79 protein-coding genes and 4 tRNA genes (1 of these 83 running past the window's edge) are annotated in these 88,951 nt (G+C 71.6%); 50 read left to right on the top strand and 33 right to left on the bottom strand.

The window, feature by feature from the left end:
- The 8 genes from GCG21_RS05490 to GCG21_RS05455 form a co-directional block, all read left to right on the top strand.
- Nucleotides 1–482 (top strand): DUF6318 family protein (locus GCG21_RS05490; protein ID WP_227993242.1); only part of this gene is annotated, 482 nt, incomplete at its 5' end.
- Between the two features lie 248 nt (nucleotides 483–730).
- A complete protein-coding gene (locus GCG21_RS05485; RefSeq protein ID WP_194164950.1) occupies nucleotides 731–1,282 on the top strand; it encodes a PKD domain-containing protein in 552 nt (183 codons plus the stop codon).
- A 135-nt stretch (nucleotides 1,283–1,417) separates the two neighbouring features.
- A complete protein-coding gene (locus tag GCG21_RS05480) occupies nucleotides 1,418–2,575 on the top strand; it encodes a glycerate kinase (protein ID WP_194164949.1) in 1,158 nt (385 codons plus the stop codon).
- A 135-nt stretch (nucleotides 2,576–2,710) separates the two neighbouring features.
- Nucleotides 2,711–3,064: an iron-sulfur cluster assembly accessory protein gene (locus tag GCG21_RS05475; protein ID WP_152818230.1), complete on the top strand. Its 354-nt coding sequence runs from the start codon at nucleotides 2,711–2,713 to the stop codon at nucleotides 3,062–3,064.
- Between the two features lie 10 nt (nucleotides 3,065–3,074).
- On the top strand, nucleotides 3,075–4,049 hold the full coding sequence (locus tag GCG21_RS17200; RefSeq protein ID WP_152818229.1) for an FKBP-type peptidyl-prolyl cis-trans isomerase: 975 nt from the start codon (nucleotides 3,075–3,077) through the stop codon (nucleotides 4,047–4,049).
- Between the two features lie 424 nt (nucleotides 4,050–4,473).
- Nucleotides 4,474–5,196 carry a cytochrome c oxidase subunit II gene (coxB, locus tag GCG21_RS05465; RefSeq protein WP_152818228.1) on the top strand — a complete coding sequence of 241 codons (723 nt, stop codon included), beginning with the start codon at nucleotides 4,474–4,476 and terminating at the stop codon, nucleotides 5,194–5,196.
- A gap of 2 nt (nucleotides 5,197–5,198) precedes the next feature.
- Nucleotides 5,199–6,920: a cytochrome c oxidase subunit I gene (gene ctaD / locus GCG21_RS05460; protein ID WP_152818227.1), complete on the top strand. Its 1,722-nt coding sequence runs from the start codon at nucleotides 5,199–5,201 to the stop codon at nucleotides 6,918–6,920.
- Nucleotides 6,917–7,351, top strand: a complete 435-nt coding sequence (locus GCG21_RS05455) for a cytochrome c oxidase subunit 4 (protein WP_227993240.1) — start codon at nucleotides 6,917–6,919, stop codon at nucleotides 7,349–7,351. The genes ctaD and GCG21_RS05455 overlap by 4 nt, the downstream gene beginning before the upstream one ends.
- Before the next feature lie 317 nt (nucleotides 7,352–7,668).
- Here GCG21_RS05455 and GCG21_RS05450 read toward each other — a convergent pair whose 3' ends face one another.
- From GCG21_RS05450 to GCG21_RS05430, 5 genes are all read right to left on the bottom strand, one after another.
- Nucleotides 7,669–8,286, bottom strand: a complete 618-nt coding sequence (locus tag GCG21_RS05450) for a superoxide dismutase (RefSeq protein ID WP_152818226.1) — start codon at nucleotides 8,284–8,286, stop codon at nucleotides 7,669–7,671.
- 96 nt (nucleotides 8,287–8,382) lie between these two features.
- Entirely contained in the window at nucleotides 8,383–10,047 is a 1,665-nt protein-coding gene (locus GCG21_RS05445; protein WP_152818225.1) for a ubiquinol-cytochrome c reductase cytochrome b subunit, read from the bottom strand.
- Complete coding sequence (locus GCG21_RS05440) at nucleotides 10,044–11,108, bottom strand: ubiquinol-cytochrome c reductase iron-sulfur subunit (protein WP_152818224.1); 1,065 nt, start codon at nucleotides 11,106–11,108, stop codon at nucleotides 10,044–10,046. Before GCG21_RS05440 ends, GCG21_RS05445 begins: the two co-directional genes overlap by 4 nt.
- Nucleotides 11,105–11,884, bottom strand: coding sequence for a c-type cytochrome (locus GCG21_RS05435; protein WP_153877857.1), 780 nt, complete (start codon nucleotides 11,882–11,884; stop codon nucleotides 11,105–11,107). Before GCG21_RS05435 ends, GCG21_RS05440 begins: the two co-directional genes overlap by 4 nt.
- A gap of 89 nt (nucleotides 11,885–11,973) precedes the next feature.
- On the bottom strand, nucleotides 11,974–12,618 hold the full coding sequence (locus GCG21_RS05430; RefSeq protein ID WP_370460203.1) for a heme-copper oxidase subunit III: 645 nt from the start codon (nucleotides 12,616–12,618) through the stop codon (nucleotides 11,974–11,976).
- A 357-nt stretch (nucleotides 12,619–12,975) separates the two neighbouring features.
- On the opposite strand from GCG21_RS05430, the gene GCG21_RS05425 reads away from it, so the two are divergent.
- Together GCG21_RS05425 and trpD are read left to right on the top strand one after the other, a co-directional pair.
- Nucleotides 12,976–13,410: a response regulator transcription factor gene (locus GCG21_RS05425; RefSeq protein ID WP_152818222.1), complete on the top strand. Its 435-nt coding sequence runs from the start codon at nucleotides 12,976–12,978 to the stop codon at nucleotides 13,408–13,410.
- A complete protein-coding gene (trpD, locus tag GCG21_RS05420) occupies nucleotides 13,407–14,480 on the top strand; it encodes an anthranilate phosphoribosyltransferase (RefSeq protein WP_152818221.1) in 1,074 nt (357 codons plus the stop codon). Before GCG21_RS05425 ends, trpD begins: the two co-directional genes overlap by 4 nt.
- A gap of 39 nt (nucleotides 14,481–14,519) precedes the next feature.
- Here the strand turns inward: trpD and GCG21_RS05415 are convergent, their stop codons facing one another.
- The 6 genes from GCG21_RS05415 to GCG21_RS05385 all read right to left on the bottom strand — a co-directional run bounded on the left by GCG21_RS05415 (nucleotide 14,520) and on the right by GCG21_RS05385 (nucleotide 20,784).
- Nucleotides 14,520–14,798, bottom strand: coding sequence for an Lrp/AsnC family transcriptional regulator (locus tag GCG21_RS05415; protein WP_152818220.1), 279 nt, complete (start codon nucleotides 14,796–14,798; stop codon nucleotides 14,520–14,522).
- 116 nt (nucleotides 14,799–14,914) lie between these two features.
- Entirely contained in the window at nucleotides 14,915–16,732 is a 1,818-nt protein-coding gene (locus GCG21_RS05410) for a DEDD exonuclease domain-containing protein (protein WP_152818219.1), read from the bottom strand.
- A 73-nt stretch (nucleotides 16,733–16,805) separates the two neighbouring features.
- Complete coding sequence (locus GCG21_RS05405) at nucleotides 16,806–18,632, bottom strand: long-chain fatty acid--CoA ligase (RefSeq protein ID WP_370517310.1); 1,827 nt, start codon at nucleotides 18,630–18,632, stop codon at nucleotides 16,806–16,808.
- A 72-nt stretch (nucleotides 18,633–18,704) separates the two neighbouring features.
- Complete coding sequence (locus GCG21_RS05400) at nucleotides 18,705–19,244, bottom strand: hypothetical protein (RefSeq protein WP_152818218.1); 540 nt, start codon at nucleotides 19,242–19,244, stop codon at nucleotides 18,705–18,707.
- Nucleotides 19,245–19,291: 47 nt separating this feature from the next.
- A complete protein-coding gene (locus GCG21_RS05395; RefSeq protein ID WP_370517309.1) occupies nucleotides 19,292–20,386 on the bottom strand; it encodes a cation diffusion facilitator family transporter in 1,095 nt (364 codons plus the stop codon).
- On the bottom strand, nucleotides 20,383–20,784 hold the full coding sequence (locus GCG21_RS05385) for a metalloregulator ArsR/SmtB family transcription factor (RefSeq protein WP_152818217.1): 402 nt from the start codon (nucleotides 20,782–20,784) through the stop codon (nucleotides 20,383–20,385). The genes GCG21_RS05395 and GCG21_RS05385 overlap by 4 nt, the downstream gene beginning before the upstream one ends.
- 129 nt (nucleotides 20,785–20,913) lie before the next feature.
- Between GCG21_RS05385 and GCG21_RS05380 the strand changes: the two genes are divergently transcribed.
- Genes GCG21_RS05380 through GCG21_RS05370 form a run of 3 tightly spaced genes read left to right on the top strand, consistent with a single transcriptional unit; the run spans nucleotide 20,914 to nucleotide 24,206 of the window.
- Nucleotides 20,914–22,140, top strand: a complete 1,227-nt coding sequence (locus GCG21_RS05380; protein WP_152818216.1) for a pyrophosphate--fructose-6-phosphate 1-phosphotransferase — start codon at nucleotides 20,914–20,916, stop codon at nucleotides 22,138–22,140.
- 50 nt (nucleotides 22,141–22,190) lie between these two features.
- Nucleotides 22,191–23,582, top strand: a complete 1,392-nt coding sequence (locus GCG21_RS05375; protein ID WP_152818215.1) for a class II 3-deoxy-7-phosphoheptulonate synthase — start codon at nucleotides 22,191–22,193, stop codon at nucleotides 23,580–23,582.
- Nucleotides 23,583–23,585: 3 nt separating this feature from the next.
- Nucleotides 23,586–24,206, top strand: coding sequence for a molybdopterin-dependent oxidoreductase (locus GCG21_RS05370; protein ID WP_152818214.1), 621 nt, complete (start codon nucleotides 23,586–23,588; stop codon nucleotides 24,204–24,206).
- 15 nt (nucleotides 24,207–24,221) lie between these two features.
- Here GCG21_RS05370 and pknB read toward each other — a convergent pair whose 3' ends face one another.
- Together pknB and GCG21_RS05360 are read right to left on the bottom strand one after the other, a co-directional pair.
- The gene (pknB, locus tag GCG21_RS05365) at nucleotides 24,222–26,171 is read right to left on the bottom strand and encodes a Stk1 family PASTA domain-containing Ser/Thr kinase (RefSeq protein WP_370517308.1); all 1,950 of its coding nucleotides are present in this window, start codon (nucleotides 26,169–26,171) and stop codon (nucleotides 24,222–24,224) included.
- 38 nt (nucleotides 26,172–26,209) lie between these two features.
- A complete protein-coding gene (locus tag GCG21_RS05360) occupies nucleotides 26,210–27,550 on the bottom strand; it encodes a LysM peptidoglycan-binding domain-containing protein (protein ID WP_152818213.1) in 1,341 nt (446 codons plus the stop codon).
- A gap of 188 nt (nucleotides 27,551–27,738) precedes the next feature.
- Here GCG21_RS05360 and GCG21_RS05355 point away from each other — a divergent pair, with 188 nt between their 5' ends.
- The gene (locus GCG21_RS05355; protein WP_228760153.1) at nucleotides 27,739–28,119 is read left to right on the top strand and encodes an Rv2175c family DNA-binding protein; all 381 of its coding nucleotides are present in this window, start codon (nucleotides 27,739–27,741) and stop codon (nucleotides 28,117–28,119) included.
- 64 nt (nucleotides 28,120–28,183) lie between these two features.
- On the opposite strand, the gene GCG21_RS05350 is transcribed toward GCG21_RS05355, so the two are convergent.
- Complete coding sequence (locus GCG21_RS05350) at nucleotides 28,184–29,281, bottom strand: polyprenyl synthetase family protein (RefSeq protein WP_228760154.1); 1,098 nt, start codon at nucleotides 29,279–29,281, stop codon at nucleotides 28,184–28,186.
- A gap of 143 nt (nucleotides 29,282–29,424) precedes the next feature.
- On the opposite strand from GCG21_RS05350, the gene GCG21_RS05345 reads away from it, so the two are divergent.
- The 6 genes from GCG21_RS05345 (at nucleotide 29,425) to GCG21_RS05320 (ending at nucleotide 37,195) form a co-directional block, all read left to right on the top strand.
- Nucleotides 29,425–30,531 (top strand): DUF4192 domain-containing protein, encoded by a 1,107-nt coding sequence (locus GCG21_RS05345; protein WP_152818212.1) that lies wholly within the window; start codon nucleotides 29,425–29,427, stop codon nucleotides 30,529–30,531.
- Nucleotides 30,532–30,580: 49 nt separating this feature from the next.
- A complete protein-coding gene (locus GCG21_RS05340) occupies nucleotides 30,581–30,961 on the top strand; it encodes a universal stress protein (protein WP_152818211.1) in 381 nt (126 codons plus the stop codon).
- Nucleotides 30,962–30,974: 13 nt separating this feature from the next.
- A complete protein-coding gene (gcvT, locus tag GCG21_RS05335) occupies nucleotides 30,975–32,111 on the top strand; it encodes a glycine cleavage system aminomethyltransferase GcvT (RefSeq protein WP_370517307.1) in 1,137 nt (378 codons plus the stop codon).
- A 72-nt stretch (nucleotides 32,112–32,183) separates the two neighbouring features.
- Entirely contained in the window at nucleotides 32,184–32,555 is a 372-nt protein-coding gene (gene gcvH, locus GCG21_RS05330; RefSeq protein WP_152818210.1) for a glycine cleavage system protein GcvH, read from the top strand.
- Entirely contained in the window at nucleotides 32,552–35,476 is a 2,925-nt protein-coding gene (gene gcvP / locus GCG21_RS05325) for an aminomethyl-transferring glycine dehydrogenase (RefSeq protein ID WP_370517306.1), read from the top strand. Before gcvH ends, gcvP begins: the two co-directional genes overlap by 4 nt.
- A 144-nt stretch (nucleotides 35,477–35,620) precedes the next feature.
- Nucleotides 35,621–37,195 carry an RNA polymerase sigma factor gene (locus tag GCG21_RS05320; RefSeq protein ID WP_152818209.1) on the top strand — a complete coding sequence of 525 codons (1,575 nt, stop codon included), beginning with the start codon at nucleotides 35,621–35,623 and terminating at the stop codon, nucleotides 37,193–37,195.
- Between the two features lie 126 nt (nucleotides 37,196–37,321).
- On the opposite strand, the gene GCG21_RS05315 is transcribed toward GCG21_RS05320, so the two are convergent.
- A complete protein-coding gene (locus GCG21_RS05315) occupies nucleotides 37,322–37,546 on the bottom strand; it encodes a hypothetical protein (RefSeq protein WP_153877870.1) in 225 nt (74 codons plus the stop codon).
- Between the two features lie 141 nt (nucleotides 37,547–37,687).
- Between GCG21_RS05315 and GCG21_RS05310 the strand changes: the two genes are divergently transcribed.
- Together GCG21_RS05310 and GCG21_RS05305 are read left to right on the top strand one after the other, a co-directional pair.
- The gene (locus GCG21_RS05310) at nucleotides 37,688–39,823 is read left to right on the top strand and encodes a type IIA DNA topoisomerase subunit B (protein WP_370517305.1); all 2,136 of its coding nucleotides are present in this window, start codon (nucleotides 37,688–37,690) and stop codon (nucleotides 39,821–39,823) included.
- A 135-nt stretch (nucleotides 39,824–39,958) separates the two neighbouring features.
- Complete coding sequence (locus GCG21_RS05305) at nucleotides 39,959–40,999, top strand: GNAT family N-acetyltransferase (protein ID WP_152818208.1); 1,041 nt, start codon at nucleotides 39,959–39,961, stop codon at nucleotides 40,997–40,999.
- Between the two features lie 43 nt (nucleotides 41,000–41,042).
- Here GCG21_RS05305 and GCG21_RS05300 read toward each other — a convergent pair whose 3' ends face one another.
- A complete protein-coding gene (locus tag GCG21_RS05300) occupies nucleotides 41,043–43,556 on the bottom strand; it encodes a DNA topoisomerase (ATP-hydrolyzing) subunit A (protein ID WP_152818207.1) in 2,514 nt (837 codons plus the stop codon).
- 77 nt (nucleotides 43,557–43,633) lie between these two features.
- Here GCG21_RS05300 and GCG21_RS05295 point away from each other — a divergent pair, with 77 nt between their 5' ends.
- From GCG21_RS05295 to GCG21_RS05285, 3 genes are read left to right on the top strand one after another with little or no spacing between them, the layout of a single operon-like run.
- Nucleotides 43,634–46,339 carry a GNAT family N-acetyltransferase gene (locus tag GCG21_RS05295; RefSeq protein WP_152818206.1) on the top strand — a complete coding sequence of 902 codons (2,706 nt, stop codon included), beginning with the start codon at nucleotides 43,634–43,636 and terminating at the stop codon, nucleotides 46,337–46,339.
- 14 nt (nucleotides 46,340–46,353) lie between these two features.
- Nucleotides 46,354–46,941: a DUF5998 family protein gene (locus GCG21_RS05290; RefSeq protein ID WP_153877875.1), complete on the top strand. Its 588-nt coding sequence runs from the start codon at nucleotides 46,354–46,356 to the stop codon at nucleotides 46,939–46,941.
- Nucleotides 46,938–48,071: a nucleotide pyrophosphatase/phosphodiesterase family protein gene (locus GCG21_RS05285; protein WP_152818205.1), complete on the top strand. Its 1,134-nt coding sequence runs from the start codon at nucleotides 46,938–46,940 to the stop codon at nucleotides 48,069–48,071. Before GCG21_RS05290 ends, GCG21_RS05285 begins: the two co-directional genes overlap by 4 nt.
- Before the next feature lie 3 nt (nucleotides 48,072–48,074).
- Here GCG21_RS05285 and GCG21_RS05280 read toward each other — a convergent pair whose 3' ends face one another.
- Together GCG21_RS05280 and sepH are read right to left on the bottom strand one after the other, a co-directional pair.
- On the bottom strand, nucleotides 48,075–48,662 hold the full coding sequence (locus GCG21_RS05280) for a thymidine kinase (protein ID WP_370517304.1): 588 nt from the start codon (nucleotides 48,660–48,662) through the stop codon (nucleotides 48,075–48,077).
- Between the two features lie 3 nt (nucleotides 48,663–48,665).
- Complete coding sequence (gene sepH / locus GCG21_RS05275) at nucleotides 48,666–49,754, bottom strand: septation protein SepH (protein WP_152818204.1); 1,089 nt, start codon at nucleotides 49,752–49,754, stop codon at nucleotides 48,666–48,668.
- A 398-nt stretch (nucleotides 49,755–50,152) separates the two neighbouring features.
- On the opposite strand from sepH, the gene GCG21_RS05270 reads away from it, so the two are divergent.
- A complete protein-coding gene (locus GCG21_RS05270) occupies nucleotides 50,153–50,452 on the top strand; it encodes a DUF4193 domain-containing protein (RefSeq protein WP_152818203.1) in 300 nt (99 codons plus the stop codon).
- Nucleotides 50,453–50,549: 97 nt separating this feature from the next.
- Here GCG21_RS05270 and GCG21_RS05265 read toward each other — a convergent pair whose 3' ends face one another.
- Nucleotides 50,550–51,026, bottom strand: coding sequence for a DUF3093 domain-containing protein (locus tag GCG21_RS05265; RefSeq protein ID WP_152818202.1), 477 nt, complete (start codon nucleotides 51,024–51,026; stop codon nucleotides 50,550–50,552).
- Between the two features lie 37 nt (nucleotides 51,027–51,063).
- Here GCG21_RS05265 and dut point away from each other — a divergent pair, with 37 nt between their 5' ends.
- Genes dut through GCG21_RS05245 form a run of 4 tightly spaced genes read left to right on the top strand, consistent with a single transcriptional unit; the run spans nucleotide 51,064 to nucleotide 53,488 of the window.
- The gene (dut, locus tag GCG21_RS05260; protein WP_228760157.1) at nucleotides 51,064–51,561 is read left to right on the top strand and encodes a dUTP diphosphatase; all 498 of its coding nucleotides are present in this window, start codon (nucleotides 51,064–51,066) and stop codon (nucleotides 51,559–51,561) included.
- On the top strand, nucleotides 51,558–52,382 hold the full coding sequence (locus GCG21_RS05255) for a DUF3710 domain-containing protein (protein ID WP_370517303.1): 825 nt from the start codon (nucleotides 51,558–51,560) through the stop codon (nucleotides 52,380–52,382). Before dut ends, GCG21_RS05255 begins: the two co-directional genes overlap by 4 nt.
- Entirely contained in the window at nucleotides 52,383–52,778 is a 396-nt protein-coding gene (locus tag GCG21_RS05250) for an OB-fold nucleic acid binding domain-containing protein (RefSeq protein ID WP_152818201.1), read from the top strand.
- Entirely contained in the window at nucleotides 52,775–53,488 is a 714-nt protein-coding gene (locus GCG21_RS05245) for a DUF3159 domain-containing protein (RefSeq protein WP_152818200.1), read from the top strand. The genes GCG21_RS05250 and GCG21_RS05245 overlap by 4 nt, the downstream gene beginning before the upstream one ends.
- Here the strand turns inward: GCG21_RS05245 and GCG21_RS05240 are convergent.
- Entirely contained in the window at nucleotides 53,421–54,095 is a 675-nt protein-coding gene (locus GCG21_RS05240; RefSeq protein ID WP_152818199.1) for a TrkA family potassium uptake protein, read from the bottom strand. The two genes, GCG21_RS05245 and GCG21_RS05240, sit on opposite strands and share 68 nt — an antisense overlap.
- A complete protein-coding gene (locus GCG21_RS05235; protein ID WP_152818270.1) occupies nucleotides 54,095–54,748 on the bottom strand; it encodes a TrkA family potassium uptake protein in 654 nt (217 codons plus the stop codon). Before GCG21_RS05235 ends, GCG21_RS05240 begins: the two co-directional genes overlap by 1 nt.
- A gap of 60 nt (nucleotides 54,749–54,808) precedes the next feature.
- Here GCG21_RS05235 and GCG21_RS05230 point away from each other — a divergent pair, with 60 nt between their 5' ends.
- The 5 genes from GCG21_RS05230 to GCG21_RS05210 all read left to right on the top strand — a co-directional run bounded on the left by GCG21_RS05230 (nucleotide 54,809) and on the right by GCG21_RS05210 (nucleotide 64,525).
- Nucleotides 54,809–56,776 (top strand): APC family permease, encoded by a 1,968-nt coding sequence (locus tag GCG21_RS05230; RefSeq protein WP_153877880.1) that lies wholly within the window; start codon nucleotides 54,809–54,811, stop codon nucleotides 56,774–56,776.
- A 4-nt stretch (nucleotides 56,777–56,780) separates the two neighbouring features.
- Complete coding sequence (locus GCG21_RS05225; protein ID WP_152818197.1) at nucleotides 56,781–58,025, top strand: class I SAM-dependent RNA methyltransferase; 1,245 nt, start codon at nucleotides 56,781–56,783, stop codon at nucleotides 58,023–58,025.
- 14 nt (nucleotides 58,026–58,039) lie between these two features.
- A complete protein-coding gene (locus GCG21_RS05220) occupies nucleotides 58,040–60,475 on the top strand; it encodes an HAD-IC family P-type ATPase (RefSeq protein ID WP_370517302.1) in 2,436 nt (811 codons plus the stop codon).
- A complete protein-coding gene (gene fgd / locus GCG21_RS05215) occupies nucleotides 60,472–61,482 on the top strand; it encodes a glucose-6-phosphate dehydrogenase (coenzyme-F420) (RefSeq protein WP_152818196.1) in 1,011 nt (336 codons plus the stop codon). Before GCG21_RS05220 ends, fgd begins: the two co-directional genes overlap by 4 nt.
- Before the next feature lie 184 nt (nucleotides 61,483–61,666).
- Nucleotides 61,667–64,525, top strand: coding sequence for an aconitate hydratase (locus tag GCG21_RS05210; protein WP_370517301.1), 2,859 nt, complete (start codon nucleotides 61,667–61,669; stop codon nucleotides 64,523–64,525).
- Between the two features lie 198 nt (nucleotides 64,526–64,723).
- Here the strand turns inward: GCG21_RS05210 and GCG21_RS05205 are convergent, their stop codons facing one another.
- The 6 genes from GCG21_RS05205 to GCG21_RS05180 form a co-directional block, all read right to left on the bottom strand.
- Nucleotides 64,724–65,323, bottom strand: coding sequence for a PIN domain-containing protein (locus GCG21_RS05205; RefSeq protein WP_370517300.1), 600 nt, complete (start codon nucleotides 65,321–65,323; stop codon nucleotides 64,724–64,726).
- 14 nt (nucleotides 65,324–65,337) lie between these two features.
- Complete coding sequence (locus GCG21_RS05200) at nucleotides 65,338–65,865, bottom strand: helix-turn-helix domain-containing protein (protein WP_152818195.1); 528 nt, start codon at nucleotides 65,863–65,865, stop codon at nucleotides 65,338–65,340.
- Between the two features lie 641 nt (nucleotides 65,866–66,506).
- Nucleotides 66,507–68,564, bottom strand: coding sequence for a 3-hydroxyacyl-CoA dehydrogenase NAD-binding domain-containing protein (locus GCG21_RS05195; protein ID WP_152818194.1), 2,058 nt, complete (start codon nucleotides 68,562–68,564; stop codon nucleotides 66,507–66,509).
- The gene (locus tag GCG21_RS05190; protein WP_152818193.1) at nucleotides 68,561–69,763 is read right to left on the bottom strand and encodes a thiolase family protein; all 1,203 of its coding nucleotides are present in this window, start codon (nucleotides 69,761–69,763) and stop codon (nucleotides 68,561–68,563) included. Before GCG21_RS05190 ends, GCG21_RS05195 begins: the two co-directional genes overlap by 4 nt.
- A 110-nt stretch (nucleotides 69,764–69,873) precedes the next feature.
- Nucleotides 69,874–71,172 carry an HRDC domain-containing protein gene (locus tag GCG21_RS05185; RefSeq protein WP_370517299.1) on the bottom strand — a complete coding sequence of 433 codons (1,299 nt, stop codon included), beginning with the start codon at nucleotides 71,170–71,172 and terminating at the stop codon, nucleotides 69,874–69,876.
- A 3-nt stretch (nucleotides 71,173–71,175) separates the two neighbouring features.
- Complete coding sequence (locus GCG21_RS05180; protein WP_370517298.1) at nucleotides 71,176–71,748, bottom strand: DUF3000 domain-containing protein; 573 nt, start codon at nucleotides 71,746–71,748, stop codon at nucleotides 71,176–71,178.
- 82 nt (nucleotides 71,749–71,830) lie between these two features.
- Between GCG21_RS05180 and GCG21_RS05175 the strand changes: the two genes are divergently transcribed.
- Both GCG21_RS05175 and zapE read left to right on the top strand, forming a co-directional pair.
- Nucleotides 71,831–73,066: a carboxylate--amine ligase gene (locus GCG21_RS05175; RefSeq protein WP_152818192.1), complete on the top strand. Its 1,236-nt coding sequence runs from the start codon at nucleotides 71,831–71,833 to the stop codon at nucleotides 73,064–73,066.
- 5 nt (nucleotides 73,067–73,071) lie between these two features.
- Nucleotides 73,072–74,151, top strand: coding sequence for a cell division protein ZapE (gene zapE / locus GCG21_RS05170; RefSeq protein ID WP_370517297.1), 1,080 nt, complete (start codon nucleotides 73,072–73,074; stop codon nucleotides 74,149–74,151).
- A gap of 18 nt (nucleotides 74,152–74,169) precedes the next feature.
- On the opposite strand, the gene GCG21_RS05165 is transcribed toward zapE, so the two are convergent.
- Nucleotides 74,170–74,613, bottom strand: coding sequence for an HIT family protein (locus GCG21_RS05165; RefSeq protein WP_152818190.1), 444 nt, complete (start codon nucleotides 74,611–74,613; stop codon nucleotides 74,170–74,172).
- A 77-nt stretch (nucleotides 74,614–74,690) separates the two neighbouring features.
- Between GCG21_RS05165 and GCG21_RS05160 the strand changes: the two genes are divergently transcribed.
- From GCG21_RS05160 to GCG21_RS05145, 4 genes are read left to right on the top strand one after another with little or no spacing between them, the layout of a single operon-like run.
- On the top strand, nucleotides 74,691–75,698 hold the full coding sequence (locus GCG21_RS05160) for a siderophore ABC transporter substrate-binding protein (protein WP_370517296.1): 1,008 nt from the start codon (nucleotides 74,691–74,693) through the stop codon (nucleotides 75,696–75,698).
- 42 nt (nucleotides 75,699–75,740) lie between these two features.
- Entirely contained in the window at nucleotides 75,741–76,823 is a 1,083-nt protein-coding gene (locus GCG21_RS05155) for an ABC transporter permease (RefSeq protein ID WP_152818189.1), read from the top strand.
- Nucleotides 76,820–77,872, top strand: a complete 1,053-nt coding sequence (locus tag GCG21_RS05150) for an iron chelate uptake ABC transporter family permease subunit (protein WP_152818188.1) — start codon at nucleotides 76,820–76,822, stop codon at nucleotides 77,870–77,872. Before GCG21_RS05155 ends, GCG21_RS05150 begins: the two co-directional genes overlap by 4 nt.
- Nucleotides 77,869–78,669 carry an ABC transporter ATP-binding protein gene (locus tag GCG21_RS05145; protein WP_152818187.1) on the top strand — a complete coding sequence of 267 codons (801 nt, stop codon included), beginning with the start codon at nucleotides 77,869–77,871 and terminating at the stop codon, nucleotides 78,667–78,669. The genes GCG21_RS05150 and GCG21_RS05145 overlap by 4 nt, the downstream gene beginning before the upstream one ends.
- Here GCG21_RS05145 and GCG21_RS05140 read toward each other — a convergent pair.
- The 5 genes from GCG21_RS05140 to GCG21_RS05120 all read right to left on the bottom strand — a co-directional run bounded on the left by GCG21_RS05140 (nucleotide 78,666) and on the right by GCG21_RS05120 (nucleotide 81,734).
- Complete coding sequence (locus tag GCG21_RS05140; RefSeq protein ID WP_370517295.1) at nucleotides 78,666–79,157, bottom strand: DUF3817 domain-containing protein; 492 nt, start codon at nucleotides 79,155–79,157, stop codon at nucleotides 78,666–78,668. The genes GCG21_RS05145 and GCG21_RS05140 overlap by 4 nt on opposite strands.
- Before the next feature lie 50 nt (nucleotides 79,158–79,207).
- Nucleotides 79,208–81,328, bottom strand: coding sequence for a DEAD/DEAH box helicase (locus tag GCG21_RS05135; protein WP_370517294.1), 2,121 nt, complete (start codon nucleotides 81,326–81,328; stop codon nucleotides 79,208–79,210).
- A gap of 137 nt (nucleotides 81,329–81,465) precedes the next feature.
- Nucleotides 81,466–81,540: transfer RNA gene (locus GCG21_RS05130), tRNA-Val, on the bottom strand.
- 5 nt (nucleotides 81,541–81,545) lie between these two features.
- Nucleotides 81,546–81,616: transfer RNA gene (locus GCG21_RS05125), tRNA-Cys, on the bottom strand.
- 45 nt (nucleotides 81,617–81,661) lie between these two features.
- Nucleotides 81,662–81,734 (bottom strand) — tRNA-Gly (locus GCG21_RS05120).
- A gap of 110 nt (nucleotides 81,735–81,844) precedes the next feature.
- On the opposite strand from GCG21_RS05120, the gene GCG21_RS05115 reads away from it, so the two are divergent.
- From GCG21_RS05115 to GCG21_RS05075, 9 genes are all read left to right on the top strand, one after another.
- Nucleotides 81,845–83,044, top strand: a complete 1,200-nt coding sequence (locus GCG21_RS05115; RefSeq protein ID WP_152818185.1) for a chorismate-binding protein — start codon at nucleotides 81,845–81,847, stop codon at nucleotides 83,042–83,044.
- Between the two features lie 9 nt (nucleotides 83,045–83,053).
- On the top strand, nucleotides 83,054–83,893 hold the full coding sequence (locus GCG21_RS05110; RefSeq protein ID WP_152818184.1) for an aminotransferase class IV: 840 nt from the start codon (nucleotides 83,054–83,056) through the stop codon (nucleotides 83,891–83,893).
- A 112-nt stretch (nucleotides 83,894–84,005) separates the two neighbouring features.
- A tRNA-Val gene (locus GCG21_RS05105) sits at nucleotides 84,006–84,077 on the top strand.
- 137 nt (nucleotides 84,078–84,214) lie between these two features.
- Nucleotides 84,215–85,711, top strand: a complete 1,497-nt coding sequence (locus GCG21_RS05100; protein ID WP_194164948.1) for a class I SAM-dependent DNA methyltransferase — start codon at nucleotides 84,215–84,217, stop codon at nucleotides 85,709–85,711.
- On the top strand, nucleotides 85,708–86,865 hold the full coding sequence (locus GCG21_RS05095) for a restriction endonuclease subunit S (RefSeq protein ID WP_370517293.1): 1,158 nt from the start codon (nucleotides 85,708–85,710) through the stop codon (nucleotides 86,863–86,865). Before GCG21_RS05100 ends, GCG21_RS05095 begins: the two co-directional genes overlap by 4 nt.
- Entirely contained in the window at nucleotides 86,865–87,836 is a 972-nt protein-coding gene (locus GCG21_RS05090; protein WP_152818182.1) for a restriction endonuclease, read from the top strand. Before GCG21_RS05095 ends, GCG21_RS05090 begins: the two co-directional genes overlap by 1 nt.
- Before the next feature lie 45 nt (nucleotides 87,837–87,881).
- On the top strand, nucleotides 87,882–88,331 hold the full coding sequence (locus tag GCG21_RS05085) for a helix-turn-helix domain-containing protein (RefSeq protein WP_194164947.1): 450 nt from the start codon (nucleotides 87,882–87,884) through the stop codon (nucleotides 88,329–88,331).
- Nucleotides 88,328–88,678: a HepT-like ribonuclease domain-containing protein gene (locus tag GCG21_RS05080; RefSeq protein WP_152818181.1), complete on the top strand. Its 351-nt coding sequence runs from the start codon at nucleotides 88,328–88,330 to the stop codon at nucleotides 88,676–88,678. The genes GCG21_RS05085 and GCG21_RS05080 overlap by 4 nt, the downstream gene beginning before the upstream one ends.
- On the top strand, nucleotides 88,675–88,951 hold the beginning of the coding sequence (locus GCG21_RS05075; protein ID WP_152818180.1) for a DEAD/DEAH box helicase family protein. Its footprint extends 3,074 nt past the window's final position; the window shows 277 of its 3,351 coding nt (coding positions 1–277); its start codon is at nucleotides 88,675–88,677; its stop codon lies off the right edge, out of view. Before GCG21_RS05080 ends, GCG21_RS05075 begins: the two co-directional genes overlap by 4 nt.

Below are 88,951 nucleotides of genomic sequence, written 5' to 3'. Positions count from 1 at the left end.
CAACTACAAGGCCCGTATACTCCTGGCCAGCGCCGCTCGAGCAGCAGCGCGAACACCAATCACAGCAGGCCTTTCACCACGAACCGCGTAGAGCCGAGAAGGGAGCCATCGCCGCGGCCGAGTACTTCTTCGACCTGTACAACTACGTGCAGTCGACCGGCGAGACGGACGTTCTCGAGGAGATGAGCGCCTCCCAGTGTGATGCGTGTCTCAGCCTCGGCGGGGGAATCCGTGGGGTCTATGACGATGGCGGCCGCATGCGCGGGGGCGGCATGGCAATGGTTGATCCCGAGGCCAAGCCGACGGTGGATGGTCTGGGATGGGAGCTTACTTTTGACCTCGATATCGCTGAGCTTATGGTCATAGACGGCGACGGTGATGTGGACAGCTTTGATGCGAGCCGGAGGAGAGATGCGCGGCTCGGAGTGGCGGTGCTTGACGGTCAGTGGCAAGTGCTTGAGCTGAAGGCCGGGACGAAATGATTCAATCCGTGCTGGCGGGTCTCCTATTGCTCCCCATGGCATCTGGTGGCGGGGATGATGACTCCCGTGACTGGATCGACGCTTATGTGCCTGACGATAACGACAGCATCGTCGTCGAGGAAAGAACGGCAGCAGATCCAGGGCGGTCTCAGGACGATCGGTCCATTTCATGGAATCCGGGTCCCGGCGATGTGTCGTTTGTGGTGCCGGAGCGGGATGAGCCGATGGACCCATCGTTGGCGGCGTGTATGAGCGATGCCGAGCGGCGGATCTGCATTCCGGATTTCGATTTCGGGGAGGGGCCCGAGGTCGAGGATCTGGGGGAGCAGCCCAGTGAGGTCGATATCGTCGAGGTGATCCTTGCCCGGATGGAGCGGGAGATGGCGAGTTTCACGATTGCGCCGGCGCCGGTGATCGTGCAGCCTGCGGGCGGGGAGGTGCTGGTGGGGATGTACACGATCTTCTACACCGACCCGGCCGTGCAGCGATTCTCCACGACGTTGCTCGATCACGGCGTGGTGCTCGAAGTGGAGCCGGTGCTCTACGAGTGGGACTTCGGCGACGGCTCCGAGGTCTTCGTCACGAGCGACCCGGGTCGGGCGTATCCGCAGCACACGATCACCCACACCTACACGACCTCCGGCACGGTCGCCCCGGAGCTGACCACTCGGTGGGTCGGTCGGGTGTGGATCGAGGGAATCGGGGGCTGGTTCGCCGTGCGCGGGCAAGGAGTCACACTCGACCAGGGGGACCCGGTCGAGGCGGTCTCCAAGCAGAACCGACTCGTGCCCGGTGTCTAGCGGCCGACAAGGAGGTACGGGCGACCGGGCGGGGTGTCCGGGCACGGGGTGGGTACCCCGAACCGTCGGGCCCGCGGGTGTCGGTCACGAGTCGAGCCGCGGCGGCCCAGCTGCGCATCTGGGAGACTGGGTCACGTGCATGTGCTCATCGCCCCCCACAGTTTCGGTCCCCTTCTTCCCTCGACCGTCGCGACCGAGCACCTGGAGGCCGGCTGGCTCGAGGCTCGGCCCGACGACCGGGTCGAGGGTCTGCCCATGTCCGACGGCTCGGCCGGCTTCCTCGAGGCCCTCGCCCCGCTCGGGGAGCTCGACGTTCTCACGGTCCCGGCCGCGTCCGGGGAGCTCGGGCCGATCGGCGTCGTCCGCACGGCCGCGGGCGCGGTCTACCTGACGACCGAGAGCTGGAACGCCCCGGCGGCGAGACCCGATCCCACCCGGGGGAACAGCCGTGGCCTCGGCGAGGCGATCGGCCGCGCCATCACCGCCGGGACCCGCCGGATCGTCCTCGCCGCCGGGGACGTGCCCTGGCACGACGCCGGAACCGGTCTCGTCGAGGGCCTCGCCGCGACCCTCGGGCTCGAGCGCTCGGGGGATCCGGCCGCATCGCTGCCCGCGGGCACCGCCGGTGCCGACGCGCTGGCGCATCTCGAGGCCGCGGCGCGGGCGCTGGCCGGAGTCGAACTGGTCGTTGCCGCCCAGACCGACGCGCCCCTGCTCGGCCTGCACGGCGCGGGCGCGGGGCTCGCGGCCCGCGGCATCGACCCGGCTCGGGCCCAGGCGATCGAGGCCCGCACCACCCGGTTCATCGCCGCCGCCGAGGCGCTCGCGGCGCGCTGGGCGCCGCGGAACCTGCTCGCCACGGGCGGTGAGACGAACGAGCGGCGCCCCTCGCGTCGTCCCTCCTCCGGCGCCGGCGGCGGCGCGGCCTTCGTGCTCGGCCTGCTCGGCGCCCGGACACTGCCGGGGGCATGGGTCGTGGCGGAGGAACTGCGCCTGAGCGGGGCGATCGCCCGGGTCGACCTGGTCGTGACCGGCGCCCGGGTGCTCGCCGACCGCGAGCTCTCCCACGGTGTCGTCGCCGAGGTCGGCTCGCGCGCCGAGCCGCACGCCCTGCCGGTCGTGGCCATCGGCGGTCGGATCGACGCGACCTTCCGTCAGCTCGCGACCGTCGGGGTGCACGGTTCCTACCCGGTGATCGACACCGGGCCCGGCGAGGTCCCCGACCTCGAGGCGATCACGCCGCAGGCCCTTCGGGCCCGGGCGGCCCGAGTCGCCCGCAGCTGGTCCCGGTGACCGGTGACACGATTCGACGAATTCCCAGGTCGTTGGCGTACATTTGGATGCGTGCCCAGGCGAGCCGGGAGGCGCGCCGGGGCATTCGGGTGTTCGCCCCACCGAACCCATGGGTAACCGCGAGAGAAGAAGATCATGAGCCAGACTGACACCGACACATTCGCCCACGACGTGCTCCTCACCGACACGGCCGCCGCGAAGGTGCGTTCGCTCCTCGAGCAAGAGGGCCGCGACGACCTGTTCCTGCGCATCGGCGTTCAGCCGGGGGGATGCTCCGGCCTCATCTATCAACTGCACTTCGACAACCGCAACCTCGACGGCGACGCGGTGCGCGACTTCGACGGGGTCTCGGTCGTCGTGGACAAGATGAGCGTTCCGTACCTCGAGGGGGCGACGATCGACTTCGCCGACACGATCTCCCAGCAGGGCTTCACCATCGACAATCCCCAGGCCGGCGGCTCGTGTGCCTGCGGCGACTCCTTCCACTGACAGGTCATAGATGAATCGAACACTTCGCCGGCTGCTGCCGGTGCTCTTCAGTGCTGCCCTCGTGGTCACGGCATGTTCGACCGGCTCCGGCGAGTCCGCCGGGGAGAGTGACAGTCCCACGGGCGACGGCACGAGCACGGCCGACGCGTCGTCCGAGATCGGTGACGGCACCGGCGTCGCCATGCCCGAGGTGAGCGGCGACTTCGGCGACGCCCCCGAGTTCACGTGGCCCGACGGCGACCCGGACGCGAATCTGCAGGTCCAGGTGCTCTCCGAGGGAGACGGCTCGCAGGTCGAGGCGCAGTCGGTGGTCGCGGCGAACTACGCCGGCTACGTCTGGGGCAGCGACACCGCCTTCGACAGCTCCTTCGCCCGCGGCGGCTCGACCGGGTTCTCCCTCAACCGGGTGATCCAGGGCTGGTCGCAGGGGATCCCCGGCCACACGGTCGGCTCGCGGCTGCTCATCACCGTGCCCCCCAGCCTCGGCTACGGAGAGAACGGGAACCCGCAGGCCGGAATCGGCGGCACGGACACGATCGTGTTCGTGGTCGACATCGTCGCCGCCTACGGTCCGGAGCAGTTCGGCGATCCCGACGCGGCCGCGGTCGCCGACGAGGCCGACCTGCCCGTGACCGTCGAGGGCGCCCCCGGGAAGCCGTTCACCGTCACGATCCCCGAGGGGGCCGAGGTCCCGACCGACTCGCGCATGATCCAGCTCACCGAGGGCACGGGGGAGACTATCGAGGCCGGCCGGACCGTCGTGGTCACCTATTCGCGCACCGACTGGGAGACCGGCCAGGGGCTCGGCTCCTGGCAGGAGGAGACCGGGCCGGGTCGGGGCCCGGCGACCGTTCAGGTCGGGGCCGGCGACCTGTGGGACGACGTGGTCGGGATGACCGTCGGCTCGCGGATCCTCGTGATCGAGCCTGCGACCGAGCAGGCGCCGGCCATGGCCATGGTCGCCGATCTCATCGGGGTCGTCTAGCTTTCATCGGACGTCGGGGCCGGGCCGGTCGGTGTGACCGGCCCGGCCCCGACGTCGTCCTCACGCATGCCGGTGACCCGTACTGGGGACCCGCGCCGGCGAACCGCCCGTTTGCTGACGAACCCGCGGCGATATTCCGGGTGTGGTGGCCTCGCGTGAGGGTGGGGGGCGATAGAGTGTGGAGGTGTCATGCCGTCACCATCGCGCCCGTTGTGGAGCGCGGGGGTCGACTGCTGCTGAGCTAGCAGAACCAGAGATCGAAAGGTCCTCGACTGTGTCATCCCTCCAGCCGCGACAGAAGCGTCGTCGGGCTCTTACGCTGACCGCCGCGGGTTCCGCGTCGGCGGTTCTCCTCGCCGGTTGCTCCGTCGACCCGGCACGCGGCTTCCTCCCCGGAAACGACGGCACCACCAACCTCACCGGGATGATCACGGATCTCTGGGTGGGCGCCTGGATCGCGGCGCTGGGCATCGGCGCGCTCGTCTGGGGCCTGCTCATCTGGTGCATCATCGTGTACCGCAAGCGCAAGAACGACAACACGCTGCCGGTCCAGCTGCGCTATCACCTCCCGCTCGAGCTGCTCTACACGTTCGTGCCGCTCGTCATGGTCGGCGTGCTGTTCTACTTCACGGTGCAGACCCAGAACGAGATCACCGACACGAGCAAGGAAGCCGACGTACACATCCAGGTGTACGGGAAGCAGTGGTCCTGGGACTTCAACTACCTGGACGAGCAGGTGTGGGACGCGGGCGTCGAGGCCAAGCTCGACGGCACGATGGCCCCCGCGGACGACCTGCCCACCCTCTACCTGCCGGTGGACAAGCGGGTCGAGTTCACGCTCGACTCCCGCGACGTCATCCACTCGTTCTGGGTGCCGGCGTTCCTGTACAAGCTCGACGTCTTCCCCTACATGACCAACACGTTCCAGGTCGTTCCCGAGGAGGAGGGGACCTACCTCGGCAAGTGCGCCGAGCTGTGCGGAGAGCTCCACGGCTACATGCTGTTCAACGTCAAGGTCGTCTCGGAGGCGGAATACCAGGACCACATTCAAAAGCTGCGCGATCTGGGTCAGACCGGCGTGCTGGACGAGTCGTACGACCGCGCCGTGACGTCGCAGTACGCCGACGCGGCCACGAAGGAGAAGTGATCATGGCTACGCAGGAAGCCGTCGAGGTAACCCCGGGCCTGACCCCCGAGCGCCGACAGCTCGGCCGCACGATCGTCAAGTGGACCACGAGCACCGATCACAAGGTGATCGGGTACATGTACATCATCACCACGTTCGTGTTCTTCTGCTTCGGCGGGCTGCTCGCGTTGATGATCCGGGCCGAGCTCTTCGAGCCCGGAACGCAGATCGTTCAGAGCGCCGGGCAGTTCAACGAGCTGTTCACGATGCACGGCACGATCATGCTGCTGCTCTTCGCCACCCCGCTGTTCGTCGGCTTCGGCAACATCATCGTGCCGCTGCAGATCGGGGCCCCGGACGTCGCCTTCCCGCGCCTGAACATGTTCGCCTACTGGCTCTACCTGTTCGGCGGGCTCATCACCGTGGCCGGGTTCTTCACGCCGGGCGGGGCCGCGAGCTTCGGCTGGTTCGGCTACGCGCCGCTGGCCGACGCCACGTTCTCCCCCGGAGCCGGCGGCGACATGTGGGTCATGGGACTGGCGATGACCGGTTTCGGCACGATCTTCGGATCGGTCAACTTCATCACGACCATCCTGTGCATGCGGGCCCCGGGCATGACCATGTTCCGGATGCCGATCTTCACCTGGAACATCTTCATCACCTCGGTGCTCGCGCTCATGGCCTTCCCCGTGCTCGCCTCCGCCCTGTTCGGCCTCGGTTCCGACCGCATCCTCGGATCGCAGATATTCGCCCCCGAGAACGGGGGAGCGATGCTGTGGCAGCACCTCTTCTGGTTCTTCGGGCACCCCGAGGTCTACATCATCGCGCTGCCGTTCTTCGGGATCGTCTCCGAGATCTTCCCGGTGTTCTCGCGCAAGCCGATCTTCGGCTACAAGGGTCTCGTCTTCGCCACGATCTCGATCGCGGCGCTGTCGGTCACCGTGTGGGCGCACCACATGTACGCGACCGGCGCGGTGCTGCTGCCGTTCTTCTCCGTGATGACGATGCTCATCGCCGTGCCCACCGGGGTGAAGTTCTTCAACTGGCTCGGAACGATCTGGCGCGGCAAGCTCACGTTCGAGACCCCGATGCTCTGGTCGATCGGCTTCCTCGCCACGTTCCTCTTCGGCGGTCTCACGGGCGTGATCCTCGCCTCCCCGCCGCTCGACTTCCACGTCACCGACACCTACTTCGTCGTGGCCCACTTCCACTACGTCGTGTTCGGCACCGTGGTGTTCGCGATGTTCGCCGGCTTCTACTTCTGGTGGCCGAAGTGGACGGGCCGCATGCTCGACGAGCGGCTCGGCAAGATCCACTTCTGGATGCTGTTCTTCGGCTTCCACGGCACGTTCCTCATCCAGCACTGGCTCGGCGTCATGGGCATGCAGCGGCGCATTCCGGACTACCTGCCCGAGCCCGACTTCGTCATCATGAATCAGATCTCGACCGTGTCGGCGTTCTTGCTGGCGGTCTCCACGCTGCCGTTCATCTACAACGTGTACAAGACGTGGAAGCACGCGCCGCTGGTGAACATGGACGATCCGTGGGGCTACGGCATGTCGCTCGAGTGGGCGACCTCCTCGCCCCCGCCGCGACACAACTTCGTCAAGCTGCCGCGGATCCGTTCCGAGCGTCCGGCATTCGACCTGCACCACCCGGAGGTCGCCTCGATGGACTTCGTGGACCCCCAGGTTCTCGTCGGCGCCGGGGCCGGTGCCGGGAGCGTCGAGGAGGAGAGCAAATGAGTATCAAGACCCCCAAGCCCCGCACCCCGATGGGCGACGAGTCGCTCTTCTTCCTCGGGCTCACGGCCTTCTTCGTGGTCGTCAGCCTCCTGTACGGCTTCTGGTCGTATTGGGAGCCGGTCGGCACGACCGCACTCGCGCTGCTCGCCGGGCTCAACGGCTTCGCCGGCTTCTACCTGCTCAAGCTCACGCGTGAGATCGACGACCGGCCCGAGGACAATCCGCTGGCCGAGGTCGAGGACTACGCCGGCGAGTACGGCCGATTCTCCCCGTGGTCCTGGTGGCCGCTCGTGCTCGGCATCGCCGTGAGCCTCATCTTCCTCGGGCCGGCGCTCCACCAGTGGTGGCTCATGGGCATCGGCGGCGCGATCGGAGCCATCGGGCTCATCGGTCAGGTGTTCGAGTTCAGCCGCGGGCACCACGCCCACTGACACCCACTGACACACCGCAGCGTCCGAGAAGGGGTTCCACCGCCTGGTGGGGCCCCTTCTCGCTTGGGATCGGGCCGGCGTCGCTGCCTCACTACGATCGCTGCTGTGTCCTGGGAGTGGCTGCTGTGTCCTGGGAGCGGCCGGCGTCCTCGGACAGGGCCGGCCGAGTCTGGCTACCTCGAGGCATCCAGACATGCGAGGAGGGCCCCCACCGTGTGGTGGGGGCCCTCCTCGTCACCTCCGGGACAGCCGGCGGGGATGAAGCCCGCGGCGGCGTGCCGGCCGGTGTCTCGTATGCGCCGGTGTCGTGCGGCGTCTCAGGCGAGGCTGGAGCCGCCCTGGCGGGCGCGCTCGAACCGGGCGGCGACGTCCTGCCAGTTGGCGATGTTCCAGAACGCCTTGATGTAGTCCGCCTTGACGTTGAGGTAGTCCAGGTAGAACGCGTGCTCCCACATGTCGAGCATGAGCACCGGCTGGATGCTCACCGGCACGTTCGACTGCTGGTCGAAGAGCTGGAAGATCGAGAGCCGCTGGCCGAGGGTGTCCCAGCCGAGCACGGACCATCCGGATCCCTGGATCCCGGCCGCGTTGGTCGCGAAGTGCTTCTGGAAGGCATCGAAGGAACCGAAGTACTCGTCGATCGCCGCCCGCAGCTCGCCCTCGGGCTCGCCGCCACCCTCGGGGGAGAGGTTGTTCCAGAACACGGTGTGGTTGATGTGACCACCCAGGTTGAACGCGAGGTTCTTCTCGTACAGGTTGACGGCGGCGAGGTCGCCGGCCGAGCGGGCCTCGGAGAGCTTGTCGAGCGCCGTGTTCGCGCCGCCCACGTAGGCCGCGTGGTGCTTGTCGTGATGCAGCTCCATGATCTTGGCCGAGATGTGAGGCTCCAGGGCCGCATAGTCGTAGGGCAGTTCCGGAAGCGTGTACTTAGCCATCGTTTCTCCTTCTCGATTGGGTGTCACAACCGCGACAACACCGGCATCTTCGAGAAGATTCCGGTGTTGTCGCGGCGTCACGGGCGCTGATGGGGATCAGCGCGAGATCTCCGTGGGCTCCTCGCTCACTTCGATCGCGTTCGGTCCGGCGTCGTGGTGGGCACGCGCCTGGGCATACTCGGCGGCGGAGACGGGCTCGACCCTGTCCTCGAAGAACCAGCGGGACAGGTTCCGGCGGCGCAGGTCGCGCTTGTAGCCGGGCCGGGCGACGCCGTTGGAGTCCTCCGCCGGCTCGATCTCCACCGGCCGGTAGACGTGGTGGCTGACGCGGGCCCAGATCTCGTACTCCGACAGCGGCTCGTGCACCTCGTAGTAGCGGCCCTCCGGGGAACGGCGCACCGTCCCCGTCTCGTGGCCGTGCAGGACGACCTCGCGATCCTTGCGCTGGAGCGCGAGGCAGATCCGCTTCGTCACGATGAACGAGACCACCGGGAGCACGAAGAACAGCACTCGGAAGGCCCACGTGATCTCGTTGAGGTTGAGGTGGAAGTGGGTGGCCATGATGTCGTTCGCCCCCGCCCCCAGGAGCACGAAGAACGCGGCGAGAACCGCCACGCCGAGCCCGGTGCGGGTGGGAACGTTCCGGGGCCGGTCGAGGATGTGGTGCTCGCCGGTGTCCTTGGTCACGAGCCGCTCGATGAACGGGTACGCACCGAAGAACGTGATGAGCACCCCGGGCACGATCGCACCCGGAATGAGCACGTTGAGCGAGAGCGTGTACCCGCCGATGACGAACTCGGTCTGGCCGGGCATGAGGCGCAGCGACCCCTCGAGGAACAGCATGTACCAGTCGGGCTGAGCACCGGCGGAGACCAGCCCCGGGTCGTACGGACCGTAGACCCACACCGAGTTGATGCTCATGAACGCCCCCATGAGGGCGAGCGCTCCGAACACCATGAAGAAGAAGCCGCCGGCCTTCGCGGTGTAGATCGGGAACAGTGGGAACCCGACGACGTTCTTGTTGGTGCGGCCGGGCCCGGGGTACTGGGTGTGCTTCTGCCAGAACACCAGGAACAGGTGCACGGCGATGAGCGCCAGGATGATCCCGGGGATGAGCAGGATGTGCACGGTGAACATGCGGCTGATGATGTCGTCGCCGGGGAACTCGCCCCCGAAGATCATGTAGCTCAGGCGCGAGCCGAGGATCGGGATGGAGCGGACCACACCCTCGAGGATGCGCAGGCCGTTGCCGGAGAGCACGTCGTCGGGAAGGGAGTAGCCCGTGAGGCCCGCGAGCATGCCGAGCACGAGCATCGAGAAGCCGACGAGGTAGTTGAGCTCGCGCGGCTTGCGGAATGCTCCGGTGAAGAAGATCCGCAGCATGTGCACCGTGATGGCGGCCATGAACAGCAGCGCGGCCCAGTGGTGGATCTGGCGCATGAGCAGGCCGCCGCGCACCTCGAAGGACATGTGGACGGTCGAGGCCATGGCCTCGGACATCTCCATCCCCTGCAGCGAGGTGGGCAGTGCGTCGGTCGGGTAGACGGTCTCGGCCATCGAGGGCACGAAGAACATCGTGAGGAACGTGCCCGACAGGAGCAGCACGATGAAGCTGTAGAGGGCGATCTCGCCGAGAAGGAACGACCAGTGGTCGGGGAAGATCTTGCGAGCGAGACCCTTGATCATCCCGGCTGCACCGACGCGCTCGTCGAGGAAGTCGAGCGTGGGCTCGGCCTTACTCAGGTCGATGTTCGTGCTCATCGCTCACGCTCCCAGAAGCTCGGGCCGACGGCCTCGTCGAAGTCGTCCATCGCGTAGAGGTAGCCCTCGTCGTCGACCGCGATCGGCAGCTGCGGCAGCGCGCGCTTGGCCGGCCCGAAGACGACCTTGGCGTGGTCGGTCACATCGAAGGTGGACTGGTGGCACGGGCACAGCAGATGGTGCGTCGTGCGTTCGTACAGCGCCACGGGGCAGCCGACGTGGGTGCAGATCTTCGAGTAGGCGATGATGCCCTCGTAGGTCCAGTCCTCGCGCCCGGGCAGGGGAGTGATGATCTCGGGATCCACGCGGACGAGGATCACCGCCGCCTTGGCCTTCTCGGTCAGGAAGTCCGGATCGTCGTGCAGGCCCGCGGGGAGGACGTGCACGATGTTGCCGTTCGTGATGTCCGAGGCCTTGAGCTTGCGGTTCGAGGGGTCGACCGTGATGTACCGGTACTTGCCCTCGTGATAGTGCTCCGGGTTGCCGTTCTCGACGGGCCGCCACGCGGTGCGCTTGAACTTCTCCACGTCCCAGTCGCCGCCGAGGTTTCCGATGAGCGGCACGAGGAACGTGAGCGGCGCGATCGCCACGGCGGTGCCGAGTGCGCCCTTGAGGAGCGGGCGGCGGGCAATCTTCGATTCCGAGATCCCCTCCCGCAGCATCTCGAGTGCCTCCGTGCGGGTCGGCTTGTCCGAGACCATCGGGTGCCGGGGCTCCGACTTCTCCCGGTCGTCCATGAGCGACTTGGCCCAGTGGATCGCACCGATTCCGATGCCGAGCATCCCGATGCCCAGGCCCGCGCCGATGCTCAGGGTGGACATCCGCACGTTGAACAGCTTGACGCCGTCGAGCGGGAACGCGAAGTAGCCGACGATCCCGCCGATCGTGGCGAGGATCGAGATCGTGAAGATGAAGACGACCTGCCGCTCGGCACGCTTGGCGCCCCGCGGGGAGGTGTCACTCAGGCGCGGACGGTGCGGTTCCATCCCGGGATTCGAGAAGCCCGGGGGAGTGAGGTCGCCGCCGTCGGCGTCGGTGGTCTGCAGGGAATCCTTGGTCATGAGGAACGTGCTCCGATCCACACGGCTGCGCCGATGAGCCCGCCGATACCGATGACGAACACCCACACGGCCTCGGAGACCGGCCCGATGGAGCCGAGTGAGAACCCACCCGGGTTCGCCTCGCGAGTGGTCATGAGGTAGGAGATGATGTCGCGCTTCTCGTCCGGCGTGACGACGGCGTCGTTGAATCCGGGCATCGCCTGCGGACCGGTGAGCATGGCCTCGTAGATCTCGGTGGGAGTGGCCTCGTCCAGCGGCGGGGCCTCCTTGCCGTGGGTCAGGGCGCCACCCGCGCCGACGGCGTTGTGGCACATCGCGCAGTTCGTCAGGAAGAGCACGTGACCGGCGGCGGCATCGCCCTTGGCCGGGTCGACCTGGGTGTCCGAGGGGATCGACGGCCCGGGGCCCAGCTCGGCGATGTATGCGGCGAGGTCGAGTGCCTGGGCGTCGGTCAGCTGCGGCGGCTTGGTGGGCGCCTGCGGGCCGTGCTCGGCCATCGGCATCCGGCCGGTCGTCACCTGGAAGTGCACCGATGCGGCACCCACTCCGATGAGGGAGGGTCCGTATTCACCGCCCTCGGCGTCGAGGCCGTGGCAGGTGGCGCAGTTGGCAACGAAGAGCCGCTGGCCCTCCTCGGCGCTGGCGTTGCTGAGTGGGTCGGCCTGGGCGGAGCTGGGGCTCAGTACGGCGTAGCCGACGCCGACCAGCATCAAAGCCAGCATCATGAGCACGGCCGGCGCGAGCCGGTGTCGTCTGCCCTTGGCTAAAGCTGTCACGTTTCGTCGTCCTCTGGGATCAATCGGATGAGCGGGGTACGAGGTCAATCGGGTCGCGCGGTGGCGATGGTCGAGGGGTTACGGGCGGCCTAGGTGAAGTACGGGAGGATGTAGATCGTTCCGAACAGGGCGATCCACACGATGTCCACGAAGTGCCAGTAGTAGGAGATGGCGACCGCGCTGCTCGCGTCGTGGTGGTTGAACCGCTTGGTCGCGAACGAACGCCCGAGCAGGTAGAGGAACGCGATGAGGCCGCCGAGCACGTGGAGGCCGTGGAAGCCCGTGGCCAGGTAGAACGCCGAGCCGTAGCTGGAGTTCTGGATGCTGATGCCGTGGTCGACGAGCTCGGCGTACTCGAAGATCTGCCCGCCGACGAAGAAGGCGCCCATGACGTAGGTGAGGGTGAGCCATTCGTTCATGCCCCACTTGTTCACCTGGAACAGCGTTCCCATGCGGCGCGGCTGGAGTCGCTCCGCCGCCCACACGGCCATCTGGCACGTCACCGACGACAGCACCAGCACGGTGGTGTTCGCGGTCGAGAACACCACGTTGAGTTGACTGTGGGCATCGTTGAACACCTCCGCCCCGGCCACCGAGCGGTGGCTGAAGTAGATGGCGAAGAGTCCGGCGAAGAACATCAGTTCGCTGGACAGCCAAACGATCACCCCGACCTTGGTCAGGTCGGGGCGGTTCACGGTGACTGGAGTGCGCACAGCGCCAGTTGCAGACGACACCCTGTCATTATGGCGTCTCTTGGGAGTGCTTGGGGCCAGCACCACGCCCGAACTTCGATTCGGCGGCATTCCGGCGCAGATCTCGGCACGACACGCCGACGTCGTGTCAGCAAGGGGCCGTTCGGACCCCCGTTCGGACCCCACAGGTCGCCCCGGAGCAACCCCGGTGCCGGCGTTCGGGTGGTCCGTGTCACGTTCGGGAGCGACGTGCGCCGGCCGTCGCCGGCCGCGGAGGCGATCGCTCGCCCGTCCACGCGCCGACCGCTCGGAGGGCGGGCGGCGCCCGGGAAGCACTAGGGTGTGGATGTCGTATCCCCGGGGCCCGAGCTCGCGGCCCAGAACGAGAAGAAGGTAGTCATGACCGCCGCGCACGAGACCACCCCGACTCCGGACAACGAACCCGCGCGCATCCTGCTCTACAGCGATGACCGGGCCACCCGCGACGAGATCCGCACCCTCGTGGGACGGCGCGCCTCGATCGACACCCCGCGGATCGAGTGGACCGAGACCGCCACGGCCGCCGCCGTGGTCTCACGGGTGGAGAACGAGACGTTCGACCTGCTCATCCTCGACGGCGAGGCCGGAAAGGTCGGCGGCCTCGGTCTCACCCGCACGCTCAAGAGCGAGGTCTTCGCACTGCCGCCGGTGCTCGTGACGATCGCCCGCCAGCAGGACGCCTGGCTCGCCTCGTGGAGCGAGGCCGAGAGCGTCGTCTCCTATCCGCTCGATGCGGTCGTTCTGCAGGAGGCCGTCGCGGAGCAGCTTCGCGCGAGGACGACGCAGCGCTCATGAGCGCGGACACCCCCGCCGCCCTGACCTGGCCGGGCCTGATCACCGATCTCATCGCGGCCCGTGACCTGAGCGCGCACCAGACCTCGTGGGCGATGCGCCGGGTCATGAGGGGGGAGGCCGACCCGATCGCCCTCGCCGGGTTCCTCGTGGCGCTGGCCGCGAAGGGCGAGACCGTCGCGGAACTGCGCGGCCTCGCGGACGAGATGCTCGCGCACGCCGTGCCGGTCGCGGTCGCCTCGACCCGGACGGTCGACATCGTCGGCACGGGAGGAGACCGGCACCGCAGCGTGAACATCTCGACGATGGCCGCGCTCGTCGTGGCCGGTGCGGGACTGCCCGTGGTCAAGCACGGCAACCGGGCGGCGAGCTCGGCGAGCGGCAGTGCCGACGTGCTCGAGGCGCTCGGGATCAAGCTGCGGCTCACGCCCGAGCGGGCGGCCGAGCTCGTCGACGAGGTCGGGATCACCTTCCTCTTCGCCCAGCAGTTCCACCCGGCGTTCCGGCACGCCGCCGCCGCGCGGGCCGGGCTCGGGGTCGCCACCGCCTTCAACGTGCTGGGCCCGCTGACGAACCCGGGCCGGCCCGGGGCCGGGGCGATCGGGGTCGGCAACGAGCGGATGGCTCCGCTCATGGCGGGGGTGTTCGCCGAGCGGGGCAATCACACCCTGGTCTTCCGCAGCGACGACGGCCTCGACGAACTGTCGCCGACCTCTCCCGCACACGTGTGGGAGGTGACCGAGGCGACCGGCGGTGTCGTGGTGCCGGGCCGGATCGATCCGGCCCGTGACCTCGGGCTCGCCCCGGCCACCCTGGACGACCTGCGCGGCGGTGATCCGACGTTCAACGCCGCCGTGGCACGCAGGCTGTTCGCCGGGCAGGGCGGTCCAGTTCGCGATGCCGTCATGCTCAACGCCGCAGCCGCGTTCGTCGCCGACGCCACCCTGCCCGGCACCCGCGAGGGCACCCTGCCGGAGCGGCTCACCGCCGGCCTCGGGCACGCGGCCGCGAGCCTCGACGAGGGTGCCGCGGCCGACGTCCTCGCCGCCTGGGTGAGCGCCTCGCAGCGCTGAGCCGCGACGCTGTGCCGGACGGGGAGCGAGCCGGGCGTGCTAGTCGAGTCCGAGGTTGTAGGCGGCCTCGAGGTCGTGCTGGGAATAGGCCTGGAAGGCGATGTAGGTCTGGGTGCGCAGGACGCCGTCGACCTTGCCGATCCGGTCGGCGATGATGCCCGAGAGCTCCTCGTGCTCACGCACGCGCACCATGGCGATGAGGTCGACGTCTCCGGTGACGGAGTAGACCTCGCTCACGCCGGGGATCTCGGCGACGGCCTGAGCCACCTCGGGGATCCGGTCGGCCTCGGTGTCGATGAGCGCGATGGCGGTGAGCATGTCTGCCTCCTGGGACGTAGTGGTGGGTCCATCATGCCGTGCGGGCCGCCCGCACCGCACACCGGCCCGTCGGCCCGGCGCACGGGTCCGGTCCGGACTCTCACGGACTCACGGACTCACGGGCTCACGCGATCGAGCCAGTGGGCGCCACCCCGGATCGGCGCGGCCCATCCGCCGTCGGGTGAATCGAATGCGATGAGCCGCACGCCGGGACGCTCGAGCCACGTGAGCAGCAGTTCGCTCTCCGGCACGTCGGCGGCGCCGCCGCGACCGGTCGGCGGATCGACGTGGGCGGCGGTGGCCTCGAGGGCGGAGACCACCGGCATGGGGTCGAGGCCGGCCGGGCCGAACGCGGTTCCGCACAGCCGACCGTACCGGGAGATCATGAACTCCCAGCCGCCCCGTGCCTCCGCGGCCGCCCGAGTGCCGCGCGCGACCCAGGTGTGCTCGCTCGGCGGCACCCACCGGGCGGCGATCACCTGCGACGCACGCACGAGTGGATCGAGGCGCTGGGAGCGCCGGATGCCCCCCAGCAGGGCGACGAGCTGGTCGCGCAGCACCGCCGCCTCCTCGAAGCGCTCGCCGGCGGCGAGCTCTCCCATCCGCCGCAGGAGTTCGCTCACCACCGGCTCCGGGTCCGTGGTGAGGGCGGCCGCGGCCGCAGCGACCACCTCGGGATAGGTCAGGGCCGCCGACTCGTCGGCGCACGGAGCGCTGCAGCGGCCGATCTGCCCGAGCATGCACGGGCTGCGGCCGGCGATGGGGAGCCGCGGCAGGCGGTCGGTGCAACCCCGCAGCCCGAGGCCCGTGGCCGCCTCGAGGGCCTGCTCGGCCGACTGCCGGGAGGCGAAGGGGCCGACGGCCACCGCCCCCGCGGGAACCGAGCGCACGATCGACAGCCGTGGGAGGGCCTCGTCGGTCAACCGCAGCCACGGCAGCCGATCGGGCCGCTTGGAGCGGCGGTTGTACGGCGGTGCGTGCGTGGCGATGAGCCGCAGCTCGCGCACCTGTGCCTCGAGCGGCGTGGCGCACTCGACCACGCGAACGCGGGTGGCGAGGTCGACCATCTCTCCCATGCGCCGCCGCTTCTCGGAGGCGGTGAAGTATTGACGCACCCGCCGGCGGAGGTTCGTGGCGGTGCCGACGTAGAGCACCTCCTCCCGCGGGCCGAGGAAGAGGTAGACCCCCGGAGCGGACGGCAACCCGTCGGCGAGCGAGACCTTCCGGCGTCGCGCCGGCGGCACGGGATCGGTGGCGGTGGCGAGGTCGTCGAGATGGGTCACCCCGAGCGAGCCCAGGCGCTCGAGCAGGGCGTGGAGCACGTCGACCGTGGCCCGGGCGTCGGTCAGCGCCCGGTGGTCGGGTTCGATGGTGGCGTGGAAGAGTCGGGCGAGGGTCGAGAGCTTGTGGTTCGGCGCCTCGTCCTTCGGAACCACGGCTCGTGCCAGTTGCACCGTGTCGACCACCTGCGGGCCGGGCCAGCGCAGCTCCATCACCCGCGCCGCCGCTCGGAGGAACCCGACGTCGAAGCGGGCGTTGTGCGCGACGAGGACCGCCCCGCGCGCGAACTCGAGGAACGCCGGGAGCACCTCGCCGATCGGTGGGGCGCCCACGAGCATCGTGTTCGTGATCCCGGTGAGCACCGTGATCATCGGCGGGACCGGCCGCCCCGGGTCGACGAGCGTGCCGAACTCGCCGAGCACCTCCCCGCCCCGGACCCTGACCGCGCCGATCTCGGTGATCGCATCGGCCGTGGCCGAGCCCCCGGTGGTCTCGAGGTCGACCACCACGAACGTCACCTCGGACAGGGGCGGGCCCAGATCCTCGAAACTCAGCTGCCGTGCCACCGCGCCCGGCTGCACCTCGAGCCCGTCCGAGACGTCCGTGGTACCCGGAACGTGCCGGCCCGGCGGTGGCGTGAGCAGGTTGGTCATGGCCGCCAGGGTACGAGCCGCCGCCGACACGCCGACACGCCGACCTCGGGTGGCGGGCGGCCTGCCGCGGGGTCTAGCGGCCGGTCTCCGTGTGGCGCTCGGCGGCGGCCCGTTCGTACAGGGCGTCGATCATGCCGGCGTAGTCGGCGAGCACGCGGGAGCGCTTCACCTTGAGAGACGGGGTGAGGTAGTCGTTGGCGATCGTGAAGTCGCTCGTGAGGACCTCGAACCTGCGGATGGACTCGGCGCGGGACACGTGCTTGTTGTTCCGGGCGACCGCCCGATCGAGCGCGGCGAGCACCTCCGGGTTCTCGGCCGCCTCCGCCACGGTCAGCTCCGGCAGCCCCTTGTTGGCGAGCCAGGAGGGCAGCATCTCCGCGTCGAGGGTCAGGAGTGCGGCGATGAACGGACGCTGATCGCCCACGACGATGCATTGACTGATGAGCGGATGCCCGCGCAGTGCGTCCTCCATGGCCGAGGGGACGACGTTCTTGCCGCCCGCGGTGACGATGATCTCCTTCTTCCGGCCCGTGATCCGCAGGTAGCCGTCCGCGTCGAGCTCGCCCAGGTCGCCGGTGTGGAACCAGCCGTCCTCGATGGCGGCGGCACTCGCCTCGGGATTGTCGTGATAGCCCTGGAACACGGCGATGCCCCGGGCGAGGATCTCCCCGTCGGTGTCGATCCGCAGGCTGATCCCCGGCAGCGCGGGGCCGACGGTGCCGATCTTGACACCCTCGGGCACGTTGACGCTCACCGGCGCCGTCGTCTCGGTCAGGCCGTAGCCCTCGAGCACCTGGATTCCGACGCCCCGGAAGAAGTGGCCGAGCCGCTCCCCGAGCGGGGCGCCGCCGGAGATCGCGAAGTCGACCCGGCCGCCGAGGGCCTCGGCGATCTTCTTGAGCACGAGGGCGTGGGCGAGCCTGTGCCGCAGGCGCAGTCCGAGGCCGGGGCCGCCCGGGGCGTCCAGCGCCCGCGAGTAGTCGCCGGCGACCTGAGCCGCCCACCGGAAGATCTTCACCTTGCCGCCGGCCGCGGCCTTCGCCTCCGACGCGTTGTACACCTTCTCGAAGACCCGGGGCACGGAGAGGATGAACGTCGGCTTGAACGTGGCGACGTCCGCCATGAGCGTGGCCGTGTCCGGCGTGTGGCCGACCGGCCTGCCCGCCGCGATGCACAGCACCTCGACGAACCGGGCGAAGACGTGCGCCAGCGGCATGAACAACAGCGTGCGCGAGTTCGGGCCGAGGATGGCCGGGCCGAGCGCTCCGAGCGCGTTCCGGGAGAGCTCGACGAAGTTGCCGTGGGTGAGCTCGGCGCCCTTGGGTCGCCCGGTCGTGCCGGAGGTGTAGATGATGGTGGCCAGGTCGTCGAGGCGGGCGGCGTCGCGGCGCTCGCGCACCTGATCCGCGGTCACGTCGGCGCCCGCCTGCCGCAGCGCCTCGATCCCGTCCGCCTCGATCTGCCACACGTGCTCGAGCGTGGGGACGTCCGCTCGGGCCTCCTCGACGACTTCGGCGTGGGTGGCGTTCTCGACGACGATCGCCTTGGTCGATGAGTTCGCGAGGATCCAGGCGGTCTGGTCGACCGACGAGGTCTCGTACACGGGCACGGAGACCGCGCCGGCGTACCAGATCCCGAAGTCGAGCATCGTCCATTCGGCGCGGGTCCGGGCCATGATCGCGACCCGGTCGCCCGGCCCGACACCCGAGGCGATGAGCCCGCGGGCGATGTCGGTCGCGCTCCGGTGCAGCTCGGCGGCCGTGATCGGCAGCCAGGCGCCGTTCTCCTGCCGTTCGAGCAGGACCTTTCCGGGGTCGGTCGCGGCATGATCGGCCAGGAGGTCGCCGATCGAGAGTTCGGACGGCGTCTCGACCAGGAGCGGCACGGACGTAGTTTCCACTAGGACTCCAACGGGCTCAGGATGTGATGCGCACCACCCTACCCGGCGGTCGCGATGCTGCAGGACCTTCGTCTAGACGACGGCCCCGTCGTCGCCCTCCTCGCGGCGGTGGCGTGGCAGCCGCCTGGCCAGGACGAGCCCCCCGAGCACGGCGACGACGATGCCGGAGATCCAGGCGATCGCCGGTGCCGAGGGCCACAGGATCGCGAACACGAGCAGCGCGAGCGGGCCGCCGACCGTGGCCACCCAGGCCGAGACGAGGAAGGGGTCGGAGACGTCGATCGGGTCCGGCTCCGGTGGCTCGTACCCCTCCGGCTCGGGCGCGACGCTGAAATCGCGCGGGCCGCCGAGGTCCGAGGCGTTCTCCGGCCCGGGCTGGATCGCCGCGGGCGTGAGCCCGCTCGGGCCCAGCTCCGCGGTGATCTCGGCGAAGGCCGCGTCGATCTCCGCACGGGTGCGGGCGTCGCGCAGGCGCTCGCGCGGGTCGCCGGGTTCGGGCGCCTGTTCGTGGGCGAGGTCGTCCGATCCCGCCCGGGCCCCATCGGGCCGTTCGAGCCGGTCGGGCTCGTCGGGCCCACCGGGGAGCGCTCCCTCGCCGCCGTCGTTCACCATGGCCCCAGCCTAATCGTGCCGGTGGTCGCCGGGTACCGCGCGGCGGCTCATCGGCCGTTCGAACGGTCGTCGGGATGGTCCTCGCGGTGCCCGGCCGGGCGCGCGGGGTAGGCGTGCACGATCGCCCGCGACAGTCTCGGGACGGCGTCGCGGAGGGCCGCTTCCGCGCGGTGCGCGATCTCGTGCGCCGCGGACAAGCTCGCTCCGGCGTCGACGTCCACGTCGGCCTCGGCGCGGATCTCGTGACCGATCCACCGCATCCGGAGCCCGGGAACCGCGACGACGCCGGGGACGGCGAGCACGGTCGCCTCGGCCCGGTCGACCAGCTCGGGATCGATCCCGTCCATGAGCCGGCGGAGCACGTCGCGCCCGGCGGTGCGCAGCACGAGCAGGATCGCCACGGTGATGACCAGGCCGATGACCGGATCGGCCCAGGACCATCCGAGCGCCACCCCGCCGGCTCCGACGAGCACGGCGAGGGAGGTGTAGCCGTCGGTGCGGGCGTGGAGGCCGTCGGCCACGAGCGCGGCCGAGCCGATCGCCCGGCCCTCACGGATCCGGAACAGGGCCACGGCCTCGTTGCCGAGGAAGCCGAATAGCCCGGCGGCGGCGACCCAACCGAGGTCCTGGACCGGGGCCGGGTGGAGCAGTCTCTCGACCGCCTGCCAGCCGGCCATGAGCGCGGACAGGGCGATCATCGCGACGACGACGAGGCCCGCGAGGTCCTCGGCGCGGCCGTAGCCGTGGGTGTAGCGTCGCGTGGCCGCCCGGCGGCCGAGCGCGAACGCGATCCACAGCGGTACCGCTGTCAGGGCATCGGAGAGGTTGTGGATCGTGTCGGCCAGGAGGGCGACCGATCCCGAGAACGAGACGATGACCAGCTGCGCGGCTGCGGTGAGGCCCAGCCCGGCGAGGCCGATCTTGACCGCGCGGATGCCGCGGGCGCTCGATTCGATCGCCGGGTCGATCGAATCCGCGGCGTCGTGGGAGTGCGGCCGCAGCGCGTGGGCGAGTCGCCGCCGTCGACCGGACCCGTGGTCGTCACCGTGACCGTGATCGCGACCGTGATCGCGACCGTGATCGTGACCGGACCCGTGGTTGGACCCGGTCGCACCCTCGGCGTGGCCGGGCGGGGCGGTCACCGCATGGCCTCTCGCCGGATCGCGGCGAGGTCGCGTGCCTCGGGGCGGTGGTGGGCGGGGACGCCGTCGGCCGCATGCTCGGCGTTGTGGACGGCGTCGCGCACCAGGTCTGCGACGTGCGCGTCATCCACCCGGTAGAACACGAGGTTCCCCTCGCGGCGGGTCCGGACCATCCGAGCCATCCGCAGCTTCGCCAGGTGCTGCGACACCGCGGGGCCGGACTTCCCGACCCGCCCGGCGAGGTCGCCGACCGACAGCTCCCCCTCCCGCAGGGACCACAGCAGCCGGATCCGCGTGCCGTCGGCGAGCATCCGGAAGACCTCGACCGCGAACTCCACCTGTTCGTCCGGCAACTCGGCCTCGTCCGGCGACTCGACCACCTTGCTATCTGCGTCCATGCGCAGATACTAACCGGACCGGGGGTGCGGGCGCCATGCGCGCATGGGCCGTGACGGAGCCGGCTTCGGGCGCGGTTGCAGCGCCCAATAGGATGGGGACGTCTCCAGCTCCCAAAGCAAAGGTGTTCAATGTCTGCCGCTATCCGCAAGGTCGCGCTGCTCACGGCCGGTGGCTTCGCCCCGTGCCTGTCCTCCGCCGTCGGCGGCCTGATCGAGCGCTACACCGAGAAGTACCCGGATGTCGAGATCATCGCCTACCAGTACGGCTACCACGGCCTGCTCACGGGCAACTCGGTCACGATCACCCCCGAGGCGCGCGCGAACGCCGCCCGGCTGCACGACTTCGGCGGCAGCCCGATCGGGAACTCCCGCGTGAAGCTGACCAATGCGAAGAACCTCGTCGAGCGCGGCCTCGTGCGCGAGGGCCAGGACCCGCTGCAGGTCGCGGCCGAGCAGCTGCGCGCCGACGGCGTCGACGTGCTCCACACCATCGGCGGCGACGACACGAACATCACCGCGGCGAGCCTGGCGGAGTATCTCGAGAACAACGGCCATCACCTCACGGTCGTGGGCCTGCCGAAGACGATCGACAACGACATCGTGCCGATCCGGCAGTCCCTCGGCGCCCAGACCGCCGCCGAGCAGGCCTCCGTCTACGCCCAGAACATCATCGGCGAGCACCGCTCCAACCCGCGGATGCTCATCGTGCACGAGGTCATGGGCCGGCACTGCGGCTGGCTCACCGCCGCCGCCGCGCGCGACTACCGCGACTGGCTCGAGACCCAGGAGTGGAACCCCGACCTGGGCCTGACCAAGGACCGCTGGGACGTCCACGCCGTGTTCCTGCCCGAGCTCGCCATCGACATGCACGCCGAGGCCGACCGGCTGCGCGGGATCATGGACGAGATCGGCAACGTGAACATCTTCCTGTCCGAGGGGGCGGGGGTGCCGGAGATCATCGCCGAGCTCGAGGCCGCCGGCGTCGAGGTGCAGCGGGACCCGTTCGGGCACGTCAAGCTCGACACGATCAACCCCGGTGCCTGGTTCGCCGACCGGTTCGCCCAGCTCATCGGCGCCGAGAAGACCATGGTGCAGAAGTCGGGCTACTTCTCCCGCTCGGCCAAGGCGAACGCGACCGACCTCGCCCTCATCGCGAGCATGGTCGAGGTGGCGGTCGAGGCCGCCGTCGCCGGCACCGCCGGGGTCGTCGGCCACGACGAGGAGCGGGGCGAGGAACTGCGGGTCATCGAGTTCCCGCGGATCGCCGGCGGAAAGGCCTTCGACATCGACGAGCCGTGGTTCACCGAGCTCCTCGCCGGGATCGGCCAGGCGCACGCCCCCGCCGCCGCCCACTGACGGCGACCGGCCGGTTCCGCGCGGGAACCGAAGCCGACCGCGTACGGACGATGGTCGGTGCCGCGCGGGTCAGCACCTATGCTGGGGGCGTGACCGTAGATTCTTCCTCCGAGGTGCTCGCCGGCCTGGACTCGTGGCGCGACCTGACCGCGCACCAGCAGCCCTCCTGGCCGGACGCCGGTGAACTCGCCCGCGTGAGCGTCGAGCTCTCCCAGCAGCCGCCGCTCGTGTTCGCCGGCGAGGCGGACCGACTGCGCGAGCGGATGGCGGCGGCGGGCCGCGGCGAGGCGTTCGTGCTCCAGGGCGGCGACTGCGCCGAGACCTTCGCCGAGCTCACGGCCGACAACATCCGCGACAAGGTCAAGACCATCCTGCAGATGGCGGTCGTGCTCACGTACGGCGCGTCGATGCCGATCGTCAAGATGGGCCGGATGGCGGGGCAGTTCGCGAAGCCGCGATCCTCCGACACCGAGACCCGCGACGGCCTCACCCTGCCGGCCTACCGCGGCGACATCATCAACGGGTTCGAGTTCACCCCCGAGGCCCGGATGCCCGATCCGCACCGGCTGCTCGAGGCCTACCGGAACTCGGCCTCGACCCTCAACCTCATCCGGGCGTTCACGCAGGGCGGCTTCGCCGACCTGCGGCAGGTGCACGAGTGGAACCGGGGCTTCATGGCCAACCGGTCCTATTCGGCCTATGACGCGTTCGCCCGCGAGATCGACCGGGCGATCCGGTTCATGCAGGCCGCTGGCGCCGACTTCGACGCCCTCAAGACCGTCGAGTTCTACTCCTCGCACGAGGGCCTGCTGCTCGACTACGAGCGCCCCCTGACCCGGGTCGACTCCCGCACCGGGGAGCCGTACGCGTGCTCCGGGCACTTCCTGTGGGTGGGGGAGCGGACCCGCCAGCTCGACGGCGCCCACGTCGAGTTCTTCTCGCGCGTGCGCAACCCGCTCGGGGTCAAGCTCGGCCCGACCACGACCGGCGCCGACGCGATCGCGCTCATGGACCGGCTCAACCCCGACGGCGAGCCCGGCCGGCTCACCTTCATCACGCGCATGGGTGCCGGCAGGATCCGCGACGTCCTGCCGACGCTCGTCGAGGAGGTCACGGCCGACGGCCGCCCGGTCACGTGGATCTGCGACCCGATGCACGGCAACGGCATCACCTCCGAGAACGGCTACAAGACCCGCCGGTTCAGCGACGTGATCGACGAGGTGCGCGGGTTCTTCGACGTGCACCGCTCCCTGGGCACCGTTCCCGGCGGGCTGCACGTCGAGCTCACCGGTGACGACGTGACCGAGGTGCTCGGCGGGACCGAGGCGATCGACGACCTCGGCCTCACGCGCAACTACACGACCCTCGTGGACCCCCGGCTCAACCACCAGCAGTCCCTCGAGATGGCCTTCCTGGTGGCGGAGATGCTCCGCGAAAGCTGAGCGATGCCCATTGTCCCCGGCGATCCCGGTGAGTCATCCCCGTGGGCGGGACGGCGCGTCCCGCCCGGGCAACGGGTGCGGGCCGAGGCGCCGATCATGCACTACGGGCCCGTGCCCAAGCCGGCGCGGCGGCCGTGGACCTTCACCGTGGGCGGGGCGACCCGCTCGGGGCGGGAGCGTGTCCTCGGCCTCGACGAGGTGCTCGCCCTGCCGGCGCTGGAGCGGGTGGCCGACATGCACTGCGCGACCCACTGGACCGTGCTCGACCAGCACTGGTCCGGGGTGAGTGCCGCCGCGATGGTCGCGCTCGCGCCGGCCGCGGAGGGGGTGACCTCCGCGCTCGTGTTCGCCGAGTTCGGCTACGCCGCGAACGTGCCCCTGGAGGAGCTCGCCTCGGGCGAGGCGATCCTCGCCACGCACCTGGACGGCGTCCCCCTGAGCCTCGAACGGGGCGCGCCGCTGCGCCTGGTCATTCCGCAGCTGTACACGTGGAAGGGGCCCAAGTGGCTCCGCGGCTGGAACTACCTGCGTCCGGGCGATCCGGATCTCGGGTTCTGGGAGGACCACGGCTATCACCGCCACGGCGGGGTGTGGCGGGAGGAACGCTACGACTATCAGAGGTGAGGCGGGGGAGCGCCGTCAGACGACCGTGAGCACGATGACGGTGTCGCGCGGCTTCATCTCGCCGGCGGCCACGGACTGCGACTGCACGAGGCCGAGCAGGCCGCCGAGGGCGTTGCTGCGCTCGACCTCGAAGCCCGCCTCCTCGAGGATCGCCTTCGCCGCCTCGAACCGCTTGCCGAAGACGCCGGGCACCTCGAACAGCTCGGGGCCCTGGGAGAGCACGACGGTCACCTCGTCGCCTTCGTGGCCCTCGCTGCCGGCCGCGGGCTCCTGGCTCAGTACGTTCCCGGCGGGGACGTCGTCGGAGAACTCCGCCTCCTCCGCCTCGACGTAGACGAGGCCCGTCTCCTCGAGGTCGGCGCGGGCCTCCTCGGCGGAGGAGCCCTCGACGTTGATGATCGTCACGGGCGCGGGCCCGCCGGAGAGGGTGAGCGCGAGCGCCTCGTCGTGGCGCAGGGACGTTCCCGGATCGGGTCCACCGGAGAGATAGCGGCCGGCCTCGACCTCGGTGCTCCAGTCCGCCGCGAGCGTGAGCGCGCCGGCCTCGCCGTCCCAGCCGGCCTCGGCCAGGGCGGAGCGGATGCCCTCCTCGTCGAGCCCGGTGAGCTCGGGCATCTCGATCATGCGGATGCCGTCGGAGAGCACGAGCGTGACCTCGGCGTCCAGGAGGACGCGGGTGCCGGCCGCCGGATCCGTGGTGATGACCCGGCCGCGGGCGACGTCGTCGGAATAGGCGCGCTCGGTCTCGCTGCGCAGGCCGGCGAGCTCGAGCGCGGAGGCCGCACTCGCCGCATCGCCGCCCGCGACCTCCGGGACGGTCGTGTACGCGCCGGGGCCGTGCTCGAAGTACCACCAGGCGCCGGCCCCGAGCGCCGCGACGAGGAGGAGCAGGAGGAGCACGAGGACCGGCCACCGCCGCCGCCGGCGGGGCAGCGCGGCGGTGTCCCCGGCGCCGGCGCCCGCGGATTCGGGGTTGACGGCCCCGATCGGGAGGGCGATCGTTCCGCCCCCCTCGCGACCGTCGGCGAGGGCGAGGGTCGCGTCGTCCGCCGGCCCCTCGTCGCTGCCGGGGACGTCGGCGCGCACGGCGAGACTGTCGGCGTCGAGCCGACGGCGCAACTCGAGCGCGAGGTCGAGGGCGGCACCGGCGCCGGCCGGTCGATCGGCCGGGTCCCGGGCCGTGAGGGTCGCCACGAACTCGTCGACCTCACGGGGCAGCTCCGGCGCCTGCGAACTCGGCACCGGCAGGTCCTCGTGCACGTGCTGGTAGGCGACCTGGATCGCGGTCTCGCCCTCGAAGGGCTGCCGGCCGGTGAGGAGCTCGTAGCACAGCACCCCGACGGCGTAGACGTCCGCGCGGGCATCCGCCCGGCCGTCGGTGATGATCTCCGGCGCCAGGTAGGCGACCGTGCCGAGCAGGGTGCCGGTGCTCGCGGCGGTCGCCTCGGTCGCGGCCCGGGCGAGGCCGAAGTCGGCGACCTTGATGCCGCCGACCCCGCCGGCACCCGCATTCGTGGCGACGAGCACGTTCTCGGGCTTGATGTCGCGGTGCACGAACCCGGCCCGGTGGGCCGCCGCGAGGGCGTCGAGGATCGCGATCGTCACGTCGAGGGCGACGCCCACGCTCAAGGCGCCCGCACGGCCGAGCAGTCGGCGAAGGTTCGTGCCCTCGACGTACTCCATCGTCAGGTAGGACGTCTCGCCCTCGCTGCCCTGGTCGAACACCTGGACGACGCCGGGGTGGGCGAGCCGGGCGGCCGCACGGGCCTCCCGCCGGAACCGGGCCGCGACGTCCGTGCCCTCCGCCAGGTGGGGGTGCATGAGCTTGAGCGCGACCTCGCGGTCGAGCCGGCGATCGCGGGCGCGATAGACCGTGGCCATCCCGCCGCGGGCGATCCTGGCGACGACCTCGTAGCGACCGTCGATCAGCCGGCCGATCAGAGGATCTGTCACAGTGGTCGCCACGTGCGCAGTCTACGGCGCCGCCCGGCGGGACTCCCGCCTCAGCCGAAGCGTGTCATGAGGCTCGTGACGTTGGCGACGTAGGAGCGGGTGTCCGAGGCCAGGCCGTACTTCTGCACCGACCCGAGCCCCTGGTAGTAGCCGCCGATCGCCTCGTCGGTGCTGTCGGCGTGGTCGGTGAGCCACTTGATGAAGCGCACCCCGGCGGTCACGTTGTCCCGGGCGTCGAGCAGGTTGAGCTCGCGTCCGACCATCCCGCCGATCCACGCGCCCGTGCTCGGGATCACCTGCATCGTGCCGATCGCGTTCGCGGGGGAGACCGCCCGCTGGTTGATCCCGGACTCCTGCTGGGCGATCGCCAGCGCGAGGGCCGGGTCCACGCCGTACTGGCGGGCGGTGGAACGGATGAGGTCGCGCAGCTGCGAACTCGAGGGCACGTTCATCGCCAGCAGGGCGTACTTGTTGTCGTTGGCGGCGCGCACGACGTCGTCCGGGTAGGTGTAGTGCAGGAACGTGTTCGGCACGAGCTGCGGTCGATCCGCGCCGGCCGGCGACGAGCCTGAGCCGCCGCCGGAGCCGGGGATCGTCAGGGTCTGACCGACGTAGATCGTGGCGGCGGAATTGAGGCCGTTCGCCTTGACGATCGCCGCGACGGTCGATCCGTAGTTGCGGGCCAGCGCCCCGACCGTGTCGCCGGAGACGACCTTGTGCCTGCCGGCCGACGAGGCTCCCGTGGAGGTCGAGGACCCCGAGCCGCCCGAGGACGGCGAGGACGGGGGCGCGGCGGTCGTCGAACCGCCCGCTGAGCCGGGGATCGTCAGGGTCTGACCGACGTAGATCATCGCCGCGGCGTTGAGCCGGTTCGCCCGGACGATCGCGCCGACGCTCGAGGAGTACCGGATCGCCAGCGCCCCGACGGTGTCGCCGGAGACGACCTTGTGCTTGGCGGCCGACGAGGCTCCCGTCGAGGGGGCGGACGTCGACGGCTTCTGGGCGGGCTGCCGGGGTGAGGTCGCCGGGGTGCTGCCGGCCGGGATCGTCAGCCGCTGACCGATGCGGATGAGGGCCGAACGATCGAGGTCGTTGGCGCGGACGATCGCGGGGACCGAGCTGCGGTAGGTCTTCGCGAGTGCCCAGACCGTGTCGCCGGCGACCACCCGGTGCGTGATCGTGCCCGGCTTCTTCGCGGTCGGCACGGCGCTCACGGCCCGGGTCGCGGCGGTCGGCGTCGTCGGCGTCGTCGTCGGGACGTGCTGCGGCGCCGAGCGAACGAAGGCCGGCGGGACGGACCGCGGCGCCTCGTGGGCGGGCGCCGCCGACGCGGGTGAGGCGTAGGTGAGCGAGACGGCCGTGGCGCCGATGATCGCGCCGGCCGCGGTCATAAGCGTCGTCCCGCGCGGAGTGGAGCGTTGGGCAGGGGTCCGTCGAGCAGCGGCGCGGGCCATGAGCACTCCTTACGAATGCGGCGACACGCCGCCGTTGGGCCGGGACGGGTGTGCCGAACGTGATGTATGAGACGGGTGTGACAGTAGTGGCTAACGAGAATGCGCACAACCCGTAGCCTGGGCCGGTGACCACAGCTGCGGAACTCCCGGACATGACCACGCCGACCTGGACGTCCGTCCCCGACGTCGCCGAGATGCTCGAGCTCCCGCTCCGGCGGGTGCGGACGCTCATCACGGATCGGGCCCTGCTCGCGATCCCGGTCGGCACCGAGGCGATCCGGTCCGTGCCCGCGCAGTTCCTGCTCCCCGCGGGTCACCCGAAGGGGCCGGCGCCGCTGCCCGCACTGCGGGGGACGATCATCGTGCTCGCCGACGCCGGGCTGACGGATCGGGAGATCGTCGACTGGCTCTTCGCCGAGCGGTCCGAACTCGGAGCGAGCCCGCTGGCGGCCCTGCACCAGGGCCGCACGACGACCGTGCGCAGGCTGGCCCAGACGGTCGGCTGAGCGGTCGCCGGTGCCACCGGTGGCCACTGGTGCCACCGGTGCCCACCGTGGCCCGGCGTGGGGGTCAGTGCGTGCGCGTGACCGCGGCGTCCGCGAGGTGCCGGAGCCGGGCGGCGTCCTCGGGGTCCGCCCCGAGCGCGTCGATCGCCGCCCGGCCGGTCGCCAGCCGCTCCGCGATGAGCTCCTCCACCTGGGCCTGCGCGCCCGTGTCCGTGAGGATCCGGCGGACGCGATCGACCTCGGCCGGCCCCAGGTCGGCCCGGCCGAGCGCCCGGCGGAGGGTGTCGCGCTCGGCGGGGCCCGCGAGCGTCATCCCGAGCGTCACGAGCACGGTCCGCTTGCCCTCACGCAGGTCGTCGCCCGCGGGCTTGCCGGTGACGTGCGGATCGCCGAAGACGCCGAGCACGTCGTCGCGGAGCTGGAAGGCCTCGCCGATCGGCAGGCCGACCGTGCCGATCGCGTCGGACTCGGCGGCGGAGGCCCCGGCCATCGCCGCGCCGAGGCGGAGCGGGTACTCCACCGAGTACCGTGCGGACTTGGAGCGGATGACCCGGCGGGCCCGGTCGAGCTCGACGGCGGGATCATCCGACCACGGCGCCGACTGCGCGTAGATGTCGAGGTATTGACCGATCGTGACCTCGGCCATCATGGTCTCGACCAGCGCGGCCGAGGAGGCGTACCGGGCGGGGTCGAGCAGGGCGATCGCGGCGTGCAGATCGGCGCTCGCCGCGACGAGCAGCAGGTCGCCCAGCAGAATCGCGCCTGCCGCACCGAAATGCTCCGGGTCGGAGATCATGCCGCGCTCCTCGTGCAGCGCGGTGAACCGCCGGTGGCTCGCGGGCAGGCCGCGGCGCGTGAGGGAGCCGTCCATGAGGTCGTCGTGGACGAGGGCGGCCAGCTGGAAGATCTCCAGGCCCGAGCCCGCCCGGACCTCGGCGGCGGCGAGTGGCTCGCCCGAGAACACGCGCCACCCGGCCGCCAGGAACGCGGCGCGGAGCCGCTTGCCGCGGGCGAGGAGGGGGGCCGACACGGTGAACAGGTCGTCGATCTCGCCGCCCACCCCGGCGAATCGATCGTGCGTCTCGGTCATGGTCGTGGCCACGCGTGCCGCCACGGCGGAACGAAGGTCATCCAGCCACACGGGCCCGTCCACGTCACTCACACCCCGCACTCTACGCGGCCGCAGGCCCGCCGTCGGCCCGGCCCCGGAGGCCCTCCCTCCACAACGGACCCGCGATGCGTGCCGATCCACAGCCTCGGGGCCGGCCGAGACGCCGCCGGGGGCCGCCGTGATCGGCTGGGCCCATGATCGACACCGACGTCCACACCCTCGACCTCGACGACCCGGCCGAGGTCGTCGCCTACGTGCCCTACCGGCTCGGCTTCCGGCCCGAGAACTCCCTCGTCGTGCTCTCGGTGCGCCGACACGGCCCGGACCGCGTCGGCCTCGGCCTCGTCGCCCGAATGGATCTGGCGGACCTGGCCGATCCCCGGCTCGAGCGGACCCTGCTCTCGGAGATCACCGGTCACCTGAGCGCCGAGCATTGCGTGGCCGCCTGGCTCCTCGCCTACTGCGACCCGGCCGAGGCCGGCGAACCGGCGACGCTCGAGCGGGCCCGCCGCGTCCTGGCCCCGTGGCGGCGCGACCCGCGCACCTCGGCCGGCCGCTGCTACCTCGTCTCCGGCGCGCGCTGGTACTGCCTCGAGTGCACCCACGACCCGGCCTGCCCGCCGAACGGCCGCGGGCGGGGCGAACTCGACTCGACCGCGATCGCCGCGGCCATGGTCGTCCACGGCCACGGCGTCGCCCCCACCCGCGCCGCCCTCGTGCGGGTGCGGGCCGACAGCGCCCCGGCGGCCTCCCGCGCCCAGGCGGCCTGCGCGGCCCGGGTCGAGGAACTCGCGCGGCAGTCGGGGGCGGGCCGGCGCTCCGCGTGGCGACGGCGCAGCGCCCGGGCCTGGGACGACGCCCTCGCCGAGGGGGCACCGGAACCGAGCCCGGCACGGTACGGCCTCCTGCTCGCCGGACTGACCGACCGGGCCGTGCGGGACGCCGTCGTGACCGCCGCCGCCGGCCGCTGCGGCGTCGAGGAGGCCCTCGCCCGGCCCGAGGCGGTCGACGCGGCCTTCGGCGCTGCGGAGCCGCCCGAGTCCGGCCCGATCGACCGGGCCGTGGCCCTCCTCGAGAACACGATCCGCCACTCGAGCGTCGAGTCCTCCCCGCCCGCCTGGACCGTCACCGCCTGGCTCGCGTGGTGGGTCGGCGACGGCGCGCGCTGCGACCTGCTCCTCGCGGAGGCCGAACGCGTCGACCCCGGCTACCGGCTGGCCGTGCTCCTGCGTCGAATGCTGGACGCGCGGATCCCGCCGGGATGGGTCCGCGGCGTCGAGGAGGGCGAACGGCAGCCGTGACACCGCCCGGACCGCTAGGGTTTGGTCATCGAGACAAGGGAGCGTGCTCATGGCTGTCGTGGTCGGATTCCTCGCAAACAACGAAGGGCGTGCGGCGCTGCGGGGCGGCATCGCCGAGGCCGGGCTCCGCGGTGAGGACCTCGTGGTCCTCGTGTACCCGATCCAGGGACCGGAACCGGTCGACGTCTCCGCCACCGCGGCGGAGGCGAGGGCGACGCTGGCGGACGCGGGCGTGAGCGGCGACATCCGGGAACCGGTCCGCAGCGAGGACCTGGCCGAGGAACTCCTGCGCGTGGCCGAGACGAGCGACGCGAACCTCATCGTGATCGGGCTGCGTCGCCGCTCGCCCACGGGCAAGCTCATCCTCGGCTCGAACGCTCAGCGGATCCTGCTCGATTCGCCGACGCCGGTGCTCGCGGTCAAGCCCTGACGGGGACGCCGCCGTGGCCCATCCACCGCCCCGCGCGGGCGACGAGGAGCCACCCGCGAGCGCCCTGAGGAGCCCGCTGGCGGCCGCGCACGCACGAGCCGGCGCCACGATGACCGGCTTCGCCGGCTGGGAGATGCCGCTGCGGTTCGGTTCCGAGCTGGCCGAGCACGCCGCCGTGCGCACCCGGGCCGGCGCGTTCGACCTGTCGCACATGGGCCAGCTCGAGGTGCACGGTCCCGACGCGGCCAGGCTGGGGGAGTGCTCGTTCGTCTCCCGGATCGCGAACCTGGAGCCCGGCCGTGCCCGCTACACGATCATGGTCGGGCCGGACGGCGGGATCGTCGACGACCTCATCGTCTACCGCCTCGCCTCGGACGACCTGCTCATCGTGTGCAACGCCGCGAACCGGGTGCGCGTGGGCGATCGCCTGGCCGCGGCCGCCCGGCGGCTGCGGGCGACGGTCGTCGATCGCACGAGCCACCGCGCCCTCATCGCCGTGCAGGGCCCGGCCGCCGCGCGGGCCCTCGCCGGGCTCGTGCCCGCCGAGGCGCTCGCCATGCGACCATTCCGATGCGCCCAGGCCGTGGCCCGACCGCCCACTGGGCCGACTGTGCCGGTGCTGCTCGCCCGCACCGGCTACACCGGCGAGGACGGCTATGAGCTCGCCGTGCCCGCGGCGAGCGCCGTCGCGATCTGGGAGGGACTGCTCGCGGCCGGCGAGCCGCTCGGGCTCGTTCCGTGCGGGCTCGCCGCCCGCGACTCCCTCCGCCTCGAGGCGGGGATGGCCCTGTACGGCAACGAGCTGACCGGGGACCTCACCCCCGCCGGCGCCGGCCTCGGGCGCCTCGTCGACCTCGGGCGGGAGTTCGTCGGCCTAGCGGCACTCGTCGAACGGGCCGGGGAGACCACGAGCCTCGTCGCGCTCGCGGGCGAGGGACGCCGCGCGGCGCGGCCCGGCGACGCTGTCCTGGCGGGCGGGAGACGGATCGGGCGGATCACGTCCGGGGCCCTCTCGCCCACGCTCGGTCACCCGATCGCATTCGCGCGCTGCGAGCGGCCCGTCCCGGTGGGCAGCGAGCTCACGGTCGACGTCCGTGGCCGGGAGCAGGTCATGCGGGTCCGGGAGCCCCCCTTCTACCGCAGGCCGTGAAGGCCCTCGAAGGACCTTGAAAGAACGGTGCGACCGCAGCGATGATCGAGGAACGGATCGAACGGAGACCGCATGAGCCACCCCACCGACCGGGCCTACACGGCCGAACACGAATGGGTCCGGATCGAAGCCGGCGTCGCGACCGTCGGCGTCACGAGCTACGCGACCGAGGCGCTCGGCGACGTCGTCTACGTCGACCTGCCCGAGGTCGGAACCGAGGTGATCGCGGGCGCGGCCTGCGGCGAGATCGAGTCCACCAAGAGCGTGAGCGACCTGTTCTCGCCCGTGAGCGGCACGGTGTCCGGCGTCAATTCCGACCTGGAGGCGCACCCCGAGCGGGTCGATGCCGACCCGTACGGGCAGGGCTGGCTGTTCACGGTGACCGTGACCGACGTCGGGCCGACCATGGACGCCGCCGCGTACGCCGCGAGCGTGCGGGAGTGAGCGCGCCCGCCGGCGCCTTCGAGGGGCGGCACATCGGTTCCTCCGCGGCGGAGCAGCGGCGCATGCTCGATCGCATCGGAGCCGCCGACGTCGACTCGCTCCTACGCACGGCGCTGCCCGGGGCGCTCCACCACGCCCACATCGACGGCCTGCCGCCCGCCGTCGACGAGGCGACCATGGTCGCCGAACTGCACGCGCTCGCGGATTCGAACACGGTGCGCACCTCGATGATCGGCCAGGGCTACTACGACACGATCACCCCCGCCGTCATCCGGCGCCAGGTGCTCGAGAACCCGGCCTGGTACAGCGCCTACACCCCGTACCAGGCCGAGATCTCGCAGGGCCGGCTCGAAGCGCTCCTCACCTTCCAGACGATGATCGCCGACCTCACCGGTCTCGCGATCGCCGGGGCCTCGATGCTCGACGAGGCGACGGCCGCGGCCGAGGCCATGACCCTGAGCCACCGGCACAGCCCGGCCGGCCACACCTTCTACGTCGACCGCGACCTCTTCGTCCAGACCCGGGCCGTGCTCGCCACCCGCGCCGCACCGCTGGGGATCCGGCTCGAGGAGATCGACCCGGCGGGCTCTCTCAGCCCTCCCGGCCACCTCCCGGACGCCTTCGGGGTGCTGCTCGCGGTGCCCGGCGCCACCGGCCGGATCCTCGACCGGAGCCGGTGCCGCGCCTGGGCCGACGCCGCCCACGAGGCCGGCGCGCTGTGCACCGCCGTGACGGACCCGCTCGCCCTCACGCTCATCGAGGCACCCGGAGCCTGGGGAGCCGACATCGCGGTCGGCAGCAGCCAGCGGTTCGGTGTTCCGATGGGCTACGGCGGGCCCCACGCCGCCTACCTCGCGGTCCGCGCCGGGCTCGAGCGCCGACTGCCGGGCCGGCTCGTCGGCGTGAGCCGGGATGCGGACGGCCGCGGCGCGTACCGCCTCGCCCTGCAGACCCGCGAGCAGCACATCCGCCGCGACCGGGCCACGTCCAATATCTGCACCTCCCAGGTCCTCCTCGCCGTCATGGCCGCGGCCTTCGCGGTCTACCACGGCCCGGACGGCCTGCACGCGATCGCGGCCCGGGTGCACGACCGGGCCCGCGCGGTCGCCGGTGCGCTGTCCGCAGCCGGCCTCCCGGCCCGCAACGACACCTTCTTCGACACCCTCACCCTCGACGTGCCGGGCCGCGCGCGGGCGGTGGCCCGCGCCGCGCTCGCGCGCAACCTCACGGTGTGGGCGCCCACGAACGACGAGGTGCGCCTCTCCTGCGACGAACGGACCACACCGGGGATCGTCGCCGAGGTCGTGGCCGCGGTGCTCGAGGGCGCCGCCCGCGAGACGGACCGGCCGGGCTCCGGGCGGCACACCCGCCCGGAGCCCGGCGGCATCCCGCCGGACCAGCTCCGCGGCCGGGACTACCTCACCCACCCCGTCTTCCACGAGCACCGCAGCGAGAACCGGCTCATGCGCTACCTGCGGCGCCTCGCGGACGCCGACCTCGCCCTCGACCGCGGCATGATCCCACTCGGCTCGTGCACCATGAAGCTCAACTCGGCCGAGCTCATGGGGGCGATGAGCCGGCCGGGCTTCGCGGACCTGCACCCCTTCGCGCCCGCCGCGGACGCCCGCGGCTACCGGCGGCTCATCGACGATCTCGAGACCTGGCTCGCGGCGCTCGCCGGCTACGACGGCACGAGCGTGCAGCCGAACGCCGGTTCCCAGGGCGAGCTCGCGGGCCTGCTCGCCATCCGGCGATACCACGCCGAGCACGCGGGCGGACGCGAGCCCCGGCGCGACGTGTGCATCGTCCCCGCGAGCGCCCACGGAACGAACGCGGCCTCCGCCGTGCTCGCGGGCTTCCGGGTCGCCGTGGTCGCGACCGGCCCCGACGGGGGCATCGACCGGGGCGACCTGCACCGGGTGCTCACCGAGCATGCGGGCCGCATCGCCGCGATCATGATCACCTACCCCTCGACGCACGGCGTGTACGAGCCCGAGATCGTCGCCGTCACGCGCGCCGTCCACGAGGCCGGGGGCCAGGTCTACCTCGACGGGGCCAACTTCAACGCCCTCGTCGGCGTGACCACGCTCGCCGCCTGCGGGGGAGACGTCTCCCACCTCAACCTGCACAAGACGTTCTGCATCCCGCACGGCGGCGGCGGCCCGGGGGTCGGCCCGGTCGTCGCCGCGGCCCACCTCGTGCCGCACCTGCCCGGCCACCCCTGCGCGCCCGCCGTGCGCGGGGCCGCCGGTCGGGCGGACGGCGCCGTCGCGGCGGCGCCGGACGGATCGCCGTCCATCCTCCCGATCAGCTGGGCCTATCTGCGGCTCATGGGGGTCGACGGCCTGCGCCGGGCAACCGGCGCGGCGGTGCTGGCGGCGAACTACCTCGCGGAGGAACTCGCCGAGGACTATCCCGTGCTCTACCGCGGCCCCGGCGGGCGGGTCGCGCACGAATGCGTGCTCGACCTGCGCGACCTCACCCGGCGCAGCGGCATCACGGTCGAGGACGTGGCCAAGCGCCTCATCGACTACGGATTCCACGCGCCGACGATGAGCTTCCCGGTACCGGGCACGCTCATGGTCGAACCGACCGAGTCGGAAGACCTGGCCGAACTCGACCGATTCGTCGCGGCGATGCGCGGGATCCGCAGCGAGATCGACCGAGTGGAGCAAGGGCGGTGGCCGCGGGAGGACAACCCGCTCGTCAACGCGCCCCACCCGGCCCGCATGCTCACCGGGCCCTGGCCGCATCCGTACTCGCGCGACGTCGCCGTCTACCCCGGCGGCGAGCCCGCCGCGAAGTACTGGCCCCCGGTGCGGCGAATCGACGGCGCCCACGGCGACCGGAACCTCGTGTGCGCCTGTCCGCCGGTCTCGGAATCGGCCGTTGTGAGGTCGCCCTCCCCGCCGGTGGAATAAACCGGTACCGTCCGAGCGATTATAATGACGGGTAGTTGTGACTGCGAGAGCAGTCCGGGCCCACCATCCGATCCGATCGATCGCTTCGCCGAGGCTCTCCGAGCCTGGGCCGCCGAAAGGTATTCCTTGTCGTCTCGTCCCGCCATGCCCGCACTTCCGTCCGAGTTCTCGCACCCCGCCCTGCAGCAGGCGCTCGCACGCGGAGTCAACCGAGGAACCATCGACGCGGCCTCGTTCCGAATCGCGTGCGAGGACGCCGATGTCGCGCCTCGCCGCCTCAAGCACGTCCTCAAAGCCATGCAGGAAGCAGGTGTCACAGTGTCCGACATCCAGGCCACGGCGGTCGCCGCCACGAAGACCCGCAGCCGCACCGACGCCACGGTGACCAAGAAGACCGATTCCGGATCGGCCGCCGCGGAGAGCGCACCGGCGCAGCAGCCGGCCGCCGGCAAGAAGGCGGCCAAGGCCCCGGCGAAGGCGGCCGCCCCGAAGGCGTCCGCCGCGACGAAGGCGGACCCGGAGCCCGCCGACGCGGAGGGCACGAAGGCCTCCGCGGCGAAGGCCCCCGCCAAGAAGGCCCCGGCGAAGAAGGCCGCCGCGAAGAAGGCGCCGGCGACCCGTAAGAAGGCCGCGACCTCGGTGGTCGAGCCGACCGGGGACGACGCCGAGACGCCCGAGGAGGTCGAGGAGGAGACGACCGCGAAGACCACCACGGAGGACAAGGCCGCCGCGGCCGACCAGGGCGGCTTCGTCTACTCCGACGCCGACGACGACGATGCGCCCGCGCAGCAGGTCGTCACCGCGGGTGCGACGGCCGATCCGGTCAAGGACTACCTCAAGCAGATCGGCAAGGTGGCGCTCCTCAACGCCGAGCAGGAGGTCGAACTCGCCAAGCGGATCGAGGCCGGCCTGTTCGCCGACGAGAAGCTCGCCGAGGAGGGGGCCTCGCTCAAGGGCAAGCTCCGCCGCGAACTCGAGTGGATCGCCCAGGACGGCCGCCGGGCCAAGAACCACCTGCTCGAGGCGAACCTGCGTCTCGTCGTCTCACTCGCCAAGCGGTACACCGGCCGGGGCATGCTCTTCCTCGACCTCATCCAGGAGGGCAACCTCGGGCTCATCCGTGCGGTCGAGAAGTTCGACTACACCAAGGGCTACAAGTTCTCCACGTACGCGACCTGGTGGATCCGGCAGGCGATCACCCGTGCCATGGCCGATCAGGCCCGAACGATCCGCATCCCCGTGCACATGGTCGAGGTCATCAACAAGCTCGCCCGGGTGCAGCGCCAGATGCTCCAGGATCTCGGCCGCGAACCCACGCCCGAGGAACTCGCCAAGGAACTCGACATGACCCCGGAGAAGGTGGTCGAGGTACAGAAGTACGGCCGCGAGCCGATCTCCCTGCACACCCCGCTCGGGGAGGACGGCGACTCCGAGTTCGGCGACCTGATCGAGGACTCCGAGGCGGTCGTCCCGGCGGACGCCGTCTCCTTCACCCTCCTGCAGGAGCAGCTCCACTCCGTGCTCGACACGCTCTCCGAACGCGAGGCGGGCGTCGTGCAGATGCGCTTCGGCCTGACCGACGGCCAGCCGAAGACCCTCGACGAGATCGGGAAGGTCTACGGCGTCACCCGCGAGCGGATCCGTCAGATCGAATCGAAGACCATGTCGAAGCTGCGCCACCCCTCGCGCTCCCAGGTCCTGCGCGACTACCTCGACTGATCCCCGGCGACGCCGATCGCCCGGCACGGCAGAACGCCGCCGCCCCCGTTCGGGGCGGCGGCGTTCTCGTCGCTGTGCCGTTCTCGTCGCTGTACCGGCCGGGCCGTGGGGCCCGCCGGCGGCCGGTCAGGCCTCGGCGGACTCGGGTTCGTACAGCTTGCTGGTCTCGTCGTGGACGTGCGTGGCCACGCGATCGATCGTCTCTGCGTGCTTGCGGGCGTGGTGGGCGCAGAAGATCAGCTCGCCGGCGTCCATCAGCACGCGCACGTAGCCCTGGGCGCCGCAGGCGTCGCACCTGTCGGCGGCGGTCAGGGCCGATGCGGTCAGGTCCGGGGAAGCAGTAGTAGTCACATCAGCATCAAACCATCCGGGCGCCGATTTTCCTCCCCCGAGCCCTCCGGTTTCGCTACCCGCGTACCCGGCGGGCGTCGTCCGGGAGGGTGGCGAGTGGCGTAGCCGGGATCCGGGCGATGCTGCCCGTACGATGAGGGCGTGTCGACCACGTCCAGCCCGTCCAGTTACACCGCCCGCCACCTGTCCGTCCTGGAGGGCCTCGAAGCCGTCCGCAAGCGGCCCGGCATGTACATCGGCTCGACCGATTCACGCGGGCTCATGCACTGCCTGTGGGAGATCATCGACAACTCCGTCGACGAGGCGCTCGAGGGGCACGGCACCGAGATCACGATCGTGCTCCACCCGGACTCCTCGGTCGAGGTGCGCGACACCGGCCGCGGCATCCCGGTCGACACCGTGGCCTCGGCGGGGCTGTCGGGCGTCGAGGTGGTGTTCACCAAGCTGCATGCCGGGGGGAAGTTCGGCGGGGGCTCCTACGCCGCCTCCGGCGGGCTGCACGGCGTCGGCGCCTCCGTAGTCAACGCGCTCTCGAGCCGGCTCGACGTCGAGATCGACCGGGGCGGGCTGACCCACGCGATGTCGTTCCACCGGGGCGAACCGGGCGTGTTCACAGACGCGGGCGCCCCCTCCCCGGACGCCCCGTTCGAGGCGTTCACCACGGTCTCGCAGCTGACCGTCGCCGGGAAGGTGCCCCGCAAGCGCACCGGCACCCGCGTGCGCTACTGGGCGGACCGGCAGATCTTCCCCGAGAGTGCCGCGTTCTCCTACGACGAACTCGTCACCCGCGCCCGCCAGACCTCCTTCCTCGTGCCCGGGCTGCAGTTGACGGTCCGCGACGAGCGGCGCCTGGCCGGCACGCCGGGTGCGGACGAGCCCGTCGAGGAGGTCTTCCTGCACGAGGGCGGCGTGGTCGACTTCGTCGACTTCCTCGCCACCGATCCGCCCGTGAGCGACGCGTGGCGGCTGCGGGGCTCGGGCACGTTCACCGAGACCGTGCAGGCGCTCGACGCGCAGGGCCGGCTCCGGCCCAAGGACGTCGAACGCACGTGTGAGGTCGACGTCGCCCTGCGCTGGGGTACCGGGTACGAGACCGAGGCCCGCGCGTTCGTCAACATCATCGCCACGCCCAAGGGCGGGACCCACGTGACCGGGTTCGAGCAGGCCGTGCTCAAGGTGCTGCGCAAGCAGATCGACGCGAACTCCCGCAAGCTCAAGCTCACCGCGAAGGACACGAAGGAGCGCATCGAGAAGGACGACGTGCTCGCCGGGCTCACCGCCGTCGTCACCGTGCAGGTGCCCGAGCCGCAGTTCGAGGGGCAGACGAAGGAGGTGCTCGGCACCGCGCCGGTGCGCCCGATCGTGGCCAAGGTGGTCGAGCAGGAGCTCACCCGGATCCTCACCTCGAGCGCCCGCCACGAGAAGTCCCAGGCCGCGCTCGTGCTCGAGAAGGTCGTCGGGGAGATGCGCGCCCGGATCGCGGCCCGCACCCACAAGGAGATCTCGCGCCGCAAGAACGCGCTCGAGAACTCGACCCTGCCCGCCAAGCTCGCCGACTGCCGCACGAACGACGTGGACTCCTCCGAGCTGTTCATCGTCGAGGGCGACTCGGCGCTCGGCACCGCCAAGCACGCCCGCTCCTCGCAGTTCCAGGCGCTCCTGCCCATCCGGGGCAAGATCCTCAACGTGCAGAAGGCCTCGCTGGCCGACATGCTCAAGAACGCCGAATGCGCCTCGATCATCCAGGTGCTCGGGGCCGGATCGGGGCGCACCTTCGACCTCGACGCGGTGCGCTACGGCAAGGTCGTGCTCATGACCGACGCCGACGTCGACGGCGCGCACATCCGCACCCTCCTGCTCACCCTGTTCTTCCGGTACATGCGTCCCCTGGTCGAGGCGGGGCGGGTCTTCGCCGCCGTGCCGCCGCTGCACCGGATCGAGACGATCGCCCACGGCCGGTCGAAGGCCGAGGTCGTCTACACCTACTCGGAGGCGGAGCTGCACCGGCACCTGACGAGGCTCGAACGGTCCGGCCGTCGCTACAAGGAGCCCATCCAGCGCTATAAGGGGCTGGGGGAGATGGACGCCGAGCAGCTCGCCGAGACCACGATGGATCCCCAGCACCGGACCCTGCGCAAGATCACCATGGCCGACGAGGCGGCACTGCGCGAGGCGGAGCGCGTGTTCGAGCTGCTCATGGGCAACGACGTGGCGCCCCGCAAGGACTTCCTCATCGCCGGCGCCGCCGCCCTCGACCGGCAGCGGATCGATGCCTGAAGCGGGCCGGTCCGACCGGCCCGACCGGCCCGGACCGGTTTTGCTCCCGCCGCGGACCATGCGTACGCTGCCAGGAACGACCGCCGCCCGAGCGACCGGCAGCCCGGATCGCCCGCGTCGACCCACAAGGAAGCCATGACCCCAGCTGAACCGCTCGCTCCGCTCAGCGTGCGCGCCCAGGCGCCCGCCGAGCTCGCGGTTCCCGGCTCCCAGTGGGGGTTGACCTGGCGGGGGATCGGACCCGACGACGCCGCGGCGCTGCACGCCCTCGTCGAGGCGCTCGAGGACTGGGACCGGCTGCCCTATCGCTCCTCGCTCGAGGAGACGAGCGACCGCGTCGGCGAGCAGGGCCCGGACTCCGCCCTCAACGTGCTCGGCGGCTACGACCATGCCGGGCAGATGCGGGCGTTCGGCCTCGTTCGGTACGCCCCGGACGACGAGCAGTCCGCCCGGGTCTTCCTCGACGGCGGGGTCCATCCCCAGTATCGCCGCAGCGGGGTCGGCACGGCGCTGCTCGAGTGGGAACTGGGCCGCGCCCGGCAGCTGCTGGCCGGGGTGGACCGCCCCGTGCGGGCGCGGATCGTCGCGAACGTCGAGGAGACGACCCCGGACGCCGCCCCGATGCTGCTCGAGCGCGGCTTCGAGGCGCGTCGCTGGTACTTCGACCTGCAGCGCGACCTCGCGGCGCCGTTGCCGCAGATCGACCTCGCCCGCAACCTCGAGACCGTGCCGTGGACGGCCGACCTCGACGAGCAGGTGCGCCAGGCGCACAACGAATCCTTCTCCGCGCACTGGGCCTCGGAGCCGATGAGCGCCGAACGGTGGCACGCCGAACGCGCCTTCTTCGCGCCCGAGTGGAGCTTCCTCGTGCTCGACCGCACGAGCGACCGGGCCCAGGTCGTCGGATACCTGCTCTCGGGCCGGTACGAACAGGACTGGATCTGCCAGGGCTGGTCCGAGGGGTACATCGACATGCTCGGGGTGCGCCCCGACTGGCGCAACCGGCAGATCGCGACGGCGCTGGTCGTGCGCGCGATGCGCGCCTACGCCGCGGCGGGCATCGACTTCGCCTCGGTCGGCCTCGACACGGCCCAGCCCGATCCCAACTACGGCCTCTTCGCCGCCCTCGACTTCCAGGCCATCCACTCCTCGACCATGTACAGCATCGAGTTCTGAGCGGCGCGGGCAGGCCCGGGGACGCCCCGGACGAGCCCCGGGCTCAGCCGATGCCGGCGATCGGCACCTCGAGCGGGGCGCCGGAGCCGTCGCGGCGCTCATCGGGTTCGGGCAGCTCGACCGGCTGACCGGCGGCGGCCACGGCGCGAGCGGGCGCGGGCACGACCGCCGCCGCGTAGAGCTCGTCCTCGCCCCGCAGGAACCGGTGTGCCCGCACCCCGGCGGTGCCGCGGCCCTTGCCGGGGTAGAGCTCGAACGGGGTGACCTTCGCGCTCCCGGTCACCGTGCCCGGCAGCGCACCGGCCGAGCCGGCGACGGTGACGACCTCGGCCCGGTCGTGCGCGGGCACGACGCCGAAGAACAGCACCCGGACGTCCGGGCGCAGCCGGATTCCGGCCATCCCACCCGCCTGGCGGCCCTGCGGGCGCACGTCCCCGGCGGCGAAGTGGAGCAGTTGGGCATCGGAGGTCACGAACACGAGCCGGTCGTCGTCGCGGGCCACGCCGACCCCGACCACCTCGTCGCCGTCCTTGAGGCCGATGACCTCCCAGTCCTCCGCGCGGGCGGGCCAGTCGGCGACGACCCGCTTGACCACGCCGGCGGCCGTGGCCACCGTGAGCACCCCGGGGCCGGTCGCCGGCTCGCTGAGTTCGCCGGGTCCGCCGGGTCCGCCGGGTCCGGTGGGTTCGCTCGGTCCGGTGAGTTCGGCGAGCCCGACGACCCGCTCACCCCCGGCGAGGGGGACGAGCTCGTCGATCGCGAGGCCGCCCGAGAGGCCGGGTGGGCCGTCGGTGGGCGGCAGGGCGGGGATCTCCAGCACGGAGACCTTGACGAGCCGGCCGGCCGAGGTGACCGCGCCGATCTGGCCGCGCGCGGTCGCGGGCACGAGCGAGCCGAGGGCGTCGTGGGCGCTGCGCCGGCCCGCCCGGGCGGGCCGGTCCGCATCCGAGGTGCGGGCGAGCAGCCCGGTGCTCGACAGCAGCACCCAGCAGGGGGCGTCCGGGATCTCCAGGGGCGCGGCGGCGGAGGCCGCGGGCCGGGCGGCGGCCGACTCGAGCAGCACGGTGCGGCGCTGCGTGCCGTGCTCCGCCGCGACCCGGGCCAGCTCGCTCGAGACCACGTCCCGAAGCACCGCGTCGTCGGCGAGGATCGCCTCGAGGCGGGCGATCTCCGCGGTCAGCTCGTCCCGCTCGGTCTCCAGCTCGATCCGGGAGAACTTCGTCAGCCGCCGCAGCCGCAGGGCGAGGATGTAGTCCGCCTGCGGCTCCGACAGGTCGAACACGAGCATGAGCCGGTCCCGGGCGGCGGCGGCGTCGTCGCTCGAGCGGATGACGGAGATGACCTCGTCGATGTCGGCGATCGCGACGAGCAGCCCCTCGATCAGGTGGAGGCGCTCCTGCCTGCGCGCGAGCAGGTACCGGGTGCGCCGCTCCACGACGTCGATCCGGTGATCCACGTACACCTGCAGCAGGTCCCGCAGGCCCAGGGTGCGCGGCCGGCCGTCCACGAGCGCGACGTTGTTCATCCCGAAGGAGTCCTCGAGCGGGGTGTGCCGGTAGAGGTTCTCGAGCACGGCCTCGGGATTGAACCCGGTCTTGATCTCGATCTCGAGGCGCAGCCCGTGCTTGCGGTCCGTCAGGTCGTTCACCCCGGACACGCCCACGACCTTCTTCGCCTGCACCGCCGACTTGAGCTTCTCGATCACCCGCTCCGGGCCGATGAGATAGGGCAGCTCGGTCACGATGATCGCCTTGCGGCGGGCCGTGACGTTCTCGATCCGGGTGGTGGCCCGGGTGCGGAAGCTGCCCCGACCCGTGGCGTAGGCGTCCCGGATGCCCTCGAGGCCGACGATCCGGCCGCCCCCGGGCAGGTCCGGGCCCGGCACGAACCGGATGAGGTCCTCCAGGGTCGCGTCGGGATGGGCGATGAGGTGGCGGGCCGCCGCGATCACCTCGACGAGGTTGTGCGGGGCCATGTTCGTGGCCATCCCGACCGCGATCCCGGAGGCGCCGTTGACGAGCAGGTTCGGCAGCGCCGAGGGCAGCACCTCCGGCTGCGTCAGCTGGTTGTCGTAGTTGGGAACGAAGTCGACGACGTCGCAGTCGAGGTCCGCGGTCATGACGATCGCGGCCGGGGCGAGCCGGGCCTCCGTGTACCGCGGGGCGGCGGGGCCGTCGTCGAGGGAGCCGAAGTTGCCGTGACCGTCGACGAGCGGGAGCCGCAGCGAGAAGTCCTGCGCCATCCGCACGAGCGCGTCGTAGATCGCCGTGTCCCCGTGCGGGTGGAGCTTGCCCATGACCTCACCGACGACGCGGGAGGACTTGACGTGCCCCTTCTCGGGCCGCAGCCCCATCTCGGCCATCTGGTAGAGGATGCGCCGCTGCACGGGCTTGAGGCCGTCGCGGGCGTCCGGCAGCGCGCGCGAGTAGATGACCGAGTACGCGTACTCGAGGAACGAGTCCTGCATCTCGGTGGACACGTCGGTGTCGAGGATCCGCTCCGCGGTCGCCGGACCGTCGCCGGTCGGTGGAGTGGGACTCGTCGAGCGTGGTGCCATGGCCCCATTCTCCCTGATCCGCCCCGCGGTGCGCGCCACCGTCCCGGCCCGGCGGGGCGCTCAGTACCATCGAGGGTATGAGCCCCACCGTTCCGGCACCGGCAGCCTCGGATGATCCCGGGCCCCCCGAGTACCCCGGCCACTGGGAGGCGGACGTCGTGCTGCGCGACGGCTCCACGATGCGGATCCGGCCGATCCGACCCACCGATGCCGACGCGCTGCAGCGCTTCCACCTCGCCCAGTCCCCGGAATCGGTCTACCTGCGATTCTTCGCGCCGCTCGCACGCCTGACGCAGCGGGACCTGGCCCGGTTCACCCGCGTCGACCACCGGGACCGGGTCGCCCTCGTGCTCGTGGCCGGCGACGAGATCCTGGCCGTGGGCCGCTACGACCGCATCGACGACACCGACGACGCCGAGGTCGCCTTCAACGTCTCCGACCGGGCCCAGGGCCGCGGGGTCGGCTCCGTGCTGCTCGAACACCTCGCCGCCGCCGGCCGGGAGCGCGGCATCGGCCGCTTCGTCGCCGACGTCCTGCCCGCGAACACCCGGATGATCCGCGTGTTCTCCGATGCGGGCTACGACGTGCGCAAACGGTTCGACGACGGGATCGTCACGGTCTCCTTCACGATCCACTCGACCGACCGGTCGATGGAGGTGCTCGCCGAGCGCGAACGCCGCGCCGAATCGCTGAGCATGCGGCGGATCCTCGCGGCCACGAGCGTCCTCGTCCACGGCTCCGGGCAGGAGGGGGCTGCGCTCGCCGGCCGCGTGTGGGAGCACGTCGCCGGGGCGGCGGCCCGCCCCGGCGGCTTCACGGGTCGCCTGGTCCACACGGCCACCGAGGCCGACCTCGCCGCGCTCGCCGGTCCCTTCGACCTCGCGGTCGTCGGCGCGCCCGCACCGGAGGTGCTGCGGATCGTGCCGCACCTGGCCCGGCTCGACACCGGCGCGCTGCTCGTGCTCACCGGCGGCTTCGCCACGGCCGGGGGCGAGGGCACCCCGCAGACGGACCTCCTGCGGCTGCTGCGACGGTCGGGCATCCGGCTCGTCGGGCCACGGTCCGTCGGCGTACTCGCCCGGGGCGAGTCCGGCGCCCTGCCCGCGCTGCTCTATCCCGGGATCATGGACGACGTCGCTCGCCCGGGCGCTCCGGGCGCCTCGGGCATCGGCCTGTTCTGCCAGAGCGCGCACGCCACCCGCTCCCTGCTCGACGGCGCGGGCCGGCGCCGGCTCACCCTCTCGACCGTGCTCTCGGCCGGTCACCGCGCGGACGTCTCGGGCAACGACACGATGCAGTTCTGGACCGCGGACCCCCGCACCGCGGTCGCCTGCGTCCACCTCGAGTCCATGGGCAATCCGCGCAAGTTCTCCCGGGTCGCCCGTCGGCTCGCCCAGGACCGGCCGGTCATCGTGCGGGTCGCGGGCCGCTCCGGGCAGGTGCGCCCGCCCGGCCACCCGGTGCGCACGACCCGGACCCCGCGCCGAGCGCTCGAGGAGCTGATGAATCAGGCCGGGGTGCTGCTGGCCGACTCGGTCGACCAGCAGCTCGACTGGGCGATGATGTTCTCCACCCAGCCGCTGCCGCGCGGCCCGCGGGTCGCGGTCGTGACCAACTCCGGCACCCAGACCGCGATCCTGGCCGAGCTGCTCGGCTCGATCGGGGCCCGCCCGGTGCCCGGGGTGGCGACCCTCAATCCCGTCGCCGCCGCCGACGACTACCGGCGCGTGCTCGCCGGGCTGGCCGGCCGCGACGACTGGGACTGCGCGCTCGTGGGCTACGGCCCGTTCCTCGACGACGACGCCGAGCGGATCGCGCCCGCCATCGCCGAGTTCGCCGACCGGACCGGCCGGCTCGTGCTCGCCCGGGTGCACGGCCTGAGCGGGCTCGATCCGCTGCTGCGGCACGGCGACACGTCGGTGCCGGGATTCGCCACGGGCGACGATGCCGTGGCGGCGCTGCGAGCGGGCCTGGCCTACGCCGAACGGCGCGAGGCCGCCCCGAGTCCCCGCGTCGACCCGCCCGGCGTCGATCGGCGGCGCGCGCTCGGGCTCGTCCGGGCCGGGGTGAGCGGACTTCCCCCGGGCGAGCTGCGCCGTCTCGACGCGGAGCGGACCGCGGAGCTGCTCGCGGCCTACGGGCTGCCCGTGCTGGCCAGCCGCGTGGCGCGCACCGAGGAGGAGGCCGTCGAGGCGGCCGAGGCGGTGGGCTGGCCCGTGGCACTCAAGGTGGCGGACGAGGCGCTGCGGCACCGCACCGACCTCGGCGGGGTGCGGCTCGATCTCGCCTCCGCGGGGGAGGTCCGCCACGCGTTCGCCGTGATGGCCTCCCGGCTGCGCCGGCTCGGCCGCGGCGAGCGGGAGGTGGCCTTCGAGGTGCAGGCGATGGCCGAGGCCGGGGCCGCGTGCGTGCTGCGCGCCGAGGAGGATCCCCTCTACGGGCCGATCCTCTCCTTCGGGCTGGCCGGCGACGCGGTCGAGCTCCTCGGCGACGTGTCCTACCGGGTGCCGCCGTTGACCGAAGCGGACGTCTCCTCCCTCATCACCTCCGTGCGCGCGGCGCCCCGGCTGCTCGGGCACCGTGACCTGCCCGCGCTCGCGGTGCCGGCGTTGGCCGACGTCATCGCACGCACGAGCGTGCTCAAGGAGGAGCTCGCCGAGATCGCCCGGGTCGAGTTCAACCCGGTGCTCGTGACGGAGCGGGAGGCGGTCATCCTCTCGGCCACCGTCGACCTCACCCTTCCCGGCCGGGGCGATACCGCCCGCCGGGTGCTGCCCGGATAGGGCAGACTGGACCCGTGGCATCTTCGCGCTCGAACCAGCTGGAATCCCTGCGATCCGACATCCAACGTGCCGGCTACTATCCCGATGTCGTCGCCGACATCCTCGGGGTCGCCCTCGATGTGGAGCCGGTCGTCAGTCATCTCGTCCACGTCGAGACCATCTTCGACCGGACCGAGGTCCGCCGGCACGTCACGGTGCTCGTGCTCAGCCCCACCCGACTCATCGTCGCCCACGTGGACGACCTGCCGCCCGAGCACCCCGACGAGGAGTCGATGGCGGCGGCCTCCACCGAGGCCGTGGCGCTGCGCGAGATCCGCTCGGTCGGCCTCACCCACGGCATCGCCGACCCCGCGAACTACATCTCCGGGCAGAGCCCGACCGAGCTGACGCTCGCGATCGCGTGGGGGGCGATCGAGCGGATCGACCTCGAGCCGGCCACGTGCGCCGACCCCGACTGCGACGCCGATCACGGTTACACCGGCACGTCGGTGCCGGACGACCTCGTCGTGCGGGTCTCCGCGGCCGCCGAGGGGGACCGGGCGATGACCGCCGCCGCCGAGTTCGCCCGGGCGCTCTCCGCCGCGACCGTCAAGCACGCGTGAGCCGTCCGGCCCTCGGCGACGTCCTGCTGGGCGCGGCCGGCGCCGCCACGGGGCTGCTGCCGGACGGCGTGGCCGCGGCCGGACGTCTCGGCCTGCCCGCCGCGCGCGCCTACTGCGTCGTGCTCGTCGACGGCCTCGGCTGGGCGAACCTGCACGCGCGCGCCGACGCCGCCCCGTTCCTCAGCGGCGGGATGGACCGGCTCGTGCGCGCCGAGTCCGCGATCCCGAGCACGACCGCGGCGAACCTCGCCTATCTGGGCACCGGCGCGCTGCCGGGCCGCACCGGGATGCTCGGCTATTCCGTGCGCAATCCGGCCACGGGCCGGGGTATGAACCTCGTCTCGTGGGCGGGCGGGCCGGATCCGCGCCGGTGGCAGCGGGTGCCGACCGTGTTCGAACGTCTCGACGCCGACGGTGCCGTGAGCGTGAGCGTGGGGCCGTGGAAGTTCGAGGGCTCCCCGCTCACGACGGCCGCGTTGCGGGGCGCGGAGTACGAGGCGGCCGAGACCCTCGCGGACCGGGTCGACCGGACCCTCGAGGTGCTCCGGGAGCCGGACGTCTCCCTCGTGTACCTGTACTGGTCCGAGATCGATGCCATCGGGCACTCGCTCGGATGGGGCGGACGTGAATGGTCGGCCGAACTGGGACGGGTCGACGCCGAGCTCGCGCGGCTGGCCGCCTCCCTGCCGGCGGGCACCGCCCTCGTGGTCACCGCAGATCACGGCATGGTCGACATCCCGCTCGGGTCCTCCGAGGTCTTCGGCGGGCCGGCGCGGATCGACATCTCCGCCCGGGCCGCCCTCTGGCAGGGGGTCGAGCTCGTCGCCGGGGAGCCCCGGTTCGTGCACGCCTATGCCGCCGACGCTGCGGGGGTCGCCTCCCGATGGCGCGGCGAGCTCGGCGACCGGGCCACCGTTCTCACGCGCGCCGAGGCGATCGCGGCGGGCTGGTTCGGTGAGGTCGACCCGCGGCACGAACCGGCGCTGGGCGACGTCATCGCGGCCGCGCACGGGGACGTCTGCCTCGTGGACTCGCGCAGTCAGTCCGAGGCGAGCCGGTCGCTCGTGGGCATGCACGGGTCGATCGGCGAGCAGGAGCGGGGGATCCCGGTCGGCCTCACCCTCGCGTGAGGCTCAGCCGAACCGGCCCGCGGACTCGGTGAGGTAGCAGCGCCCGCACAGCGACTCGTAGGTGGTCTCGCGACCGTCGATGGCCACCTGGTCGCCCTCGAACACGAACCGTTCGCCCGCCTTGCGGCCGTTGAGGATCGCCTTCTTGCCGCACCGGCAGATCGTCTTGAGCTCCTCGAGGCTGTGGGCGAGCTCGAGGAGCCGAGCCGATCCCGGGAAGCTGCTCGTGCGGAAGTCCGTGCGGAGCCCGTAGGCCATGACCGGCACGTCCTGCTGCACCGAGATCCGGAAGAGGTCGTCGACCTGCGCGGCGGTGAGGAACTGGGCCTCGTCCACGAGCAGGCAGGCGACGGGCGTCGCACCGCGGGCCGCCTCGAACGCCTCCGCAAGCGACTCGCCGGCTCCGATCTGGAGGTCGGTCTCGCGGGTGACGCCGAGCCGGGAGACGATCGCCCCCGACCCCTTCGTGTCGGTGGCCGGCTTGGCGAGCAGCACCCGCTGCCCGCGTTCCTCATAGTTGAACGCCGCCTGCAGGAGCGCGGTCGACTTGCCCGAGTTCATCGCCCCGTAGCGGAAATACAGTTTGGCCACGGCTCAGTCGTTCTTCGCCCCGAACACGATCTCGTCCCAGCTCGGCACGGACGTGCGCCGGCTGCGGCTGCGTCGCTTGGCCGGTGCCGGCTCGGGGTCGGGTACCGGCTCGGATTCGGGGCGCGGCAGCGCGACGACCTCACCCGGGCCGTCCGTCCGGTCCGGCCCGCCGCCGGTCCCCCTGGCGCCATCAGTGCCTTCGGCCGGTGCCGCCTCCGTCCCGGGCGGCCCGTCCGCCGAGGAGGTCGAGGCGGAACCGGTGGTCTCCCGGCCGGGCCGGGAGACGTCGTCCCAGAGCGTCGGCTCCTCGTGATCGGGCGCGCTCAGCTGCTGGCGCACCCCGCGCGCCGCGGCGAGCTCGGCCAGGATCGCCTCGGTGTCGGCCGCGGGCTCCGGCCGCGCCCCGGACTCGAGCTCCTGCGGGTGGCCGTGGTTGAGGTCGTCGTCGATCGTGCGCAGCACGGGCTGGATGTCGCCGTCGTGCTCGACGTCGTAGACCCGGGCCGCGGGCACCGCGCTCAGGTGGCGGCGCGGCGCCGCCGCGAGGTCGATCTCCGAGAGGAGCCGGGCGGCCTCGTCAAGCGCGCGGAAGGACTGGGCGGCGAGGTCGACCTGCCACGCGGCCTGCTGGGTCACGTCGCCGTCCTCGTAGCTGGCCACGACCTCCCACGGGTCGCTGTCGCGGCGGCGGGCGTCCCACTCGACCTGGGCGATGCCGCGGGCGGCGAGCCGGTCGACCACGAGGTCGCCGAGGGTCGGGGCGCCCGTCTCACGGCCGACGAGCAGCGCCTGGGAGCGGTTCGCGACGTGGGCGCGTTCGGCGAGCACGGGCCCCTCGTACCTGCGCACCTGCTCGATCGGCAGTCCGCCCTGGTCCGCGACCTCGGCCGCGGTCGCGCCGGCCCGGATGAGCACCTGGATCTCCCGCGGACGCATGTGCACCGACCGCAGCTGCTCGAGCTGGGGCCGGTCCCGCCGGACCGCGGCCCGCAGGGCGTCGTCGATGACCAGTCGGTATCGGCTGCCCGTGGCGTCGATGAGGACCACGGTCTCGCCGTCGTTGTGGATTCCGACCAGCTCAAGTTCGATCATCAGTGCCAACCCTCCCCGGTCTCGCCGGCATCGGCACGAGCCTGCCACCCTCGGCATCCACATGCCAGGAGGCGACCGGTGTGGCGTCGCACTTTTCCACCCGCGGCGCAGGCGATGCCGGGATCGAATGCGATTCCCGTCACAGACACCCGGCGCGGGGATGGTAAAAAACGGTCGGATGATGCACAATCCCATCGCCGCGTGGGAACACCTGGTGCACGGCAGCGTTGTACTGTCGGGCCCCGTCCCCGCGACCCGAGCAATCGAACCGCCCCACCACCGTGGATCACTCGTGGTCCACCACACGTCCACCCCACGTCCACCACACTCCCCAGCACGGCCCCGGACCCCACTGCCCGCCCGGGCCCAGCACGAACAGATTTGGAGCGCTTGCCCCGATGGCCACTGACTACGATGCCCCACGCAAGACCGAGGAAGACCTGAGCGAGGATTCGCTCGAAGAGCTCAAGGCCCGCCGTTCCGACCAGCAGTCCGGCGTGGTCGACGAGGACGAGACCGAGGCCGCCGAGGGCTTCGAGCTGCCCGGCGCCGACCTGTCCGGCGAGGAACTGTCCGTGCGGGTGATCCCGCGGCAGGCCGACGAGTTCACGTGCTCGAAGTGCTTCCTCGTGCACCACCGCTCGCAGCTGGCCTACACCGAGAACGGCCGGCCGGTGTGCTCGGAGTGCGCCGCCTGATCGGTTCGCTCGTCCGGCGCGGGGGGAGACGCGCCGGCCGGAACCGGCGGACCGGCTCGTACCGGTCGTACCGACGGCGGCAGGCGTGCCGGCCGCGTCAGCGACCGGGCGCCGCCGGCGACAGCGCGCGCGCCAGGGCGTACGCGTCGCGGGAGGAGATGAGCCACGAGGGGCACGGGTCCTCGGGGTCGATGATCTCGACCTGCACCGCGAGCCGGATCCATGGGCGATGCAGCACGTGGGTACGGGCGTCGGACATGGGCCCCATGAGGGCCCGCAGCTCGGCGGGCTCGAGCACGGTGACCGCCCCGACGAACCGCCGCTCGATCCGCGCCCGTCCGGCGCGGAGCATCCGCTCGTCCACCTCGACCCGGGTGGCGAACGACCAGAGCCAGGCGCCGGCGAGGACCGCCACGCACACGGCCCCGGCGATCGCGGCCCGAGTGCTGATCGGCAGCAGCACGATCGCCATCGTGCCGGCAGCGCCGGGCACGAACAGCCACCACAGCCAGGACGGGGTGAGTCGTTCGGAGTGGATCAGGGTGGTCCGGCCGGTGTCCTGCGGGCTGCTCATGTGCTCAGCCTGCCAGAAGTCGGCCTAGGATCGACCTGTGACCTATTCCGAGAGCCGTGGCCTGCACCACGGCGAGGCCGACGTGGCCGAGGTGCTCTGGCAGCGCCTCGACCCGGACCTGCCCGCGCCGTCCTACGCGCACCCGGGCGATGCCGGCCTCGACATCCGAGCCCGCGTCGACGTGGACCTGGGACCGGGGGAGCGCGCCCTCGTGCCCACGGGGCTGGCGATCGCGTTGCCCCTGGGTTACGCGGCCTTCCTCCACCCCCGTTCCGGTCTGGCGGCGCGTGCGGGGATCACGATCGTCAACGCCCCCGGAACGGTCGATGCGGGCTACCGCGGGGAGATCTCCGTGGCGCTGCTCAACACCGACTCCCGCGCGCACACCATCAGCCGGGGCGACCGCATCGCGCAGGTGGTCATCCAGAAGGTGGCCGTCGCCGACCTCATCGAAGTATCCCGGCTCCCGGGCAGCGATCGCGGAGCCGGCGGCTTCGGGTCCACCGGCGGCTGGCTGAAGGGAACCGCATCGTGAGCTTCTTCCGTCGCAAGAATTCCCGGGCCGCGGCCCCGCCGCAGGAGGCCGCCGAGCCGGCGGAGGAGACCTCCGCCGGTACGCGGGCCCCGGGACCGGTGAACACAGCGAACACAGGCGACCCAGTGGACCCTGTGGACCCAGTGGACACAGTGAACACGGGGGAGCCGACGGGTCCGGGCGATCCCGACGGCGCGGACGGCGCAGCGGCACGGGGTCCGTGGGATCTCGACGAACAGCCCGAGCTGGGCACCCGCGTGGACGTCGGGGGCCTGCGCATCCCCGCCCGGCAGGGGATGCAGGTGCGCATGGAGCTCGAGCCCAAGAGCCGCCGCATCGTCTCGGTCAACATCGCCCTCGGCGGGTCCGCGCTGCAGCTGCAGGCCTTCGCCGCCCCGCGCAGCGAGGGCCTGTGGGAGACGCTCCGCCCGGAGATCGTCGAGTCGATCACGAAGCAGGGCGGCACGGTCGAGGCCCGCGAGGGCGGCTTCGGCGAGGAACTCCTCGCCCGGCTGCCGGTGCGGACCAAGGACGGGCGCAGCGGGCACCGGCCCGCGCGCTTCCTCGGCTTCGACGGCTCCCGCTGGTTCCTGCGCGGCGTGCTCACGGGGCCGGCCGCGGTCGACCCGGAGGCGGGTGCCGCCCTCGAGGAGGTGTTCGCGGACGTCGTCGTCGTGCGTGGAACGGCGCCCCGGGCGCCGCGCGACCTGCTGCCCCTGCACCTGCCCGGGAAGCCGGGCGAGGAGGTCGCGCCCGAACCGACGCGTCCGGTGCTCGACCTGGGGCAGGGCCGGGGACCCGAGATCACCGAGGTCGGCTGAATGGGCGTGCGGTCGCTGTGGCGCCGGGCGCTCGCCTCGGAGGCCGAGCTGGACGCGGGGGAGGAGCGCGCCGCCGCCCGGGCCGAGGGAACCCAGCTCATCGGTGATGCGGTGCCCGGCACGGTCGTCGACCTGCTCGGCACGGTCCGCTCCCTCACCTATTCGCCCCCCGGCGCCCCGCCCACGGTCTCGGCCGAGCTCTACGACGGCTCCGGCAGCGCCGACCTCATCTTCCTCGGGCGGCGCGAGATCGCCGGTATCGTCCCCGGCCGCCGGCTGGCCGTCCACGGCCGGATCGGGGCGCACCTGCCGGGCAGCGCCCGGATGCATCTGTTCAACCCCGCGTATCGGCTGCTGCCACCCGCGCGCCTGCCCGCGAAGGAACCCGCCCGATGACCGATTCACCGCCCACCGGCACCGGCCCGGCCCCCGCCGACGATCGCGGCCTGCGCCAGCTGACCTCCGACTCCTTCGACGTCGCCGCCGCGATGGGCGGCGTGCGCGGCCTGATCGAGTCCGTCCTGCCCGGGCTCGTCTTCCTCGTGGTCTTCGTCATCACCCGCGACATCACGCTGTCCGTGGCCCTCGCGGTCGGGTGCGCGGTCGTCGCCACGATCGCCCGGCTCGTCGTGCGCACGCCGATCACCCAGGCCGTCGGCGGACTCGCCGGCGTCGTCATCGGGGCGGTCTGGGCGTGGCGGAGCGGGGAGGCGGCCGACTTCTTCGCGTGGGGGCTGTGGGTGAACGCGGGCTTCGCGACCGCGATGCTCGTGTCCGTGCTCGCGCGATTCCCGGCCGTGGCCGTGTTCGCCGCCGGGCTCACCGGGCACGACCTGCGCTGGCGCGACAGCTCCGATCCGGCGGCCGCCATGCGCCGGTTCCGGCAGGCGACGTGGCTGTGGTGCGGCGCGTTCCTCGCCCGCCTGGCCGTGCAGGTTCCGCTCTACTTCAACGACGAGGTCGGCTGGCTGGGCACCGCCCGGCTCGTCATGGGCGCCCCGATGTGGGTGCTCGTGCTGTGGATCACCTGGATCATGGTCAGTCCGATCGTTCGGGAACCAGCAGCCGGGCGATCTCGGGAAGACGCTGATCCGGAGCCGAGCTGATGAGCAGCAGCTGATCACCCACCTCGAGGGTGTCGTCGCCGGTCGGCGGGAGTGGGTCCGCGTCGCGGATGATCGCGGCGAGCACGGTGTGGCCGGGCCAGCGCAGGTCGGCGACGCGGGTTCCCACGGCCGGTGAATCGGCCGGGAGCGTGATCTCGAACATGTTCGCCTGCGAGGCGTGGAACGTGAAGATCTTCACGAGGTCCCCGACCGAGACGGCCTCCTCCACGAGCGCCGTCATGATCCGCGGCGTGGAGACGGCGACGTCGACCCCCCACGCGTCGTCGAACATCCACTCGTTCTTCGGGTTGTTCACCCGGGCCACGACGCGCGAGACCGTGTACTCGGTCTTCGCGAGCAGCGAGACGACGAGATTGACCTTGTCGTCGCCGGTCGCCGCTACCACGACGTCGGTCCGTTCGAGCTCTGCGCGTTCCAGGGTCGCGATCTCGCAGGCGTCCCCCAGCAGCCAGTCCGCCTCGGCCACCGTGGACACGCGCATCGCCGCCGGCTGATGGTCCATGAGCAGCACCTCGTGCCCGTGGCCGAGGAGTTCGCGGGCGATGGACCGGCCGACCGATCCGGCCCCGGCGATGACGACACGCATCAGTCCTCCTCCTCGGCGGGGGCCACCGCGAGCCGGCGCTGCACCTCGTCGATTCCGTCGGTCCCCACCAGCAGGTGCACGAGGTCGCCCTCCTGGAGCAGGTCGTGCGCCGCCGGAACGTACCCCACCCCGAGCCGGGCGAGGTAGGCCACGCGCGCGCCGATCGCGGCCTCGATGTGGGTGATCGACCATCCGATCCAGCCCGGGTGGCTGTCCGCCTGCACGAGCGAGACCGCACCGGAGGCGTCCCGGAACAGCGAGTGCGCCCCCGCGGGGATGAGCCGGCGCAGCACCTGATCGGCGGTCCAGCGGACGGTGGCCACGGTCGTGATGCCGAGGCGCTCGTAGATCTCCGCCCGCTTCGGATCGTAGATTCGGGCCACGACGTGCTCGACGCCGAAGACCTCGCGCACGACCCGGGCGGCGAGGATGTTCGAGTTGTCGCCCGAGGAGACGGCCGCGAACGCGTGCGCGTCCTCGATCCCCGCGCGGGCGAGCGCGTCCCGGTCGAAGCCCAGGCCGACGACCCGCTGGCCCTCGAACTCGTCGGGCAGCCGGCGGAACGAATCCGGATTCTGATCGATGATCGCGACCGAATGACCGTGGGTCTCGAGCGAGCGCGCGAGGGTCGTTCCCACCCGGCCGGCGCCCATGATCACGAAATGCACGGGACCGACGCTACACCGCCCCCGGGGAGCGTACGATCAGTGGCCGTGCCGAATATTGGTGACGCCGCGAAGCGTCTGCTCGTGGGCCGCCCGATGCGGTCCGACCGCTTGGGACACACGCTCCTGCCCAAGCGTCTCGCGCTGCCCGTGTTCGCCTCCGATGCGCTCTCCTCGGTCGCGTACGCGCCCGACGAGATCCTGCTCACCCTCTCCCTGGCGGGGCTCACCGCGTACGCCGTCTCCCCGTGGGTGGGGATCGCGGTCGTCGTGGTCATGCTCACCGTCGTCACCTCCTACCGGCAGACGGTGCGGGCGTATCCCTCGGGCGGCGGCGCGTACGAGGTGACCGCGACCAACCTCGGCAAGGGTGCGGGGCTCACGGTGGCCAGCGCACTCCTGGTCGACTACGTGCTCACCGTCGCCGTCTCGATCTCCTCGGGCACCCAGTACCTGGCCACGGTGCTCCCGGCGGCCGGCGGCCACGAGACGGGGATCGCGATCGGCATCGTGCTCCTGCTCGCCCTGCTCAACCTGCGTGGGGTGCGCGAATCCGGGGCGAAGACCGCGATCCCCGTCTACGTGTTCATGCTCTCGATGGGCGTGCTCGCGGTCGCGGGCGCCGTCCAGTGGCTGGCCGGGAGCCTGGGCCGGGCCCCGTCGGCGGACCTGGCGCTCGTGAGCGAACCGGGCTTCGACCAGGGCCTCATGGGCCTGGCCGGGGGACTGCTCATCCTGCGCGCGTTCTCCTCCGGGTCGGCGGCGCTCACGGGGGTCGAGGCGATCGCCAACGGCGTGCCGAACTTCCGCAAGCCCAAGTCCCGCAACGCCGGCACCACGCTCCTCCTGCTCGGCGGCCTCGGCTCGGCCATGCTGCTCACGGTGCTGCTGCTCGCCGGCGCGACCGGGGTGCGCTTCGTCGAGGATCCGGCGTCCCAACTGCTGCGCGACGGCGTGGGCGTCGGAGCCGACTACGTCCAGAACCCCGTGATCGGCCAGCTCGCGAGCACGGTCTTCGCCGGCTTCCAGCCGATGTTCTACCTGTTGACGATCTCGACCGGCATCATCCTGCTGCTCGCGGCGAACACCGCCTACAACGGGTTCCCGATCCTCGGGTCGATCCTCGCGCGGGAGGGCTATCTGCCCCGGCAGCTGCACACCCGGGGGGACCGGCTCGCATACTCCAACGGGATCGTCGTGCTCAGCCTCGCCGCGGCGGCCCTCATCTGGATCTTCGACGCGCAGGTCACCCGCCTCATCCAGCTCTACATCGTCGGCGTGTTCGTCTCCTTCACGCTGTGCCAGCTCGGCATGGTCAAGCACTGGGGCGGGGTGCTGCGCACCTCGGTCGACCCGGGCGAGCGGCGCCGCGTACGCACCTCCCGCGCCCTCAACGCCTTCGGCTTCGCCCTGACGGGGATCGTGCTCGTCGTCGTCCTCATCACGAAGGCCACGCACGGGGCCTGGATCACCCTCGTGCTCATGGGCGTCCTGTTCGCGCTCATGACCCGGATCAGCCGTCACTACGCCGACGTGCGCGAGGACCTGACGGTGACCGACTACGACGCGGAACGCGCCCTGCCCTCCCGGGTGCACGCCGTCGTGCTCGTCTCCCAGGTGCACAAGCCCACGATGCGGGCCCTCGCCTACGCCCGCGCGACCAGGCCCTCGACGCTGCAGGCGCTGACCGTCGCCGTCGAGCCGGGCGACGCCGAGTCGATCCGGGCCGCCTGGGACGCCGCCGGGGTGCCGTTGCCGCTCACCGTCGTGGACTCGCCCTATCGCGAGATCGTGCGCCCGGTCCTCGACTTCGTTCGGAACATCCGCCGGGAGTCCCCGCGCGATCTCGTGGTCGTCTACATCCCCGAGTACGTGGTCGACCACTGGTGGGCGCAGGTGCTGCACAATCAGAACGCCCTGCGGCTCAAGTCCCGGCTGCTGTTCACGCGGGGGGTGGTCGTCGCCTCCGTGCCGTGGCAGCTCGGCGCGGCCGCGCCCCGGCAGCCGCGAGACTAGAGCCATGACAGCATCGATCGGCACCCCGGCCCCGGCGGCGGACCTCACCCTACGGATCGCGGGCCCCGTCCACGGCGGCCACTGCCTCGCCCGGACGGCCGAGGGCCGCGTCGTCTTCGTGCGCCACGGCGCCCCCGGCGAGCTCGTGCGCGCCCGCCTCACCGACACCGGCAAGGTCTGGCGCGCGGACGCCGTCCGGATCCTCGAGCCCTCACCCGACCGGGTGGACGTGCCGTGGCGGGCGGCCGGGCCCGGCGGCGTCGGCGCCGTCGAACTGGCCCACCTGAGCCGGCCCGCGCAGCTGCGCTGGAAGAGCGAGGTGATCGTCGATGCCCTGCGCCGGATCGGCGGCCTCGACCTGCCGGTCACGATGGTCGATCCCGAACCCGGATCCGACGGCTGGGGCACCCGCACGCGGATCCGGCTCGCCTGCGACGCCGACGGCCGCGCGGGCATGCACGCCCACCGCAGCGACCGCATCGTGCCCCTGGAGAGCATGCCGCTCGCGGTCGCGGCGCTCGCCCGCCTCGACGTCTTCACCCGCCGCTGGCCCGCTCACGCCGTCCTCACCCTCGTGGCCCCGAGCGTGGGCGAACCCGTCCTGCTCGTGGACGACGCCCCGGCGGCCCTCGAGGGCACCTCGCCCCGGCCGTGGGTCACCGAGGTCGTCCGCGTTGCCGCCGCCGACCTCACCTACCGCGTCGCGGCGGGCGGGTTCTGGCAGAGCCACCGCGCCGCCCCCGCGAGCCTCGCGGGCGCCGTCCTCGCCGCCGCGCACCCGGCGGGCGGATCCCTGACCGGCGCGCGGGTCTTCGACCTGTACTCCGGTGCCGGACTGTTCTCGCTCCCGCTCGCCCACGCCGTCGGGCCGACCGGGGCGGTCTACGCCGTCGAGGGGGATCGTCGTGCCGCTCAGGCCGCCCGGCGCAACGGCCGGGGCCTGGCGCAGCTGACCGGCCGGAGCGGGGACGTCGCCCGGGTCCTCGCCAAGGACGCCCCCGAGCGCGCGGACGTCGTCGTGCTCGACCCGCCCCGGACCGGGGCCGGCAGGCGCGTCATGGCCCGCGTCGTCGAGCGCCGGCCCGAACGGATCGTCTACGTGGCCTGCGATCCGGCCGCCCTGGCCCGGGACCTCGCGTTCGCGGCCGCGGCGGGCTACCGCGCCGACCGCGTCGTCGGCCACGACCTCTTCCCGCACACGCACCACGTCGAGTCGATCGCCGTGCTGCGGCCCGCGTCGTCGGAATAGGCGATAATTCCGACGTGAACACGCTGAGTGCGACCGGCAGGCCCTCCGGGCTGAGCGCATCCGACGTCGCCGAGCGGGTGGCCGCCGGGCAGGTGAACCGCACCCACGACGTCGCCTCCCGCGGCCTGTGGGACATCCTGCGGGGGAACCTGTTCACCCTGTTCAACGCGATGCTCGGCACGGCGCTCGTGCTCGTGCTCGTCGTCGGGGCCTGGCGCGACGCCGTGTTCGGCGGGGTGATCATCTCCAACACCCTCATCGGCGCGATCACCGAGCTGCGCGCCAAGCGCGCCCTCGACCGGCTCGCCATCCTCGACCGGGGCCGCCTCCGGGTCCTGCGCGACGGCCGGCGCACCGAGGTCGAGCTCGAGGAGATCGTGCTCGACGACCTCGTGCTCCTGAGCACGGGCGACCAGGTGCCCGCCGACGGCCGGGTGCTCGACTCGACCGGCCTCGAGCTCGACGAGTCCATGCTCACCGGCGAGTCCGACCCGGTGTCCAAGCCGGCCGGCGCGGAACTCTACTCGGGGGCCGCGGTCGTGGCCGGGTCGGGCCTCTACCGGGTGACGAAGGTCGGAGCGGACGGCTACGCCCAGCGCATCACGGCCGAGGCGAAGCGGTTCTCGCTCGTGGGCTCGGAGCTGCGTGACGGCATCAACCGGATCCTCGTGATCATCTCCTGGATCATCGTGCCGATGGCGTTGCTGCTGTTCTGGAGCCAGCTGCGGGCCGAGGGCGGCGCCGCGGCGAGCTTCGCCGACGGCACGTGGCGCGATGCCGTGGTCCAGGCGGTCGCCGGCATCGTGGGCATGGTGCCCGAGGGACTCGTGCTGCTCACCTCGATCAACTTCGCGCTCGCGGCCCTCATCCTCGCGCGCCGGTCGGTGCTCGTGCAGGAACTGCCGGCGGTCGAGGTGCTCGCCCGGGTCGACGTGCTCTGCCTCGACAAGACGGGCACGATCACCGACGGCTCGATCGCCCTCGACGCGATCGTGCCGATCGGGCCGGGCGACCCGGCGGAACTCGGCCGGATCCGGGCGGTGCTCGCGGGCATCGCGGGCGATCCGGAGGCGAATCCGACGGCCCGCGCGATGGCGCCCGCGCTCGAAGACGTCGCCCCCGCCGCGCTGCGTGTGCTCGTGCCGTTCTCCTCCGCGCGCAAGTGGAGCAGTGCCTTCGACGGCGAGACGACCTGGTACTTCGGGGCGCCGGAGGTGCTCGTCGCGGGCCTCGAGGACGCGGGTGAGGTCGTGGCCGACGTGCGCGAGCGGGCCGCCGCGGGGGCCCGGGTGCTGCTGCTGGCCCGCGCACCCGGCCAGGTGCGGGAACCGGGCGGGGACCTGCGCCCCGTGGCCCTGGCCGCCATGCGTGAGCGGGTACGCCCGGACGCGGCCGAGACCCTGCGCTACTTCGAACGGCAGGGGGTGCGGGTCAAGGTGCTCTCCGGGGACAATCCGCGCACGGTCGCCGCGATCGCGACCTCGGTCGGGCTCGAGGCGGACGGCGGGGTCGACGCCCGCACGCTCACCGCGGAGAGCACCGCCGCGATGCTGCGCGACCACCACGTGTTCGGGCGCGTGAGCCCCGAGCAGAAACGACAGTTCGTGCACGCCCTCCAGGCCGATGGGCACACGGTGGCGATGACCGGCGACGGGGTGAACGACGCCCTCGCCCTCAAGGACGCCGACCTCGGCATCGCGATGGGCAGCGGTGCCGCCGCGACGAAGGCCGTGGCACGGCTCGTGCTCGTCGACGGCCGCTTCTCCGAGCTGCCGGGAGTCGTGGCGCAGGGCCGGCGGGTCATCGCGAACATGGAACGCGTCGCCGCCCTCTTCCTCGCCAAGACCACCTACGCCGTGCTGCTGGCCCTGACCGTGGCCCTCGTCTCCTGGCCGTATCCGTTCCTGCCGCGGCACCTGACGATCGTCGGCACCCTGACGATCGGCACCCCCGCCTTCCTGCTCGCCCTGGCCCCGAACACCCGCCGGTACCGGCCGGGCTTCCTCGGACGGGTCCTCAAGCTCGCGATCCCGTGCGGTGTCGTGGCCGCCGCCGCCGTGCTCGCGGTCTACGGAACCCTCCACCTGCGGGGGAGCGAGGCGCAGGCCTCGACCGCGGCGACGCTCACCCTCGTGCTCATCGGACTGTGGCTCCTGGGGGCCCTCGCCCGGCCGCTCACCCCCTACCGGATGGCGGTCGTGGCGGCGATGACCCTCGGAGCCGCCGGGGCGCTCCTGATCTCGCCGATCCGGCACTTCTTCGCGCTCGAGATCCCGACTCCGGGTGCGGCCCTGCTCGTGCTCGTGGCCGCGGTGATCGGCTGCGCCCTGGTCGAGGTGATCTATCGTTGGCGGGAGCGCCGGGCGAGACCCGGCGGGGTGTCCTCCGGGGCCCCCACCGGGGCCCGAACGGATGCCGGCACCGGCTCCGGACGCAGGGAGTGGCGATGACACGGATCAGATTCGGGTACAAGGCCTCGGCCGAGCAGTTCTCGCCCGCCGACCTGTTGCAGTTCGCGGTCGCGGCCGAACGGGCCGGCTTCGACTCGGTGTTCACGAGCGATCACCTCCAGCCGTGGCGCCATCACGGCGGGCACGCCCCGGCCGCCCTGCCGTGGCTCGGCGCGCTCGCGGCCTCGACCTCCGCCGTCCACATCGGCACGAGCGTGCTCACCCCGACCCTGCGCTACCACCCGGCCGTCATCGCCCAGGCCTTCGCCACGCTCGGGCTGCTCGCTCCCGGGCGGGTGATCCTCGGGCTCGGAACGGGGGAGTCGATGAACGAGGCCCCGCTCGGGAGAGCGTGGCCGAGTGGGCGCGAGCGGCTCGACCGGCTGCGGGAGGCGGTCGAACTCATCCGGGCGCTGTGGGACCGGGAGCGTGTGACCTTCGAGGGCGAGTACTACCGCACCGACCGCGCGACCGTCTACGACCGGCCCGAGGTGCCGGTGCCGATCTACCTCGCCGCGTCCGGCCCCCGGGCGACCCGCTCGGCGGGGGAGCTCGGCGACGGCTTCATCACCACGAGCGGCAAGGGTGCCGGGCTCTACACCGGCACGCTCCTGCCGGCCCTGGCCGAGGGGGCGGCGGCCGCGGGGCGTTCCGCCGCCGACCTCGACCTGATGATGGAGGTGAAGGTCTCCTTCGATCCCGACCTCTCCCACGCCCGCGAGGCCACCCGGTACTGGGGCGCGCTCGCCCTGTCGCCGGAGGAGAAGACGGGCGTGAGCGACCCGGTCGAGATGGAGCGGCTCGCCGACGCCCTCCCCACCGAGCGCACGGTCACCCGCTGGATCGTCTCGAACGACCCCGAGCACCTGGCGGAGCAGATCTGGTCCTATGTCGACATGGGCTTCACCCACCTGGTCTTCCACGATCCCGACCCCGATCAGCACCGGTTCCTCGATGCGTTCGGATCGCGGGTGCTGCCGCTGCTGCACGCGCGGGCCGGACGCTAGCCGGAGCGACTGAATTCGGCCGGACGCATCGGTAGAATCGGCGGGGTCGACCGGACTCCGCGCTGGCCTGCGCCGCGGTCGAGGCGGCGTGCCGCGGCCACGGCGGTGCGCGGGCTGCGCTAGACTATCTTGATGTCAAGATACTTGGTCGACCTGAACGGAAGACTCGGATTGAGGAGTGAAAGTGAGTAACGTCGACACCTTCTCCGCGAAGGGCACGCTCGAGGTCGGAGGGACCGACTACGAGGTCTACCGCCTCAGCGCGGTCCCCGGACTGGAGCGCCTGCCCTACAGCCTCAAGGTCCTCGCCGAGAACCTCCTGCGCACCGAGGACGGGGCGAACATCACCGCCGCGCACATCGAGGCGCTCGCGAACTGGGATCCGGCCTCGCAGCCGAATACGGAGATCCAGTTCACGCCCGCCCGCGTGATCATGCAGGACTTCACCGGCGTGCCCTGCGTGGTCGACCTGGCCACGATGCGCGAGGCGGTCGCCGAACTCGGGGGAGACCCGGCGGCGATCAACCCGCTCGCCCCCGCCGAACTGGTGATCGACCACTCGGTGCAGATCGACGTGTTCGGGCGGGCCGATGCCTTCCGGCGCAACGTCGAGATCGAGTATCAGCGCAACCACGAGCGCTACCAGTTCCTGCGCTGGGGCCAGGGCTCGTTCCACGACTTCAAGGTCGTTCCCCCGGGCACCGGCATCGTGCACCAGGTGAACATCGAGTACCTCGCCCGGGTCGTCATGACCCGCGAGCACGGCAGCGGCGCGGACGCCGTGGTGCGGGCCTACCCGGACACGTGCGTGGGCACCGACTCCCACACGACGATGGTCAACGGCCTCGGCGTGCTCGGCTGGGGTGTCGGCGGCATCGAGGCCGAGGCGGCGATGCTCGGCCAGCCCGTCTCCATGCTCATCCCGCGGGTCGTCGGATTCCGGCTCGGCGGTGAGATCCCGGCCGGGGTGACCGCGACCGACGTCGTGCTCACGATCACCGAGATGCTCCGCCAGCACGGGGTGGTCGGCAAGTTCGTCGAGTTCTACGGCGAGGGAGTGGCCCAGGTGCCGCTGGCCAACCGCGCCACGATCGGCAACATGAGCCCCGAGTTCGGCTCGACGGCCGCGATGTTCCCGATCGACGACGTCACCCTCGACTACCTGCGCCTGACGAGCCGCGACGAGGCCCAGGTCGCCCTCGTCGAGGCCTACGCCAAGGAACAGGGCATGTGGCTCGCCCCCGGCGACCCGGACTACGTCGAGCCGACGTTCTCCGAGTACATCGAGCTCGACCTGTCCACGGTCGTGCCCTCGATCGCGGGGCCGAAGCGCCCGCAGGACCGGATCGAGGTCACCCGCGCGAAGGAGCAGTTCCTCGCGGACCTGCAGAACTACGTGGTCGACGGTCACAGCATCGAGAAGAGCCCCGTCGACATCGAGCTGTCCGACACCTTCCCGGCCTCCGACTCGCCCTCGCACGACGCCCACGAGGAGTCCTCGGCGTTGGGGGAGCCGGTCGCCTCCCCGGCCACCCACGCCCCGCGCCGCCCCTCCAAGCTCGTCACGGTGACCGGCGCGGACGGCAGCACCTACGAACTCGACCACGGCCGGGTCGCGATCGCCTCGATCACCTCGTGCACGAACACGTCGAACCCGGAGGTCATGCTCGCGGCCGGGCTCCTGGCGAAGAAGGCCGTCGAGCGGGGCCTGACCGTCAAGCCGTGGGTCAAGACCTCGATGGCTCCCGGCTCGCAGGTGGTCACGAACTACTACGAGAAGGCCGGCCTGTGGCCGTACCTGGAGAAGCTCGGATACCACCTGGTGGGCTACGGCTGCACCACGTGCATCGGCAACTCCGGGCCACTGCCGGAGGAGGTCTCCAAGGTCGTCAACGACCACGACCTCGCCGTCGTCTCGGTGCTCTCGGGCAACCGGAACTTCGAGGGCCGCATCAATCCCGACGTCAAGATGAACTACCTCGCCTCCCCGCCGCTCGTCATCGCCTACGCGCTGGCGGGCACGATGGAGTTCGACTTCGCGACCGAGCCGCTCGGCCACGACGAGTCGGGCGAGGCCGTGTTCCTCACGGACATCTGGCCCTCGAACGAGGAGGTCCACGAGACCATCACCGGCTCGATCAACCGCGACATGTTCGCGGCCGACTACGCCGACGTCTTCGCCGGCGACGAGCACTGGCGCGCGCTCGAGACCCCCGAGGGCGACATCTTCGCGTGGGATCCGGAATCGACCTACGTGCGCAAGCCCCCGTACTTCGAGGGCATGACGATGACGCCGGAGCCGGTCGCCGACCTCGCCGGCGCCCGGGTGCTGGCCAAGCTCGGCGACTCGGTCACGACCGACCACATCTCGCCCGCCGGCTCCATCAGCTCGGACTCCCCGGCCGGACGGTACCTGCGCGAGCACGGCATCGCCCGCCGCGACTTCAACTCCTACGGCTCCCGGCGCGGGAACCACGAGGTGATGATCCGGGGTACGTTCGCGAACATCCGGCTGCGCAACCAGCTGCTCGACGGCGTCGAGGGCGGGTTCACCAAGAACCTCCTCACCGGTGAGCAGCAGTCGATCTACGACGCGGCCCAGGCCTACGCCGATGCCGACATCCCGCTCGTCGTGCTCGCCGGCAAGGAGTACGGCTCCGGATCCTCCCGCGACTGGGCGGCCAAGGGCACGGTGCTCCTCGGGGTGCGGGCCGTCATCGCCGAGAGCTTCGAGCGGATCCACCGCTCGAACCTCATCGGCATGGGCGTCCTCCCGCTCGAGTACCCGGCCGGTCAGACTGCCGCCTCGCTCGGCCTCGACGGCACCGAGACCTTCGCGATCTCGGGCATCACCGCCCTGAACGACGGCGGCATCCCGCAGACCGTCTCGGTCACGGCCGCCAAGCAGGGCGGAGCGGACGTCACGTTCGACGCCGTCGTGCGGATCGACACCCCCGGTGAGGCGGACTACTACCGCAACGGCGGGATCCTGCAGTACGTGCTTCGGCAACTTGCCGGTAGTCGAGCTGATCAGACCGCGTAGAACGGGCCGCTCACACGCTGCTCTCGCAGGTCTGGAGTCTCACACGCAGGGCCTATCCAGCTTGACTGGGTGGGCCCTGCGCCCGTTGTCGGGAGGAAGACCTGCGGCCGCGCGGTCAAGCCGACCTGTGCGTCCTGCTCCAATGCGGGACTGAAGATCGCTGCCTGGGCCGTCTCCTGCTTTCTGGTCGGGGCGATCTCAGTCCAGGTATTCGCGCAGCCCCGGCGCTGCGGCCAACAGCTCCACGGTCTCGGTCATCTGGTAGCGATCGTCCAGGGTCGTCAGGAGGTCGGTCGCGGTGAGCTTCGGGCCCTGCCGTCCGCTGCGGTCGCACATCGCGATCACCGCTCTGCACGACTGCGTCAGATGCGCGCGGACGGTGTCGTAGACGAAGTCCCGCGCTGGAATCGCACGGATCGGTGACGGTAGCTTGGAGTCGGGGAAGTCCTTGAGGTTCTCGGTGACGATCACCTCGGCGCTGCACATGACCGCGGTCGCCAACACGTGCTCGTCATCGGGGTCCGGTAGCCCGTAGGTGCCCTCGAGGGGCTCCCAGTCGGTGACCAGGGCGTCGTCGAAGGCGCTTGACATCTTGCCGATCAGGCGCTGAGCCGATCGCTCCGCGTCGTCAACGGCCGCACCTCGCTTGACGAGCTTCTCAGCCTCGTGGAAGACGAGCTCGTCGAGGATCGCAGTGCTCCACTTCGGGGAGTAGGTCCTCTCTGTGGCCAGCGACAGCAGGAAGTCGCGCTGCAGGCTGGGCCAGAGCACGCTGGTGTCGAGGACGGCGGCGAACACGACACCTGTCTATTTCAGCCGGCCTTCGACGCCCGGCGCTCGGCGGCCACTGCCTTGCGGGCGCGGCGCAGGTCGGCCAGGGTCTGGTCGATGTCGCCGGTCTCGTCGACGTCGGCCGAGAGCGCGTCGATGGCGGCGTACTGCACCCGTCGCCGCCTCTCGCGGTAATCGAGCACGTCGGTCAGGGCGATCCGACGGTGCGTGCCCGAGCGCGTGTAGGGGAGCTGCCCCTCGTCGAGGGCCTTGATGAGCGTGGGCCGGCTGATGCCCAGGAGATCGGCGGCCTGCTGAGTGGTCAGCACCTGCGAAGTCGGCGAAACCGTCACGGACAGGCCCTTGCGCATCGCGTCCACGACGTGCAGCAGGACCTCATAGACCTCCTGCGGGAGCTCGACAGGGTCGTCTTCCGCTCCGCCCACCAGGTAGTGCCGCGGCCGCGGGTTCAGAGCCTCCTCAGCGGTGAGCATGTCGTAGACGCGGCCGAGCTGCTGCTCGTCGCCGGCGGAATGGGTCGACGGGGCGAGGGTCTCGTTCGCGGGCATCGCTGACTCCGTATCTGCAGTAGGCGCAAAGGGCTTGCGTCTGCTTCGAGTAGTCTAGCGCGGACGCTCCGTGCTCACAAGCGGCAGACTTGCGCTTGAGGTGTGACCTCGATGTGAAGTCCGGCTCGATGCCCAGGTCTGATCGACCCGGACTCGCAGCGCGGTGTGGAACAACGCCCTCAAGCACAGCTTCGCCCATCACCCCGACCCGGTCGTGATCCGTCACTGGGCGACCGCGCTACACCACTCTATGGGGCTCAACTTGGGCGGAGCGGCCGGTGACGAACGGCGTAGTCCATGTCGGTAGCCGCGAGTGCGAGGGGGTGGATCTGTCCGGCGCTCGGGGATTTCCCGGCCTCAAGACACTGCGGTCGTGGTCGTTGGATTGCGATCGTGGGGCCCGGAATCGCGCGGCTCCCAGTTGCTTCAAGGGATCGGAGACGCCTCGAGCTCGGGCCCGATGCCCAATCTGCCGCCGATAGCGGCACGTCACAGTAGGTATTCCGCGCGCTCGTCGAGGCCTGAGTCGCGTATGTCGCACCGCGGACCGCTTCGACGATGTGCACGGACTCCACGCACGCTTCCCAGTCGAGTTGACGATCACGCTGTACCGGACGGCCGGAGGCGCGCGGGACGCGCCGTCAGGCTGCGGTCCGGTCCAGGTACGGGATGATCCCGCCGAGGTGGAAGGGCCAGCCGGCGCCCAGGATCATCGCCAGGTCGATGTCGTCGCCGTCGCCGGCGACGCCCTCGGCGAGCATGAGACCGACCTCCTCGGCCAGGGCGTCACGCACCCGCCGCAGCAGCTCGGCCGGAGCCTGGCCGGTGCCGGCCCGCGAGCCGAAGAAGCGGGCGATCTCGGGATCGACCGGGCTCGTCGCGCTCGGGCGCCCCTCGAACCGCACGAACGGTGCTCCCTCGGCGACCATCCGCGCCAGCCCCGGGCTCGCCGGGAACCGGGGCCCGAGGTCCGCGTGGAGCGTCTCGAGCACGTGCATCGCCACCGCCGGCCCGACGAGCTGGAGCAGCTGGAACGGCCCCATGGGCAGCCCGACCGGCCGCAGCGCGGCGTCGGCGTCCGCGACGCTCGTGCCCTCCTCGAGCGAGCCGAGCACCTCCCCGAGGAGCCGCACGAGCAGCCTGTTGACGACGAAGCCCGGCCTGTCCGCGACCGCCACCGCGGTCTTACGGCAGCCGCGGGCGACCGCGAAGGCCGTGGCGTAGGCGGCGTCGTCCGTACTCGGGGTGCGGACCACCTCGACGAGCGGCATCTGGGCCACCGGGTTGAAGAAGTGGAGTCCGACCACGCGTTCGGGATGCGCGAGCTGCCCGGACATCGCCGAGACCGACAGGGCGGAGGTGTTCGTGGCGAGCACCGCCGTCGGATCGAGGAACGGCTCGATCTCGGCGAAGACCGCCTTCTTCACCTCGAGCTCCTCGAACACGGCCTCGATCACGAGGTCCGCGCCGGCGAGGTCGCCCGGGTCCGTCGTGCCGGAGACGAGGGAGGTGATCCGGCGCCCCTGCGCCTCGCTCAGCCGGCCCTTGTCCACGAGGGCGCGCACCTCCGCGGCGACGTAGCCCACTCCCCGGGCGGCGCGGTCGGCGTCGAGATCGCGCATGACCACCGGAACCTGCAGGCGCCGGGCGAACAGGAGCGCGAGCTGGCTCGCCATGAGCCCCGCGCCGATGACCCCGACCCGGCGCACGGGCCGGGCGAGCTCCGCCGGCGGGGCACCGAGCGGGGAGCGGGCCCGGCGCGTGGTCAGGTCGAACGCGTGCATCGAGGCCGCGAACTCGGGCGAGGTGAGCAGATCGGTCAGGGCCTCCTCCTCGGCGGCGTAGGAGGCCTCACGATCTCCCCGCGAGGCGAGCGCGAGGAGGTCGACGGCCCGCGTCGCGGCCGGGGAGGCACCCGCCAGGCGGGCGCGCACCTGCTCGCCCGCGGCGCGCACGGCCTCCGCCCAGCCCACCCCGATGGGGTCAGTGGACTCGGTGGGCTCAGTGTGGTCGGTGCGGGTCACGGTCTCCTCCCCGCGGAGCACCGCCGCGGTCCACCGGATCGACTCGACGAGGAAGTCGGCCGGTTCGAGGCAGCGGTCCATGATCCCCATGTCCGTGGCCCGGGCCGCGGTGAGCCGGCGGTTCTGCCGGAGTGGATTGGTCAGGATCACCTCGATCGCGGTCTCGATGCCCACGAGCCGGGGAAGCAGGTAGGTCCCGCCCCAGCCCGGCACGAGGCCGAGGGAGACCTCCGGCAGGCCGATGTCGCGCACCTGGGACGACACGGTGCGGTACCGGCACGAGAGCGCGAGCTCGAGGCCCCCGCCGAGTGCCACCCCGGAGACGTAGGCGAAGCTCGGCACCGGCAGTTCGAGCAGGATCCGGTAGGCGTCGTGCCCGGCGCGGGCGATCGCCGCGGCCGACTCCCGGCTCCCCGCCAGGGCAGCGGCCTGGTGCAGGTCCGCGCCCGCGGCGAAATGGAACGGCTTGCCGGTGATCGCCACGGCGACGATCTCGCCGGACTCGGCGCGGTCGCGCACCCGCTCGAGCGCCGCGGTGAGCTCGGCGATCCCGAGCGGGCCGAACGTGTTCGGCACCCGCGGCCCCTCCCCGTTGTCCAGGGTGAGGAGGGCCAGGGTGCCGACACCCTCGAGGGGGACGTCCCGGAGCAGCGCCCGGGTCACTCGTTCGGTCATGACGCCCGCTCCTGTCCGTAGTGGGGGTTCTCCCAGACGACGGCGCCGCCCTGCCCGAGCCCGACACACATCGTGGTCATCCCGTAGCGCACGTCCGGGCGGTGGGAGAACTGCCGGGCGAGCTGGCTCATGAGCCGCACCCCGGAGGCGGCCAGGGGGTGCCCCACGGCGATGGCACCGCCGTAGGGATTGACCCGCGGGTCGTCGTCCGCCAGCCCGAAGGCGTCGAGGAACGCGAGCACCTGGACGGCGAACGCCTCGTTGATCTCGATGAGGCCGATGTCGTCGATGCCCAGGCCGGCGAGCGCGAGCGCCCGCGTGGCCGCGGGCACGGGGCCGAGCCCCATGAGCTCGGGCGGAACGCCGGCGTAGGCGTAGGAGACGAGCCGCATCCGCGGGGTCAGCCCCCATTCCTCGGCCCGTTCGGCGGCGACGAGCAACGCGGCGGTCGCGCCGTCGGTCAGCGGGGAGGAGGTCGCCGCGGTGACCCGCCCGCCGGCCCGGAACGGGGTGGGAAGATCGGCCATGCCCGCCACGGTCGTGCCGGGGCGGGGCGGCTCGTCCGCGGTGGCCACGCCCCAGCCGCGTTCCGGGTCGGGTGCGGCGATCGGAACGAGGTCGCCGCGGATGTTCCCCTCCGCGAGCGCCCGGGCATAGCGGTGCTGGCTCGCCGCGGCGTAGGCGTCCGCGCGCTCCCGGGTGAGCGCCGGGTAGGTGTCGTGGAGATTCTCGGCGGTCGCGCCCATGTCGAGGGCGTCGGGCGCGAGGATCCGTTCGGTCAGGAAGCGGGGATTCGGCTCGATCCCGGAGCCGAGGGGGTGGTGGCCCATGTGCTCGACGCCGCCGGCGATCGCGGCGTCGATCGAGCCGACCGCGATGCTGCTCGCGGTCGAGGTCGCGGCCGTCATCGCCCCGGCGCACATCCGGTCGATCGCGTAGCCGGGTATGCCGGAGCCGAGGCCGCTGAGCAGGGCCACCGTGCGACCCAGGGTCGGGGCCTGGTCGCCGGCCTGGGTGGTGGCGGCGATCGCGACCTCGCCGAGGGCGTCCCGCGGCAGCGACGGGTGGCGCCGCAACAGGTCACGCACGACGGCGACGATCAGGTCGTCGGCGCGCAGGTGGGCGAAGAGGCCGTCCGGGCGGGCACGCCCGAACGGGGAGCGGACCGCATCGACGAGTACGACGTCGCGACCGAGCATGAGCGCCTCCATTCCCCCCGAGGGGATTGCGAAACCGGCGGTACTGGCTATTCGCCAGCCTACCGGACGTGAGGCGCCTCACAATGGGGCCCGGCCGACCCGGTGAGACCTCAGGTGCTCGGCGCCGGAACCACCTCGAGCACGCGTTCGGGTCGGGTGACGGCGTCCGTCAGCGGCTCGGCGAGCTGATCGAGCTGCCACGGGCGGGCACCGAGCAGCGCGAGCTGCGCGCGCACGGTGACCGCGGTCGGCTCCGCGGGGGGCGCCCAGGCGAGCCGGCGCTGATAGTCCGGGGTGAGGAGGTTCTCCTGCGGGAGGTCGAGATCGGCGGCGGTGGAGCGCACGATGCGCTTGACGGCCTCGAGGCGCACGGCGGAGTCGGGATGGTGTTCCTTCCAGCCGCGCGGATTGGGCAGGTGATCGGGATCCTCGAGCCGGCGCGAGGGCAGGTCCGCCTCCGGCAGCGCGAGCGCGTGATCGAGCGTGCGCTGCCACAGCCGCAGCCGCCGGGCGGCGCCCCGGCCGCGGAACTCGCGCAGCGAGTTCAGGTCGGCCCGGCCGGAGGTGGCCGCGGCGACGATGGCCGCATCGGGCAGGATCCGGCCCGGAGAGATGTCCGCGGCCCGGGCCGCCTCGTCACGCGCCAGCCAGAGCTCGCGCACGACCCCCAGGCCGCGCCGATCGCGGATCCTGTGGCTGCCGCTCGTGCGCCGCCACGGGTCGATCCGCGGGGCCGGCGGCGCCGCGGTGCGCACCGCGTCGAACTCCTGGCGCGCCCAGTCGAGCTTTCCCGCGGCCACGAGCTGCTCCTCGAGCAGGTCGCGCAGCTCGACCAGCAACTCGACGTCGAGCGCGGCGTAGCGCAGCCACTCCTGCGGCAACGGTCGGGTGGACCAGTCTGCGGCGGAATGCTCCTTGGCGAGGGCCAGGTGCAGCTCCGCGGCCACGAGCGGGCCGAGGCCCACGCGATCCTTGTTGAGGAGGCGGGCGGCGAGCTCGGTGTCGAAGATCGAATCGGGGCGGAGTCCCACCTCGGCCAGGCTCGGCAGGTCCTGACTCGCCGCGTGGAAGACCCACTCGATCCCGGCGAGGGCGTCGGTCACCTCGGTGAGCTCGGGCAGGGCGCGCGGGTCGATGAGCACGGTGCCTGCACCGGCCCGGCGCAGTTGCACGAGGTAGGCCTGCTGCCCGTAGCGGAATCCCGATGCGCGCTCGGCGTCGACGGCGACCGGTCCGGTGCCGCCGGCGAGGGCCCCGGTGACCGTGCGCAGGGCGGCGTCCGTCGTGGTCACCTCGGGCACGCCGCCGGCCGGCTCGGTCAGCGGGGTGGTCTCGACCTCGGGGGCCGAGTCTGCCGATGGGGCCGAGTCGGCCGACTGGGTGGGGGAGGAGGGTGTGCTGGAAGGCACGGATCACCGATTCCGATAGAGGGTGCTGACGTTGTACGGCGCGGGCGGCAGGCCTGCCGCCTGGCACGTGAGCAACGCCCAGGCGCGCAGGTGCGGCGCCAGATCGAGGGCTGCGGGCGTCCAGGACGCCCGGATCTCGATGTCGACGGTACCCGATCGCAATTCGAGGCCGCCGAAGGTCTCGGAGAGGGCGCGGGTGACCGTGCCGGAGAGCGAGTGATACGGGGCGCCCTCGGCGGCGAGGGCGTCGGTCAGCCAGGTCCAGCCGACCTCCCCGAGCAGGGGATCGGACCCGAGCTCGGGCTCGAGCTGCGCCCGGGCCATGACGATCACCCGGAACTCGCCGTTCCACGCCGGCTGCCCGTCGGGGTCGTAGAGCACGACGAATCGGCCGCCACCGAGGTGATCGTCGGGGTCGCCGGTCGGATTGACCTCACCGGTGAGTGCGAGCGCGAACGGGGCGATGCGGGTCGGGGGCGGCACCTCCTCGAGCCGGAACTCGGGCCGTGGCCGATGCCCTCGAAGACTCAGCAGCGCGGCCTCGAAATCGGCCGGCACACGACGTTCAGCGCTCACCCGCCCACCCTACGAGTGCACCCCCGCCCCGCCGCGGAGGCCACGCCGGGGCGGGGCGACAATCCCATTAGGCTAACGAGTCATGACAACGATCCGGCCGATCATCCTGGGCGGCGACCTCGGCGCCTACGCCACCGCCCGGGCATTCCACGAGGCGCGCGGCGTGCGATCGGTCGTCCTCACCGGCGTGCGCACCGGCCCGGTCGCCGATTCGGCGATCGTCGACCTGCGGATCCTCGACGGCCTCGAGCACCCCGACGCGGCCGTGCGCGCGGTCCTCGACGTGGCCGCGGAGGCCCCCGGCACCCGTCCGATCGTGCTCGGGTCGGCGGACTGGTACGTCGAGCTGCTCGGCGCCCGGCGCGACGAGCTCGCCGCGGCGGGCGTCATCGTGCCCTATCCGGGGCCGGAGCTGCTCGCCCGCGCGACCGACAAGGCCGCGTTCTCGCGGCTGTGCGACGAGCTCGGCATCCCGCACCCGCGCACCGTCGTGCTCCGCGCCGACGAGCCGATCCCGTCCGACGTCCCGGCTCCCTGCGTGGTCAAGGCCGCCTCGAGCGCGGCGTTCCACGCCCTCGAGCTCGACGGGAAGAACAAGGTGGAGTTCCTCGCCGACCGGGACGAGCTCGGGGCCTATTTCGGGCGGGTCGCGGCCGCCGGCTACGGGGGCGAGTTCGTGGTGCAGGAGCACGTGCCCGGCGCCGACTCCGACATGGCCGCGGTGAACGCCTGCTACGGCCCGGACGGGCGCGGGCACCTCCTGCTGTTCGGGCAGGTGCTCCTCGAGGAGCACACCCCGAACGGGCGCGGCAACTCCGTGGCCCAGATCACCGGGGGCGGCGCGGACCACGCCCCGACCCTCGAGCACGCGCGGCGGCTGCTCGCCGCCCTCGGCTGGACCGGCTTCGCCAACCTCGACCTCAAGCGTGGACCGGACGGCACGTACTACTTCCTCGAGCTCAATCCGCGGGTCGGCCGCTCCGGATACGCCGTGACCGCCGCCGGCTACAACGTGGCCGACTGGTACGTGCGCGCGTTCGCCGACGGCGAGCCCGCCCCGGCCGAGCCGGTCGAGGGCACGGCCGAGCACCTGTTCACGGTCGTGCCCCTCGCCCTGCTGCGCCGGTACCTCCCCGAGCACCTGCGCGCGCGCGTGCGCAGGCTCCGGCGGGCGGGCGCCGTCACCAATCCCTACTACTACCGGGCCGAACACGGCGCCCGGCGGTGGCTCTACGTGGCCGGGGCGATGGTCAACCAGTTCCGCAAGTTCGCGGCGTATCACCCGACCGGGACGACCGGGACGAGTGAGCGCGGTTGACCAGGGTGAGCGGGGGTGAGCAGGAGCCGGCAGGAGTGGGCTCGGGAGGGCAGGGGCGCGACGAGGCCGCGCTCCTCACGCTGACCGACCGGTCGCCCCGGCTGGACCGGGCCCGGCTGCTCGCCCAGCAGGTCCCGCCCCCGCAGTTCGACGACGCGAGCTTCGACAGCTATCGACCCGACATCTCCCACCCCTCGCAGACCGCGGCGCTGCGGCGGATGCGAGCACTGGCCCATTCGATCGAGCGGCCGCGGCGGCGGCTGCTGCGGGGCCGGGGGCGTGCGAGCACCGGCGTCTACCTCGACGGCGGTTACGGTGTGGGCAAGACCCACCTGATCGCCGCCCTCGCGCACGCGCTCGGCCCGGAGCGGGCGCTGTACGGGACGTTCGTGGAGTACACGCACCTCGTGGGGGCGCTGGGCTTCGGCGCTGCGGTGGCGGAGCTGTCGGGCGCGGTCGTGCTGTGCATCGACGAGTTCGAGCTCGACGATCCCGGCGACACCGTGCTCATGAGCCGGCTCCTGCGGGAGCTCTCGGACGCCGGGGTGACGCTCGTGGCCACGTCGAACACCCAGCCCGGGGCGCTCGGGGAGGGGCGCTTCGCCGCGGACGACTTCCTGCGGGAGATCACCTCGCTCGCGAGCCGGTTCGAGGTGATGCGCATCGACGGCCCCGACTACCGTGCCCGCACCCTCGACTTCGACCGGCCGGTGCCCACCGACGGGCAGGTCCGGGCCGAGGCGACGGCCCACGCCGGTCGCGGCGGGGCGCTCGACGACTTCTCGACGCTGCTCGGGCATCTGGGCCGGGTCCACCCATCGAGGTACGGTCAGCTCGTCGACGGGGTGACGTTCCTGGGGCTCACCGGCGGGGCCACCCTCACCGACGACGTGGCCGGGCTCCGGCTCGTCGTGCTCATCGACCGGCTCTACGACCGGGGGATCCCCGTGCGCCTCGCCGGGATCGGTGCCCGGGAGCTCGTGAGCGAGCGGATGCGGGCGGGTGGGTACCGGAAGAAGTACCTGCGGGCCATCTCCCGCCTCGACGCCCTGAGCCGGCGGGACGAGGCGCTCGGACCGGTTTGACCGGTCGCCCCGGACGGGTCAGTCCGCGCGGGCCATGGATGCGGGCACGTGTTCGCCGTGACCCGCGCGCTCCAGTTCGGTGCGCAGGGCCCGACCCGCGCGGTCGAGGTCGCCCGGATCGGGATCGTGATCGGCGCGCGCGAGGTCGAAGTCGGCGAGGTTCTCGGCGGGCCACACGTGCAGGTGGGTGTGGGGCACCTCGAGCCCCTGGATGAGCAGACCGATCCGGGCGGGGGAGTAGACCTGCCGCTGTGCCCGGCCGATCGTGGCCGCGACCGCGAACAGGTGCGCGCCGAGCTCGGCCGGCACGTCGAGCCAGTGGTCGATCTCCGCCCGGGGGACCACGAGGGTGTGGCCGGGCACGATCGGGGCGATCGTGAGGAAGGCCACACAGCTCGGATCGGACCACAGGAACCGGCCGGGGATCTCGCCGCCGATGATGCGGGTGAACACGCTCGTCATGTGACCAGGCTAACCGAAGCCGCCGCGGATTTACGCTACTCGACTTGCGCGTAAATGACGACGTTAGGTATACCTAAGTGCTGTCCGTCCCGATCGTCTCCCTGGAGCACACCGTGAATCGTCGCCGCACCCCCCGTCCACTCGCAGCACTCGTCGTGGGGGCCGCCGGCGCCCTCGCCCTCGGAGCGTGCGGCGGCGCCGCAGCCGACGAGCCCGCGGCCGATGCGCCGACCGCCGCCGGCGAGGCCGGCACGATGACCGTCGAGCACGCCCAGGGCGAGACGGAGGTCGAGCTCGACCCGGAGACCGTCGTCGTGTTCGACTACGCCTCGCTCGACACCCTCGACACCCTCGGGGTCGACGTCGCCGGCGTCCCGCAGGAGAACCTGCCCGACTTCCTCTCCGACTACGCGGGCGCCGACCACGAGAACGTCGGAACGCTCTTCGAACCGGATCTCGAGGCGATCAACGCGATCGATCCGGACCTGGTGATCGTCGCCGGCCGGTCCGCCGCCGCGTACCCGCAGCTGAGCGAGCACTGGCCCACGATCGACCTGTCGGTCGACTACGCGACGTTCATGGACGACGTCCATGCGCACACCGAACTGCTCGGCGAGATCTTCGGCGAGCAGGACCTGGCGGCGGATGCGCTCGCCGACCTCGACGAGACGGTCGAGCAGGTTCGGGCCGCGACCGAGGGCGCGGGCCCCGGGCTCATCCTGTCCACCTCGGGGGGCGAGGTGACCGTGTACGGCGAGGACTCCCGCTTCGGCCTCATCCACTCGGTGCTCGGCGTGCCGGCGGCTGTGAACGAGGTCGAGGCACTCCCGCACGGCGAGGCGATCAGCTTCGAGATGATCCGCGACACGAACCCCGACTGGCTCTTCGTCAACGACCGCGACGCCGCCATCGGACAGTCCGGTGAGAGCGCCGAGGCGATCCTCGACAACGAGCTCGTCCACGCCACGACCGCGTGGGAGAAGGAGCAGGTGGTCTACCTCGACGCCCAGCGCTGGTACATCGTCATGGCCGGCGTCGACAACACTCGGGAGATGTTCGCCCAGATCGGCGACGCCTTCGCCTGAGCCCGACCGGCTCCGGAGCGCACGGGCCCGTCGTAACGAAGGATGAGAGTGACTGTTTCCAGCCCCGGGTCCCCGGGGAGCGCGACCGCCCGATCCGCCGGCACCGGCCGGCTGATCGCGGCGGTCGCCGTCGTGCTGCTGCTCGCCGGGGTCTCGCTGTTCGTCGGTGTGAGCGACCTCGATCCGCTCCGGGTGCTCACCGGGACGCTGACCGACGTCGAGCGCCAGACCCTCGTGGTCTCCCGGCTGCCGCGGACGATCTCGATCGTGCTCGCCGGCGCCTCGATCGCGATCGTCGGGCTCGTCATGCAGATGCTCGTGCGGAACAAGTTCGTCGAGCCCGCGACCGCCGGTACGAGCGAGTCGGCCGCCTTCGGGCTCCTCGTCGTCACGATCATCTCCCCCGGGATGCCGCTCGTGGGCAAGATGGTCGTGGCCGCGGTCTTCGCCCTCGCCGGCACGATGCTCTTCCTGCGCATCCTGCGGTCCATCCCGCTGCGCTCGGTCATCGTGGTGCCGCTCGTGGGCATGATGCTCGGCGCCGTGATCGCCGCCGTGACGACGTTCATCGCCTACCGGCGGCAGATGACCCAGACCCTGTCCTCGTGGCTCACCGGCGACTTCTCGGGCGTCATCCAGAACCGGTACGAGCTGCTCTGGCTCGTGGCGATCGCGGGGATCCTCGTCTACGTCATGGCCGACCGGTTCACGGTGACCGGGATGGGGGAGGAGTTCACCACGAACCTCGGGCTCAACTACCGCACGGCCATGAACGTCGGACTCGGGCTCGTGGCCGTCGTGACGGCGCTGGTCATCGTCGTCGTCGGCAGCCTGCCGTTCCTCGGCCTCGTCGTGCCGAACATCGTCTCCCGCTTCGTGGGCGACAACCTGCGCCGCAGCCTGCCGTGGGTCGCGCTGCTCGGCGCCGGGTTCGTGCTCGCATGCGACATCCTCGGGCGCATCGTGCGCTTCCCGTACGAGGTGCCCATCGGGGTGGTCGTGGGTCTCGTCGGCTCCGGCGTGTTCCTCTACCTGCTCCTGTACGAGCCGCGCGACCGGCGTGAGGTCCGCGCGCGCCGTCCCGCCCGCGCGCGGGCCCGGGCCACGGAGGTGGACGCGCGATGACCTCGACGTCGATCCGTCCGGCGCGGACCGCGCCCCCGGCCCCCGCGCGTCGCCGCCGGGACCGCTCGATCGGACCCCGCCGCCCGCGCCGGTGGGAGCACGTGGGCGACCGGGCCAGGCTCGTGCTGCTCGCGGCCCTCGCCGTGGCCGCGATGGCCGCGTTCCTCACGATCAACACCCGCGGCGACTGGGCCTTCGCATTGGAGTTGCGCAGCCGCACCCTGCTGGGACTCGTGCTCGTCTCGGTGGCCATCGGCTGGTCCACGGTGGTCTTCCAGACCATCACCGAGAACAGGATCCTCACCCCGCAGATCATGGGCTTCGACTCGTTGTACGAGTTGATTCAGACGGGGATGGTCTTCTTCCTCGGCGCCACCGCGGTGAACCGGCTCGCGGGCCCGGCGATGTTCGGGCTCGAGCTCGCCGCCATGCTCGGCCTCTCGCTCGCCCTGTTCTGGTGGCTGTTCGGCGGGCGCCGGCGCGACGTCGTCCTGCTCGTGCTCGTGGGGATCGTGTTCGGCACCTTCTTCCGCTCCATCTCGACGTTCATGCAGCGGGTGATCGACCCGAACGAGAGCCTCATCATCACCGACCGGCTGTTCGCGAGCTTCACGTCCGTCGACGCCTCGCTGCTCCCGTACGCCACCGCCGGGATCGTCCTGAGCTCGCTGGGGATCTGGCTGCTGCGCCGCCGGCTCGACGTGGTGGCCCTCGGGCCGAGCCGCTCGACGGCCCTCGGGCTCAACTACCGCGGGCTCGTGCTCGGGGTGCTGAGCCTCGGCGCCGTGCAGGTGGCGGTCGCCACCGCGCTCGTCGGCCCGGTGCTGTTCTTCGGGCTCATCGTCTCGAACGTGGCCTACCAGATCTGCCGGTCGAGCCGGCACGCGATCGTGCTGCCGGCGTCGGCACTCGTGGCGGTCACGATGCTCATCGGCGCCCAGGCCGTGCTCCAGCACGCGCTCGGTCTGGGCACCGTGCTCAGCGTCATCATCGAATTCGTTGGAGGACTGGTGTTCATCGCCCTGCTGGTGAGAGGACGGAACCGATGATCGAGATCCGCGGAGTGAGCAAGGTGTACGGGTCGACCACCGTGGTCGACGACGTCACCACGACCATCCCGGCGGGCGGGATGACCTCGGTCATCGGCGCGAACGGGGCGGGGAAGTCGACCCTGCTGTCGATGGTGGCCCGGCTGCTGCCGATGAGCGCCGGGTCGGTCACGGTCGAGGGACTCGACGTGACGACGACGCCCGGCGACCGGATCGCGCGCCGCCTGGCCATCCTGCGCCAGGACAATCACCTCGCGGTCCGGCTCACCGTGCGCGAGCTCGTGACGTTCGGCCGCTACCCGCACTCGAAGGGGCGGCTGACGACGACCGACGCCGACGCCATCGGCCGGGCGATCGACTACCTGCATCTGGGGCCGCTCGCGAACCGCTACCTGGACGAACTCTCCGGCGGCCAGCGGCAGCGGGCGTTCGTGGCGATGGTGCTCGCGCAGGAGACCGACTACGTGCTCCTCGACGAGCCGCTCAACAACCTCGACATGGTGCACTCGGCCGGGATGATGCAGATCCTGCGGCGCACCTGCGACGAGCTGGGCAAGACCGTGGTCATGGTGCTCCATGACATCAACTTCGCGAGCGTCTACTCCGACCGGATCATCGCCATGCGGGACGGCCGGATCGTGGCCGAGGGCTCCCCCGAGGAGATCATCACGACCGAGCAGATGCGGCTCATCTACGGTCTGGAGATCCCGGTCGAGCTCGTCGGGGGCAACCGCATCGGCATGTACTACACGTGCCAGTCCACCCGCGAGCGGATCGAGTCGATCGGCGTGAGCTAGCCGAACCACTGGGTGGGCGGGCCGAGCGTGAGCAGGATGCCGACGATCGCGACGACGGCGACGACCATGGCCAGACCGAGCGTGAACGGGTGGCGCAGGAAGAACCGCAGGGCGGCGCTCGTGCGCGTGTGGTCGCGGGGGTCGTCGGTGGCCGTGACGCGCCAGCCGCCCGTGAGGAGCCCGCGCCGCTCGAGGGAGCGATCGAAGGGGATCGTCGCATAGGGCACGATCGCGGTCGCGACGGCGGCGACGATCTGGCGCAGCGGCCAGAACTGGTTGACGCCGACGAGCAGCGCCGTCAGGGCGTACGCCACGAACACGACGCCGTGGGTGAGGCCGAAGACGCGCACCGGCCAGTCGCCCGCGTGGAGCAGGTACTTGAGGATCATGCCGGCGATCAGCAGGGTCCAGGTGATCGTTTCGGCCACTGCGAGGATTCGGTACAGGCGCCGGGGGGACAGGGTCTGGGGCGGGGCGATGACGGTCACCCGAGTAGTCTGCTCGAACTTCCTGAGAACGTGCACCGCAGGCGGGTGCCTCAGCCCTCGAGGGCCTCCATGAGCAGGTGCACGAGTGCGTCGACCTGCACGGTCGTCGTCGAGACGATCTCCTCGTCGCTGCCGTCGAGGGCGCGGGCGGCGAGGCCCTTCTTCGCGTCGATGAGTTCGGCGATCTTCGTGTCCACCGTGTGCGCGGCGAGGATCCGCCAGGCGGTGACCGGCTCCTCCTGGCCGATGCGGTGGACGCGGTCGATCGCCTGCGCCTGCTCGGCCGCGGTCCAGCTCAGCTCGGCGAGCACGACGTTCGAGGCCACGTGCAGGTTGAGGCCGACCCCCGCCGCGGTGAGCGAGCAGATCGCCACCGACACGCCGGGGTCGGTCGTGAAGGCGTCGATCGCCCGCTGCCGCGTGCTCGAACTCTGCTCGCCCCGGATCGACACCGTGCGCAGCCCCGCCTCGGCCAGGAGCCGTTCGGCCGTGTCCATGACGTCGATGTGCTTGGCGAAGAGCACGACCTTGCCCACCGAGTGTGCCAGCTGCGCGGTGTAGTCGCTCGCGAGGGAGGCCTTGGCCTGCCCGATCCTGCGCACCATCGTGAAGACGTTCTCGCCCGAGGACGCGCTGCGGGACGCCTCGAGTTCTCCCTCGGCGACGTGGCGCATGATGTCCAGGTCCCAGCCCTCGCGCGACGACCTGGAGGCGGTGAGCGCCCGGTACTTCGCCGCGAGTCGGGCGCCGAGCTCCCGCTCCGCCTGACGGATCGAGCGGCCGAGGTCGTCGTCGAGCTCCACCGGCAGGTCCACGACCCGGCGGGCCGGCAGGTCCTTCGCCACCTCGGTCTTGACGCGGCGCACGATGCCCTGATCGACCACCGCGGTCCGGGCCTCGGGGTAGAAGGCGCGGTCGGCCGGAGTGCGCCCGATCGCCTCGAGGGCCTGCCGCAACCGGGGGGTCGGCCCCTCGGCGTCGACCCAGCCGAGGAATCGCCAGATCGCGTGGAAGTCCTCGATGTCGTTGATGAGCGGAGTGCCCGTGAGCGCCATGAGCAGCGGATCCCCGTCGGGTGCCGAGCGCCGGATCTGGTCCGCGAGCGCGAGCACGTGCTGGGAGCGCTGGCTGCTCAGGTTCTTGATGAAGTGTGCCTCGTCGACGACCATCCCGCGGAAGCCGAACCGCGAGAGCCAGCCGAGGTGGCGGTCGAGGATCTCGTAGTTGATCACGAAGACGTCGGCGAAGGCGTCGACGTCGCGGCCGTCGCCGTGGATGACGCTCACCTTCCGTCGCGGGGTCCAGAGGGAGACCTCGCGGGCCCAGTTGATCTTGACCACGTTCGGCACGACGGCCAGGAGCGGGTAGGCGTGCGCGACGGACGCGGCGATGACCGACTGCGCGGTCTTCCCGAGCCCCGGCTCATCGGCCAGCAGGAAGCTGCGGTGGCCCTGCTTGACGGACTCGAGCAGCTGCAGCTGGTGCGCCATGAGCTCGAGTGGTTTGGGGGAGTACTGATCGATCCGCGGTGACGGCGGCAGCGGCATCGACGCCGCCCCGCCACCGGCCCCCTGCTCGAAGGAGCGGTAGAGCGGTTCGAGGAGGTCCCAGCCCGACAGGTGACCGACGGCGGGCGAGGTTCCCGACGGGAAGACCGGCGGGGCGAACGGCCGGGCCTTGAGGCGCTTGGGAACCCCGGCCGGCACCACCTGCTTCTGGGCGAGCGAGGCCGAGACCACGGGGGTGCGGGCCGGCGCCGGGGCCTTGATCTGCAGCTCCTCCTCCGACAGCTCGGCACCGGAGGAGAGGAGCCACTCGTTCCGCATCCGCTGCGCCGAGGGTCCCGGCTGGGTCTGGGAGTCGAGGAGGGACAGGAGCGAGGTGTCGCGCGCGGCGATCCGCGCGAGGATGGTCGCGATGCCGTCGAGCCGCTTGAGCAGCTCGCTGCGCGTGTTGCCGCTCAGAGCGGAGTCGTCGCGGATGCGGGACCGCTCGTCGCGCACGAGCAGGGCGATGACCTGGAACCGCGTGCGGTTGGTCGGGCCGACCTTGCCGCGGTTCGACTTGGCCTCGACCTCGCGCACCTTGCGCGCGAGGATCGGGATGATCGGGGCGACCTCGCCTGCCCGTGGGCTGGTGCGGGGTGCGGCGGATGAGCCGTGATTCGGCACCGGGAACTCCTCGATGGGAAGCAACGCCGGAATCGGCGCGTGAAACGACCACTGTCCGTGGCCGGCCGCCGTCGGAGAACGGGGCGTTCGACACCCTTGACCAGGGAACCTGCTGTCCGGAGTCGAGATGGACAGTGTGGTGGGCGATACTGGGATCGAACCAGTGACCTCTTCCGTGTCAGGGAAGCGCGCTACCGCTGCGCCAATCGCCCATGCGAGGTGGGTACGGGATTCGAACCCGTGTATACGGCTTTGCAGGCCGCTGCCTCGCCTCTCGGCCAACCCACCGTGGATGACTTCTGACCCGAAATCGGTGTGTGGGCCATGCCTCCGAGCGGATGACGGGACTCGAACCCGCGACCCTCACCTTGGCAAGGTGATGCTCTACCAACTGAGCCACATCCGCATGTCACCCCGTTCGGGGCGAACAACCAGAACATTAACCGACGATCGGCACCCGAGTCCAACCGGTGCCCGCTCCGTCCGCCCGAACCCCGCGCTCGCTACCGTGAAGCCGTGACCTCCCGACTGAACGATCCGCCGCCGCGCCCGGCCGTCCACTTCGACGGCATCACCGCCTCGAACCCGCGGGAATACGCCGATCTGCGCGAGTCGCCCGAGGCGCTCGGCACCGGCCTGTGGGCGGTTCTGGCCGAGTTCGACGGCCCGTGGCACGCCTGGCGCTTCGATGCTGTCAACCGCGCCACCCCGGGCCCGCCTGTGAGCACGATCACCTCAGATCGGCGCGCGGCGGCGGCCGGGCGGGACGACGCGGCCGTGCGTTGGTCCTCCTCGCTCGACCGGGCGGGATACGAGGCGGCGGTGACGGCGACCGTCGAGGCGATCCGCCGCGGTCGACTCGAGCAGGTGAACCTGGGGCGGATCCTCCACCGCCGCCTGCCCGTTCCCGTCCCGGCCCGGGCTCTGCACGCCCGTCTCGCCGCGGCGCATCCGTCTCCCTACGGGGGGTACTGGGACATTCCGGCGGGCGCGGCGGGACCCTCGGATCCGGGGGCGTGGCTGGTCAGTGCCTCGCCCGAGCTGGCGATCGCGGTCGACTCCGGCCGGATCGCGGCCCGGCCCATCAAGGGCACGGCCCGCACGGCCGCGGAGCTGCTCCCCAAGGACGGGCGCGAGAACGAGCTCGTGGCGGGCGCCCTCGCCGCCGAACTCGCACTGCTCTGCCGGCCCGGCAGCGTCCGCACCGAACCCGCCGTGCTCGAACACCATCCGGGCCTCGTCCATCTGGTCGCGCGCGTGAGCGGCGCACTGACGGCGGCCCGGCCCGGACCGCGGGACTGGATGGACATCCTCACGGCCACGCAGCCGCCGTGCTCGGTCGCGGGGGTGCCGCGCGCGGCGGCACTCGACTGGATCGGGTCCGTGGAGCCGGTGCCGCGCGGTCCCTACTGCGGCCAGTTCGGCTGGATCGACGCCGACGCCGGCCGGGCGACCCTCGCCGCCGGCATCAGGATCTTCTGGCACCGCGACGGGCTCCTGCACTTCGGCACCGGGGCCGGGATCACCGCGGGATCCACGCCCGCGGGGGAGTGGGCGGAGACCGAGCTCAAGGCCCGCCGCCTCGTGGAGCTGGCCGAGGACCTCCTCGCCGCCCCAGCCGACCCAGCCGACCCAGCCGACCCAGCCGACCTGCCCGCCCCGACCGCCCCGACCGGCCCGCCCGGCCCGACCGGGCCGGATCGACCCACCGCCTAGGGTGGGGCGATGTTCCTCTATGCGGGCGGACGCCTCATCGACCCGGACACCCCCGTCATCACGGCGAGCGACCACGGGGTGCTCGTGGGCGACGGCGCGTTCGAGACGTGTGAACTCATCGACGGTCGCACCTTCGCCCTGACCCGACATCTGGACCGGCTCGAGTCCTCCGTGCGTGCACTCGGCCTGGCCGCCCCGGACCGCGATGAGATCCTCGCCGCGGTCGCGGCCATCGAGGGCGCGTGGGCCCGGGCGGAGGCCGGTCCGAGCGGCCGGCTGCGGATCACGTGGACCTCCGGTCCCGGGCCCATGGGGTCGGATCGGGGAGACGGCCCGGCCACCCTCCTGGTCTCCGCCGGCGCGGCCGCCGAGCCGCGGCCCGTGCGCGTGCGGGTCTCGCGCTGGGTGCGCAACGAGCGCTCCCCGCTCACGGGAGTTAAGTCGATCTCCTACGCCGAGAACGTGCTCGCGCTGGCCGATGCCAAGGCCCACGGCGCCGGCGAGGCGATCCTCGCGAACACCCGCGGGGAGCTGTGCGAGGGCACCGGCACGAACGTGTTCGTCGAGCACGACGGCCGGCTGCTCACCCCGGCGCTCGACTCCGGGGCACTCGCCGGGGTCACGCGCGCCCTCGTGCTCGAGTGGGCGCGGGAGGAGGGCGTGCCGGTGGCGGAGGCGACACTGCCCCTCGATGTGATCCGCACCACGAACCACGCCGCGCTGTCCTCCTCCACCCGGGGGCTCGTGCCGATCGTCGCGGTGGACGACCGCGAGCTCGCGCCCGGCGACCTCACGCGCGCCATGGCCGAGATCTTCCGCCGCCGCCGCCTCGACCACCTCGATCCGTGAGCGCTCGGGCGCGGCTCGCGAGCGCCCGGGCTGCGGCCGCGTGGTCCGAGCGCGCGCCGGCGTGCTGCTAGCATTGCCGAAGCAGCAGGCGGCCGGTTCGATCGGCCGGCTCGGGCGATTGGCTCAGTGGTAGAGCGCCTCGTTCACACCGAGGAGGTCACTGGTTCGAACCCAGTATCGCCCACCGACATGCGCGTATGGACGGCGCCCCGCACCTTTGGTGTGGGGCGTTCGTCGTTCCTGGGCTCGCCCGGGAGACGCCGCCTCGTGCCGCCGGCGGGCACGGTGGGAGCAGGCGCCGTCCTCGCTACAGTGGCCACCGTGATCACCGGTGAGTTGAAGAGCAGGATCGACCGCGTCTGGGACGCCTTCTGGTCGGGCGGAATCAGCAATCCGATCGAGGTGATCGAGCAGATCACCTACCTCCTCTTCATCCGCCGACTCGACGACCTCCAGGTGCTCGCCGAGAAGAAGGCGCGGACCACCCGCGGCCCGATCGAGGATCCGGTGTTCCTACCGGGTCAGGAGCACCTGCGCTGGGGAAGGCTCAAGAACACGGCGCCCGTGGAGATGTTCGAGACGATCGACCGGCACGTGTTCCCGTTCCTGCGCTCCCTCGGGGGCCGGATCGGTGGCGACGGGTCGACCTACTCCGAGCACATGAAGGGTGCCCGGTTCACGATCCCGACCGCGGCGCTGCTCAGCCGCGTGGTCGACATGCTCGACGCCATCCCGATGGCCGATCGCGACACGAACGGCGACCTGTACGAGTACATGCTCGCCAAGATCGCGACGGCGGGCACGAACGGGCAGTTCCGCACGCCCCGCCACATCATCGACCTCATGGTGCGGATGACCGCGCCGCAGCCGGGCGACGAGATCTGTGATCCGGCCTGCGGCACGGCCGGGTTCCTCGTGGCGGCGAGCGAGTACGTGCGCGAGACCCACGCCGGCGCGCTGCTCGATGCGACCCAGCGAGAGCACTTCCACCGGTCGATGTTCCACGGCTACGACTTCGACTCGACCATGCTGCGCATCGGCAGCATGAACATGCTCCTGCACGGCATCGAGTCGCCCGATATCCGCTATCGCGACTCCCTCTCGGAGGGGGCGAGTGAGGACGCCGCCCGGTACAGTCTCATCCTCGCCAATCCGCCGTTCGCCGGCTCGCTCGACTACGAGTCCACCGCGAAGGACCTGCAGCGGGTGGTGCGGACGAAGAAGACCGAGCTGCTCTTCCTCGCCCTGTTCCTCAAGCTGCTCGCGCCCGGCGGCCGGGCGGCCGTGATCGTGCCCGACGGCGTGCTCTTCGGCTCGAGCAAGGCGCACCGGGAGTTGCGCCGGATCCTCGTGGAGGAGCAGAAGCTCGACGCCGTGGTCAAGCTGCCCTCGGGCGTCTTCCGGCCGTATGCCGGGGTGTCGACCGCGATCCTGTTCTTCACCCGGACCGACTCCGGCGGCACCGAGGACGTCTGGTTCTACGACGTGCGCGCCGACGGCTTTTCCCTCGACGACAAGCGCAACCCGATCGAGGCGAACGACCTGCCCGACGCGCTCGCCCGCTGGCAGGCGATGCGCGCCGGTCGCGCCTCCGCGGGCACGTCGGAGGAGGCCGCCCGCGCCCGCACCGACCAGTCCTTCCTCGTGTCGAAGGCCGAGATCGTCGCCCAGGGCCACGACCTCTCGATCAACCGGTACCAGGAGATCGAGTACGAGCAGGTCGAGCACCGCGACCCGCTCGTGATCATCGCCGACATCGAGCAGCTCGAGGGCGAGATCGCCCGAGGCCTTGATGAGCTCAAGGCGATGCTCTCGTGAGGGCAGTGCCCCTGGGCGAGCTATGTGAGATCAACATTGGCCGTACTCCAGCGCGAGCCGAAGCCTCCTACTGGGGCCCCGGGCATCCGTGGCTTTCGATCTCCGATATGAGCCAGGGTCTCACGATATCCGCAACGAAAGAGCAGATCACAGACCTTGGCGCAAAGGGCGGTCGACTGGTCGAACCCGGCACCGTTCTCCTCTCCTTCAAATTGAGTATCGGCAAGGTTGGCATTGCAAATACTCGACTATACACGAACGAGGCGATCGCGGCGCTTCCCATTAAGGACCCAGACGTGCTGGATCCTCAGTATCTCATGCGAGCACTTCAGGCAATGAAGCTCGAAGCCGGATCAAATCGAGCTGCTATGGGTGCCACATTGAACAAGAAGGCACTGGCTCAGATCGACGTTACTCTGCCGCCACTCGTCGAGCAGCGTCGGATCGCTGCGATCCTCGATCATGCCGACGCCCTGCGAACCAAGCGGCGCAAGGTCCTCGCCCACCTCGACTCGCTCACCCAGGCGATCTTCCACGACATGTTCGGCGACCCTGCCGAAACGTCGCGGAATGTTGAATTCGGGCTGGTCGCGAACTTCGAAGGCGGTCGCAATTTGGTCGCGACCGACAGTTCAGCGGAGGGTGCCTATCGGGTGCTGAAGATCAGCGCAGTCACCAGTGGCCGGTTCAAGCCCGAGGAATCCAAACCCTTGCCCCTGGACTATGTGCCCCCCAACCGCCACCTTGTGCGGAACGACGATCTGCTGTTGAGTCGAGCCAACACGACCGAGCTCGTCGGTGCGGTCGCACTAGTCGCCGACCCGCCCCAGAATCTCGCATTGCCTGACAAGATCTGGCGAATTGCCTGGAGGGTGCCTGCAGAACCCGTGTTTTATCATGCGCTGTTGAGTACTCGCTCCGTCCGGCAGCGAATCGGGCGGCTCTCAAGTGGGACCGGCGGATCGATGAAGAACATCCCCAAGGCGAAGCTGGCGAAGATGCCCGTGCCACTTGTCTCATTGGGTGGCCAGCGGGTATTCGTGGGTCATGCTGCCCGAATCGCAGCCCAGCGCCATCGTGTCACGACGGCATCGTCTGCCGACGACGAACTCTTCGCCTCCCTCCAATTCCGAGCGTTCCGAGGAGAACTGTGATGAGTGCACCCACCTGGGAGGAGTACATGGTTCCGACCCTGCGGGTGCTCGCCGATGGCGAGACCCGCCGCGGGCGCGAGATCGTGGAGGCGGCAGCCGACCTGCTTGAGCTGACGGCCGAGCAGCGGACGGCCATCATCCCCTCCGGGCAGGAGCGATACCGCAACCGGGGCACGTGGGCGCTCTCGTATCTCGCGCGCGCCGGGGCGATCGAGCGGCCAGTCCGAGCCCACTACCGGATGACCGAGGTGGGGCGGCGGTTGCTCGCCGATCACCCGGGGGGTATCACCAAGGGGGACTTGCACGCTCTCGCCGGTGGCCCAAACGCGCCCGACACCGGTGAGGTGTTCGGTCTGGACGCTGGGGTGCAGGAGCAAGGGAGGTCCGTGAGCACGCATTTCCAGGAGACGACGCCCCATGGGCCGACCGATGCCCTCGACGCCGAGGAGTCGGCCCTCGACCCGGAGGAGCAGATCTCCTTCGGCGTCGCCCGGATCAACGAGGACGTCGCCGATCAGCTCCTCACCCGCATCCGGGCGCAGGAGCCCGTGTTCTTCGAGCAGGCGGTGCTCGACCTGCTCATGGCGATGGGCTACGGCGGCGCCGAGGGCGAGGCCACCCGCACACAGCTCTCGAACGACGGCGGCATCGACGGCATCATCGACCAGGATGCCCTCGGCCTCTCCCGCATCTACGTGCAGGCAAAGCGCTACGGCGCCGAGAACACGGTCGGCCGGGAGGCGATCCAGGCCTTCGTCGGCGCCCTGGCCGGGAACCAGGCCAACCAGGGTGTCTTCATCACCACGAGTCGCTTCTCCCGCACGGCGATCGACTACGCCGGGTCGGTGGCCACGCGCGTGATCCTCATCGACGGCGACCGGCTCGCCCGCCTGATGATCCGTTACGGCGTGGGGGTGCAGGTGAAGCGGCGCATCGAGATCGTCGAGATCGACGAGGACTTCTTCGAATAGCCCCATCAGCTGCCATATCGCCCCCGATAACTCTCCGCTACTGTGATGGCCATGAACATCCGGGCGGAGCGACTGGGGGCGGGGATGAGCCAATCCGAATTGGCGCGGGCCGCGCATGTGCCGCAGCCCAATCTCTCCGCCTATGAGAACAATCGACGTTCCCCGAGCCCCGAAGTGCTCGACCGGATCCGGAGCGCGCTGCGCGCACGTCCGTCGGCCCGGATCGCCCAGCATCGGGAGGCGATCCTCGCCGCGGTCCTCGCACATCACGGCACAGACCCCAGGATCTTCGGTTCGGTGAGCCGAGGGGAGGACGTCGGTGGTTCCGACCTGGACCTGCTCGTCACCTTCACGGACGAGGCCAGCCTTTTCGACGAGATCGGGCTCCGGCTCGCGCTGACCGACCTGCTCGGTGTCGAGGTCGATATCGTCGCCTCCGACACCCTCCGCGGCAGCTTCCGCGACCGGGTTCTGCGTGAATCGGTGCCCGTGTGAGGAGCGATGCGGCGTTGGCGCGCGATGCCATCGAAGGAGTCCTCGCCGTCTGCGACACACTGGCCGAGCTGACCGAGATCGGCTACGAGGAGTTCGCCGCCGACGTCCGAAGTCAGTGGGCAGTGGAGATGGGCCTGATCCGGATCGGGGAGGGCGTCAACCGCGTCCCGCGGGCAGTGCTGGAGACGTTCGACGGCCAGCCGTGGCGCCTCATCGTCGCCATGCGCAACTTTGCGGCTCACCAATACGACGACCTCGATCCTCTGCGGGTCTGGCGCACGGTGACGAGCGACGTCCCGGTGCTGCGGACGTATCTGGCGGACGTGGTCCTGGTGGCGCTGGCATGAGCAACTTCGAATTCGTCCGGATCACGATGCCCTCGATCCACGAGGATTGTGCCCGGGCCGAGTCCTACGTCGCCACCGACCCGCGCTCGGCATGCTTCTATGCGCGCCGCGTGGTCGAGGAGGTCGCCGGCTACCTGTACGAGGTGCTCGAGCTGCCCGCCCCCTATCGCAACGACCTGGCGGCCCGGCTCGACGCCGCCGCGTTCAAGGCGCGCGTGCCGCCGGCGATCACCCAGAAGCTCACCGCGATCCGCCGCATCGCCAACACGGCCG

It is taken from the genome of Pseudactinotalea sp. HY160 (assembly GCF_009372055.1).
Lineage (GTDB): Bacteria > Actinomycetota > Actinomycetes > Actinomycetales > Beutenbergiaceae > HY158.
The sequence above is the reverse complement of the archived record's forward strand: the minus strand, read 5'-3'. Positions and strand labels throughout refer to the sequence as shown.

What these genes read in the sequence shown, in the direction of transcription:
- GCG21_RS17200 (WP_152818229.1), top strand. Translation starts at nt 3,075, where the DNA reads ATGAATCGAACACTTCGCCGGCTGCTGCCGGTGCTCTTCAGTGCTGCC.
- GCG21_RS05320 (WP_152818209.1), top strand. Translation starts at nt 35,621, where the DNA reads ATGCCCGCACTTCCGTCCGAGTTCTCGCACCCCGCCCTGCAGCAGGCG.
- GCG21_RS05340 (WP_152818211.1), top strand. Translation starts at nt 30,581, where the DNA reads ATGGCTGTCGTGGTCGGATTCCTCGCAAACAACGAAGGGCGTGCGGCG.
- GCG21_RS05295 (WP_152818206.1), top strand. Translation starts at nt 43,634, where the DNA reads ATGAGCCCCACCGTTCCGGCACCGGCAGCCTCGGATGATCCCGGGCCC.
- GCG21_RS05085 (WP_194164947.1), top strand. Translation starts at nt 87,882, where the DNA reads ATGGCCATGAACATCCGGGCGGAGCGACTGGGGGCGGGGATGAGCCAA.
- GCG21_RS05110 (WP_152818184.1), top strand. Translation starts at nt 83,054, where the DNA reads ATGTTCCTCTATGCGGGCGGACGCCTCATCGACCCGGACACCCCCGTC.
- sepH (WP_152818204.1), bottom strand. Translation starts at nt 49,754, where the DNA reads ATGATCGAACTTGAGCTGGTCGGAATCCACAACGACGGCGAGACCGTG.
- GCG21_RS05445 (WP_152818225.1), bottom strand. Translation starts at nt 10,047, where the DNA reads ATGAGCACGAACATCGACCTGAGTAAGGCCGAGCCCACGCTCGACTTC.
- GCG21_RS05385 (WP_152818217.1), bottom strand. Translation starts at nt 20,784, where the DNA reads ATGGACGCAGATAGCAAGGTGGTCGAGTCGCCGGACGAGGCCGAGTTG.
- GCG21_RS05155 (WP_152818189.1), top strand. Translation starts at nt 75,741, where the DNA reads ATGAGAGTGACTGTTTCCAGCCCCGGGTCCCCGGGGAGCGCGACCGCC.
- GCG21_RS05380 (WP_152818216.1), top strand. Translation starts at nt 20,914, where the DNA reads ATGTCTGCCGCTATCCGCAAGGTCGCGCTGCTCACGGCCGGTGGCTTC.
- GCG21_RS05270 (WP_152818203.1), top strand. Translation starts at nt 50,153, where the DNA reads ATGGCCACTGACTACGATGCCCCACGCAAGACCGAGGAAGACCTGAGC.
- coxB (WP_152818228.1), top strand. Translation starts at nt 4,474, where the DNA reads ATGATCACGGATCTCTGGGTGGGCGCCTGGATCGCGGCGCTGGGCATC.
- GCG21_RS05455 (WP_227993240.1), top strand. Translation starts at nt 6,917, where the DNA reads ATGAGTATCAAGACCCCCAAGCCCCGCACCCCGATGGGCGACGAGTCG.
- GCG21_RS05305 (WP_152818208.1), top strand. Translation starts at nt 39,959, where the DNA reads ATGACCCCAGCTGAACCGCTCGCTCCGCTCAGCGTGCGCGCCCAGGCG.
- GCG21_RS05200 (WP_152818195.1), bottom strand. Translation starts at nt 65,865, where the DNA reads ATGCCCGCGAACGAGACCCTCGCCCCGTCGACCCATTCCGCCGGCGAC.
- GCG21_RS05415 (WP_152818220.1), bottom strand. Translation starts at nt 14,798, where the DNA reads ATGCTCACCGCCATCGCGCTCATCGACACCGAGGCCGACCGGATCCCC.
- GCG21_RS05240 (WP_152818199.1), bottom strand. Translation starts at nt 54,095, where the DNA reads ATGCGTGTCGTCATCGCCGGGGCCGGATCGGTCGGCCGGTCCATCGCC.
- GCG21_RS05235 (WP_152818270.1), bottom strand. Translation starts at nt 54,748, where the DNA reads ATGGGCGCCGGCCGGGTGGGAACGACCCTCGCGCGCTCGCTCGAGACC.
- GCG21_RS05145 (WP_152818187.1), top strand. Translation starts at nt 77,869, where the DNA reads ATGATCGAGATCCGCGGAGTGAGCAAGGTGTACGGGTCGACCACCGTG.
- GCG21_RS05375 (WP_152818215.1), top strand. Translation starts at nt 22,191, where the DNA reads ATGGTCGGTGCCGCGCGGGTCAGCACCTATGCTGGGGGCGTGACCGTA.
- ctaD (WP_152818227.1), top strand. Translation starts at nt 5,199, where the DNA reads ATGGCTACGCAGGAAGCCGTCGAGGTAACCCCGGGCCTGACCCCCGAG.
- GCG21_RS05360 (WP_152818213.1), bottom strand. Translation starts at nt 27,550, where the DNA reads ATGACCGCGGCCGGCGCGATCATCGGCGCCACGGCCGTCTCGCTCACC.
- GCG21_RS05090 (WP_152818182.1), top strand. Translation starts at nt 86,865, where the DNA reads ATGAGTGCACCCACCTGGGAGGAGTACATGGTTCCGACCCTGCGGGTG.
- GCG21_RS05165 (WP_152818190.1), bottom strand. Translation starts at nt 74,613, where the DNA reads ATGACGAGCGTGTTCACCCGCATCATCGGCGGCGAGATCCCCGGCCGG.
- fgd (WP_152818196.1), top strand. Translation starts at nt 60,472, where the DNA reads ATGACACGGATCAGATTCGGGTACAAGGCCTCGGCCGAGCAGTTCTCG.
- GCG21_RS05345 (WP_152818212.1), top strand. Translation starts at nt 29,425, where the DNA reads ATGATCGACACCGACGTCCACACCCTCGACCTCGACGACCCGGCCGAG.
- GCG21_RS05485 (WP_194164950.1), top strand. Translation starts at nt 731, where the DNA reads ATGAGCGATGCCGAGCGGCGGATCTGCATTCCGGATTTCGATTTCGGG.
- GCG21_RS05195 (WP_152818194.1), bottom strand. Translation starts at nt 68,564, where the DNA reads ATGACCGAACGAGTGACCCGGGCGCTGCTCCGGGACGTCCCCCTCGAG.
- trpD (WP_152818221.1), top strand. Translation starts at nt 13,407, where the DNA reads ATGAGCGCGGACACCCCCGCCGCCCTGACCTGGCCGGGCCTGATCACC.
- GCG21_RS05400 (WP_152818218.1), bottom strand. Translation starts at nt 19,244, where the DNA reads ATGGTGAACGACGGCGGCGAGGGAGCGCTCCCCGGTGGGCCCGACGAG.
- GCG21_RS05175 (WP_152818192.1), top strand. Translation starts at nt 71,831, where the DNA reads ATGACAACGATCCGGCCGATCATCCTGGGCGGCGACCTCGGCGCCTAC.
- GCG21_RS05450 (WP_152818226.1), bottom strand. Translation starts at nt 8,286, where the DNA reads ATGGCTAAGTACACGCTTCCGGAACTGCCCTACGACTATGCGGCCCTG.
- GCG21_RS05250 (WP_152818201.1), top strand. Translation starts at nt 52,383, where the DNA reads ATGGGCGTGCGGTCGCTGTGGCGCCGGGCGCTCGCCTCGGAGGCCGAG.
- GCG21_RS05425 (WP_152818222.1), top strand. Translation starts at nt 12,976, where the DNA reads ATGACCGCCGCGCACGAGACCACCCCGACTCCGGACAACGAACCCGCG.
- GCG21_RS05190 (WP_152818193.1), bottom strand. Translation starts at nt 69,763, where the DNA reads ATGCTCGGTCGCGACGTCGTACTCGTCGATGCGGTCCGCTCCCCGTTC.
- GCG21_RS05440 (WP_152818224.1), bottom strand. Translation starts at nt 11,108, where the DNA reads ATGACCAAGGATTCCCTGCAGACCACCGACGCCGACGGCGGCGACCTC.
- GCG21_RS05265 (WP_152818202.1), bottom strand. Translation starts at nt 51,026, where the DNA reads ATGAGCAGCCCGCAGGACACCGGCCGGACCACCCTGATCCACTCCGAA.
- GCG21_RS05245 (WP_152818200.1), top strand. Translation starts at nt 52,775, where the DNA reads ATGACCGATTCACCGCCCACCGGCACCGGCCCGGCCCCCGCCGACGAT.
- GCG21_RS05150 (WP_152818188.1), top strand. Translation starts at nt 76,820, where the DNA reads ATGACCTCGACGTCGATCCGTCCGGCGCGGACCGCGCCCCCGGCCCCC.
- GCG21_RS05475 (WP_152818230.1), top strand. Translation starts at nt 2,711, where the DNA reads ATGAGCCAGACTGACACCGACACATTCGCCCACGACGTGCTCCTCACC.
- GCG21_RS05370 (WP_152818214.1), top strand. Translation starts at nt 23,586, where the DNA reads ATGCCCATTGTCCCCGGCGATCCCGGTGAGTCATCCCCGTGGGCGGGA.
- GCG21_RS05410 (WP_152818219.1), bottom strand. Translation starts at nt 16,732, where the DNA reads ATGACCAACCTGCTCACGCCACCGCCGGGCCGGCACGTTCCGGGTACC.
- GCG21_RS05300 (WP_152818207.1), bottom strand. Translation starts at nt 43,556, where the DNA reads ATGGCACCACGCTCGACGAGTCCCACTCCACCGACCGGCGACGGTCCG.
- GCG21_RS05225 (WP_152818197.1), top strand. Translation starts at nt 56,781, where the DNA reads ATGACAGCATCGATCGGCACCCCGGCCCCGGCGGCGGACCTCACCCTA.
- gcvH (WP_152818210.1), top strand. Translation starts at nt 32,184, where the DNA reads ATGAGCCACCCCACCGACCGGGCCTACACGGCCGAACACGAATGGGTC.